The sequence below is a fragment of the Pseudonocardia zijingensis genome, from assembly GCF_042657305.1.
Lineage (GTDB): Bacteria > Actinomycetota > Actinomycetes > Mycobacteriales > Pseudonocardiaceae > Pseudonocardia > Pseudonocardia zijingensis.
Genome location: NZ_JBHSKO010000010.1, coordinates 114,395 through 226,301, shown reverse-complemented (window position 1 = coordinate 226,301; position 111,907 = coordinate 114,395). Strand labels below are relative to the sequence as shown.

Here is a 111,907-nt window from a genome sequence, read left to right as displayed (position 1 = left end):
CGAGGCCAGCGGCTGCACGTCCACGGCGATCCCGACGACGTGCATCGACTCGTCGGGCTGCAGCACGTACCTGCTCGCCAGCTCGGCGCTGCCGAAGTCCTGCACGGCCTCGGCGAACTGCCGCGCCTGCTGCTCGCGGCTGCGTTTGCCGTCGTTGAGGCAGAGCCGCACGCCGTCCTGCTCCGCCGCCGACCGGAGCCGTTGCCAGGCCGCGAGGGCGTCGGGCGGCAGGCGGTCGGGGGGTTCGTCGACGTAGCGGGCGTCGAGCGGGCAGGGCGGGCCGGTCTCCGCGCCGGGCATCTCCACGACGATCGGAATCGGGCGTCCGACGACCCGGTCCCACACGAGCACCGCGCGACCGGTGGCGCCCAGCACGCCGAGCGCGGTGGCCGCCCCGCACACCGCCGCCATGAGCACGGCGGTCACGCCACGCCGGGTGCGGGCGGCGCGGGCGGTGGGCACCGGTTCGACGGTACCCACCCAGCGCCGCCGTTCCCCGCTAACGTGATCTTGCTCGCGATCCGGGCTCAGCCGAGCTCCTGTGCCACCACCGCCGCCGCCTCCGCGAGGAGGGCCTCGTCGCGGGTGGCGTCCTCGGCTGCCTTGGAGGTCAGCACCGCGACGAGCACGGGCGCGCCACCCGGCGGCCACGCGACCGCCACGTCGTTCGCGGTGGCGTAGCTGCCGGTGCCGGTCTTGTCGCCCACCCGCCAGTCCGGCGGCAGCCCGGCGCGGATGCGGGTGGCGCCGGTCGTGTTGCCCACCAGCCACTCGGTGAACAGGGTGCGGTCGGCCGGGTCGAGGTGGTCGCCGAGCACCAGGGCGCCCAGGCTCGTGGCGATCGCCCGCGGCGTGGTGGTGTCGCGCTCGTCGCCGGGGATCGCGGTGTTCAGCTCCGGTTCGGTCCGGTCGAGCCGGGTCACCTCGTCGCCGAGCGACCGAGCGAAGGTCGTGATCCCGGCCGGGCCGCCGACGTCGGCGAGCAGCAGGTTCCCGGCGGTGTTGTCGCTGTAGCGCACGGCCGCGTCGCACAGCTCGCGCACCGTCATGCCGTCGGCGAGGCGCCCCTGCGCGATCGGGGACGGATCGACGACGTCGGCCTCGGTGAAGCGCACGCGGTGGTCGAGGTACTCGGGCGGGGTGCGCTGCAGCACCGCGGCGGCGGCCAGCGCCTTGAACACGGAGCACATCGCGAACCGCTCGTCGGCGCGGTGGGCCAGTTCGCGGCCGCTGCCGGTGTCCAGGGCGTAGACGCCCAGACGCGCGTCGAAGCGCCGTTCGAGCTCGACCAGACGGTCCGCGCGAGGCGGAGCCGGTGCGGGCGGGGCGGGCGCGGCAGGGGCGGCCGGTGCGGCACACCCGGCCAGCGGGAGCAGGAACGCCGCCGCCAGCACGGAGCGGCGGCTCGGCTTCGTCTCGATCACGGGCGACAGGCAAGCAACCGCCGCGCGATACCGCAAATATGACGACACGCCGGGTCCGATATCGATCCGCTATGGCTCCTGCTACGGTCCGCCGGTGGACCTCCTGCGGCACCTCGAGTTCTTCGTCGCGGTCGCCGAGGAGGGGCACTTCGGGCACGCGGCAGCCCGGCTCGGGATCGCGCAGCCGCCGCTGTCGCAGGGGTTGCAGCGGCTGGAGCGCTCCCTCGGCGTGGTCCTGGTCGACCGCGGATCGCGCGGGGCCCGGCTCAACGCCGCGGGCCGCGACCTGCTCCCCCGCGCCCGCGCGCTGCTGCAGGACGCCGAGGATCTGCGTCGCGCGGCGAGCGCGCACGCGGCGGCCCCGGTCCGGATCGGCGCCGTGCCCCAACTCCCGGTCCGGACGATCGCGGCGATCGCCACCGCCTGCGCCGACCCACCCGACGTCGTCACGGCCTCGTCCACCGAGCTGCTGGACGCGCTCACGGCCGGTCGGCTCGACCTCGCCGTGGTCGTGCATCCCGCGCTCCTGGGGAGCCTGCGCAGCGGCCCCGTCCACCGGCTCGCCACCGCGCTGCTGCTGCCCTCCGGCCACCCGGCGGCGGCCACGCCGGGCCCGGTGGCCCTGCGGTCGCTGCGCGGGCTCGCGCTCGCCACAGCCCCGCGGGCCCACGGCCCCGCCGCGCACGACCTCCTGCTCGACACCCTCGAGCAACGCGGGCTGGTGGCGGCCACCGTCACCGCACCGGACGACCGCTCCGCGCTCCTGCACGTCGCCACGGGGCGGGCGTTCGCCCTCACCGCCGACCCGGACCTGGGCGCGCCCGGCGTCGTCCGCCGCGAGGTGGCGGGCGAGCCCCTCCCGTTGCGCCTGCGCACGGCGTGGCGCGGCGCGGGCCCCGACCCGGCCGTCCGCGACGCCGTGCTCGGCGCGCTCGACCGGGAGCCGCCGCCGTGACCGGGCCCGCGCAGGCCATCCGCCGCGCGTTCGCCGACGCGGGCGTGCAGGGCGTGCTGCACGCGATGCCGCTGGGCTGCCCGGCACGGGAGGTCGAGGTCGACCCGGACGAGCCGGTGGTGATGGCCTCGGTCTACAAGCTGCCGTTGCTCGTGGCGTTCTGCCGCCTCGTGGACGCGGGTGAGCTCGACCCGCGCGAGCGGCTCACCGTCGACCCGGCGGAGCGCACCACGGGGCCCACGGGGTTGTCGATCATGCGAGACCCCGTGACGATGTCGTGGCGCGACCTCGCCTGCTCCATGATCGCCGTCTCCGACAACGCCGCCGCCGACGTCGTACTGCGCCGCGTCGGGCTCGACCGCGTGAACGCGGCCCTCGACGATCTCGGGCTCGAGCGCACGCGGGTGCACGGCGGCACCGCGGACGTGTTCCGCAGCCTGGTGGCCGACACCGCCGCCCCCGACACGGCCGCCGCCTTCCGCGCGCTGACCAGCAACGACGCCGCGGTCGCCGTCCGCGCCTACGACGCCGTGCTCGCCAGCGCCACCACAGCGCGCGAGATGACCCGGCTGCTCGACGCGGTCTGGTCCGACCGCGCGGCCTCGCCCGACCAGTGCCGGTTCGCCCGCGAGCTGCTCGGCGCGCAGGCCTGGCAGCACCGGATGCGCTCGGGATTCCCCCCGGTCGGGGTCCGCGTGGCGGGCAAGACCGGCACGCTCGCCGCCGTCCGCAACGAGGTCGGCGTCGTGCAGTTCGACGGGGAACGGCCCGTCGCCGTGGCCGTGTTCACGCAAGCGGCCCGGGCGGAGGAGGTGCTCCCGCGCGCCGACGCGGTGATCGGCCAGGCCGCCCGCCTCGCCGTCGCGGACCTCCGCTCGGGCCGCCTGTGAGCGGGCGGATCAGCGCTCGCAGCTCACGGTGATCGTGAGGGTCCTCGATCCCCCCGGAAATCAGAACGTCGCGGAGGTGTTGATCATCGACCGGCGCGGGGCTGTGCGTCCGGGCGGAACGCGGCCAGCTGCCCGATCTCCAACGCCACGAGCACCGTGCCGGCGGGGCCGACGGCCACCCCGTGCGGCTCCGATCCCGCGCCGAGGTCGTGTACGGCGGTGACGGCGCCGCGCTCGTCGAGGTGGGCGAGGGCGTGGGCCGCCCACAGCGTGACCCAGCAGCCACCGGCGCCGTCCGGGGCCACCGCGTGCGGGCGCGCGGCGCGGTCCGGCAGGTCGAACTCCTGCACCTCGCCGCCGGGGACGAGCCGGCCGACCCGGCCCGCGCCGATCTCGGCGAACCAGAGCGCGCGCCCGTCGCTCGCGATCCCGACCGGCCCGCAGTCCGGGTCGGGCAGCGGGCGGACGGTGACCGCGCCCGCGGCGTCGACGCGCCCGAGGGCGGCCCGCCGGTTCAGCGTGAACCACATCGCGCCGTCCGGGCCCGCCGTGATCATCGCGGGCATCCCGTTCCCGTCGGGCACCGGCGTGAGCGCCACGGAGCCGTCCGGGTCGAGGCGCCCGACGGCGTCGGCACCGATCGCGGTGAACCAGACCGCGCCGTCGGGCGCCACCACGATCCCGTAGGGGCTGCCGCTCGCCGGCACGCTCGTGCGGGCGCCGACGGCGGGATCGATGCGGTCGATGCGGTCGTCGCCGCCGCGGGTGAACCACACGGCCCCGTCCGGCGCGAGCGCCACCAGCGACGGCCGGGACGCGGCGTTGCCCAGGTCGTGCAGTTCCGCGGGCCCGCCCGGCGGGATGCGGGCGATCCGACCGGAGTGCACGAGCGTCACCCACGCGACGCCCGCGGCATCGACGGCGACCGCGTACGGCCCGGCGCCGGGTTCGTCGACCGGAATGCGAGTGAGCACCACACCTCCCTGGACGCGACACTTGTCGCACTAGGAGAATACGGCCGTGGCGATCACGCGCCGGCCCGGGGGCCGCACCGCACGCACCCGCGCCGCCGTGCTGGCCGCGGTGGAGGCGGAACTGCTCGACCACGGGTTCGACGGCCTCTCCGTCGACGCCGTGGCGGAACGCTCCGGCGTGCACCGGGCCACCGTCTACCGCCGGTGGCGCGACGTGGGCGGCCTGCTCGCCGACGCCCTGGCCGCGGGCCGCGAGGACGACTGGACGCCACCCGACCGGGGAAGCCTGGCCGCGGACCTCACCGCGTTGAACCAGGACGTCGTCCGGCACCTCACCGCCGAACGCTCGCTCGCCAGGGCCCTGATCGTGGCCTCGCACCGCTCACCGGCGGCGGCGCACGCCCTGCACGAGTTCCTCGACGACCGGTACCGGCGCTCGGAGGTGGTGGTGGACCGGGCCGTGTCCCGCGGCGAGGTGCCCGCCGGCACGGACGCCCGCCGGCTGCTGGTGGCGGCCACGGCACCGCTCTACCACGAGCTGCTCCTGCTGGGCGGCGCCGTGGACGACGCCCTCGCCGCGCGGTGGGCCGCCGACGCCGCGCGCGCCGCCGCCGCGGGCGTCTGGGCCGACGAGCGCGTCACGGGTGGTCCGGCCGCCCGCTGACCCGGTGGCCGGCGCTCTCGAACGCCTCCGCCACGAGCCGGCGCACGTGCGCGCCGCTCGCGCGGTAGAGCACGCGCCGCCCCTCCCGGCGCGCGACGACGAGCCCGGCCAGGCGCAGCTTCGCCAGGTGCTGGGACACCGCGGGACGTGCGGCGCCGACCAGGCCGGTCACCGTGGTGACGTCGTGCTCACCACCGCACAGCACCCAGAGCACGCGCAGCCGGGTCGGGTCGCCGAGCAGGCGGAACGCCGATGCCGCGGCCTCGACGCGGTCGGCCGACGGCACCTCCTGCCAGTACTCGGCTCCTGGCCCGTCCTCGCGTGCGCACATGAGCACCCATCGTGGCACACCATCGGAGGTGGAGGCCGTCAGACGCCCAGCCAGGTCAGCACCGCCATCACCCGGCGGTGGTCGTCGCCCGAGGGGGGCAGGCCGAGCTTGGTGAAGATCGACGAGATGTGCTTCTCGACGGCCCCCTGGCTGATCACGAGGGTGCGGCCGATGGCCGTGTTCGTGCGCCCCTCCGCGATGAGGCCCATGACCTCCCGCTCGCGCGGGGACAGCTCCGCGAGCGGGTCGCGGCGGCGACGGTGGGCGAACAGCGCCGAGACCACCTCGGGGTCGAGCACGGTGCCGCCGTCGGCCACCCGCTGCAGCGCGTCGGACAGGTCGGCGAGCTTCGAGACCCGGTCCTTCAGCAGGTAGCCGACCCCGCCACCCGCCGCGAACAGGTCCGAGGCGTATGACTCCTCGACGTACTGCGACAGCACCAGGATCGCCGTGCCGGGCACGGTGCGGCGCACCTCCAGCGCGGCGCGCAGGCCCTCGTCGGTGAAGCTCGGGGGCATCCGGACGTCCACCACGGCGACGTCGGGGCGGTGCTCCTGCACGGCCGCGACCAGGCCGTCCCCGTCGCCGACGGCGGCCACCACATTGGCCCCCGCCTCGTCGAGGAGGCGGACGAGCCCCTCCCGCAACAGCAGTGAATCCTCCGCCAACACGACCTTCACCGCTCGATCATCCACCCACCCCGTGCAGCGGGATCTCGGCGGTCAGCACGGTGGGTCCACCGGGCGGGCTCACCACGTCCAGCGCGCCCTCCACGGTGGCCAGCCGGTCGGCGAGCCCGGCGAGGCCGTGGCCCTTGCCGAGGTGCGCCCCGCCGCGCCCGTCGTCGCGGACCTGCACGAGCACCCGGCCTGCGTCGGCGGAGACGACCACCGTGCACAACGTGGCCTGCGCGTGCTTCGCGACGTTCGTGAGCGCCTCCGTCGCCACGAAGTACGCGGTGTTCTCCACGGCGGCGGCGAGCCGCTGCCCCGGCGGCAGCGCGACGTCGAGCGAGACCTCCACCGGGCAGCGGGCCGCGGCGGCGGCGAGGGCGGGCCCGAGGCCGCGGTCGGCGAGGATCGGCGGGGCGATGCCGCGGGAGAGGGCGCGCAGCTCGTCGAGGGCCTCCCGGCTCTGCTCGAGCGCCTCCGCCACCAGCGGCCGCGCCTTCTCCGGGTTGTCGTCGAGCCGGCGGGCGACGGCCTCCAGGTCCATGTTCAGCCGCACGAGGCGCTGCTGCGGGCCGTCGTGGATGTCGCGCTCGAGCCGGCGCAGGGTCTGCGCCTCGGCCTGGACTGCGGCGCGCCTGCTCGACTCGAGCTGGGCCGCGCGGGCGCGCAGGGCCGCGGTCTGGTTGGTGAGCAGGCCCCGGGCCAGCCCGGCCCGCGTGGCCACCAGTCCGCGGACGACCAGCGGGGCCGTGGTCAGCATGATCACGCCGAGCACGGTGTTGAGCGCGATCTCCCCCAGGCGGAAGTTGTAGCCGAAGATCAGCCAGAACAGCCCGCCGTTCTCGGGGAGGGCCCACTGCCAGGTGACGTAGAGCACCGACCCGAGCCCGCCGACCGTCCAGACCACGGCGATGACGAACATCGCGACCCGCACCGGGAACCCGATCACGCCGTGCAGCAGGTCACGCCACGACTGCGGGTCGGCGATCATGCGGAACAGCCGCCCGATCCCGCGGCCCCGCGCCTCCCGGTAGTGGTGCGGCGGCAGCGGGCGGCCGGTGGCCCACTCCGCGCCCCGCCGCTCGACGCGCGCGAGCCCGCGCGAGGCGCGCAGCGTGCCGGCGAGGATCGGCAGCCCGAGCCAGACCACCATCGTGCCGACGCCCGCCGCGAAGCCCACGACCGCGATCACGAACGCGACGATGGCCAGCGGCAGACCACCGAGCAGGTAGCCGTAACCCCGCCAGAACCGCTGGGACGCGGTCAGCGCTCCGGGCGCCGGGGCAGGCGCGTAGTCGGTCATGCCGCGTACTCTCGTCCCCCCTCGCGACGCCCCCCAGCCGGTGCGCCTCCCCGCTCAGGGTAGGGCGCGCCCCACCCCGCCCCGCACAGGCTGATCATGATCGTCGTCGACAACGTGGTGCGCGGCGGCCGGTACGACGGCTTCCTCGTCGCGCTCGTGCGCTGACGGGACGCCGTGCCCGTACCGGCGGTAGCGTCCCGACCATGGACCCCGCCGACCTCGCTGATGTGCTGTCCGCCGTGCGCGATTTCGTCCGCAAGGAGGTCGTGCCGATCGAGGAGCAGATCGACGCCGAGGACGCGATCCCGGAGCACGTGATCTCCACCTGCAAGGAGATGGGGCTCTACGGGTTCGCGATCCCGGAGGAGTACGGCGGCCTCGGCATGACCCTCACCGAGGAGGCGCAGCTCGCGTTCGAGCTGGGCTGGACCACCCCCGCCCTGCGGTCGCTCTTCGGCACGAACAACGGCATCGCGGGGCAGGTGCTGCTGGTCGGGGGCACCGAGGAGCAGCGGCGCAGCTGGCTGCCGCGGCTGGCGTCCGGCGAGGTGACGGCCTCGTTCGGGCTCACCGAGGCCGACGCGGGGTCGGACCCGGCGGGCCTGGCCACCACCGCGCGCCGCGACGGCTCCGACTGGGTGCTCAACGGGTCGAAGCGCTACATCACCAACGCCCCCGTGGCCGACGTGATCATGGTGTTCGCCCGGTCCAACCCGGACGCGGTGGGCAACCGGGGCATCTCCACGTTCCTCGTGCCCACCGACACCCCGGGGCTCAGCATCGGGCCGAAGGACCACAAGATGGGCCAGTTCGGCGCCTGGACCGCCGACGTCCACCTCGACGACGTGCGCGTGCCCGCGGAGGCCCTGGTCGGTGGCGCCGACGGCGTGGACCGCGGCTTCCAGACCGCCGCCCGGTGCCTCGCGCACGGCCGCGCCCACATCGCGGCCCTGTGCGTCGGGATGGCGGCGCGGCTGGTGCACGAGTCGGTGGAGTTCGCGCGCAGCCGCGAGCAGGGCGGGCGGCCGATCGCCTCGTTCCAGCTGGTGCAGGGCCTGATCGCCGACTCCGTCACCGACCACATGGCAGGCCGTGCCCTCGTGCTCGACGTCGCGCGCGCCTACGACGAGGGCACCGACAAGGTGCGCGGACCCTCGGTGGCCAAGTACTTCGCCAGCGAGATGGTGGGCCGGGTGGCCGACCGGGCCGTCCAGGTGCACGGCGGCGCGGGGTACATCCGCGGCGTCGCGGTCGAGCGGTTCTACCGCGACGCGCGCCTGTTCCGGATCTACGAGGGCACCAGCCAGATCCAGCAGGTGATCATCGCCCGCCAGACGCTGGGGGACGCGGCCCGCGGCTGACGCGCACAGCTACACCACGGCACACACCCAGTCGGGACGGCACACGCGTCCGGGCATGTGTGCCGTCCCGACTGGCCGTGAGCAGCGTTTCCGCGGAACCCGCGCACCCGGCGGGACGGAGCTCAGTGCTCCGCGGGGCGGATGTGGTACTCGAAGACCAGACCGCCGACGGCGATCAGCAGCAGCACGCCGCCGATCACCAGCAGCCACACGTGCCAGAAGGCGAGTGCGATGCCGCAGAGTGCGGCGCAGGCGGCCACCCCGATGGGCCAGTAGCTGCCCGGGGAGAAGAAGCCGACCTCGCCCGCGCCGTCGGAGACCTCGGCCTCCGGGTTGTCCTCCGGCCGCTCCTCGAGCCGCCGGGAGATGAACCGGAAGTACGTGCCGATGATCAGCGAGAGGCCGCCGGTGAGGAACAGCGCCGCGATGCCGACGGGCTCCTGGGCGAGCACGGTGTAGACGATCGCCGCGAGGAAGAAGAACGCGGTGACGATCTCGAAGATTCGGGATTCGACCTTCATGGCGTGCCTCAGCTCCCCGCGGTGACCGGCTGCGACGCGCTGCGGAGCGTGCGGTCGGTGTTGAAGGGGTAGGTGGTGTACGCCTCGGGCGTGCACAGCTCGCCGCAGCCGAGCTGCTGCAGCGCCTCACCCGCCGTGTACGGGGCGCCGGTGGCCGGGTTGGTCTGCTGGCGCAGCGCGAGCCACTGGTCGAACAGCGCCGGCGAGAGCGCCCTGACCTCGAAGTTCATCATGGCGTGGTAGGTGCCGCAGAGCTCGGCGCAGCGGCCGACGAAGGCACCCTCGCGGTCGATCGAGTCGATCTGCCAGACGTTGTCCTGGTCGTTGACCTCGGGCAGCGGGAAGACGTCGCGCTTGAACAGGAACTCGGGCACGAAGAAGCTGTGGATCACGTCGTTGGACCGCTGGGAGAACTCGATCCGCCGCTCCGTGGGGAGCACCAGCAGCGGGATGGTTTCGCTGGTGCCCAGCGTGCTCACCGGCTGCCCGTCGGGCGTGGGGGCGTCGGGGTACTCGAACTCCCAGTTCCACTGGAACGCCGTGACGTCCACCCGCAGGTCCGGGTCGGCCACGTCGGTGTCGACGTAGTTCTGCACGTTCACGGTGAACGCGAACAGCACCGCGACGATGATCGTGGGGATCACCGTGAAGGTGACCTCGAGGGGCAGGTTGTACTGCGTCTGGCGCGGCAGGCTCTCGTCGCCCTTGCGCTTGCGGTGGAAGGCCACCGCCCAGAACATCGCACCCCAGGTGACCGCCCCGACGACGAGCGCCGCGATCGCGGACCACGTCCACAGCTGGCGCATCGACTCGGCCTGCGGGGTGACGCCCACCGGCCACCCGAACCGCAGGACCTCCTCCACCGAACACCCGGTGGTGAGCGGGACGACCAGCAGGACCAGCCCGGCCAGCTGGACCGCGCGCCGCCGCGGGCCCTGCAATCTCGACGGGGGCCTCGTCGAGGATCGGTCTCCCCCGCGCTGTGCTCGGCCCACTGCTCGCCGCCCTCCTGAACCGTAGCTGCCCGATCCTGCGTGCCGGGCCTGATTTCGACCTCGCGTAGAGACTAGCCGAGCAGGTCGCCGGGAACCGGCCCGGGTCGGGCACGGACGCGTGCCGCGTCGATCACGGCTCCGGCCCCGCCTGCGGCGGTTTCCCGGCCGTCAGGCCGGGAGCACCCGCTCGATCTCCGTGGGCGCGTCGGGGCCGTAGGCCTCGCCCAGGCGGGTGAGCGCCGTGGCGCGGTCCCAGGTCCACTCCTGCGGGCCGTCGGTCTCCAGGACCTGCACCGCGATGAGCGAGCCGAGCTGTGCCGCGCGCTCCAGGGACAGGCCGCCGGACACCGCCGCGAGGAAGCCGGCGCGGAACGCGTCGCCGACGCCGGTGGGGTCGACCTTGCCGGTCTCGGGCACGACACCGATCTTCAGCGTCTGCGGGCCGTGGATCTCCACGCCGTTCTCGCCGTGGGTGGTGATCCTGATCTCCACCTCGTCGGCGACCTGCGCCTCGGTCCAGCCGGTCTTCTTGAGCAGGAGCTCCCACTCGTAGTCGTTGGTGAGCAGGTAGCGGGCGCCCGAGACGAGCCGGCGGATCTCCGGGCCCTCCATGCGGGCGAGCTGCTGGGACGGGTCGGCCGCGAACGGAATGCCCAGCTCGCGGGACTCGTCGGTGTGGCGCAGCATCGCCTCGGGGTCGTTGGCGCCCACCAGCACGAGCTCGATCCGCTCGCGCAGCGGGGCCAGCGAGATCTCCCGCGAGCGCGCCATGGCGCCGGTGTAGAACGACGCGATCTGGCGCATGTCGTCATCGGTGGTGCAGACGAAACGGCCCGTGTTGACGTCCGGGCAGACCAGCACGGCGGAGCAGTCGACGCCGTTGGCCTCGAGGCGGGCCCGGTACTCGCCGAAGTCGGCCCCGACCGCACCGACCAGCAGGGGCGAGCGGCCGAGCACGCCGAGCGCGTAGGCGATGTTGCCCGCCACGCCACCGGGACGGATCACCATGTCGTCGACCAGGAAGCTGAGCGACAGCCGGTCGAGCTGGTCCAGCACGAGCTGGTCGGCGAACCGACCCGGGAAATGCATCAGCTGGTCGGTGGCGATGGACCCGGTCACGGCGATAGGCACGGGCAGTCACCCTACAGACGCGCGGACCCCGGCCGAGAGGTCCCGGCCGGGGTCCGACGACGAGGAAGCCGCGATCAGCTCAGTTGAACGAGTCGCCGCAGGCGCAGGAGCCGCCCGCGTTCGGGTTGTCGATCGTGAAGCCCTGCTTCTCGATGCTGTCGACGAAGTCGATGACCGCACCCTGCAGGTACGGGGCCGACATCCGGTCGACGCCGACCTTCAGCCCCTGGAAGTCGCGGAACAGGTCGCCGTCGAGCTCGCGGTCGTCGAAGAACAGCTGGTAGCGCAGGCCGGCGCAGCCACCCGGCTGGACGGCGATGCGCAGGTGCATGTCGTCGCGGCCCTCCTGGTCGAGCAGCGCCTTGGCCTTGAGCGCGGCGGCGTCGGTGAGCTCGACGCCGTGCGTCTCGGTCTCGACGGCGGTGGTGTTGTCGACAGTCATGACTCTCCCCAACAGCTTGCGGCGCTTTCCTGTTCCCAGCGTACCTCCGGTACCCCCGCTCGCCCGGGCACCTGCGGCAGGGTGATGCGCGCCACCCGCGATCGCGTTCCGCTCAGTCCTTGCTCCACTGGCGCGCGACGTGCTCGGCGAGCGCGGCGAGGGTGCCTGCGGGATCGGCCATCGAGGCCTCGACGCCGCCCGCGTGCTCGGCCACCCCGTAGGCGGAGTCGACGCCCACCGCGGCGGCCTCGCGCCGCCCCACCGACACCTGCCCGGCGAGCACGATGCACGGAAGGCCCCGGTCGGCCGCCCCGCGAGCGACGGCGGTGATCAGCTTGCCGCGCAGCGACTGCCAGTCGAAGCTGCCCTCGCCGGTGATGGCCAGCTGGGCCTTGTCGAGCTCGGCGTCCAGCCCGACGAGCTCGCGCACCAGGCCCGCGCCGGACACCCGCCGCGCCCCGCACGCGAGCAGCGCGGCACCCAGACCACCGGCGGCCCCGGCCCCGGGCTCGTCGCGCACGTCCGCGCCGAACGCGGCGGCGAGGGCATCGGCGAACCGCGCGAGCGCGGCGTCCAGCGCGGCGACAGCGGCGTCGTCGGCGCCCTTCTGCGGGCCGAACACGGCGGCAGCCCCGTGCTGCCCGAGCAGCGGGTTGTCGACGTCGGCGGCCGCCACGAGCCGGGTGCCGCCGAGATCGACCGCTCCCTCGAGGCGCGCGCAGCGGGCGAGCGCGGCACCGCCCTGCGGCAGCGGCGTGCCCTCGGCGTCGACCGGCACCGCACCCAGCGCCGCGAGCATCCCGGCACCGCCGTCGGTGGTGGCCGAGCCACCCAGCCCGATCACGACCTCCGCCACCCCGGCGTCGCGGGCGTCGGCCACCAGCTCGCCCACCCCGTACGAGGTGAGCGACCGCGCCACCTCGGGCACCCGCCGCTCCCGCGGCACGAAGTGCAGCCCGCACGCGGCGGCCGACTCCAGGTAGGCGGTGTCGGCGATCCGCAGCCAGCGGGCGGGCACGGGGTCGCCGAACGGGCCCGTGACCTCGCGTTCGTGCCACTCGCCCCCCAGCGCGGCGTGCAGCACCTCGACGAACCCGGTGCCACCGTCGGCCAGCGGGAGGAGCCGCAGTTCGTCACCGGGGGCGGTGCGACGCCATCCCGTCGCGATCGCCTCGGCTGCCGCCGTGGCGCTCAGTGTGCCGCCGAAGGAATCAGGTGCCACGACCACTCGCATGGCGGGCACGGTATCGCCCGTAAGGTGTGGTGTGTGAGGTTCCTGCGCCGTTCCACGCCGTCGAAGGTCGGCGCCGACACGTCCGAGACGGCGCCGGCGCCCACCGAGTCCGAGCAGCAGTCCGACCCGAGGCGCACCGCCGGCAAGGGCCGCCCCACCCCGAAGCGGCGCGAGGCCGAGGGCCGTCGCCGCGGGCCGGCCGCACCGCCGCCGCGCACGCAGCGCGAGGCGGCCCGCCTGGCCAGGGCCAACCGCCCGAGCCGCGACGAGCGGCGCCGCCTCGCCGAGGAGCGCAGGCAGCGGATGGCCGAGGGCGACGAGCGCTACCTCATGCCGCGCGACCGCGGGCCGGTCAAGGCCTACATCCGCGACGTGGTCGACTCGCGCCCGCACATCATGGGCCTGTTCATGCCGCTCGCCATCGTCGTGGTGCTCTCGCTGCTGGTGCCGGTGCTCGCCGCGCAGCAGTACCTGAGCCTGTTCAGCCTCGTCGCGCTCACCACGATGATCATCGAGGGGATCTTCCTGGGCGCCTCCGTCACCCGGAAGGCGCGCGAGAAGTTCCCCGACGAGCAGATCGGCGCCCTGTCCACCGGCTGGTACGCCTTCACGCGGGCCAGCCAGCTGCGCAGGCTGCGCATCCCGAAGCCGCGGGTCGAGCGGGGCGCGAACCCCTGAGCCGCACCCTGGTGCTGGGAGGCACCCGCTCGGGCAAGTCGCGGTTCGCCGAGGACCTGCTGCCCGCGGACGAGCCCGTCCGCTACCTCGCCACGGCCCGGCGCCGCGCGGACGACGACGAGTGGTCGGCCCGCATCGACGCCCACCGCGCCCGCAGGTCCCCGTCGTGGACCACGCTGGAGGACAGCGACGTCGCGGCCGTCGTGCGCGCGGGCGGCGGGCCCCTGCTCGTCGACGACCTCGCCACCTGGCTCACCGGCGTGCTGGACGACGCCGGGGCCTGGGAGGCGCCCACCGTCCCGCCGCAGGTCGGCACGGCGGTCGAGGAGCTGGTGTCCGCCGTGGCGGCGGCGCCCGGCCGGGTCGTGCTGGTGTCGGCGGAGGTGGGCCTGGGCGTCGTGCCGCCCACGCGGGCGGGCCGGCTCTTCCGCGACGAGCTCGGCGCCCTCAACGCCGCCCTCGCCGCCGTGTGCGACGAGGTGACGCTGCTGGTCGCGGGGCTTCCCCTGCCCCTCAAGCGCCCCTGAGGCCCCACGCGCCACCCCGTTGGTGACCGGCGCCGGGCGCCGCTGTAGGAACTCCTCGTGGACCTGCCTGCCGTCACCGCCCCGGACGTCGACGCGCGCCGCGCCGCCGTCGCCCGCCACGCCGAGATGGACGTGCCCGACGGGGCGCTGGGCCGGCTCGCCGAGCTGGGCGTCTGGCTCGCGGCGGCGCAGGGGGTGTGCCCGCCGCACCCGCTCGCGCGGCCCCGCGTGGTGGTGGTCGCGGGCGACCACGGGATCGCCGAGGCCGGGGTGTCGGTCCACGCCGCGGGCACGACGGCCGAGCAGGTGACGGCGTTCCGCGAGCACACGGCGCCGGTCGGCGTGCTCGCCGCGGTGGCGGGGGTGTCGGTGCGGGTCGTCGACGTGGCGCTCGACAGCGACACCCCGGACGAGCGCCGGATCCGCCGGGGCAGTGGCCGGATCGACCGGGAGGACGCGCTCACCGGCGACGAGGCCGACCGGGCGTTCGCCCTCGGCCGGGCGCTGGCCGACGAAGAGGTGGACGCGGGCGCCGACCTGCTCGTGCCCGCCTCGATCGGCGTCGGCGCCACCACCCCGGCGGCCACGCTCGTGGCCGCGCTCACGAACACCGAGCCGGTGGCCGTGATCGGGCGCGGCAGCGGGATCGACGACGCGGGCTGGATGCGCAAGGCCGCCGCCGTCCGCGACGCGCTGCGCCGGGCACGGCCGCACGTGCGCGACCCGCTCGCGCTGCTGCGCGTGGTGGGCGGCGCCGACCTCACCGCGCTCGCCGGCTTCTGCGTGCAGGCCGCGCTGCGGCGCACGCCCGTGCTGCTGGACGGCGTCGTCGTCGGGGCCGCCGCCCTGCTCGCCGAGGAGCTGGCCAAGGGCGCCCGGGACTGGTGGCTCTACGCCCAGCGCTCCCCCGACCCCGCGATGGCGCTCGTCGAGGAGCACCTGGACCTGTCGCCGGTGCTGGACCTCGGTGTCCGCCTCGGCGACGGCACGGGCGCGGTGGCCGCCGTCCCGCTGCTGCAGATGGCCGTCAGCCTGATGGCGGAGACCGGCGACCGTTGAGGTCGCTGCGGCTCGCGCTGGGCCTGCTGACCGTGTTGCCGGTCGGGACGGTCGAGCCGACCGCCCGCCTCGGCGCGGGTGCGCTGCGATGGGCCCCGGTCGTCGGGGCGGCGCTGGGTGCCGTGGCGGGCGGGCTGCTCGTCGGGCTCGCCGCGGCGGGCGTGCCGCCGCTCGCGGCGGGCCTGCTCACCGTCGGGTTCCTCGCGCTCGCCACCCGCGGCATGCACGTCGACGGCCTGGCCGACACCGCCGACGGCCTGGGCTGCTACGGCCCGCCCGAGCGCGCGCTCGCCGTGATGCGCGAGGGCGGGGTGGGCGCGTTCGCCGTGGTCACGCTGGTGGTGGTGCTCGGCGTGCAGGGCGCGGCGCTCGCCGCGCTGGCATCGGCGGGACCGGCCGCGGTGGCCGCCGTCGCGCTGGCCGGTGCCACCGGACGGGCCGGGTTCTGCTGGGTGGCCCGCCGAGGCGTGCCCGCCGCCCGGCCCGGTGGGCTCGGCGCGCTCGTGGCCGGGTCGCAGCCGTGGTGGGTGGCCGCCGCCTGGTGGACGACGCTGGCTGCCGCCGGCCTCGCGCTCGGCCCGCGCGCGACCGTCGGGGTGGTGCTGGGCGCCGCGCTCGTCGCCGCGCTGTCCCGGCACACGGCCCGCCGCTTCGGCGGCATGACCGGTGACGTGCTGGGCGCGGCGAACGAGCTGGCGGCGACGGCGGTGCTGATCACGCTGGCCACCGCCGCCGGCGGCTGATCAGGCCGGGACGAGCGTGCGCATCCAGCTGTGCGTGTCGGCGGCGACGCCGCGCTGGATGTCGGTGAGCAGCGCGCGCAGCTTCAGGGTGACCGGGCCCGGCTGCCCGCCGCCGATCTCCACCTCGCCGTCGTTGTGCTTGACGCGGCCGATCGGCGTGATCACCGCGGCGGTGCCGCAGCCGAAGACCTCCGTGATCCGCCCGTCGGCGGCGCCCTCGAGCCACTCCTGGCCCGACACCCGCCGCTCGGTGACCTGGCAGCCCAGCTCCTTGGCCAGCACCAGCAGGGAGTCACGGGTGACGCCCGCGAGGATGCTGCCGGTGAGCGAGGGCGTGACCACCTCGACGTCGTCGCCGGAGCCGTACACGAAGAAGAGGTTGTTCGAGCCCATCTCGTCGACCCACTTCCGCTCCTCGGCGTCGAGGTAGGCGACCTGGGCGCACCCGTGCTCGGCGCCCTGGGCCTGCGGCAGCAGGGAGGCGGCGTAGTTGCCACCGCACTTGGCGGTGCCGGTGCCGCCGAGGGCGGCGCGCGTGTAGTCGGTGGACAGCCACACGTCCACCGGCTTGACGCCACCCGCGAAGTACGGGCCCGCGGGCGACGCGATCACCGCGTACAGGTACTCCGAGGCCGGGCGCACCCCGAGCCCGACCTCCGTGGCCAGCATGAACGGACGCAGGTAGAGCGAGTCCTCCCCGCCGGCGGGCGGCACCCACTCGCGGTCGGCGCCCACGAGCTCCTCGAGGGAGGCGAGGAACAGCTCGTCGGGCAGCTCCGCCATCGCCATCCGCGCCGCGGACGCCCGGAACCGGGCCGCGTTGGCCTCCGGGCGGAAGCTCGCGATCGACCCGTCGGGCTGCCGGTAGGCCTTGAGACCCTCGAAGATCTCCTGGCCGTAGTGCAGCACCATCGTGGCCGGGTCGAGCGTGAGCGGCCCGTAGGGCACCACGGCGGCGTCGTGCCACCCCACACCCGACTTCCACCGGATCGTGACCATGTGGTCGGTGAAGTACCGACCGAACCCCGGATCGGCCACCAGCTCCGCCCGCCGGGCTGCCGGCACCGGCGACGGGTTGGGGGTGCGGGTGAACTGCACGCTCATAGCGCAGACGGTACTAGGCGGCACAACGGTCGGACGTCCGAGCATCCCGCTCGCATCACCGCACGTGGGAGGGCACGAACGGCGGCCTCACCACCGCGCAGGGCAGCATGCGACCCCGGACGTCGACGGTCACCTCGTCGTCGAGGCCGACGCCCGCCCCCGTGTCGATCAGCGCGAGCGCGATGCCGGTGCGCAGCGTCGGGGAGAACGTGCCGGACGTCGTGGTGCCGACCTGCACACCGTCCGCCAGCACGGCCATGCCGGGCCGCGGGACGCCGCGCCCGGTGGCCCGCAGGCCACGCAGCCGCCGCGCCGGGCCCGCCTCCTTCTCCGCGAGCAGCGCGTCACGCCCCCAGAACTGCGGCTTGGACCAACCCACGGCCCACCCGCTGCCCGCCTGCACGGGGGTGATGTCCTCGCCGAGGTCCTGCCCGTGCAGCGGGTAGCCCATCTCGGTGCGCAGGGTGTCGCGGGCCCCGAGCCCGGCCGGGCCGCCGCCGAACCCCTCGGCCGCCGCGAGCAGCGCGTCCCAGACGCGCGGGGCGTCGTCCGCGGGCACCAGCAGCTCGTAGCCGCGCTCACCGGTGTAGCCGGTGCGGCAGACCCGCACGCCCTCGACGTCGGTGAACGACATGTAGTCCACGTCCACGGAGCCGGGCACCACCGCGGCCAGCGCCTCGGCCGCCTTCGGCCCCTGCGCGGCGAGCACCGCGAGGTCGTGGTGCCGGTCGGTGACGGTGATCCCGTCCGGGGCGGCCGAGCGGAGCATCTCGGCCACCCGCGCCGCGTTGGCGGCGTTGGGCACGGCGAGCACCTCGTCCGGCCCGACGAGGTAGACGATGATGTCGTCCACCACCCCGCCGGAGGCGTTGCAGCACAACGTGTACTGCGCCTGACCGGGCGCGATCCGCCCGAGGTCGGCCGTGAAGCACCGGTTGACGAACTCCGCGGCACCCGGCCCGGTGATCGCGAGCTTGCCGAGGTGGCTGACGTCGAACACGCCCACGGCCTCCCGCACGGCCGTGTGCTCGGCCACGGTGCCCGCGGGATAGGCCAGCGGCATCGACCAGCCCCCGAACGCCCCGAGGGTGGCCCCGAGCGCTGTGTGCTTCTCGTGCAGCGGACTGGTGAGGAGGTCGGACACGCGGCGAACCTACCCGGCGGCTCCGTCGTCCCGCGCAGGTGCGCGGCCCCGGCCGATCAGCGTGCAGAGCGTCCAGGCCACGGCCAGCGCCACCGCCGTGACCACGACCTGCCGCGTGGGCAGGAGCGCGGCCAGCCCCAGGCACAGCACCAGGCCGAGCGCCGAGGTCCACCGCGGCCAGCTGCGTTCGGCGGGCGCCATGCGCAGCGCAGCCAGGTTGATCACCGCGTAGTACACGAGCACCGAGCAGGCCGACAGCGCGATCGCCGCGATCGGCCCGGCCAGCACCGCGATGCCGATCGTGACGAGCCCGCCCGCGATGTCGGCGCGGGTCGGCGTGCCCCGCGCCGAGATCGCCGCGAGACCGCGGGGCAGCTCGCCGCGCCGGGCCATGGCCAGCGCGGTGCGGCTCACCCCGACCAGCACCGACAGCAGCGCCGACCCCGCCGCCACGGCCGCCCCGGCGCGGACCAGCACCCCGAGCGCGCTCGTCTCGCCCGCGTCCACCACCGCCACGAGCGGCGCGGCCTCCGTGGCGAGCCGGTCGGTGCCGAGGCCGACCATCAGCGCGGCCGCCACCAGCAGGTACGTCATCAGCGTGATGCCGAGCGCCAGCCCGATGGCCCGCCGGATCGTGCGGCGCGGGTCGCGCACCTCCTCGCCGAGCGTCGCGATGCGCGCGTACCCGGCGAACGCGAAGAAGACCAGGCCCGCCGCCGTGAGCACCCCGACCACCCCGCTCCCCGGCGTGGGCACCGCCTCGGCGTCCGGGCTCGCCAGGGTGCCCACCGGCATGGGCTCGGGCCCCACCAGGCCGATCACCACCACGACCACGAGCACCGCCAGCGTGCCGCCGACGAGCGCGTAGGCCCCCCGCGCCGTCCACCGGACGCCCGTGGCGTTCAGCACGGTGACGGCCACGATGACCAGCACGACCGCGGGCAGCGGGCTCGACGGGAGCACGTAGGCGCCGAACACCCCGGCCGCAGCGGCCGCCGAGGACGTCTTCCCCACCAGGAACGCCACACCGGCGAGCCGGCCCGCACCCGGCGCGAGCCGCTCACGGCCGTAGACGTAGCCACCACCGCTCTCGGGATGGGCGACGGCCAGATCGGCCGTGGAGGCAGCGTTGCAGGCCGCCACGATGCCCGCCAGCAGCACCGCGAACAGGAGGAACGGCCCGGCGGCCGCCGCCGCAGGGGCCCAGACCGCGAACACCCCGGTGCCGAGCATTGCGGCCAGGCCGAGCACCGTGGCGTCCGCGGTACCAAGACGGCGCTGCACGCTCGAGGACACGGCGTACACCCTTGCACCCGGGCCTGGCCGGACCGACGGCACGTCGGTGTCATTAGCATCTCGAACCGGTCTCGCCACCCATCTCCCGAGAGGACCCCACGCGTGTCCACCGACCTGCACATCGCGGACGGCTCGCCCGTCACCGCCGACGTCGACGCCGTGGTCATCGGCCTGCTGCCCGCGGCCGACGGCGAGGAACGACCCCGCATCGCCCCCGGGGCGGGTGAGATCGCCGAGGCCTTCGGCGGCGAGGCCGCGCTCACCGAGCTGCTCGCCGTGGTCGGGGCCACCGGCAAGGCCGACGAGGTCGTGAAGCTCCCGGCCCGCGGCGCGATCACCGCCCCGCTGCTCGTCGCCGTCGGACTCGGGGCGACCGACGAGGGCGGCGAACCGCAGGCCGAGCAGGTGCGGCGCGCGTCCGGCTCCGCCGCGCGGGCGCTCGCGGGCAGCGACCGCGTCGTCAGCGCGCTGGGCCGGCTCGACCTCGGCGCGGCCGCCGAGGGCACCCTGATGGGCGCCTACACGTTCACCGAGTACCGGTCCAACGGCAACGGCCGCGCCCCCGTGGGCAGCGTGGCGCTCCTCGCCGAGGACGGGCAGGACGAGGTGCTGCGCACCGCCACCGCCGTGGCCGGCGCCGTGCGCACCGCCCGCGACCTGGTCAACACCCCGCCCAACGACCTCTACCCCGAGACCTTCGCCGCCCGGGCGCGCGAGCTCGCCGAGGCCGCGGGCGTCGAGGTCGAGGTGCTCGACGACGCGGCGCTGGCCGAGGGCGGCTTCGGCGGCGTGCTGGGCGTCGGCGGCGGCTCCTCACGCAAGCCGCGCCTCGTGCGGCTGCGCTGGGCCGGCGGCTCCTCGCCGCGCGCGAGCGTCGCCCTCGTCGGCAAGGGCATCACGTTCGACACCGGCGGCATCTCGATCAAGCCCGCCGCCAACATGGATCACATGACCTCGGACATGAGCGGCGCCGCCGCCGTGATCGCCACCACGGTGCTCGCGGCCCAGCTGCAGCTGCCCGTGGCCGTCACCGCCACCGTCCCGATGGCCGAGAACATGCCCAGCTCCACCGCCTACCGCCCCGGCGACGTCCTGCGGATGTACGGCGGCAAGACCGTCGAGGTGCTCAACACCGACGCCGAGGGCAGGCTCGTCCTCGCCGACGCCATCGTCCGCGCCGCCGAGGACGAGCCCGACTACCTCGTGGAGACCTCCACCCTCACCGGCGCCCAGCAGGTGGCGCTCGGCATGCGCACCGCCGGCGTCATGGGCAGCGACGACTTCCGCGACCGCGTCGCCGCCCACGCCCGCGCCACCGGCGAGGACGGCTGGGCGATGCCGCTGCCAGAGCACATGCGCAGCGAGCTCGACTCCCGCATCGCCGACATCGCCAACGTCACCGGCAGCCGCTGGGGCGGGATGCTCGTGGCGGGCACCTTCCTGCGCGAGTTCGTGCCCGACGGCCTCGCCTGGGCCCACATCGACATCGCCGGGCCCAGCTTCCACAGCGGCGGCCCCTACGGCTACGTGACGAAGGGCGGCACCGGCGTGCCCGTCCGCACCCTCCACGCGCTGCTGGTGGACATCGCCCAGAACGGCTGACCCACCACCACCCGCGAGTCCCCCGTTTCGTCAGGGCGAGTCTCGCGTCTCGAACGGCGAGTCTCCCGCCTCGAACGGCGAGTCTCCCGTTCGTGAGGCGCGGGACCGCCGTCCGGGCCGCGAGTCTCCCGTTTCGTCGGGGCGAGTCTCCCGTCTCGAACGGCGAGTCTCCCGTTTCGCGGCGCGAGTCCCGCGTCACAGGCCGGCGCCGGCACCCGCCGAACGCGCAGCTCGCGCCCCACGGCGCGGGACTCGGCGCACCGAACGCTAGCGCCCACGCGGGACGCGGTACACGCACCGCACCGCGCGGAACTCGGCGCACCGAACGCGAGACTCGCCCACACCAGGGCGCGGTACACGAACCGCACCACGCGAGACTCGCCGCACCGAACGCGAGACTCGCGCCCACCGGATGCGGCTTTCGTGCCGCAAAACGCGAGACTCGCCGACACGGGACGGGAGACTCGCGCCGCAGAACGGGAGACTCGCGCGCGCCGTACGCGGGACTCGCGGTCAGCGGTCCAGGTCGGACTGGGCGCGCTTGCGCAGGATGCGCTGGCGGGCGTCGTGGTCGCGCATGCGCTGCGGGTAGCCGACGAGCTGCACGTCGTAGATCGGCATCGCGAGCGAGCGGGCGAACTTGCGCGCCGCGGCCGGGTCGGCGACGCGGCGCCGGGTCCAGGCGCCGTCCTTGTCGACCAGCAGCACGGTGGTCTCGGTGACGGCCGTGCGCGGCTCCACGAACGCCTCGACCCCGGCGTGGGCCGCGGCCCAGGTGCGCAGGTGCGCCTCGTCCTCGTTCCGCGCGCGCGACGCGCCCCGCCGCAACTTCCCGAACAGCCCCATATCGCGCCACCTCCCGGGTGTCCAACGATCGAGACGGCCGATCCGCTCCCGGGACGACCAGGCGCCACGCCCGGGCCCGGCGGATGACAAGATGGCGTCGGCGGCGTGACATGCCGCGTCCACACCCGTGGCGGCCGATCGGTAGGGAGTACACACGTGCCCGAGCACAACGCGGACCTGGTCGTTCTCGGCGGGGGCTCGGGCGGTTACGCCGCCGCGCTCCGCGCCGCCGAGCTGGGCCAGTCCGTCGTTCTGGTGGAGCGTGACAAGCTGGGTGGCACGTGCCTGCACTACGGCTGCATCCCCACCAAGGCGCTGCTGCACGCCGCGGAGGTGGCCGACGCGGCCCGCGACGGCGAGAAGATCGGCGTCAAGACCTCGCTGGCGGGCATCGACATGGCCGGGGTCAACGGCTACAAGGACGGGGTCATCTCGCGCCTCTACAAGGGGCTGCAGGGCCTGGTGAAGTCCCGCAAGATCAACCTCGTGGAGGGCACGGGGAGGTTCGAGGGGCCGAACACCGTCGTCGTGGGTGATGATCGTTACGTCGGGAAGAACGTGGTGCTCGCCACGGGCAGCTACGCCAAGTCGCTGCCCGGTCTGGATCTCGGCGGGCGGATCATCACCAGCAACGAGGCCATCCACCTCGACTCGGTGCCCGAGCGGGTGGTGGTGCTGGGCGGCGGTGTGATCGGCGTGGAGTTCGCGTCGGTGTTCCGCAGCTTCGGCGCCGAGGTCACGATCGTCGAGGCGCTGCCGCGGCTGGTGCCCAACGAGGACGAGTTCGCGTCCAAGCAGCTCGAGCGGGCGTTCCGCCGCCGCAAGATCGCCTTCAAGACCGGGGTGAGGTTCACCGGGGCGAAGCAGACCGAGCTGTCGGTCACGGTGTCGCTGGAGTCCGGCGAGGAGCTCGAGGCCGACCTGCTGCTGGTCGCGGTGGGCCGCGGCCCCAACACGGCGGGCCACGGCTACGAGGAGGCCGGCATCACGATGGAGCGCGGCTTCGTGCTCGCCGACGAGCGGCTGCGCACCAACCTCCCCAACGTCTACGCGCTCGGCGACATCGTGCCCGGCCTGCAGCTGGCCCACCGCGGCTTCCAGCAGGGCATCTTCGTGGCCGAGGAGATCGCGGGGCTCGCCCCCGCCCCGATCGACGAGGCCGGGATCCCGCGCGTCACCTACTGCGAGCCCGAGGTGGCGTCCGTGGGTCTCACCGAGGCGCAGGCCCGGGAGAAGCACGGCGAGGTCCAGACGCTGGTCTACGACCTGGCCGGCAACGGCAAGAGCCAGATCCTGCAGACCCAGGGCGCGATCAAGCTGGTCAAGGCGGGCGCCGAGGGCACGCCGGGGCCGGTCGTCGGGATCCACATGGTCGGCGCCCGTGTCGGCGAGCTGATCGGCGAGGCCCAGCTCGTCTACAACTGGGACGCGCAGGCCGAGGACGTGGCCGCGCTCGTGCACGCCCACCCCACCCAGAACGAGGCGTTCGGGGAAGCGCACCTCGCGCTCGCCGGAAAGCCGCTCCACAGCCACAGCTGACCGGCGAACAACAACCCGAACCGCAGGAAGAGGAGCTCCGACCCGATATGGCCTTCTCCGTCCAGATGCCCGCCCTCGGTGAGAGTGTCACCGAAGGCACCGTCACCCGGTGGCTCAAGCAGGAGGGCGACCGGGTCGAAGTCGACGAGCCGCTGCTCGAGGTGTCCACCGACAAGGTCGACACCGAGATCCCGTCCCCCGCTGCCGGCGTCCTCCAGCGCATCGTCGCGGGTGAGGACGAGACCGTCGAGGTCGGCGGCGAGCTCGCCGTGATCGGCGACGCCGACGAGGCACCTGCCGGTTCCGGCGGTGACGCCGACTCCGGCGCCGACGCCGCGGAGCCGGCGGCCGAGGCGCCCGCCGAGGCGCCGGCGCAGGCCGAGCCCGCCCCGGCCGAGCCCGCCCCGGCCGAGCCGGAGCAGCCGGCCGAGGCGCCGCAGGCGGCCACCGCTCCGGCGGGCGAGGGCACCGCCGTGCGGATGCCGGAGCTCGGCGAGAGCGTCACCGAGGGCACCGTCACCCGCTGGCTCAAGCAGGTGGGCGACACGGTCGCGGTGGACGAGCCGCTGCTCGAGGTGTCCACCGACAAGGTCGACACCGAGATCCCCTCCCCCGTGGCGGGCACGCTGCTGGAGATCACGGCGGCCGAGGACGAGACCATCGAGGTGGGTGCGCAGCTCGCCGTCATCGGCGACGCCGCGGCGGGTGGCGGGCAGCAGGCCGCGCAGCCGGCCCCGGAGCCCGCGGCCGCACCGGAGCCCGCGAAGGAGCCCGAGCCCGCGCCGCAGGCCCAGGAGCGCCCCTCCCCCGCGCCGAAGCCCCAGGCCGCGCCCGAGCCGCAGCCCACTGCCGAGCAGCCGGAGCAGCCCGCCGCCCAGGGCAACGGCGGCGGCGCGCCGTACGTCACGCCGCTGGTGCGCCGGCTCGCCGCCGAGCACGACGTCGACCTGTCCACGATCTCCGGGTCGGGTGTGGGCGGCCGGATCCGCAAGCAGGACGTGCTGGCGGCGGCCGAGGCCCGCAAGCCCGCGCCGGAGCCGGAGCCCGCCCCCGCGCCGGCCGCGGCCGCACCGGCGCCGGCGGCGGGTGGAGCCCGACCGGCCGCGCAGCAGGTGCCGCGGCCCGCCGCCAACGCGCCGGAGCCGGGCACCACGGTCAAGATGCCGCGGCTGCGCCAGGTCATCGCCCAGCGCATGACCGACTCGCTGCGGATCTCGGCCCAGCTCACCACGGTGCAGGAGGTCGACGTCACGCGGATCGCCGCGCTGCGGGCCCGCGCCAAGGCGGAGTTCGAGCGGCGCGAGGGTGTGAAGCTCACCTTCCTGCCGTTCTTCGCGAAGGCCACCGTCGAGGCGCTCAAGGCGTTCCCGCAGGTCAACTCGTCGATCAACGAGGAGACCAAGGAGGTCACCTACCACGGGGCCGTGCACCTGGCCATCGCGGTCGACACCCCGCGCGGCCTGCTCGTGCCGGTGATCAAGAACGCCGAGGACCTCAACATCGCCGGGCTGGCCCGCAAGATCGCCGACGTGGCGCAGCGCACGCGGGACAACAAGATCGGCCCGGACGAGCTGTCCGGCGGCACGTTCACGATCACCAACATCGGCAGCGCCGGTGCGCTGTTCGACACGCCGATCATCAACCAGCCGCAGGTGGCCATCCTCGGCACCGGCAAGATCACCAAGCAGCCCACGGTCGTCACCGGCCCGGACGGCGACGACGTCATCGCCATCCGTTCGGTCTGCTACCTGCCGCTCACCTACGACCACCGGATCGTCGACGGCGCCGACGCCGGCCGGTTCGTGAGCGCGATCAAGGCCCGCCTCGAGGAAGGTGCCTTCGAGGTCGACCTGGGTCTCTAGACACCGGCGGGGGTGGAGCCGGGGCTCGGGTCCCGGCTCCACCCCCGGCCTCGGAGGGGGACGAGGTGGACGACGAGAAGAAGGCGCTGCTCGGTTTCCTGGCGGCGCAGCGGGCGGTCGTGCTCGCCATCCTGGACGGTCTCGACGGGGCCGCGCTCACCAGCGAGGCCGGATCGCTGGGCTGGACGCCGCTGGGCATGGTCGAGCACCTCGGCTACGCCGAACGGCATTGGTTCCAAACGGTCCTCACCGGCTCGGCCGACCCGCTGGAGTGGCCGGACGACGACCACACGCCGCTGAACACACCGCGCCCGCCGTCGACGGTGTTCGCGTTCTACGCCGCCCAGTGCGAGCGGTCCGACGAGATCCTCGCCGCCACCCCGCTCTCGGCGCATTCGCTGGGCCACCACCCCGGCCCGAACGCCGACGAGTTCAGCGATGCGCGCCGGATCGTGCTGCACATGATCGAGGAGACCGCGCGCCACGCCGGGCACCTCGACATCGCCCGCCAGATGATCGACGGGACGACCGGGCGCGGCTTCCGCTGACCGGGCCCTGCGGTCGCGTCACCGGCCGGCTTCCGCGAGGATCTCGGGCGTGCGCGTCGTGGTCGCCGGATCGTCCGGCCTGATCGGTACCGCTCTCGTCGCCGACCTCCGGCACGCGGGCCACGAGGTCCTGCGGCTCGTCCGGCGGGCCCCCGCGGCCCCGGACGAGCGCGGCTGGGACCCGCCCGCAGGCCGGATCGACGAGGGCACGTTCGACGGCGTCGACGCCGTCGTGAACCTGGGTGGCGCCGGTATCGGCGACCGGCCGTGGAGCGGGGCGCGCAAGCAGTTGCTGCGCGACAGCCGCAACGTGCCCACCGAGGTGCTCGCCGGTGCGGTGGCGCAGCACCACGTCCCCACGATGCTGAGCGCCTCGGGCGTGCACTACTACGGCGACACCGGCACGCGCCCGGTGGACGAGACGGCGCCGTCGGGCACCACCTTCCTCGCCGAGGTGTGCCGCGACTGGGAGGCGGCCACGAGGTCGGCCGCCGAGGCGGGCGCCCGGGTGGTGCTGATGCGCACCGCCGGGGTGCTGGCGCCGCACGGGGGCCTGCTGGGTCGGCTGCGACCACTGTTCTCGCTGATGCTGGGCGGCCGGATCGGCACGGGCCGGCAGGCGTTCCCCTGGATCTCGCTCGACGACGAGATCGGGGCGATCCGGTTCCTGCTGGAGCACGACGACATCGCCGGGCCGGTGAACCTGGCCGGGCCGACACCGGCGACGAACGCCGAGTTCACCTCCGCGCTCGCCGAGGTGCTGCACCGCCCGGCGCCCTTCGTCGTGCCTGCGGCGGTGCTGCGGGCCACGCTCGGGCAGCTCGCCGAGGAGCTCGTGCTCACCGGCCCGCGGGTGGTGGCCGCGGTGCTGCAGAAGCACGGCTACCCGTTCCGGCACCCGACGATCCGCGAGGCGCTCCAGGCGGCGGTCGAGCGACCCTGAGTTGCACTCTCAGCAAAATTGCGCGGTCCGCAAGATTTGTCTAACCTCGTGGTCGTGGGGTTGCGCGAGCAGAAGAAGCAGCAGACCCGGGCGGCGCTGAGCTGGGCGGCCCTGCGGCTGGCCGTCGAACGCGGCCTGGCCGGGGTCACCGTCGACGACATCGCCGCCGAGGCGGGCGTCTCCCCGCGCACGTTCAACAACTACTTCTCCGGCAAGCACGAGGCCATCGTGTGGCGCCACCTCGACCGCTTCGCCCGCATCGCCGAACTGCTCCGCGCCCGGCCCGCCGACGAGCCCCTCTGGACCGCGCTCGCCGGTGCGGCCGGCACCGTCTTCGCACCGACCGAGCCCGGCCCGACCGCCGAATGGACGGCTGGGGTGCGGCTGCTGCTGGCCCAGCCCGAGCTGCGCGGCGAGTTCGTGAAGGCGGCGTCCGCGGCCGAACGCGAGCTCGCGCTGGCCGTCGGGGAACGCACCGGCACCGACCCCGACCGCGACATGTACCCGCGGCTGGTGGCCGCCGCCGTCGGATCGGCCGTGCACGTCGCGAGCGAGCAGTGGCTGCGGACCGAGCCGCCGGTGGCGCTGGACGTCCTGCTCGCCGACGCACTGGAGCAGCTCGCGACCGGGCTGCCCGACCCGCGCGCCTGACATCCGTCCGCACCCGGAACCCCGGGTCCGTCCTGCCCGGGAGGGCACGTGCCAGTTGATGTGCTGATCGTCGGAGCCGGCCCCAACGGCCTGTTGATGGCGAGCGAGCTCGCCCTCGCCGGGGTCGAGGCGGTCGTGCTGGAGCGGCTCGCCGAACGCTCGGACCAGCCCAAGGCCAACGGCCTCGTCGGCCGGGTGGTGGAGGCGCTCGACCGGAGGGGGATCTACGAGCTGTTCAGCGGGCACGACGGGCCGCCGCGCCCGGCGCCCGGCTTCGTCTTCGGGGCGTTGCCGCTGGACCTCACCGCGGCCGGCGGCCACGCGCTGCACGCCCTGGGCATCCCGCAGCGGCGGATCGAGGAGCTGCTCGAGCAACGGGCCACCGGGCTCGGTGTGCCCGTGCTGCGCGGCCACGAGGTGCGGGCGGTCCACCAGACGCCCGACGCCGTGGCCGTCGACGTGCTCACCCCGGCCGGCCCCCGCCGGTTCGAGGCGCGCTACCTCGTGGCCGCCGACGGCGGTACCAGCCCGATCCGCAAGCAGCTCGGCATCGGCTTCCCGGGCACCACCGACCGCGGGTTCGTGTCGCGGTCGGGCCGGGTCGCCGTCGGCGCGCCCGTCGCGCTGGACACCGGCGAGCTGGAGCTGCCCGGCCACGGCCGGCTGCCTCCCGCGACGTTCCTGCGCACCGAAAAGGGGGTGCTCGCGTACGCGGTGGTCGAGCCGGGCTGCTACCGGATGAGCGCGTTCGAGTGGGGGGAGGAGGGTCTCGAGGACGCCGACGACATCTCCCTGGAGGAGCTGACCGCCGCGCTGCACCGGGTCGTCGGCACCCGGTTGCCGCTGAGCCCGCCCGCGGACGCGGGGCCGCGCGACCGGCGGCGACGCGTGGGCGTCAACTCCCGGCACGCCGACCGCTACCGCTCGGGGCGGGTGTTCCTCGTCGGCGACGCGGCCCACGTGCACAGCGCTGTGGGCGCACCCGGTCTCAACCTGGGCATGCAGGACGTGCTGAACCTCGGCTGGAAGCTCGCCGCGGCCGTGCACGGCACCGCGCCCGACGGCCTGCTCGACACGTACGAGAGCGAGCGCCGTCCCGCCGGCGAGCGGGTGATCATGCACAGCCGGGCGCAGAGCGCGCTGCTGGCACCGGGCGCGAACACCACCGCCCTGCGCGCACTGTTCGCCGAGCTGCTGGACGACGCCACGACGACCCGCCGCATCGCCGACCTCATGGCCGGGTCCGACCTGCACCACCCCGCCCGGTTCGACGGGGCCGCGCACCCGCTCACCGGCCGGTGGGCCCCGGACCTCCCGTTGCGCACCGGCGCCGGCTCCACGCGGCTGGCCGAGCTGCTCCGGCCCGCCCGCCCGCTGCTGCTCGACCTCGCCGCAGGGGCGAAGATCACAGCCGCGGCCACCGGGTGGGCCGACCGGGTCGACGTCGTGGCGGCCACGACCCCGCAGCCGCCTGCCGACGCGCTGCTCGTGCGTCCCGACGGGTACGTCGCGTGGGCGGGCGAGCGCGGCGCCGACGGCCTGCGGGCGGCGCTCGGTGTCTGGTTCGGCGCTCCGGCCCTCACGAACGCCGGGGTAGCGTGAGCGGCATGGTGACCCGCTCCTGCCGCAGCAGCGCCGACCCGCTGCGCATCGATCGACTCGGCACGGTCGAGTACCGCGCCGCATGGGACGTCCAGCGCGCCAACGCCGAGGCCCGCCGCGCCGGCACCGGCCCTGACGTGCTGATGCTGCTGGAGCACCCGTCGGTCTACACGGCAGGCAAGCGCACGCAGCCCGAGGACCGGCCCACCGACGGCACCCCGGTGGTGGACGTCGACCGCGGCGGGCGGATCACGTGGCACGGGCCGGGCCAGCTGGTGGGCTACCCGATCGTCGGGCTCACCGAGCCGCTCGACGTCGTCGACTTCGTGCGGCGCCTGGAGGAGGCCCTCATCCGGGTGGTGCACGACGCCGGGGTCCCCACCGCGGGCCGGGTCGAGGGCCGCAGCGGCGTCTGGCTGCCCGCCGACGCCGGGCGCCCCGAGCGCAAGATCGCCGCGATCGGCGTGCGCGTGCAGGCCGGCGTCACGCTGCACGGCTTCGCGCTCAACTGCGAGCCCGACCTCGGCGCGTACGACCGGATCGTGCCCTGCGGCATCACCGACGCGGGCGTCACGTCCCTGGCCGCCGAGCTGGGCCGGTCGGTGCCCGTGGCCGAGGTGCTCGACGCCACCGCGGCCGCCGTCGAGGCGGCGCTCGAGGGCACCCTGCCGGTGGCCGAGCACGTGGTGCCGCGCGCGGCCGCACCGGCCGGGCTCGACCTGCGCCTGCACCCGGCGCTGCACTGAGACCATTGCGAAAACCGTAATTACGGAAAACTGGACGCCCGTGGCATCCTGATCCCATGGACGAGGTTGCGGACCGGCTCGCCGACCTGGAGCAGCGGGTGACCGCGCTCGAGGCGGCCGCAACCGCCCACGCCGAGGCGGTCGTGGCTGACGGGAGCGCCGGGGTGGTCCGGTACGGGGGCGACGTGCACCTGCACGGCGACGTCTCCTGGGAGATCACCCTCGACGCCGGCACCGCGGTGGCCCTCGACGACGAGCCGCGGGTGGCCGTGCTGGCCGCGCTGGGCCACCCGGCCCGCGGGCGGATCGTCCGCACCCTGCTCACCCGCGGCCCGTGCGGCACCTCCGCGCTGCAGGAGGCGGCCGGGCTCGCCTCCACCGGCCAGCTCTACCACCACCTGCGCTCCCTCACCCACAGCGGCGTGGTGGAGCAGGACGGCCGCGGCTCGTACCGGGTGGGCACGCGCGCCGTGGTGCCGGTGCTGGTGCTGCTCACCGCGGCCGCCGACGTCGCGGGCCAGCTGCGGGATCAGCCCAGCTGAGGCGCCACCTGCGAGGCGATCAGCTCCACCTGGTCGAGGTCGGCGAGGTCGAGCAGCTGCAGGTAGACGCGGGTGGCCCCGGTCTTCTCCCGCCACTGCCCCAGCCGGTCGACCACCTCGGCGGGCGTGCCGGCGATCCCGTTCGCGCGCAGGTCGTCCACCTCGCGGCCGATCGTGAGCGCGCGGCGCGCCACCTCGGCGTCGTCGCGGCCCACCGCGATGACCTGGGCGATCGAGCGCACGACCTCCGACGGGTCCCGCTCGATCGCCTGGCACGCCGCGTCCACCCGCTCGAACTGCGCCGCCACCACGTCCACCGGGGAGAAGCCGACGTTGAACTCGGTGGCGAACCGGGCCGCCAGCGCGGGCGTGCGCTTCTTCCCGTGACCCCCGACGATGACCGGCGGGTGCGGCTGCTGCACCGGCTTGGGCAGCGCGGGCGAGTCGGTCACGGTGTAGTGCTCGCCGGAGAACGAGAACCGGTCGCCGGGCAGCGTGCGCCACAGGCCCGTGACGATCTCGAGCTGCTCGGTGAGCCGGTCGAACCGCTCACCCAGCCCGGGGAACGGGATGCCGTAGGCGGCGTGCTCGGCCTCGAACCAGCCGGCGCCCAGGCCCAGCTCCACCCGGCCACCGGACATCTCGTCGGCCTGCGCCACGGAGATGGCGAGCGGGCCGGGCAGCCGGAACGTCGCCGAGTTCACCAGCGTGCCCAGCCGGATCCGCGACGTCTCGCGCGCCAGGGCGGCGATCGTGAGCCAGGAGTCGGTGGGCCCGGGCTCCCCGGAGACGTCGCCCATCTTGAGGAAGTGGTCGGAGCGGAAGAACGCGTCGTACCCCGCCGCCTCGGCGGTGCTGGCGACGCGCAGCTGGTCGTCGTAACTGGCCCCCTGCTGGGGCTCGATGAAGATCCGCAGGTCCACGGAGCCGAACCTAGTCCTGCCCGGCCTGCAGCGTCCGTGCAACCTCCGGTGTACGCGCGGGCAGGGCGTAGCCTGGGGCCGTGACGATCGCACCCGAAGGTCGCAAGCTCCTGCGCCTGGAGGTCCGCAACAGCGAGACCCCGATCGAGCGCAAGCCACCGTGGATCCGGACGAAGGCCCGCACGGGCCCGCAGTACACCGAGCTGAAGTCGCTCGTGCGCTCCGGCGGGCTGCACACCGTGTGCGAGGAGGCCGGCTGTCCCAACATCTACGAGTGCTGGGAGGACCGGGAGGCCACGTTCCTCATCGGCGGTGAGCAGTGCACCCGGCGCTGCGACTTCTGCCAGATCGACACCGGCAAGCCGGCCGCGCTCGACCGCGACGAGCCGCGCCGCGTCGCCGAGTCCGTGCGCACGATGGGCCTGCGCTATTCCACGGTCACCGGCGTGGCCCGCGACGACCTCGAGGACGGCGGCGCCTGGCTGTACGCCGAGACCGTGCGCCAGATCCACGCGCTCAACCCGGGCACCGGCGTCGAGCTGCTGATCCCCGACTTCAACTCCCGCGACGACCAGCTCGCCGAGGTGTTCGGCTCCCGCCCCGAGGTGCTCGCGCACAACCTGGAGACGGTGCCGCGCATCTTCAAGCGCATCCGCCCGGCGTTCCGCTACGAGCGCTCGCTCGAGGTGATCACGAAGGCGCGGGCGGCGGGCCTGGTCACCAAGTCGAACCTGATCCTGGGCATGGGCGAGACCCCCGAGGAGGTCACCGCCGCGCTGCACGACCTGCACGAGGCCGGCTGCGAGATCATCACGATCACCCAGTACCTGCGCCCGTCGGCCCGCCACCACCCGGTGGAGCGGTGGGTCAAGCCCGAGGAGTTCGTCGAGCACTCGAACACGGCCGAGGAGATCGGCTTCGCCGGCGTGATGGCGGGCCCGCTGGTGCGCTCGAGCTACCGCGCCGGCCGGCTCTACGCCCAGACTGTGGCCCACCGCGGTGAGGAGCTCTCCCCCGATCTCGCCCACCTGGCCGCAGAGGGCCCCGCGGCGCAGGAGGCGAGCAGCCTGCTCGCCCGCAGCTGAGCGGCGGGCGCACCGGCGGTGCGTCTGGTGTGACCACGTATCCTCGTCACATGGCCGGTGGGAAGCCCGACAAGGAAGCGAAGCAGGCCGCCAAGCGCGCGCGGCGTGAGGCGTCCAGGGCGCGCTACAAGCAGATCTGGCAGGCGTTCCAGATGCAGCGCCGCGAGGACAAGGCGCTGCTGCCCATCATGGTGGGCGTCCTGCTGCTGTCCGTGGTGGTGTTCTTCGGGATCGGGCTGATCTTCGACCTGCACTGGATCCTGCTCCCGCTCGGCATCGCCGTGGGCCTGCTCGCGGCGGTGAGCATCTTCGGGCGGCGCGTGCAGCGCAACGTCTACAGCAAGGCCGACGGCCAGCCGGGCGCCGCGGGCTGGGCGCTGGACAACCTGCGTGGCCAGTGGCGGGTCACGCCCGGCGTCGCGGGCACCACCCACCTCGACGCCGTCCACCGGGTCATCGGCCGGCCCGGCATCATCCTCGTCGCCGAGGGCGCCCCCCACCGCGTCAAGAGCCTGCTCGCGCAGGAGAAGAAGCGCACCGCCCGCGTTGCCGGCACGATGCCCATCTACGACGTGATCGTCGGCAACGAGGAGGGCCAGGTGCCGCTGTCCAAGCTGCAGCGCCACCTGATGAAGCTTCCCCGCAACATCAACAAGCAGGAGATGGAGTCGATGGAGGCGCGCCTGGCCGCCCTCGGCTCCCGCGCCGCGGCGATGCCGAAGGGCCCGATGCCCGCCGGCGCCAAGATGCGCAGCGTGCAGCGCACGGTCCGCCGCCGCTGAGGCCGTCGTCCCACCGTACGAACGGCCCGTTCGTCCCGCTCTATCGGACGGACGGGCCGTTCGTACGTTGCGGGTCAGGTGCGTGCGCGGCTGCGCACCACCACCGTGCGGGTGGCGCGGTCGTGCCAGCCCCGCCCGTCCTCGTCGCGGGCGATCGGCGGCAGCACCAGCGCGATCATGGCCGTGCGGAGCAACGCCCGCGGCACCCCGATCACCGGGGCCGAGTCGAGCGACGCCACCCGGATCCCGAGGGCGACCATCCCGGCGCTCGCGCCGAACACGGCCACCGGCACCGCGGTGATCAGGTACCAGACCCCCAGCACGTACCAGCCGAGATTCGGGTCCTCCAGCGCACCGGGCCCGGTGAGCAGCGCGGCGATCCCGTACGCCAGGAGCCAGTCGATCACGAGTGCCCCGAGCCTGCGCCCGAACCCGGCCACCGAGCTGACGCCCGCGGCGGGCAGACCCAGCCGCTCCCCCGGGTACGGCCCGGCCGCCGCCGGGGAAGCGCCGGGCAGCCAGGACTCGATCCAGCGGGCCATGAGGTCTAGCGTATGCGGGCGCGATGTGACGAGGACGGCCTCCCGGCCCGCTCCGTTAACGTCTGCGAAACGACTGAGTGACCGCTGGGCAACACGCTCACCATAAGTTCGCCGCCGACGAGGACAGCAGTCCTGCCCGACCACGTGTCGCACGAAGGAGTCAGTGGGTGTTCAGCAACTCCGAAGAGGTCCTGAAGTACATCTCGGACGAGGGTGTCGAGTACGTCGACATCAGGTTCTGCGACCTCCCCGGAGTGATGCAGCACCTCACCGTCCCCGCCGCCACGGCCGGTGACCTGCTCGAGAACGGCGCGGCGTTCGACGGCTCGTCCGTGCGCGGCTTCCAGGCCATCAACGAGTCGGACATGGCGCTGTTCGCCGACGCCGCCACCGCCCGACTCGACCCGTTCCGCAAGCACAAGACGTTGAACATCAACTTCTTCGTGCACGACCCGATCACGGGTGAGCCCTACAGCCGCGACCCGCGCAACGTCGCCCGCAAGGCCGAGGAGTACCTGCGCGCGTCCGGCGTGGCCGACACCGCGTTCATGGCGCCCGAGGCCGAGTTCTACATCTTCGACTCGATCCGCTTCGGCTCCAACCCGCAGGAGACCTTCCACCACATCGACTCCGCAGAGGGCTGGTGGAACACCGGGCGTGAGGAGGCCGGCGGCAACCTCGGGTACAAGGTCAACTACAAGGGCGGCTACTTCCCGGTGCCGCCGGTGGACCACTACGCCGACCTGCGCGCCGACATCGTCAGCAACATGACCGCCAGCGGCTTCGAGGTGGAGCGCGAGCACCACGAGGTCGGCACCGCGGGGCAGGCCGAGATCAACTACAAGTTCAACACCCTGCTCCACGCGGCCGACGACATCATGCTCTTCAAGTACCTGGTCAAGAACACGGCGTGGCAGGCCGGCAAGACCGCCACCTTCATGCCGAAGCCGCTGTTCGGCGACAACGGCTCGGGCATGCACGTCCACCAGTCGCTGTGGAAGGACGGCCAGCCGCTCTTCCACGACGAGTCCGGCTACGGCGGCCTGTCCGACATCGCCCGCTACTACGTGGGCGGCCTGCTGCACCACGCCCCGAGCCTGCTGGCCTTCACCAACCCGACGGTGAACTCCTACCACCGCCTGGTGCCCGGCTTCGAGGCCCCGGTCAACCTGGTCTACTCGGCCCGCAACCGCTCGGCCTGCATCCGCATCCCGCTGTCGGGCTCCAGCCCGAAGGCCAAGCGCATCGAGTTCCGCTGCCCCGACTCGTCCGGCAACCCGTACCTCGCGTTCTCCGCGATGATGATGGCCGGCCTCGACGGGATCAAGAACAAGATCGAGCCGCCTGCCCCGATCGACAAGGACCTCTACGAGCTCCCGCCCGAGGAGGCCAAGGACATCCCGCAGGTGCCGGGCAGCCTCGGCGCCGTCATCGACCGGCTCGAGGCCGACCACGACTACCTGCTCGAGGGTGGCGTGTTCACCTCCGACCTGATCGAGACCTGGATCTCCTACAAGCGGGAGAACGAGATCGACCCGCTGCGGCTGCGCCCGCACCCGTACGAGTTCGCGCTCTACTACGACGTGTGATCCCACGGCTGGCCTGACCGGCTGAGGACCCCGAGGACGGCGGCTGACCTGCGAAGGTCAGCCGCCGTTCTCGGTTTGCGGGGCGCGGACGACCGGTGCGGCCCGCACACCACCCATGGCGCTCACGCACCGACTGCAACCGGTGTGCCGCCACCACAACCGATGTGCGAGCCACCGGCACCCGCCGCGAAGGCCCCATCCCGAGCCGCGACTCGGCGGCGCCGGCCGATCCGCGACTCAGCCGCTCCCCGTTCCGGACGAACGCCGGGATGCCGAACGAAACGGATAGCCTCTCCGCAACATTGGTGGAGAGGCTATCCGGTTGCACCGGTATCAGGCCTGCGGGAGATCCCGGGCGATCCGCTCCGCGGTGGCGGCGAGGAGCCCACCCCACTCCAGCAGCCGGGCGCGCCGGTACCGCGCCGTGGGCATGGCCAGCGAGACCGCGGCAGGTACCGCGGACCCGGGCACCACGCACCCGATCGCGGTGACGCCGACCTCCGTGGCCTGGTCGTTCACAGCGACGCCGTGGCGCCGCACCGCGCGCAGGCCGCGCAGGACGGCGTCGACGTCCCCCACCGGCGGGTCCGCGCTGCGGCACACCTCGCGGACGTCCGCGTCGGGCAACGTCGCCAGGACGGCGCGGCCGCCCGAGGCCAGGTGGGCCGGGAGCACGCGCCCCTCGCGGTCGCCCACCCGCAGGACCTGCGCGCACTCGACCGACGCGACGAACCGCACCTCGGAGCCGACGACGACCACGAGGTTGCTCGTCTCGTTCGTGTGCGCGGTGAGCGCCTGCAGGTGGGGCAGGGCGACGCGGCGCAACACGGCGACGGGTTCCGGTGCCGGGGGGCGGCGCAGGAGCGGGCCCGCGACGTAGCGGCGGTCGTCGTCCTGCTCGGCGAAGTCGCGGTAGACGAGCATCGCCAGCAGCCGGTGCGCCGTGGACCGGGCGACGCCGAGCCGCGCGGCGGCGTCGGTGACGCGCAGCGGGCCCTCCTGCTGCAGGAGCGTGGCGAGGCGCAGGGCGTGGTCCACCGACTCGATGCCGTACGCCGGCTTGTTCTTCACGACAGAACAGTATCGGCCGACGTGCAGAACAGCACTAGCGTTCCGAGCAGGCCGATCAGCCCCAGGAGGAGGCATCCATGACCGCCACCGTCTCGCCGGTCACCCTGCACGCAGGCGACGGGCCCGGGCAGCCGGACCCGACGCCCGAGCTCCACGCGCTCTACCGCGGCTTCGAGCAGGAGCTGCTGGTGCCGCTGTGGACCGAGATCGGCGACCTGATGCCGAGCAGCCCGCGGCCCGCGGCACTGGCGCACCGCTGGCAGTGGGCGAACCTGCTGGCGCTGGCCGAGCGGTCCGGGCAGCTGGTCCCGGTCGGGCGCGGCGGCGAACGCCGGGCGATCGCCCTGGCCAACCCCGGCCTCGGTGGCGCCCCCTACGCCACCCCCACGCTGTGGGCGGCGATCCAGTACCTCAACCCCCACGAGGACGCCCCGGTCCACCGGCACACCCAGCACGCGTTCCGCTTCGTGCTCGAGGGCGAGGGGGTGTGGACCGTGGTGGACGGCGACCCGGTCGCCATGCGCCGCGGGGACTTCCTGCTCACCCCGGGCTGGCGCTTCCACGGCCACCACAACCAGGCCGACACCCCGATGGCGTGGCTCGACGGCCTCGACATCCCGTTCGTGCACCACACCGGCTCGGCGTTCTTCGAGCTCGGCCCCGACCACGTCGCCGACCGCTCCACGCCGGCCCGCTCGCGCGCGGAGCGCCTGTGGGCCCACCCCGGCCTGCGGCCGGTGTCCCAGTCGGGACCGCAGGTCTCCTCGCCGGTCGCCGCGTACCGCTGGGAGCACACCGACGCCGCGCTGCGCGACCAGCTCGACCTCGAGGCCGAGGGCCATCCCGGCGTCGTCGAGCCCGGCCACGCCGCCGTCCGCTTCAGCAACCCCACCACCGGCGGCGACGTCATGCCGACGATCCGCGCGGAGATGCACCGGCTGCGCCGCGGCGCCACCACCGCCACCCGGCGCGAGGTCGGCTCCGCGGTCTGGCAGGTGTTCGAGGGCGCCGGCGCCGTGCGGGTGGGCGAGCACGAGTGGGAGGTCGGCCGGGGCGACCTCGTCGCCGTGCCGTCGTGGCAGCCGCTGACGATCAGCGCAGGCACCGACCTGGACCTGTTCCGCTTCTCCGACACCCCCGTCTTCGAACGGCTGCACGCCGACCGCGTGCAGGTGGACGAGGTGCAGTCGTAAGGAGGGATCGTCGGCGTCAGCTCGTGGCGCCGACGAGCTCCCGGACCGCGCGCCCGGCGGCGTCGGGTGACCCGGGCATGCTGGAGGGCCACAGCTCCAGCCAGGCCCGCTTCAGCGTGGTGAGGTGGGTGTTGATCTCGATGGTGCCGGACGAGGGCAGGGCCCCGAGGATCTCGGTCTCCAGCGAGTACAGCTCGCCGAGGTGGCGGATGTGCACGCCCGCGCAGAGGTTGTAGCGGCCCGCCGTGACCCACAGGTACTTCACCGACGGGTGCTTCACCAGCTGCTGGGCCGCGGCGTCGAGGTGGGCGCTGTCCACCCGCAACCACACCAGCAGCTCGGTGCTGAAGCCCACCATCGCCGCGGGCGCGACGACGTGGAAGTACACGCAGCCCTCCGCCACCAGCCGATCGATCCGGCGGGCCACCGTCGACTCGCTGGTGCTCCCGATCGACGCCGCGATCGACTTCGCCGGCCGCCTGCCGTCCTCGGCCAGCTCCGCCATGATCGCCTGGTCCAGCGCGTCCACCGTGACCGACGACTCCCACACCCGCTCCGCGCGCAGCACCGGGGCGGCGGCGGTGAGCTGCGCGCGCTCGGCCTCGGTGAGCAGCTCCTGCTCCCACGGGTTGACCGAGTAGAAGGAGTGCATCACGGTGAGCGTCTCGGTGCCGAGGATGCCGTGGATGTTGGGCAGGTCGTGGTTGAGCACGCGCACGAGCGCCTCGGACGAGGGCACCACGAACTCGGCCACGATGTCGGTCGGGCCGGTCACGCTCGTGGCGTACCGCACGTCCTGCCTGCTCCGGATCACGTCGGCCAGCCGTTCCCGTTCCCGGGGATCGCACGCGATGCGCACGAGCGCCGGGAATCCCAGCCCGGCCCGCACCACGTCGATGTAGCCGACCACCCGCACGAGGTCGCGCTCGATCAACCGGCGCCCGCGCCGGGCCACCGTCGGCTCACTGGCCCCCAGCGCGTGCGCGATGCCCTTCCAGGGCGCACGACCGCTGGTCTGCAGTGCCACGATGATCCGCCGGTCGAGCTCGTCGAGCTTGTACTCCCGCCAATCAGGGGCCGCATCTCGACGCTTATCCGCATCCCGGGGGGTCACGCTGCGAGGATACCGCGCCGACGTAGCCGAACCCGGGATCACGAATCGTCCCGCCCGGCGCACGATGCTGTCATATGCGCGGCACTCTTGCTAGATTGAGTCAGCACAACCGGCCTTGTTGCCGCACAGACTCACGAGCAGGAGGTACCGTGCTGACCCCGTGCACCGACCCCCGCCAGATCCGGGACACCTTCTCCGGGTTCCCCAGCGGGCTCGCGGCCCTCGCCGCGGTCGTCGACGACGTCCCGACGGTCCTGGTGGCCTCCTCGTTCACCGTCGGGGTCTCCCAGGACCCGCCCCTCGTGCTCTTCGCCGTGCAGCGCAGCTCCACCACCTGGCCGGTGCTCGCGACGGCGCCCGCCATCGGGGTGTCGGTGCTCGGCGCGGTCCACGCCGGCACGGCACGCAGGCTCGCGGGGCCGGACAAGTCGCGGCGCTTCGACGGCGTGCCGACCCGCGTCGAACCGAGCGGGGCGGTCTTCCTCGACGGAGCGCCGGTGCTGCTGGAGTGCAGCACCGAGCACGTCTACCCCGCGGGCGACCACGAGATCGTCGTGCTGCGGGTGCACGGGTGGGAGACCGACTTCACGCAGGACGCGCTCGTCTGGCACCGCTCCCGGCTCACCCCGCTCGCGCAGGCGAGCTGAACGCTCAGGAGGAGCGCGGACCGTGACCCACCCCCACCCGTGGACGCTCGGCGCGGTCGGCGACGTGTTCGTCCACCGTCCCGACCCGAGCACGGCCTTCGAGCACTCCCGCGAGCTCCTGGGCGCGGTCGACGTGCTGTTCGGCAACTGCGAGGGCGCCTACACCGACCGGCCGAGCCCGTCGCCCGGTGGCGGCTGGTCGGTGCTGTCGCCCGCGGGCCACGCCGACGCGCTGGGCCCGGCAGGGTTCGACGTGATGGCCGTGGCCAACAACCACGCCCTCGACGGCGGGTTCACCGGCCTCGAGGACACCCTCGGGCGGCTGCACGCGCAGGGGATCCGCACCGTCGGCGCGGGCGCCGACCTGGCCCGCGCCCGGGAGCCGGTGGTCGTCGAGCACGGGCCCACCCGTGTCGGCTTCGTCGCCTTCTCCTGCGTGCACCCGCCGGGCTACGCCGCCCGGGCCCGCACTCCCGGCGTGTCCGCGGTGCGCGTCGAGTCGCACTACCACCTGCCCGACGACGACCCCTACGCCTACATCGAACCGGGCGCCGTGCCGAAGGTGCGGACGTTCCCGAGGGCGGAGGACGCGGCGGTGGTCGCCGAGGCCGTCACCCGGCTCGCGGGCGAGGCCGACGTGGTGGTCGCGAGCTTCCACTGGGGCACGTCGCGCGAACCCGCCGTCCTCGCCGACTACGAGCGGATCCTGGGCCGGCTGGCCGTCGACGCCGGCGCCGACGTGGTGCTGGGACACCACCACCACCTGCTGCGCGGTGTGGAGTTCCACGCCGGCAAGCCGATCTTCTACGGGCTCGGGCACTTCGTGTTCGACCAGGTCACCGAGTGGAGCGAGGAGGAACTGGCCTACCTGCGCTCCCTCGGCGAATACGGGATCTATCCGCGCGACGGCTATCCGCTGCTGCCGTTCCACCCCGACGGCCGCCTGACGGTGCTGGCCGCGCTCGAGTTCCGCGGGAACCGGCTGGCCCGCGCCGGGATGGTCCCGTGCGTGATCTCCCCCGCCAACCACGCCGTCCCGGCGGCCCCGGACACCGCGGACGGGCGGCGGGTGCTGGCGTACGTGCGGCAGGTCTCGGAGCGGGCGGGCCTGCCCACCGGCTACGCGGAGGGGACGTTCACCATCGGCGGGTTCGCCGGGTTCGAGGCGCTCCCCCGCTGAGGCGCCCGCGCTGGTGCCGCGAGCTCGTGCAGGAGCCGCTCGCCCATCGCGACGTCGCCCGCCTCCAGCCGGGCGATGGCCGCCACCAGCTCGGGCAGCACTGCGAGCTCGACGCCGTGCGCGCCCGCCCGCTCCAGCACCGGCCCGAACTGGGCGGGCACCTCGGTGGGGCGCCGCCGCACGGCGATGTCGCGCCAGATCCCGCTGCGTTTCTTGTCGAGCGTGTGCAGCCAGGCGACGAGCGCGTCGGTGGCGCGGTCCGCCCGGGCCTCGTCGCCCCCGGTGTAGGCGGCGGGTTCGAACGCGTCGAACGGCTCCAGCGTCACGCCCTCGGCCGCCGCCACGGCGAGGACGTCGCGCACGGCCCGGTGCACCACCGCCCGGTGGCGGTCGACCAGCTCCGCCATCGGGGCGTCGGCCAGCGCGCTGGCCACCAGCATCGTGGCGTACCCCAGCTTCGACCAGAGGTAGCCCTCGACGTTCGTGCTCGACCGGGCCGGCCCCCACGCGGCGAGGTCGGCGACGAGCGCGTCGACCCGGGCCGAGGGCGAGCCGTCCAGCTCGCCGACGACGAGCGCACCCGGGCCGCCCGCCCCGATCACGCCCGGGGCGATCACGTCCGCGGCGAAGTTCACGAACGCCACGAGCGTGCGGTGCACCCCCACCCGGGCAGCGATGGTGTGGCCGTTCAACCCGTTCTGCACGGACAACACGTAGCCGTCGTCCGCGAGCAGCGGGGCGATCAGGTCCGCGGCCGCCGCGGTGGCCTGCGACTTGACCGCCAGCACCACCTTGCCGAGAGGGCCGCGGCGGGCCAGTTGCGCCGGCGTCACCGCGTCGACCCGCGCGACCCGGTCGGGGCGGTGCGGCGCGCGGACGGTCAGCCCACCGGACCGGACGGCGAGGACGTGCTCCGCGTCGGCGTCGACGACGAGGACCTCGTGGCCCGCCTGGGCGAGGTGCAACGCCAGCGTGCCGCCGATGGCACCGGCCCCGACGACCGTGTACGCGGTCGGTCCCGGCATCAGAGGTCCAGCCGGTGCGCGCCGATGTAGTCCCAGTCGAGCTCCCAGCCCAGACCCGACCCCTCCGGCAGCGGCAGGTACCCGCCCTCGGGCTTCGGCCGGTTGGTGATCAGCGACCACCAGAACGGGTCGCGGTCGGGGTGGAAGCACTCGGCGAAGGTGCCGTGCGGAACGCTGCCGATCAGGTGCAGGCTCACCTGCGGTTCCTCGTGGTGGCCCATCTCGACGTCGTAGGCGGTGGCGATCGCGGCGGCGCGCCGCCACGCCGTCGGCCCGCCCGACCAGGACGCGTCGAAGTTGCACACGTCGATCGCGCCCGCCTCCATGAGGTCGCGGCAGCCGCTCGGCGTGAGCTCGGTCTGCCCGGCCGCCACCGGGATGCCGCCGATCGCCCGGACGTCGCGCAGGCTGCGCCGGTCGTTGTGCCAGCGGACGGGCTCCTCGAACCAGCGGATGCCCAGCGGCCGGATCAGCTCGCACAGGCGCACGGCCTGGGCCACCGTGTAGCCCTGGTTCGCGTCGATGCAGATGGTGAAGTCCTCGCCGGCCGCCTCCCGCGCCGCCGCCACGCGCTCGGCGTCGACCTCCGGGCTGCGGCCACCGACCTTGAACTTGACCCCGGCGAGGCCGAGCACGTCGCGGTAGTACGCGATCTCCTCGGCGATCGGGCCGAGCGGTTCGCCGTAGTAGCCGCCGATGGCGGTCATCGGGACGCGGTCCTGCGCGCCGCCCCAGAGCCGCCACAGCGGCTGGCCCAGCGCCTTGCCCACGGCGTCCCAGATCGCGGTGTCGGCCGCCGCCAGCGCGACCAGCCCGATGCGGCGGTCGCGGAGGATGTCGAAGGTCACCGGGTAGAGCGCGGCCCAGCACTTCTCGGTGCCCATCGCGTCCATGCCGACGAGCACCGGCGCGATCTCCTCGCGGAGCACGCGCACGATCTCGGCCGCGGTCGCGTCTTCGTCACCGACGTAGGCCTCGCCCACGACGCCCTGGTCGGTGATCAGCCGCACGACGACCGTGGCGCGGTGGGTCATGTGGTAGTAGCTGCCGCGGAACTCACGGGCCAGCGGGGCTCGGACGGGGATCACCTCGAGATCCCGGACGGTCAGGGGCGTCAGGCTCACCACGGCTCCTCTCAGGTCGGGTACAGGATGGACGGGTGCGGGTCGGCCGGGCCGCTCACCACGCCCGGCCGCGGTCCTCGGGCGCGGTCCACAGCCCGGCGTCGCCGACGCGCCGGAACGCCTTGCCCATGAGCAGGAGCTCGTCCACCGACCAGGTCAGCGGGCAGACCTGGTAGCCGCGCAGCCCGGTGGACCGGTGCACGTGGATGAGCTGCTCGGCGACGTCGTCGACGCTGCCCACGAGCACCGTGGCGCCCGCGGCCACCCCGATGCTGCGCGCCGCGTCATCGAGCTCCCCACCGTGGGTGGCCTGGTAGGTGCCGCTGCGCTCGAGGAACGAGCGCGCCCAGCCGCGGGCGGCGTCCATGTCGAGGGTCTCGACGAGGTGGTCGTAGCGGTCCTGCGCCTCCTGCCGCGACGCGCCGACGACGATGCCGATGGAGCCCAGGAGGTTGACGGTGAGCGGGTCGCGCCCGCGGGCCTCGGCGCGGGCGGCCAGGGCCTCGACCGGGCCGCGCACCTTGTCGAGGTCCTCCACCACGGTGAAGAAGCCGTAGTCGCAGGCGTCGGCGATGAAGTCGAGCCCGTCCTCCGAGACGCCCGCGTTGAACAGCAGCGGCCGCTCCTGCAGCGGGAACGGGCCCATCATCGAGCCGGCGAAGTCGTGGTACCTGCCGTGGTACTCGACCCGCTCGCCCCTGGCGTCCCAGATCTTCTGCACGGCGTCGAGCGTCTCCCGGGCCTGCGCGTACCGCTCGGCGTGGCCGAGGGGCTCGTGGCCGAGGAACGCGTCGTCCTTCGTGCCGGGCACGATGTTCCAGCCCCAGCGGCCGCCGCTCAGGTGGTCGAGGTTGGCGCCGATGCGCGCGATCACCCCGGCGGGCAGGTACTTGGTGTGGATCGTCGTCGCCACCCCGATGTGCCGGGTGGCGGCCATCAGCACCGGCGCCCAGACGGGGGCGGACAGGCGCGGCTCCCCGTGGCCGATCCGGACGTTGTGGCCACCGTGGCCGACGTAGCCGTCGGCCATGAAGAGGAAGTCGAAGCCCGCGGTCTCCGCGGCGCGGGCGAGCTCGGACTGGACGCCGACGTCGAGCACCGGCGGGTTCATGCCGGCGGCCACCGCCGAGGTCAGGTACGGGGTCTGCGAGTTGAACCACATCAGCCCGAACCGCACCTGGCCGTCCGGACGGCGCCTCCGCACCGTGCCCGCGTCAGACATGATCACTCCTCGATTTGCTGCTGGACGACAACCGTAGCAGCGTTCATGCTATATGCAGTCATCTCATCGGTCTACTATGATTGCATCAGTCAACTTGGAGGGCATGGGTGATGGTGACGACTGCCGCGGCGTGGACCCCGCTCGAGCTGAGGGAGGTGTCGGTCCCGAACCGGGTGTGGCTCTCCCCGATGTGCCAGTACTCGACCGACGGCTCCGGCGTGCCCACGGACTGGCACCTGGGCCACTACATCTCGCGCGCCGTCGGCGGCGCGGGCCTCGTGATGGTCGAGTGCACGGCCATCGCGCCAGAGATGCGCACCACCGGGCGCGACCTCGGGCTGTGGAGCGACGACCAGGTGCCCGGGCACGCGCGGCTCGTCGACGCGATCCACTCGGTGGGCGCGGTGGCGGCGGTGCAGCTGGGCGCGGCGGGCCGCAAGAGCTCGCACGACGTGCCGTGGGAGAACCGCGGGCAGCGCAGCGCGGTGCCCCCGGAGCGGGGCGGCTGGCAGCCGATCGCGCCCTCCACGATCCCGTTCGCCGACCTGGCGGTACCCACCGAGATGGCCGACGCCGACGCGGAGCGGGTGGTCGAGCAGTTCGCGGCGGCCACCCGGCGGGCCCACGCCGCCGGCTACGACGTGGTCGAGCTGCACGGGGCGAACGGGTACCTCATCCACACGTTCCTCTCGCCGCTGGCCAACCTGCGCGGCGACCGGTGGGGCGGCGCCCTGGAGAACCGGATGCGCTTCCCGCTGGAGGTGGTCGCGGCCGTACGGGCCGCGTGGCCCGACGGCAAGCCGCTCCTGGTGCGCATGCCCGCGGCCGACCTGCTCGAGGGCGGCCTGACCACGGACGAGACCACCGTCTACGCGTCCCGGATGGCCGCGGCGGGCGTCGACATGATCGACCTGGCCTCGGGCGTGCTGACCCACGACGCACCGCGCGGCGACGAGCCGCTGCACAACGCGCGCTTCGGCCCGCAGATGCGCGCCTCCGGTGCGCTGGTGGCCGCGTCCGGGCTGATCACCGAGGCGGCCCACCTGGAGGCCGCCGTGCCGGACCTCGTCGACGCGGTGCTCGTCGGCCGGGCGATGCTGCGCGACCCCTACTGGCCGCTGCGCGCCCGCGGGCTCGAACCGCGCCAGAGCTGGCCCGTGCAGTACCACCGCGCCTTCTGAGTAGCCGCACCTTCTGAGGCCCCGGCCTACGGGGTGCGGGCCGGGTCGCGGCCGTCCCGCACCCCGTCCGTGCGCCGGCTCGCCACGAGCGAGGCGGCGACGGTGACCACGAGTACGCCGAGGATCAGGCTCAGCGACAGCTCGGTGCTGAACTCGTACACCGGGACCGGCTCGCCGCCGTTGACGAACGGCAGGGTGTTCTCGTGCAGGGCGTGCAGCACCAGCCGCACGCCGATGAACCCGAGGATCACCGCGAGTCCGTACGACAGGTACACCAGGCGGTCGAGCAGCCCGTCGATCAGGAAGAACAGCTGCCGCAGCCCCAGCAGCGAGAACGCGGTGGCGGTGAAGACCACGAAGGTGTTGCGGGTGAGGCCGAAGATCGCCGGGATCGAGTCGAGCGCGAAGAGGATGTCCGTGCCGCCGATCGCCACCATCACCAGCAGCATCGGGGTCATCACCCGCCTGCCACCGACCACGGTGAACAACCTGTCGCCGTCGTAGTGGTCGGACGCGCGCAGGTGGCGGCGGGCCAGCCGCACGGCGAGGTTGTCGGCCTCGTCGCGGCCCGACGACCCGCGCCGGAGCAGGTTCACCGCGGTGATCAGCAGGATCAGCCCGAACAGGTAGAACACCCAGGCGAAGGTGTTGATCAGCGCGGCGCCGACGAAGATGAACCCGGTCCGGGCGATCAACGACAGCACGATGCCGAACAGCAGCACCTTCTGCTGGTCGGCGCGGGGCACGCGGAAGCTGCCCATGAGGACGAGGAAGACGAACAGGTTGTCCACCGAGAGCGCCTTCTCGGTGACGTACCCGGCGAAGTACTCGGCGCCCATCGCCGGACCGCCGAACACCCACACCCCGGCGCCGAAGAGCACCGCCACGCCCACGTAGAGGGCCGACCACACGGCCGCCTCCCCCAGCGTGGGCACGTGGGACCTGCGGACGTGCACGACGTAGTCGAACACCAGCAGGGCGACGATCCCCGCGATCGTCAGCCACCAGGCCGCAGCCGGCACCTCCACAAGAGCCTCCTCGAGCGCGGTGCACGTGGTTCCCGATCGCCCGGCCCCCACTGTGGACGAGCGCCGCCCGCGGCGCGCTCGGATCCGCGTGACGCGGGGTCCCGCGGGGCCGGAGCCCGGCCCGGGGACCCCGCTCCACCTGCGGATATGCAGCTTCGGAACTGACCAATCCAGTGTTGGTGGCTCACCCCGGACCGGCCCCCAGCGCGGCGAGCACGCCGGTGGCGATCGCCACCCGGTCGACCGAGGCGGACACCGCGATGAACTCACCCGGCGCGTGCGGGTGGCCGCCCACCGCGCCCATCCCGTCCAGCACGGGCACGCCGAGCGCCGCCGCGAAGTTCCCGTCGCTCCCGCCCCCGACGGCGACCTCGCCGAGCTCCCGGCCGAGCAGCGCGGCCACGTCCCGGGCGATCCGGTAGGGCGCCACCGTCAGCTCGGACCGCTCCATGGGCGGGCGGTTCCAGCCGCCCGTCAGCTCGATGCGGGCGTTCGGGTGGTGGGGCCGCACGGCCGCCAGCGCGGCGTCGATCCGCTCCATCTCCGCCACCCGCGCGACCCGGACGTCGATCTCCGCGTTCGCCTGCGCCGCGACGACGTTCGACCGGGTGCCACCGGCGACGACGCCCACGTTCACCGTGGTGCCGGCGGACAGGTCGGTCAGCCCGTGCAGGGCCACGGTCAGGCGGGCCAGCTCGTCGACCGCGCTGACGCCCTCCTCGTAGTGGTTGCCCGCGTGCGCCGCCCGGCCGTGCACGGTGGCGAAGAACCGGCCGATCCCCTTGCGCTCGGTCTTGACGCAGCCCTGCTCGCTCGGTTCGAAGAGCATCACGAGGTCGGACCCGGCGGCGTAGCGCTCGATGGTGGCGCGCGAGGCCTCGCTGCCGATCTCCTCGTCGCCGGTGTACACGATGCGCACGGTCGGTGCGGGCAGGCCGGCGGCGCGCAGCGCGGCGAGCGACCACACCGCCTGGATGCACCCGGCCTTCATGTCGAAGATCCCCGGGCCCACCGCCGTGTCACCGTCGAGCGCGTAGGGCCGGCCCGCGAACGTGCCGGCGTCCCAGACGGTGTCGTAGTGGCAGAGGAACGTCACCACGGCGGCACCGGTGCCCGCGTAGGTCAGCACCAGCACGTCGCCGCGCTCCCCGCCGTCCACGAGCTCGACGGCGTCCGGCGCGCCGACCACCTGCTCGGTGCGCTTGCGCAGCCAGTCGAGCCCGCGGCCGAGCAGCACCTTGTCGGTGCTGGGGGTCTCGAGGCGCACCAGCGCCTCGATGTCGGCGACGATCTCCCCGGACCGGTCCCGGACCCACCGGTCGACGGCCGCCAGGGCCTCCCGGCCGGGCAGCACCGCGTCGCTCACCAGTCCTCCCCCGCGTTCTGCAGGGGCAGCGCGGCGTTGCCTGCCGTGGCCCCGCCGTCCACCCGCAACACGCTCCCGGTGACCCACGACGCCTCGTCCCCGGCGATCCAGTGGACCGCGTTGGCGATGTCGCCGGGGTGCCCGGGCCGGCCCATCGGGTTGCCGGTCAGAGTCCGCAGGTACTCGGCCGACACCCGGTTCACCGGGCTGTCCACGGGGACGAACCCGGGGCTCACCGCGTTCACCCGGATGTCGGGGGCGAGCTCGATCGCCGCATTGCGGACCATCATCTCCACGGCCGCCTTCGACGTCGTGTAGTGCGCGGCGCCGGGGCGGGCCCGCGTGGCCGCCCCCGAGCTGATGGTCACCACCGAGGCGGTGCGGTCCGCGTCCCGGGCGAGCCGGGCGAGCGCCACGGTGAGCTGCATCGGTGCGCGCAGGTTCACCGCCATGACCTCGTCCCAGCGGGCCGCCGTCATCTCGATGAAGCGGTCGACGGGGATGTACGCAGCCACGTTGACCAGGACGTCGACGGGTCCGGTCGACTCCCACACCTGCGGGATCAGCTCGTCGGTGGCCGTGGCGTCGCGCAGGTCGGCCACCACCGTGGTGGCGGTGCCCGCGGTGACGAACGGCTTCATCGCGGACTCCAGGTCGTCCGGGCGGAAGTCGACACCGACGACGGTGTCGCCCTCCCGGCAGAAGCGCTCGGCGATCGCCGTGCCGATGCGGCCTGCTGCCCCGGTCACGAGCACTCGGCGCGGGCTCATGAGGTGATCTCCTTGCGGTAGGTCTCCGGCAGCGTCAGCGCCACGACCAGCGCGATCGCCCCGGCCACGGAGAGGTAGACCCAGATGAGGTCCGCCATGCCGAGGGCGAACAGTTGCGTGGTGACGTACGGGGCGGTGCCCCCGAAGATGCTCACCGCGAGCGCGAACGGGATGCCGCTGGCCGCCACGCGGATGCTGGTGGGGAACAGCTCGTTGTACATCGTGGTGAAGGTGCCGGAGAAGATCGACAGCACGGCCACGCCGAGCAGGTTGGCGAGCAGCACCGACGTGAACGTCGTGCCGATCAGCGAGAAGAGCGGGTACGGGATCAGGACGTAGAGCACCGAGAAGGCGATCAGGCACGGCTTGCGCCCGACCCGGTCGGTGAGCAGGCCCGCGACCGGGATGAGCGCGCAGTACACGGCCACCGCGCAGCTGTTCGCCAGCAGTGCGGTGCTGATCGGGATGCCGGTCGTCGTGTGCGCGAAGGCCGCCATGTAGTTCAGGAACATGTAGTTCCCGATGGTGCCGGGGATGGTCAGCAGGAAGATCTGGAGCAGGCGCACCCGGTGGGTCCGGAACGCCTCGCGCCGGATGCGCTTGCGCTCCGCGGCGTCGAGCCGCACCACCTCCTCGGCCATGCGCGCGTCGGCGACGTGGCGGCGCAGGTACAGCGCGATGAACCCGAAAACCGCGGCGAGGAGGAACCCGAGCCGCCAGCCGTAGGCGTTGAGCGCCTCCTCGGGGAGAAGCGAGGTGATCAGCGCCGCCACCAGCGACGCCGCGAGCAACCCCGCGCCCGTCGACATCTGCTGGAAGGAACCGAAGAACCCGCGCCGGTGGCTCGGCGCCGACTCCACGAGGAACGTCGCCGCGCTGCTCGCCTCGCCACCCGCGCCGAGGCCCTGGGTCAGCCGCGCGAGCAGCACGATGGCCGGAGCCGCGACGCCGATGGCCTCGTAGGTGGGCACCACCGCGATCACCAGGGAGCCCAGCGAGGTGAGCGTGATTGCAACCGTGAGCACGAACTTGCGCCCGCGGCGGTCGGCGATGTTGCCGAAGAGGATCGCCCCCACCGGCCGGGCGAGGAAGCCCAGCGCGAACGTCGCCATCGACAGCAGCACCGCCACCGTGGGGTCGGAGGACGGGAAGAGCTGCCTCGCGAACACGGTGGTGAGCGCGGTGTAGATGGCCCAGTCGAAGTACTCGATGCCGTTGCCCAGCGCGACGGCCACGATGACCTTCCGCTGGGTCCTCGCTGCGGGGCCCGCGGGGGCCGATGTCTCGGTCATGTCGATGGTCCCTCGTGTCGGGGCAGTTCGTGTCGGGGCAGTTCGAACGCGTCGATGAGGTGGTCGGCGACCTGGCCGTGGGTGGCGAACCAGACGTCGCCGTGGCGGGCCATGTGGGCCACCAGGTCCTCGAGCACGGCCATCCGCGACCGGTACCCGATGACGTGCGGGTGGCAGATCAGCTGGTAGACCCCGCCCTCGCGGTAGGCGGCGTCGAACTCGTCGAGCTGGATCCGCAGCCACTCCCGCGGCGACGTGTACGGCCGCGCGGATCCGTAGCGGTCCATCGTGAAGTAGGGCGCGTCGTCGCGGATCCACTCCATCGGGATCTCGACGATCCCGGTGGGCTCGCCCTGCGCCAGGATCTCGTAGGGCTGGTCGTCGGCCATCAGCGACGAGTCGTAGATCAACCCGGTCTCCTGGATGATCGTGAGCGTGGCGTCGGAGAAGTCCCCGCTCGGCGTCCGGATCCCCCGCGGCCGCTGGCCGGACACCTTCTCCAGCGTGTCCAGCGCACGGAAGGCGAGCTCGCGCTCGTTCTCCTCGGGCAGGAGCAGGTTGCGCTCGTGGATCCAGCCGTGGGCACCGATCTCGTGGCCCGCGGCGGCGTAGCTGCGGATCTCCTCGGGGTGCAGCAGGGCCGACACCGCGGGCACGAAGAAGGTGGCCGGCACCCGGTAGCGCTCCAGCAGGTCCAGGATGCGCCGCGATCCCCGCCGGGAGCCGAACTCGCCGCGGGCGAGCAGGCCCACCGACGTCTGCCCGTCGCGCAGCGGGATCGTCTCGTGGTCGGAGTCGAAGGACAGCGCCACGGCGGCCTTCGCGCCGCCCGGCCACCGCTCGGGGCGCAACTCGTCGCCCGCCCGGATCTTCAAGACGTGACTGCGCCAGAGGTCCTCGGGCCAGGCCCAGGGCGCGTCGTCGGCAGGGTCGGTCATGTCACCCCTTGGATGTGATGGCGCTTAATGGCACGATGGACCGTACAGATGGCGGATGCTCTCGCGCAACGCCTCACAGTTTCAGGAACATGTCAAACTAGCCACTCATCCGACCCGGGAGCCGACGATGACGCACACCACCGACGTCCAGGGGGCCGCGGTCTCCGAGCTGCCGGGCACGGCGGCGGTGCAGCGTGCCGTGGCGGCGCTGGCCGCGGGCCGGATGGTCGTGGTGACCGATGACGCCGACCGGGAGGACGAGGGCGATCTGGTGGTGGCCGCGGAGTCGGTCACCGCGCAGCAGGTGGCGTTCGTGGTGGCGCACTCGACCGGGATCGTGTGCGCGCCGATGCCGGCCGAGCGGGCCGACGCGCTGGGGCTGGCGCTGATGGTCAGCGACAACACCGACGCGCACGGCACCGCCTTCACCGTCACCGTGGACCACATCGGCACCGGCACCGGGGTATCAGCCACCGACCGGGCGGCCACCCTGCGGGCGCTGGCCGATCCCGGCACCCACCCCGGCGAGCTGCGCCGGCCCGGGCACGTGTTCCCGCTGCGCGCCCGCGAGGGCGGGGTGCTCGCCCGGGCCGGGCACACCGAGGCCGCGGTCGACCTGTTGCGCCTGGCCGGGCGCGAACCGGTCGGCGTGATCGCCGAGCTCGTGGCCCCCGACGGGTCGATGGCCCGCGGCCGCACACTGCGCGCCTTCGCCGCCCGCCACGACCTGCCGGTGCTGGCCATCGCCGACCTGGTCCGCTACCGGCGGGCCACCGAACGCTACGTCCAGCACATCGCCACCTCCGCGATGCCCACCGTGTTCGGCGAGTTCCGGGCGATCGCCTACCGGTGCACCGTGGACGCCACCGAGCACCTCGCCCTCGTCCACGGCGACGCCGCCGCCGCCTCCCGCAGCCCACGCGGAGCACTGGTGCGTGTGCACAGCGAGTGCCTCACCGGCGACATCATCGGCTCGCTGCGCTGCGACTGCGGCACCCAGCTCGAACAGGCCATGCGCGCGATCGTCACCGAAGGAGCGGGTGCGATCGTCTACCTGCGCGGCCACGAGGGCCGCGGGATCGGCCTGGCCCACAAGATCCGCGCCTACGCCCTGCAGGAAACCGGGCTGGACACCATCGACGCCAACACCGCCCAGGGCCTGCCCGTCGACACCCGCTCCTACGGCACCGGCGCCCAGATCCTCACCGACCTCGGCATCACCCGGCTGCGCCTGATCACCAACAACCCCGCCAAGTACGGCGGACTCGACGGCTACGGCCTGCACATCCTCGACCGCGTCGCCCTGCCCGCCACCCCCACCCCGCACAACCTGCGCTACCTGCGCACCAAACGCGACCGCATGGGCCACGCCATCGGCATCGAGGACAGCACCGGCTGACCGCTCCCCGGTGGAACAGGAGGACCTCCGGCCGATTGGCCGGAGGTCCTCCGTTTCCTGGGGGCGGGAGCCGCTCAGCAGGTGATCACCGCTCAGTACGTGATCACGGCCTTGAAGCGCACGTCACCCGAGCTCGCCCGGGCGTGGGCCTCCTCGGCGCGCTCCAGCGGGAAGGTCTCGATCACCGGGGTGACCGCGCCGCTGGCGACGATGTCGAGGGCCTCGACCAGGTGCTCGATCGTGTTGTGCGCCGAGCCGATCACCTGGTAGCTGTTCGAGGTCAGCGCCAGCGCGGGCAGGTTCAGCTCGTCGGTGCCGATGCCCATCAGCACCACCTTGCCCCACGGCTTCAGGCCGTTCATCGCGTCCGCCACCGCGCCGTGCGAGCTGTTGGTGTGCAGCAGCACGTCGGCCCCGCCCGCCGCCTTCAGCGCGGCACCGTCGGCCACGACCTCGTCCGCACCCAACTGGCGGGCGGTCTCCACCTTGTCGGGACTGTGGGTCAGCGCCGTGACGTGGAAGCCCGCGGCCTTGGCGAACTGGATCGCCAGGTGCCCCAGGCCACCGATGCCCGACACCGCCACCCGCGCGCCCGGCTTCGGCTCGGCCCGACGCAGCCCGGCCCACACCGTGTAGCCGGCGCAGAGGATGGGCGCGGCCGACTCGTAGGACACCGCGTCGGGGATGATCACCGTGCCGCCCGCGTCCACCGCGACGTACTCGGCGTGGCCGCCGTCGACGGTGACACCGGTGAGCGTCGGGTTGGCGCAGTTGGCGGCCGACACGAAGCTGTTCGGGTGCTCCTCGCGGCAGAAGTCGCAGACGCCGCAGAACTTCTGGGCCATGATCACCCCGACCCGGTCACCCACCTTCCGCTTGGTGACACCCTCGCCCACGGCGACGACCTCACCGGCCGCCTCGTGCCCCGGGACGATGGGGAAGTCCCGGAACGTGAGCACGCCGTCGGAGATCCACAGGTCGGTGCCGCAGATCCCACAGGCGTGGACCCGCACCAGGACGTCGTTGGGGCCGACCTCCGGCACGTCCCGGTCCTTCAGCTCCCACCGGCCCTTCGGCTCGGCGACGACGACCGACTTCATCTGTCCAGGCATTCCGAACTCCTTCTTCCAGCCCGTGCTGGAGGTGGATGGGGAAACACGAAGAAGAGGCCGAGAACTGGGCGGGATCCGGGGACCCGCAGCCCCGGCGCTCAGTTCCTCATTGCGATGGTGATCCTGGCGCACACAACGCCGTGATCGCATGTCTCCGCGCCGTCCGACCAACCGCCCGCGGGCGGAAAGCGCATCCGCGGGCGGCCGTCAACTGGACGTATGCGGAAACGAATGCCACACATCCATCTTTGGACGCCGTCACGTGCCGAGCGCACCCCGCAGCACGCGGACGGCCTGCTCGAGCGCGGCGGTGGCAGCCCCGGTTCCGCGCAGGGGGTTGAGCATCAGGAAGTCGTGCAGGATGCCGTTGTAGCGCACGCTGGTGGTGGGCACGCCCGCCTGCGTCAGCCGGCGGGCGTAGGCCTCCCCCTCGTCGCGCAGCACGTCGTTCTCGCCGACCACCACGAAGGCGGGAGGCAGGCCCGCGAGGTCGTCCAGGCTCGCCCGCAGCGGGGAGACGGTGATCTCGGCGCGCTTGCCGGCATCGGGCAGGTACGCGTCCCAGAACCAGGCCATGGCCTTGGCGGTGAGGAACGGGCCGTCCGCGAACTCGCGGTAGCTCGTGGTGTCCTGGGCGGCGTCGGTCACCGGGTAGTACAGCGACTGGTGCACGAAGGTGACGTCGCCGCGCTGCTTGGCCAGCAGCGTGAGCGCGGCACCCATGTTGCCGCCGACCGAGTCACCCGCGACGGCCAGCCGCGACGGGTCGAGGCTCTCGCCGGCGCCGTCCCGGCCGATCCACTGCGCCGTGGCGTAGGCCTGCTCGACCGCCACCGGGTAGGTGACCTCCGGGGACCGGTCGTACTCCACGAAGACCACCGCGCAGTCCGCCCCGACGGCGAGCTCGCGGACGAGCCGGTCGTGGGTGCCCGCGTTGCCGAGGATCCAGCCGCCGCCGTGGACGTACAGCAGGGCCGGCAACGGGCCCGCCGTGCCGGCGGGCTTCACGATGCGTACCCGGACGTCCCCCACGGCCGCGGGAACGGTGATCCACTTGTCGTCGACGTCGGGCTTGTCGATCGGCGCGGCCTGGATGTCGTCGAGGACCTTGCGCGCCTTCTCGGGGCCGAGCTCGTAGAGGAACGGCGGCCTGGACGTGGCATCCGCGAGCTCCTGCGCCGCTGGTTCGAGGACGGGGCCGGTCATTGTTGCTACCACCTTTCTCCGAAGTGGACGAGCGGGCGGAATTCTGCGCGGCGGCGTGGCGCGCGTCACCACCCCCGCTCGATTCACGGCCAGAAAAAGGCCAGCACGACGATCAATTCACTGGCGTACACCTGGATGTATTCAGGAACGGATGCGAAGCATCCGATTGTGAAAGCTTGACCGGTTCCCGGGTTCCGCGGAACTCGACTGAGCCTGCGGCGGGCGCGCCGTTCCCGGCCGGCCGTCGCCGCGCCGCCACCCGGGCCCCGAGAAGCACCACACGGTCGCCACGCCCGCGGCGACGTACTGCTCGCCCCGATCAACAACTCCGAGCAGCACCCCACAGCTGTGTCAACAACACTCAGGTGCGGCTCGGCGCCGATCACGGCCCGGCAGGACGCCGGCCTCGGGAAGGTCCACACGGTCGCCGCACCCGCGGAGACGTACCGCTCACTTCGATCAACAGCCCCGGCCCGGCCGGGTGTCGCGGCGGCGCGCCTCGACCTCAGGCGGGCGTGCGGCGCAACCCGTCGAACAGCACCTGCACCATCGTGTCGGTGACGGCCAGGTCGTGGCGCATGTGCGCGACCGCGACGACCGTGTCCAGCACGGCGCCGAGGGAGACGTCGGCGCGCACCTCGCCGCTGCGCTGCGCCGCGGCGAGGAGGGGTTCGCCTGCGGCGATCACCCGGGAGCGGCTCTCGTTCAGCACGGGGCTGTCGCCGTCGGCCTCCGCCGACAGCAGCGCCGCCAGCGGGCCCTTGCGCGCGCCCGCGGCGTGGAACCGGCGCAGCCAGCCGAAGAACGCCTCGCCCGGGGTGTCGCCCTCGGCCGCCGCGGCGGCGTGGCAGATGTCGTCGACGACGGCGTGGTACAACTCCGCGATCAGGTCCTGGCGATTGGGGAAGTTGCGGTAGAGCGTGGCCATGCCGACTCCGGCGCGGCGCGAGATCTCCGCCATCGACGGCAGGTCACCGGGCTCGGCGAACGCCTTGCGCGCGGCCGCGAGGATCTTGGCGCGGTTGCGCTCGGCGTCGGCGCGGCGCGCGGGAGCGGACGGCGAGCTCACCAGCGACACCTCCCGGCCTCTAGCCGAACGACCACCCGCCAGCATACCGGACACCGTCTCCACTTCAGGTGCGCTCCTACCCGTCCGACCGCACCGTCTGGGTCCCGATGACCGAGAGCAGCTGCAACTTCTCGTGGCTCTCGCTGCCCGGGACCGCGGTGTAGACCATCAGGGAGTGCGACTGCTGGGGATCCAACAGCCGCTGGCAGTTCAGCTCCAACCGGCCGAGCTCGGGGTGCACGAAACGCTTGGTCTCGTGGGGGTGGATGCCGATCTCGTGGTCCTCCCACAGGGCGCGGAACTCCGCGCTCTGCGCGAGGAGGAGGTCGGCCAGGTGCGCGGCCCGGGATGCGGGGCCGCGCAGCGCGAGGATCCCCCGCAGGCCCGACGCGTACATCCGCGACAGGAACCGGTGGTCCTCCGGCGCGTACAACCGACGGGTGGCGGGGTCGGTGAACCAGCGGTAGCCGGAGCTGCGCGCGGGGCCGGTGAACCCGGTCGTGTCACCGGTGAGCGCGACGCCGAGCGGGCTCTGACACAACGTCTCGCCGAGTTCGGTGACGATCTCGGCGGGGGTGTCGTCGAGGCGGTCGAGGATCCGCAACATCCCGGGGTTGACGTGGTCGCTGTCCGCGCCCCGGACGGGCGGGTGGTGCCCGGCCAGGCGGAAGAGGTGGTCGCGTTCGTCGAGTGAGAGGTGCAGGCCCTGGGCGATCGAGGCGATCATCTGCTCCGACGGCTGCGGCCCGCGTTCGCGTTCGAGCCGGGCGTAGTAGTCGGTGGACATGTGGCACAGGGCGGCGACCTCCTCGCGTCGCAGCCCGCTGGTGCGGCGCCGGTGCCCGCGCGGGAGGCCGACGTCCTCAGGTTGCAGTGACTCGCGGCGGCGCCGGAGGAACGCCGCCAGTCCCGGCCGATCGATCACGGCCCGCCTCCTTCTCCCGGTGTACCCGTCGTTCCTACCGGCGGTGGGCGCGGCGAACCACGGATCGAGAGGTCGTGGTTGTCCGGCCGGCGACGGGCGAGTCTCGGTGGCAGCACCCGCCCCCCACACCGGAGGAACGACGCATGGACAGCGGAACGGCCACGGCGCCCCAGCACGGGCTCCCCGTCGACGACGAGCGCCCCACCCTCGGCTCGGCCACGCGCCGGGCCGTGCGGAAAGCGGGGGGCTGGACCGGGATCGCCGTCGCCGCCGCCCCCACCGTGGCGTTCGTCGCCGCCAACGCCTTCGGCGGGCTGGTGTGGGCGTTCCTCGCCCTCGCGGTGTCCGCCCCGGTGGCGTTCGGGGTGCGCCTCGCGCGCCGGGAGTCGCTCCGGGAAGCGCTGATCGGTCTCGTCGTCGCCGCCGTGTGCGCGCTGGTCGCCGCCTTCACCGGGGAGGCCCGGGCCTTCTTCCTCGTCCCCACCCTGCTACCCGCGGGGTGGACGTTGGCCTTCCTCGGCTCGGTGCTGATCGGCAGCCCGCTGACGGGGTTGGCGCTCAACCGCCTGTCCGGCGGGCCCCGCGGCTGGCGGCAGCACGCCCCGCTGCGACGGGTCTACACCGTCTCCTCCCTGGTCGCGGCCGGAATTTGCTTCGTCAACTTCACCCTCGGCGGGGTTCTCTACCTCGCCGACCAGCTGGCCGCGATGGCCGCCATGGACGTCGCCGTCATGCCGGTGCCGTTCGTGCTGGCCGCCTTCACCGTGGCCGCTGCCCGCCGCGCCATCCGCCGGTCGGCCGGGCCGGACCGGTAACGCAGACCCGACGACACAGGAGTACGCCATGCCACCCACCCGACCCGACATCACCGTCCCCGACCTGTCCGGGAAGCTCGCCGTGGTCACCGGAGCCAGCGACGGCTTCGGTCTCGGCCTCGCCACCAGGCTCGCCGCCGCCGGAGCAGAGGTCCTGCTCCCCGTCCGCAACCCCCGCAAGGGACACGCCGCGATCGGGAGGATCGCCGACCAGGTGCCCGGCGCGCACGTCTCCCTGCGCGAGCTCGACCTGTCCTCGCTCGCTTCCGTCGCCGCCCTGGGCCGAACCCTGCGCGACGAGGGCCGTCCGATCCACATCCTCGTCAACAACGCCGGCGTGATGGACCCCCCGGAGCGGCTGACCACCGTCGACGGGTTCGAGCTGCAATGGGGCACCAACCACCTCGGTCACGTCGCCCTCGTCGCGCACCTGCTGCCCCTGCTGCGCGCGGGACGGGCCCGGGTGACGACCCAGCTCAGCATCGCCGCCCGCTTCGGCACAATCAACTGGGACGATCTGAACTGGGAGCGTTCCTACCACAGCCGCCGCGCCTACGCGCAGTCCAAGATCGCGCTCGGGCTCTTCGCACTCGAGCTCGACCGGCGCAGCCAGGCCGGCGGCTGGGACATCACCAGCACCATCTCCCACCCCGGAGTCGCTCCGACCAACCTGCTCGCCGCCCAACCCGGCTTGGGCCGCGTCCAGGAGGTCCGCCAGTACCGCATGATCCGCACGCTGTCCCGCTGGCGCGTCATGGGCACGGTCGAGACCGCGGTGCTGCCGGCGCTGCTCGCCGCGACCTCCCCGGACGCCCGCGGCGGTCTGCTCTACGGCCCGAGCAGGTTCGGCGGCCTCTCCGGCGCCCCCACCGCGCAGCCCCTCTACCGCCCGCTCCGCAGCACCGAGGACGCCGAGCGCATCTGGCACGTCTCGGAGCAGCTGACAGCGGTGCCTCTCACCGCGCCGGAACCCCACGGCAGGTGAGGGTCGGCGTCGCTACGCTGGCGTTGATCGCGGCGGTCTCCCCGCTCCCCTGACGCGCAGCCGCCGGCGACGCGCCGGGACCACCCGCCGTATTACTGTGATACCTCGAAGCGGGTGGAAGGAGAGCGCGTGGCGGCACAACGGGTGCGGCACGTGGCGGCGCCACTGCGGTCCCAGGTGCTCGAAGTGTTCCGCCAGGACATCCTCGCGGCGGAGTTCGAACCCGGGGAGCGGCTGGTCGAGGCGCGGTTGTGTGCGCGCTACGAGGTGTCCCGCACGGTCATCCGCGAGGTGCTGCGGCAGCTGGAGTCCGAGGGGCTCGTCACCATCGTGCCCAACCGCGGGCCGGTGATCACCGAGCTCACGGCGTTCGACGCGAAGGCGCTGTTCGAGGTGCGCGGCGCGCTGGAAGGGCTGGCCGGAGCCCTGTTCGCCGAGCGCGCCACCGCCGCGCAGCGCGAGCAGATGGGGCAGCTGATCCAGCGCCTCACGCGCACCTACGCCACGGTCGACCTGCCGGAACGGCTCGCGATGAAGGACGAGTTCTACGACATCCTCATCGCCGGCGCGGTGAACCCGGTGATCGAGTCGACGCTGCGCGGCATCCACGCCCGCGTGCAGATGCTGCGCGGGCTGTCCATGCAGGCCGAGCGGCGCGCACCGGAGACGGTGCGCGAGCTGGCCGCCATCCACGAGGCCGCGGCCGTGCGCGGTGACCCCGACGCCGCCCGGGAGGCGTGCGAGCTGCACGTCCGCAACGCCGCGGCCACCGCGCTGCGTGAGCTCGCCGCGCGGCAGCGCATCGTGGAGGCCGAGCGGGCGCGGCTGCGCGGGGCGGGCGCCGAGGGGCTGCAGGAGGTGGCGGCGCCCGTGCTCAAGCGCCTCGCCACCGAGACCGACGAGACCGTGCTGCTCGGCGTGCGGGACGGCGAGGACCTCGTCATCGTCGCGCGCGAGGACACCACGCAGGTCGTGCGCGTCTTCCTCGAGATCGGGGCCCGCGTCCCGCTGCGCGCCACCACCGGCGGGATGGCGATCATGGCGCGCCTCGACGAGGCCGAGGTCGAGGAGATCCTGAGCCAGGAACTCACGGAGTTCGCCCGGTCCCCGCTGCCCGACCCCGCCGAGATCCGCGAGGAGATCGCCCGCACGGCGGAGCGCGGGTACGCGTTGCACGGCTCGTCGTCGTGGTACCGGCCGCACGTGGCCTCCATCGGCGCGGCCATCACCAACTCCGCGGGCCGGCCGGTCGCGGCGCTCACCCTCTCCGTGCCCGAGATGCGCTACGACCCCACCCGGGAGGACACCCTCGCGCCGCTGGTGGTGGCGGCGGCGGCCGAGATCAGCAGGCTGTTCTCGGCCACCTGATCCCGCTCAGTCGAGCTCGCGCCGCCACGCCCCGTCGGGCATGGTCACGATCGTGAGCACGCCGACCGCGGACGCCGCGACGATGTAGATCCAGATCTTGTCCTGGTGCCCGTTGCCGGTGAGCCAGGTGGTGAAGTAGGGCGCGGTGCCGCCGAACACCGCCACGGCCACCGCGTAGGGCAGCCCCGTCCCGGTGGTGCGCACCGCGGCCGGGAACAGCTCCGCGTAGATCGCGGCCACGTTGGCCGAGTTGCCCACGAGGAGCACCACCCCGATCAGCTCGATCACCAGGAGGGTGCCGAAGCCGCCGTCCTCGAGACTGCGGTAGGCGGGCCAGGCGAAGACGGCGAAGCCGACCACGAAGAACAGGTAGGTGGGCCGCCTGCCGATGCGGTCCGACACCCACCCGCCCAGCGGGAGCAGCACCATGAACGCGACCACCGCGATCGAGTTCGCGAACAGCGCCTGGTCGAGGCCGATGCCGGTGGTCGTGCTGGCGTAGCCGGGCATGGTGGTGATCCACAGGTAGTAGATGATCGTGCCGGGCACCGAGATGCCGATCACCCGCAGCATGTTCACCTTGTGCCCGGCGAACAGCGCCCGCACCGGCCGGTCCGGGGCGCCCGCGGCCTTCGCGGCGGCGAAGCTGCTGGTCTCCTGCGTGCGCACCCGCAGCCAGAGCACCACCAGACCGAGCGCGGCGGACACCGCGAACGCGATCCGCCAGCCGAACGCCTGCATCTGCGCGTCGTCGAGGAGCGCGGTCACGGTCAGCGCGAGCAGCGCGGAGAGCAGCATCCCGGCCGCCGTCGACACCTGCTGGAAGGACCCTGCGAACGCGCGCCTCCCGGGTGCCGCGTTCTCCACGATGTAGGACACGGAGCTGGGCCACTCACCTCCCGCGGAGAAGCCCTGCACGAGCCGGGCGACCAGCAGCACGAGCGGGGCGAGCACCCCGATCTGCTCGTAGGTCGGGCACACGGCGATGGCGAGGCCACCCGCCGACATCATGCCGACGGTGAGCGTGAGCGCCTTCTTGCGGCCGTGCCGGTCGGCGTAGGCGCCCAGAACGGCGCCGCCGACCGGTCGCGCGAAGAAGCCGACGGCGAGGATCGCCAGCGTCGACAGGAACGCGGCGATCCGATCACCCGCGGGGAAGAACTGGCTCGCGAACACCGGGGCGAGTGCCGCGTAGATGCCCCAGTCCAGGTATTCGATCGCGTTCCCGATCGCTCCCGCGAAGATCGACTTCTTCTGCTGCCGGGTCGTCCTCGTCGGGACTGCGGCGACCACGGCTGCGTGCTCCGTTGCTGACACGGCATTCCTTCGGCTCGGAGGGAGGTGAGGGCCGCGGACCGGGCAGTCGAGCACCTCGGTGACCCATCGACCAGAAGACCGTATTACGGTAATCTCGTGTGTCAAGACGACAGGAGGTCCTCCGTGGCCGGCGCAGACGTGACGGCGGCGAGCCCGCTGACGCTCAGGGGCGTCACGGTCCCCCACCGGATCTGGATGTCCCCCATGGCCCAGTACTCCGCGACACCGGACGGCACGCCCACCGACTGGCACCTCGTGCACTACGGCGCACGCGCCGTCGGCGGCGTGGGCCTGGTCGTGGTGGAGTCCGCCGCGGTCGGCGCGAGGCACCGCACCACCTCGGGTGACCTCGGGCTCTGGAACGAGGAGCAGGCCGCCGCGCACCGGCGCCTGACCTCGTTCATCAGGGCCCAGGGCGGCGTGCCCGCGATCCAGTTGCTCGCCGCCGGACGGAAGGCGGCGCACCGGCGCCCCTGGGAAGGGGCCGGCCAGAACGACCCGCTCACCGCGGCCGAGGGCGCCTGGGAACGGGTCGGGCCCTCACCCGTGCCCTTCGGCGACCTGGGTGTGCCCCGGGAAGCCGACCAGGCGTACCTGGACGAGGTCGTCGAGGCGTTCGACCGGTCGGCCCGGCTGGCCCACCAGTCCGGCTACGACGTGGTCGAGGTGCACGCCGCCCACGGCTACCTGCTGCACCAGTTCCTCTCACCCTTGTCCAACATCCGCACCGACGGGTACGGCGGGAGCGTGCAGAACCGGGTGCGCTTCCCGTTGCGGGTGGCCCGCGCCGTGCGCGACGCCTTCCCGGCGCACAAGCCCGTGTTCGTGCGGGTCACCGCCACGGACTGGGTGGAGGGCGGCATCTCCGTGGACGAGGCGGCGGCCTTCGCGAAGGAGCTGGCGGCGATCGGCATCGATCTCCTCGACGTCTCCTCCGGCGGGCTGGTCCGCGACCTGGCCGCGCGCCCGCCCGCCCGCGACGGGGTCAACGTCGCGTTCGCCGGTGCGCTCAAGGAGGCCTCGGGCCTGCCGGTCGCCCCGGTCGGGCAGATCACCGACCCGGCCCTCGCCGCCGCCGTGGTGGCCGACGGCCGCGCCGACGCCGTGCTGATCGGGCGCGCGCTGCTGCGCGACCCCTACCTGCTGCTGCGCCACCGCCCCGACGACACCTCGGCCTGGCCGAGCCAGTACCACCGCGCCCTGTGAGGAGGCACCCGATGCACGAGCGGACGACCGCGCAGACCCGGGAGGTCCGGCGTTGCGACCACACCACGATCCGGTACTCGGCGAGCGGCCCGCTCGACGGGCCGGCCGTGGTGTTCATCCACGGCTGGGGGTGCAACCGCACCGACTTCGACGCGGTCACCGCGTTCCTGCCGGACCACTGCCGCGTGCTCGCGGTCGACCTCGCCGAGCACGGCGGGTCCCGCTCCACCCGCGACGACTGGACGATGGCCGAGTTCGCCCGCGACGCGGCCGCGGTGCTGGCGGCCGAAGGGGTCACGAGCTGCACGGTGGTGGGGCATTCGCTGGGTGCCGCGGTGGCCGTCGAGCTCGGTCGGCAGCTGCCCGACGTCGTGACCCACGTGGTGGCCCTCGACGGACTGCACTACCTCGCTCTGTTCCCCCCGCAGACCGAGGAGCACGTCGAGGCGGTGCTGCGGCCGTTCCGCGAGGACTTCACCGCGGCGATGCGGGGCATGGTCGCGTCGGGCTCGCCGCCGGGCACCGACCCCGCGCTGAACGACACCTACGTCGCGAAGATGGCGGCCGTGCGCCAGCCCGCGGGCCTGCGCTCGCTCGAGGGGCTCGTGCGGTGGCACATGGACGACGCGCTGGCCGAGCTCACCCAGCCCGTCACGGTGTTCGGGGTGCGCGCGCTGGTGAGCCCGGAGGCCGTGGCGCGCTACGGCGACCGCATCCGCTTCGAGCTCGTCGACCTGGGCACCCACCACTTCCCCGTGGAGTCGCCCGAGCGCACGGCCGCCCTCGTGGCCGGGGTGGTGGGCGCGTGATGGACCTGGTGGTGGTGGGCGACGTGGTCGTGGGCGATGCCGTCGGACGCGCGGCGACCACTCCGGGCCAGCCGGGACCGGGAGACCCCGCCTACGGCCTGCTCCGCGGTGGCGACCTGACGATCGGGAACCTCGAGGTGCCGCTCACCTCGGGTGGGGTGCGGGCCGAGAAGCTGGTGACGATGCGCGCCCCCGTCGCGGGCGCCGCGGAGCTGGCCGGGCTCGGGTTCGACCTGGTCTCGCTGGCCACGAACCACGCGATGGACTTCGGCGCCGAGGGCATGCGCGACACGGTCCGGGCCCTCGACGCCGCGGGCGTGGGCCACGCCGGGTTCGGGGAGACGCGCGCCGCGGCCACGCGGCCCCGCGTGGTGGCCGCCGGGGGCGGCAGCCTCGCGTTCTTCAGCTTCTGCTCGGCGCTGCCGCTGGGCGCCAACGCGACCGCCGACCGGGCGGGCATCGCTCCCATCCGGGTGCGCCAGAGCGTCGAGTTCGACTCCACCTTCCTCGACGAGACCCCGGGCACCCCGCCCTTCGTGCACTCGTGGGCGCACGAGTCGGACGTGCGCGTCGCGGAGGCCGCCATCGCGGATGCGAAGCGGCACACCGATGTGGTGGTCGTGGCGCTGCACTGGGGCGTGCCGTTCTGCTACCTGCCGGCGACGCAGGGGCCGCTCGCGCAGTACCAGCAACCCCTGGCCAGGCGACTTGTCGACGCCGGGGCCGACCTGGTGATCGGGCACCACCCGCACTGCCTGCACCCCGTCGAGTTCTACCGCGAGGGGCTGATCCTCTACTCCACCGGGAACTTCCGCTTCGACTGGTGCGACGGGTGGCGCCCCGACTCGATGGTCGTGCGGGAGGACGCCCACCCGGCCCCGCCCTACCGCGCCGCCCTGCTGTCCGGCCCCTGGTTCGAGAGCGCGGTGTTCCGCGTGCGGCTGGGCGCACCCGGCGGGCCCGAGCTGCGCCTGGACCCCGTGGAGCTCGACGCGGACAGCAGCCCGGTCCTGCCCCGGCCCGAGGTGGCGGCCTCGATCCTCGCGCGGTTCGCGGAGGCCACGCGCCACTTCGACCCGTCCGTCGTGGTCGACGACGACGGCACCGTGCGGCGTACCGACGTCCTGGAGGAGATCGCATGACGCAGCAACAGCCATGGCAGTGGGACGAGCCCACCTGGCGCGGGCACGTCGGACGCGTGCGGGCCGGGCGCCCGCTGCGGCCCGCGTCGTGGCCGGGCGGCGCGCGGGTGGCCGTGGCGCTGTCGTTCGACTCCGACCACGAGACGCCCGCGCTGCGCGACGGCGAGGTGCTGCCGGGCAAGCTGTCGCAGGGCGAGTACGGCGCGCGCGTGGGCGTGCCGCGGATCCTGCGGCTGCTGGAGCGGTTCGGCGCGCCGTCGACGTTCTTCGTGCCCGCCGTGTCGGCGCTGCTGCACGACGGCGAGGTCAAGTCCTACGTGGACGCCGGCCACGAGGTGGCGCTGCACGGCTGGATCCACGAGCGCAACACCCACCTCCCGGCCGCCGCCGAGCGCGACCTCGCGTTCCGGGCCGCCGACACCCTCGAACGCCTCACCGGCACGAGGCCGGTCGGCATCCGCACCCCGTCCTGGGACTTCTCCGACCACTCGCTGCAGATCATCCGCGAGCTGGGCCTGACCTACGACTCGTCGCTGATGGCCGACGACGACTGCTACGAGATCCTCGCCGACGGCGAGCCCACCGGTGTGGTCGAGCTGCCTGTCGAGTGGATCCGCGACGACATGCCGTACTTCATGATGGACCGGTTCGGCTCGCTGCGGCCCTACACGCCACCCCGCGGGGTGCTGTCGATCTGGCGCGACGAGTTCGACGTGGCCCTCGCCGAAGGCGGGATCTTCCAGCTCACCCTGCACCCGCACTGCATCGGGCACCGCTCGCGCATCTCGGTGCTCACCGAGCTGCTCGAACACATCGCGGCGCAGCGCGGGCGGGTCTGGTTCGCCACGCACGCCCAGATCGTCGACCACGTGCTCAACGGGAAGGACCTGCCACGGTGACCGGCATCGGCGCACGCATCACGCACGAGTTCACGCAGCACCTGGACGCGGTGCTGGAGCTCTCGCACCGGATCAACACCCACCCGGAGCTCGCCTTCGAGGAGCACGACACGTCGGCGGCGCTCGTGGCGGCCCTCGAGTCCGGCGGGTTCACCGTGGAGAAGGGCGTGGCCGGCCTCCCCACGGCGTTCGTGGCGTCGGCGGGATCGGGCGAACTGGTGTTCGGGATCTGTGCGGAGATGGACGCCCTCCCCGACATCGGCCACGGGTGCGGCCACAACACGATCGCGGCGGCGGCCGTGGGCGCGGCGCTGGCGTTGGCCCCCCACGCCGACGAGCTCGGGCTCACCGTCCGGGTCTTCGGCACGCCGGCCGAGGAACGCGGCACGGGCAAGGAGATCATGGTCAACCGCGGTGCCTTCGACGGCACGCACGCGGCGATGATGGTCCACCCGTCGCTCAAGGACGTGGTCGAACCGCGGCTGCGCGCCTCGCTGTCCTGGGAGGTGACCTACACGGGCCGGGGCGCGCACGCCTCGCGCCCGTGGAACGCCCTGAACGCCGCGGACGCCACGGTGGTGGCGCAGACCGCCATCGGGTTGCTGCGCCAGCAACTGCCCGACGGCATCCGGGTGCACCACCTCGTCACCGAAGCGGGCGCGGCCGTCAACGTCATCGCCGACCGGGCCGTGGTGCAGTGCATGATCCGCTGCGACACCATCGCCGAGGTCGAGGACGTGTGGGAGCGGGTGCGCCGCTGCTTCGACGCCGGTGCCGTGGCCACCGGCACCACGGTGGCGTACACGCAGCTGTCGTCGATCTACCGGGAGTTCCGGCACGACCCCGACCTCGCCCCGCTGTTCGAGAAGAACGCCAGGGCCATCGGCCGGACCTTCCCCGACTACCCGGACACGATGTTCGGCTCGACCGACATGGGCAACGTGTCGCTGCAGGTGCCCGCGCTGCACCCGATGCTGTCGTTCGACCTCCCGCCCGAGGACGGCAACCACACCGCGGCGTTCGCGGCCGCGGCGGGCGGCCCGGAGGGCGACCGGTTCGTCCACGACGCGGGGCTGGCGATGGCGCTCACCATCGCCGACGCCGCGCGGTCCGAGGCGGTGCGGTCCCGCCTGCTCGCAGGCTAGCTAATCGTCGTCGTCCGTGACGGCAGGTGCGTCGTCGTCGGCCGGTGCGCCCGGCACGGCCGGGGCCTCGATCCCGGGCCGGTCGTCGTCCTCCTCGGCGCCCGGGGCGTCGTCGACGGGCACCAGCCCGAACGCGGAGAAGCTGACGGCCCAGTAGACGACGTAGCCGATCAGCAGCGCCGCGCCGTGCCAGCGGCGCAGGTACCCGGTGTACAGCGCGTACGCCGCGAAGCCGTTGATCACGACGAGGGCGGGCAGGTGCCAGCTGAAGAAGTCGGGGGTGATCAGGAGGGTGCCGCCGATCAGGGCGATGATGCCGACCTTGGCCGTCACGGAGAACACGACGCTGCCGATGATGTTGCCGACGCCGATCGCCGGTGCGCCGCGGCGGGCGGGCTCCGCGGTGAGGAAGATGTCCTCGAGCGACAGCACGAGCGTCGCGATCGTCGCCCCGAAGATGGTGCCGCTGATCGCGAAGTCCTCGAGGATGCCCTCGGTGCCCTCCGTCATGGCCCACGCGCCGGCCACGAGGCCCACCAGCGCGAGCAGCGCCAGCAGCATCGACACCCAGCCGGGCCGCTCGACCGCCTTCGACTCGCCCAGCTCGCCGGTCTCGTAGAGCTCCCCGGCGCTGTGGCCACCGCCGCCACCGCCCGTGCCACCGCTGCCACCGGCCATGGCGGTGGCGAGCTCGGGGGTGTCCAGGCGCTCGAGCACCTCGGTGCTGCGGAACGTCGGCACCGCGCGCCGGGACTCGCGGTAGGCGACGTAGGCGATGAACACGACGAAGAGCAGGATGAGCACGATCCCGAGGGCCACACCGAGCTCGCCGAGCATCGCGGGGACCAGCAGCACCAACGGGGCCACCGCGAAGATCGCGATGTAGTCCTTCGGGATCTCCACGCGCGAGGGGGCCACGAGCGCGGCCACGGCGAGCACCAGTCCCGTGAGCGAGATGACCGTGCCGAAGATGACACCGAGCGCGACGTCCTCGAGCCCTTCGAGGTTGAGCACGACACCGAAGATGAGATCGTCGAACTCGATCCCGGTGAACAGGATGGCCAGCAGGAACAGCGACACCGCCAGGCCCCGCGCCGCGCCCACCAGATAGGCGATCAACTTCTCGGCGCTGTAGATCAACACCGCCGCGCCGGCGGCGAAGATGAGTATGGACGTCATTCGGCCGCTCCCCCTTGAGCACGCATACCGTCTTCCGCGAAGACATTCGATCGTGGATGTTCGCGGGACGTGAGCGCAAGGTCACCGGCAGGCACGGTGACGGGTGCACCTGTGCGGATGGACAGGGCAGCACGACACCGGGGGACGCCGGAATTCCGGCGCTCCCCGGTGCCGCGGTGATCAAATGGCGGATCAGTCGTCCACGCGGGCGACGTACATCGTCACCTCAGGAGCGCACGCGATCTCCTCGAAGTCGGGGGCCTCCCACTCCACGAGTTCCATGTCTGTCACCTCCTTCCGGCGGTGTCTCCCCGGACCGGCGAATCGATCGCGGTCTACTCGGGCAGGGCGAAGGCGATCAACGCGCTGCCGTGGCCCGCGCCGAGCATCCCGGGCAGGAAGCCCTCGGCCCAGCCGCCCCAGCCCACCGGCACGGCGATGTACTGCTTGCCGTCCACGCTGTAGGTCATCGGGCTGCTGTGGTGGCCGCTGCCGCACTGGAACTGCCACAGCTGCTCGCCGCTGCGGGCGTCGAGCGCGTTGAACTCGCCCGACGGCTCACCGGCGAACACCAGGTCGCCACCCGTGGCCAGCGTCGAGGCGCACATGGGCAGCCGTGCGCGCCAGCGCCACTTCTCCTCGCCGTTCGCGTCGAACGCGCTGACGGACCCGGTCATGTTGTCCAGGTCGACGTTCACGCCCGCGCCCCAGTAGGGGATGCTCTCCTTGAACTCCCTGCGCCGCCGCGTGGCCGTGGCACCCACGTCCTGCACCGGCACGTAGAACAGCCCCGTCTTCGGGCTGTAGGACGCGTGCGTCCACTCCTTGGCGCCGGCCGGCCCCGGGTAGAAGTGGACCGGGTCGCCCTCCTTGTCCGGGTACACCTTGGGCGTCACCTGGCCGTCGCGCGTGATCGCCCCCCACGTGATGCGGTCCACGAACGGGGTGATCTGCACCAGCGAGCCGTCGGTGCGGTCGAGCACGAAGAAGTAGCCGTTCTTGTCGAAGTGGCCCAGCATCTTGCGGCCACCCGACTCGAACAGGATGCACTCGGCGATGCTGTCGTAGTCCCACACGTCGTGCGGCGTGCACTGGTAGTGCCAGCGGATCTGCCCCTGGTCGACGTCGACGGCCACGATGCTGTCGGTGTAGAGGTTGTCGCCCTCGCGGACCTCGCCGTCGAAGTCGGGCGCCGGGTTGCCGGTGCCCACGTACAGCAGGTTCGTCTCCGGGTCGAAGGTGCCCGTGAGCCAGCAGTTCGCACCGCCGCGCTGCCAGGCCTCGCCGTCGGCGGGCCAGGTGTCCGAGCCCGGCTCACCCGGCTTGGGCACCATGTAGCAGCGCCACCGGTGCTCGCCGTTCTCCAGGTCGAACGCGTCGAGGTGACCCCGCACGCCGAACTCGCCGCCGGAGCTCCCGACGATCACCATGTCCTTCACGATCAGCGGTGCGACGGTGCCGCTCTCGCCCGCGCGCACGTCGCCGTAGGTCTTGTCCCAGACCTTCCTGCCGGTCTCCGCGTCGAGCGCGATGACGTGGGCGTTGCCGGTGACCGCGAAGACCTTGCCCTTGGCCACCGCGACCCCGCGGTTGACGTTCCCGCAGCACAGCGAGACGTCGAAGGGCACGGCGTGCTTGTACCGCCAGATCTCCTCGCCGGAGCGCGCGTCGAGCGCCCACACCCAGCCGTCCCAGCCACTGACGAACATCACGCCGTCGACGACGATCGGGGTGGCCTCGAACGCGTAGGTCGACGCGCCCGCGATCATGCCGCTCGTGCCGGCCTGGAACATCCACGCGGGCGTGAGCCGCTTGACGTTCTCCGTGTTGATCTGGTCGAGCGAGCTGTACCGCTGGCCGTTGTAGGCACCGTAGTAGGTCATCCAGTTGTGCGGTTCCGACGAGGCGTTGAGGATGCGCTCGTAGTCGAGGTCGGACACCACAGGCGGTGCCGTGCCGTGCTTGCCGCTCAGTGTTCCCTGGTCGATGGCCTCACCGGCGTCGACGTAGTCGGCAGTGGTCATGATCTGCTCCTCCCTACGGCCGCGGCTGTTCGGGTCGGTCGAGACGGGCCTCCGGCGGTACCTCGCCGAGCACCACGATCGCGCCGGTCAGCCCCCGGCCCTCGTCGTTGCCGGTCGGCGAGCTGTACCAGTAGTAACCGGGGCCGTCGAGGTTGAGCGTGGCCCGCCCCCGGGAGTGGTTCACCAGCCAGATGAACTTGCGGTCGCCGTTGCTCGGCAGCAGCGCGCAATGGGTGTTCTTGTCGTCGTTGATGAGCGTCAGCTCGACGTCGCCGCCGTGGGGCAGCACGAGGATCTGGGGGTCGAAGGTCAGCTCGTCCTGGTTGATCCGGATGGTCGCTTCCATCTTGCCGTCGCTGCGCTCCGTGGCCTGCCCGATGTTCCCGGACGCCAGCAGCCGACCCAGCGGCCCCTTGTTCTGCGCATCCAACCCGAGCTTGCTCATCAGGCTGGACCGCTCTTGCGCGGTACTCGTCACGGACTCCACCTCCCAATGCGGTTGTCCTCGTCGACGACCCGGTCCGGGCGCGGAACGGCGGCGGTGGACGCGAGACGGCGGCCGATCGTCGGACGGAGGTCCGCCACCCGCATCAACGCCACCTCCAGACGTGCCCCGCCCTGTAGCGCGTTCAGCCCTAGGTCCACCTTCGGCGGGCTGGTTAGCCTGGTGCGCGGTTGGTCGTGACGCACAGGCGGAACCCGTTCGGGTGGTTCCATTCGGTGCGCGCGCCCGATGATCCGATCCTGGATCGCGACCTCCCACGTCCAAAGGGGGATGGGGTGAACGGCGCACAGGGGAGAACGAACGGGGTTTCCGGCGCAACGAGCGGTGTGGTGCTCGCCGGGGACGACCTGCGTACCACCGTGGCCGCGTGGGAGCGCTTCGCGGCCGGGGCCGAGACGGTGCAGGGGGTGCGGCCGGAGATCCTCATGTCCTGGTACCGGTGCCGCGAGGAGTACGCGGTGGACCCGCACCTGGACCGGGCGCCGCCCGCTGCCGAGGCGGGCTCGCACTCGATCGACCACGACGTCGTCTACGCGGCGCTCGGCGGCCAGGCCGCGTCAGCGGCGCAGGAACTCGGTGGCGTCGACGGCGTGGTCACCGTGGCCGACGGCGACGGCCGGATCCTGGGCACCTGGGGCAGCAAGTACATCCTCGACATGGCGGCCGAGAGCAACCTCGCCCCCTGGTCCACCTGGTCGGAGTGGGCGAGCGGCACCAACGGCATGGGCACGGCGCTGGAGAGCCACCGCCCGGTGCTGGTCCGCGGCCCGGAGCACTGGTGCCGCGGCTTCCAGGGATGGGTGTGCGCGGGGGTCGCCGTGCGCGACGCCGTCACCCACGACCCGCTGGCCGTCCTCAACATCTCCTGCTGGCAGACGCCGCTGTCGGACGCCGTGCTCCCGTGGCTCGGGCGCGTCGCCTCCCTGACCGAGGCGAAGCTGCGCCACCGGGCCCACCTCAGCGGCACGAAGCTCGCGGCCGCCCTCACCGACTTCCGCGCCGCACCCGCCACCGCGGTGGCGGCGGTCGACCTCGCCGGGAACGTGGTGCTCGCCAACAGCGAGGCCGCCGCGCTGCTCGGCACGCCCGCCGACCAGCCCGCCTACTCCCCCACCCACCGCTGGACACCGCAGCTGCCCACGCTGCCGCGGCTCGTACGGCGCGCCGTCGAGCGGGCCAGGAAGGACCCGAGCTGGACGGGCTCGACGCTCATCCACGTGCCGTTCCTCGGCGTCACCATCCCGGTGGCGGTGCACCCGGTCCTCACCGGCACCCAGCTGATCGGGATGCTGCTCGCCTTCGGCGCCGCCGACGGCGCCGCCAACCTCGACGCGCCGGCCCCCGAGCCCGTCACCGCTGCCGCGGCCCCCGCGATGCCCAGCCGCATCGTGGCCCAGCGCGACGACCGCTGGGTGCTGCTCGACCCGCGCGAGATCCGCTTCGCCGAGGCCGACCACAACACCGTCTGGCTGAGCACCGACCAGGGCCGCCTCGTCGCCGCCACCCGGGGTCTCGACCGCCTCGAGCAGCAGCTGGAGGACAAGGGATTCCTGCGCGTCCACCGCCGGTTCCTGGTGAACCTCGGCCGGGTGCGCGAGGTCGAGCACGGCTTCAAGGGCGCGCTCTTCCTCGCCACCGACTCCCGCACCCGCGAGACCGTGCCCGTCGCGCGCCGGCACGCCACCCAGCTCAAGCAGGCGCTCGGACTGTAGAGCTCAGAGCTTGAGCAGCAGGTTCGAACAGGTCGAGAGGTCGATGCCCTTCTCGTCGACGTCGATGCTGGTGAGCACGCCGTCATCGACGATGGCCGCGTAGCGCTTCGAACGCCGCCCGAGCCCGGCCCCGCTGGCGTCGAGCTCGAGGCCCATCGCGGCGGTGAACTCGCCGTTGCCGTCGGAGAGCATCACGATGTCGTCGCCGACGCCGTGGGCCTTGCCCCACGCGTCCATCACGAACGGGTCGTTCACGGCCACGCACGCGATCCGCGTGACGCCCTTGGCCTTGAGCTCGTCCGCCCGCTCCACGAAGCCGGGCAGGTGCACGTTGGAGCAGCCCGGGGTGAACGCACCCGGCACGGCGAAGAGCACGACCTTGCCGGTGCCCAGCACGTCGCCGCTCTTCACGACGGTGGGGCCGTCCGGGGTCATCGTGCGCAATTCGGCGTCGGGGATCCGGTCGCCAACGGAGATCGTCATGAACTCAACCTAACCGCGCTCGGCGCGGTCGGCGAGCGACTGTGCCGCAGCACGCGGCAGCACCACCACCGGCACCGGGGAGTGCCGCACGATCCGCGACGAGCGCGACCCGATGAACACCCGCTCCAGCGGGCCCGCGGTGCTGGAGCCGACGGCGAGCAGGTCGCCCTCCTCCCACCCGATGTCCTCGATGGCACTCGCCCAGTCGATGCCGTGCCCCACCACCGCCTCGGTACTCGACGGCCGGCGCGGCAACCGGCCGACCTCGTCCAGCACGGCCTGCTGGGCCCGCGCGACGTCCGCGGCCCACTCGACCGCAACGGCGTCCTCGGCCCGGGAGCCGACCCCGGCGGTGAGCGGGGTACGCGGGCGCACGGCGAACGACGCGACCCGCAGCGCGGCACCCGCCCGCGCCGCCACCCCGGCCACCGCGACGACCAGCTCGTCCGCCCCCTCGGTGGCGCCGAACGCCGCGGTCACACGGCGCACCCGCGCGTCGGCGCGGCACCGGAACCCGCGCGGGCCGAGCCCCACCGGCACCGGGGACGTGTGCAGCAACCGGTGGGCGACGCTGCCGAAGGCCACCCGCCCCAGCACCCCGGCGGCGGACGAGCCCAGCACGATCAGGCGCGCGTCGTGCTCCTCGGCCACCTCCACCAGGCCCGTCGGCGTCGAGCGCGCCCTCCTGACCTGATAGGTGACGCTCAGATCGGCGGGCATCAGCTCGCGCGCCCGCTCTATCGCCTCCTGCGCGTCGCGGTCGAGGTAGGCCTGGTACTCGGCGTCGACCCGGCCCATCCCCGGCGGCCACGGTGGCGGCACCACCGTGCACACGAGCAGGTCCTCGTCGAGGGAGCGCGCGAGCAGCACACCCAGGTGCACCGCGGCCGCGGCGCGCTCGTCGCGCGGGATCCCGACGAGCAGCGTCATGACACGTCCCCGGCCACACCGCCCGGCCGCAACCGGGAGTGCCGGATGCCGTAGGTGAAGTACCAGACCAGCACGACCGCCACCCAGATCCCGAACACCGCGATCGTGACCGGCCGCAGGTCGATGATGATCCACAGGCAGCCGAGCACCGACAGCACCGGCACCACCGGGTAGCCGGGCACCCGGAACCCGCGCGGCAGGTCGGGCGCGGTGCGCCGCAGCACCATCACGCCGATGGAGACGACGAGGAACGCCACCAGCGTGCCGATGCTCGTCATCTCGGCGAGGAAGTCGATCGGCAGGAACCCGGCCAGCAGCGCGATGGCGATCGCGACCACCACCGTGTTGTTCACCGGGGTTCTCGTGCGGGCGTTCACCCGCTCGAAGAAGCCGGGCAGCATCCCGTCGCGGCCGATCGCGAACAGGATCCGCGTCTGGCCGTAGATCACCACCAGCGTGACGCTGAAGATCGAGATGATGGCCCCGGCAGCCAGCACCGTGCCCGGCCAGCTGGCGCCCACCACGTCCTCCAGGATCGCGGCCAGCCCGGCCTCCTGCCCCTCGAACCGCGCCTGGGCCTGCGCGCCGACGGCGACGAGCGCCACCGCCACGTAGATCGACGTGACGGTGAGCAACGCCAGGATGATGGCGAGCGGCATCGTGCGGCGGGGGTCCTTGACCTCCTCCCCCGCGGTGGACACGGCGTCCAGCCCGACGTAGGCGAAGAAGATGATCCCGGCGGCCCCGGTGACGCCCGCGAACCCGTACGGGGCGAAGTCGGCGAGATTGTCGCTGCTCCAACCGGTCGCGCCGATGAGGACGAACATCACCAGCACCGCGATCTTGAGGACCACCATGACCGCGTTGACCTTCGCCGACTCGCTCGCCCCCCGGATCAGCAGCAGCGCGCACAGCCCGATCAGCACCACCGCGGGCAGGTTGATCAGCCCACCACCCTCCGGCGACTGGGACAGCACGTCGGGGATCCGGAACCCGAACAGGTTGCCCAGCAGCTGGTTGAGGTACTGCGACCACCCCACCGCCACCGCCGCGCCCGACACGCCGTACTCGAGCAGGAGGCATGCCGCCACTCCCATGGCGACGACCTCTCCCAGCGTCGCGTACGCGTACGAGTAGGACGACCCCGACACCGGCACGGCGCTCGCCAGCTCGGCGTAGCACAGCGCCGTGAGCCCCGCGACCGCCCCGGCGATCACGAACGACCACACCACCGCCGGCCCCGCCACCGGCACCGCCTCGCTCAGGATGAAGAAGATCCCCGTCCCGATCGTCGCCCCGACCCCGATCATCGTGAGCGGGAACAGCCCGATCGTGCGGGCGAGCTGACCGCCACCGTGCCCGTCCACGCCGGTCTCGGCGGCCATCACCGACACCGGCTTGCGCCGGAAGGCCTGCTGCAGCAACGGAGCCATCCGCCACCTCCTGGGTCGCCGCGAACCACGATCCAGGTCCCGCGCACCGGAGGGGAGCCCCCGAAAGGAGGTAGCAGCCGGGTTGTGCGGCGATCACCTCTGCGGGCAACCTGGCGGCATGCCCGCTCCGATCGCCTGCCCCGTGGGCGAGTGGCGGTGACCGCACGTCCGCGCCAGCCGGCCGCGCACCTGGCGAACCTCGACCTGAACCTGCTGGTCGCGCTGCGGGAGCTGCTGCGCGAGCGGAACGTGACGCGGGCGGCGGCGCGGATCGGGGTGTCGCAGCCCGCGGCGAGCGCGTCGCTGTCGCGGCTGCGGAGGCACTTCGACGACGAGCTGCTGATCCGCGCGCGCTCGGGGTACCGGCTCTCGCCGCTCGCGATGCAGCTGGCCGAGCACGTGGAGACGGTGTGCGCCGCGGCGGAGCGGCTGTTCGCGACGGGCAGCCGGTTCGACCCGGGCACGTCGCGCCGCGAGTTCACGCTCCTCATGGCCGACTACACGATCGCGGTGCTGGGCAGGCACCTGTCCACGGCGATCGGGGCGCAGGCGCCCGGGGTGGACCTGCACGTGCGGCTGGTGCGGGAGGCGTTCGCGCTCGACTTCGCCGAGACGATCACCCTGATCGACGGGATGGTGTCGCCACCGGTCGACCGGTTCGAGCTGGCGTCGGTGCGGTCGGTCGAGCTGTTCACCGACCGCTGGGTGTGCATCGCCGACGCCGCCAACCCGGACGTCGACGAGGGGCTCACGGTGGAGCGGCTGGCGGCGCTGCCGTGGGTGGCGCCGTTCCAGCCCGACCGCGGCAACCCGTCGGGTGCACCGATGAGCCGCCAGCTCGCGCTGTTCGGCATCCGCCCGGAGATCCGCGTGCGGGTCGAGAGCTACCAGGCGGTGCCCTACCTCGTGGCGGGCACCGACCGCGTCGCGCTGATGCAGGAGCGGCTCGCGCGGCAGGTGGCCGAGCCGCTGGGGCTGCGGGTGCTGCCCTGCCCCGGGGACCCGGAGCCGATCGTGGAGCGCTTCTGGTGGCATGCCGACCGCGACCGCGACCCGGCGCACCGGTGGCTGCGCGACACCGTGATCGCGGCCGCAGCACGACTCTGACCTGCCGTTATCAGGCGGGTCGATGGCGCGCAGACGGATTCACTATTTCCGCGCGCGCACCGCGGCTTCCTACGTTGTGACGCATGCCGCACCCGCTCACGGACCTCCCGGTCCGCACCGTCACCCGTCCACGAGGGAGCGCAGCGCACGAGGTCACGGCCGACGTGTGCGTCGTCGGCGCCGGGATCGCGGGCCTCTCGGCGGCCGTCGAGTCCGCGAAGCTGGGGCGTTCCGTGGTGCTCGTCGACGCGCTGCCGGTGCTCGGCGGGCAGATGGTCAACTCGCTGATCGGGCTGTTCTGCGGGGTGTTCGGCAACGCGCCGGAGCACCGCAGGCTCACCCACGGCCTGTTCGACGACCTGTTCGCCGACCTCGAGTCCACCGGTGACCTGTTCTACCGCAGCGGGCACACCACCACCGTCGGCTACGACGAGGTGCGCCTCGGGAGGTGGGTGGAGCAGACGGTCGCGGCCCACGGCATCCAGGCCGTCACGGGAGCGGTGATCGTGGACGTGCGCCGGTCGGCCGACCGGATCGACTCGGTCCGCTTCGCCACCCGTTACGGCGCCATCGAGGTCACCGCCACCGGGTTCGTCGACGCCAGCGGGGACGCGGCGCTCGCCTGGGAGGCCGGGCTGCCGTGCCGGCTGCCGGAGCGGGAGATCTACGGCAGCCAGCAGCTCGTGGTGGAGCACGTGGCGGAGGACCACCGCCCCGAGCCCGGGGAGCTGGCCGAGCGGATCGGGGCGAAAGCGCAGGAGTACGGCCTGCACCGCCATGACGGGCTCGCGTTCTTCTTCCCCGACCGCGGCACCGCGGTGCTCAACATGACCCACATCGAGGCGCCGCTGGACCCGATCGCGGCCGCCGACGCGCAGATCCGCGGCAAGGAGCAGGCCGACCGCGCCGTCGCGCTGCTGCGGGCGGAGTTCCCCGCGGTGTTCGGGAACGCGCGGGTGCGCAGCTACGGCTTCCCCGGGCGCCGCCAGACCCGGTGGGTCGCCGCCGTCCACCAGCTCACGGTCGACGAGGTCCGCGCGGGCACCCGCTTCCCGGACGCGGTGGCGCGCACGGCGTGGCCGATCGAGCTGCACGACACCCCGCAGGGCTACGTGTGGGAGACGTTCGGGCCCGACCACGTGCATTACGTGCCACTGCGATCGATGACCCCGCCCGACGTGCACAACCTGCTCGTGGCGGGGCGGTGCATCGACGGCGACGCGGCGGCGCTGTCGAGCGTGCGGGTGATGGGCCCGTGCGGGGCCGAGGGGTTCGCCGCGGCGCACGTGTTCGACCTGGTCGGCAAGGACAGCGTCCACGACGTCGACCTCGACGCGCTCGCCGCCCGCGTGGCCGAGAACGTCGAGGGCTGACGGGAGGAGGCCCGATGAAGCTCACCGACGACGACAAGGCGATGCGCGACGGGGCCGAGGGCCCGGCTGTCGCCGCGGCGATGGACCTGCTCATCCGCTACGGCGAGGCGCTCGACGCCGAGGAGCTCTGCGATGTGCGCAACGTCGCGGGCACGACCACACAGCCCTCGCCCGCGAAGGCGAGGCTCGTGGCGGAGGGCGGCTGGGAGAAGGCGTTCTCGGTGATCAACCTCGACGCCGACGAGGCGCTCCCGGTGCCGGACATGAAGGTGCCCACCTGCCAGCTCCAGCACGGGTTCGGGCCCGACTCGGTCGGCATCGCGCCGTACCCGAAGCAGTTCGTGGAGCTGCAGTCCGACGCCGAGGCGTTCTACGGCAGGCGCGGGGTGCACATCCTCGCCACCTGCACGCCCTACCAGGTGGGGAACCTGCCCACGCGCGGCGAGCACATCGCGTGGATGGAGTCGTCGGCGGTCGTCTACGCCAACTCGGTGCTCGGGGCCCGCACCAACTGCGAGGGCGGGGCGTCGACGGGCGCGGCGAGCCTCACCGGCCGGATCCCGTGCTGGGGCAACCACCACGACGCCCATCGGCGCGGCACCCACCTCGTGCGCGCCGACGTGCCGGTGTCCGGCTTCCGCGACTGGGGCATGTTCGGCTACTTCGTGGGCGAGCTGGTGCAGGAGGCGCGCCCGGTCGTCGTCGGCGAGCTCGACCGGCCCGACCTCACCCAGCTCAAGCACTTCGGGGCGGCCGCGGCGTCGTCGGGCGGGGTGGAGCTCTACCACGTCCCGGGCATCACCCCGGAGGCCCCGGACGTCGAGACGGCGTTCGGCGGCACCGTCCCGGAGGCGGTCGGCTACGGCCCGGCCGAGCGCAGGCGCGTCTACGAGACCCTCAACGACCAGGGCAGCTGCACCGACGTCGACTTCGTGCTGCTGGGCTGCCCGCACGCCTCGCTCGACCAGATCCGGGCGACCGCCCGCGCGCTGGAGGGCCGCCGCCTGCACTCGGGCACCCAGCTGTGGATCATGGCGCCGCGGGCGCTGAAGGACACCGCCGACCGCAGCGGCTACACCGCCGTCATCGAGGCGGCGGGCGGGAAGATCCTCGCCGACTCCTGCCCCGCGATGTCGCGCTCCGCCCCACCCGGCACCAAGGTGTTCGCCACCGACTCGGCCAAGCAGGCGCACTACCTGCCGGCGATCCTGGGCATCGAGGCCTGGTTCGGCACGCTCGACGAGTGCGTCGACGCCGCCGTCACCGGGCGCTGGAGGGGTGAGCTGTGACCACCGCACCGACCGTTCTGCGCGGCCGCACCGTGGTGCCCGGCGTCGTCGAGGGCGAGGCGCTGGTCTCGCACGAGACGATCTCCGGCTGGGGCGGGATCGACCCGGCCACCGGCACGATCATCGAGCGCCGCCACGAGCTGTGCGGCGTGTGCTTCACCGGCAAGATTCTCGTCTTCCCTGGCGCGAAGGGCTCCTCGGGCTGGTCGGGCTTCTTCCAGACCACCCGCCTGCTCGGCACGGCACCGATCGGGATGATCTTCTCCGTGGTCACGACGAAGGCGGCGCTGGGCGCGGTGGTGACCCGGGTGCCCGCGCTGACCGACCTCGACCACGACCCCACCACGGTGATCGAGACCGGCGACCACCTCCGCCTGGACGCGACCGCCGGGACAGTGGAGATCCTGCGCCGGGCGGGGTACTAGCGGGTCTCCGGGGAGATCACCGGTGTGAAGCACTAACCGCAGCCCGCCCGCACCAACGTCCGGATCTCCCTCAGCGCGACCGAGACCGTGGCCAGGTCCGACCGGCCGCTGGCGGCGATCTCGTCGAGCAGGCGCAGGCAGCGCATGGCGGCGGTGTCGGTGGTCGCGATCCAGTCCCGCACCTGCTCGCGCCCGTCGCCGCCCGACCACCCCGAGCGCACCACTTCCGCCGTGATCGCCGAGTGGACGACGTGCAGGTCGTCGCGCAGCGTCGCCCTGGCGAGGGCGGGCCAGCGCTGGTCGCGCGGCAGGTCGAGGATCCGGCTGCGCAGCCAGCCGAGCCGCAGGTGCTCCTCGAGCGCGAAGTGGACCTGCGCCACCTCCCCGACCGGACGCCCGGTGGCGCGGGACACCGAGGTGATGTCGAGGGCCGCGATGAGGTCGGGCGACGTCCGCACCGCCCTCGCCAGCTCCTCGGGCACACCGGCCGCCACGTGGTCGCGCACCGTCCGCTCCAGCGCCGCCCGCCGGTCGTCGCCGATGAGCTGCGGGATCAGCGGCGTGAGCTCCCGGACGCCGGGCCCGATGTGCTCCACGGTCTCGGCGATGTCGAGCGGCTGCTCGCGGTTGCGCAGCACCCAGCGGGTGGCCCGCTCGGCCAGGCGGCGCAGCTCGAGGAAGAGCGAGATCTGGGTGCGGGTGGCGATCACGTCCTCGAGCGCCTCGAGCCCCGCCCACAGCGCTTTCAGCCCGAAGATCTCCCGGGCGGCCGTGTGCGCGCGCACGACGTCGGGCGCCGACAGGCCCGTCTCGTCGGCGAGGCGCCAGACGAACGTCATGCCGGCCCGGTCGACGACGCGGTTCGCCACGCGGCTCGCGACGATCTCCCGCCGCAGCGGGTGCTCCCGGATCCGGCGCGGGTAGCGCTCGCGCAGGACGGCGGGGAAGTACCGCTCGAGCTCCCCGCCGAGGAACGGGTCCTCCGGCACGTCCGAGCCGAGCAGCTGGTCGGACAGCTCGATCCGGCTGTGCGCCAGCAGCAGCGCGAACTCCGGCAACTGGAGCCCGCCGCCGATCTCGGCGCGGGCCATGAGCTCCTCGGTGCCGGGCAGCTGATCGCGGGCGCGGTCGATCCGGCCGGAACCCTCCAGGGCGTCGAGGTACCGGGCGTGGACGTCGCGCATCGCCGGGGCCTGCGCGGAGTCGAGGTGGACCGCCCGCGTCTGGGCGTCGCTGTCGGCAAGCACGGCGGCCGCGACGTCGTCGGTGAGCGCGGCGAGCAGCTCGTCGCGCTGCTTGGCGGTGAGGTCACCGTCGCGCACCACGCCGTCGAGCAGGATCTTGATGTTGACCTCGCGGTCGGAGCAGTTCACCCCCGCCGACCCGTCGACGACGTCAGCGTTGATCTGGCCACCGTGCAGCGCGTACTCGGTGCGGGCGCGCGGCGTGAACCCCCGCTTCCCGCACTCGCCGGCCACCCGGCACCGCAGCCCGGCGGCGGCGACCCGGACGGCGGCGTTCGGCTTGTCACCCACCTCGGAGTTCGGTTCGGCCGACGCCTTGACGAACGTGCCGGCGCCGCCGTGCCACAGCAGGTCGACCGGGGCTTCGAGGATCGCCCGGACGAGCTCGTCCGCGGAGAGCGAGTCCGCATCGACGCCGAGGGCCCGGCGCGCCTCGTCCGACAGCGGCACCTCCTTCGCCGTCCGGGAGAACACGCCACCACCTGCGGAGATGGCCGCGCGGTCGTAGTCGGCCCACGACGCGCCCGCCGTCCGGCGCAGCTGCGCGCGCTCGTCGTGGCTGCGCCGCGGGTCCGGGTCCGGGTCGACGAAGACGTGCCGGTCGTCGAAGGCGGCGACCAGCTTGACCCGGTGGGACGGCGGCACGCCGGTGCCGAGCACGTCCCCGACGCCGACGGCGGTGACGTCCTCGTTCCGCACGTCGACGCCGAGCGCCCGCAGGTGCCGCGCCACCGCCGCCCATGCGCCCCGCGCGACGATGCCCATCGCCCCCTGGTCGAAGCCGGGTGAGCCGCCGGACGCGAACGCGTCGCCGAGCCAGAAGCGGTACCCGCGGGCGACCGCGTTGGCGATGTCTGTGAACGCCTCGGTGCCCTCCCCCGCCGCCACGACGAGGTACGGGTCGTCGCCGTCGTGCCGCACGACGCGGGGCGGCGGCACGACCCGGCCGTCGACCACGTTGTCGGTGACGTCGAGGAGCCCGCGCACGAACGTGCGGTAGCACTCCGCGGCGTCGGTGTGCCGCTTCCCCACGAACGCGCCCTTCGCGCCTGCGGGCACCGCCACCGCGTTCCCGACGGTCTGGGCGCCGACCATGCCGGCGATCTCGGCGCGGAAGTCCTCGGGGCGGTCCGACCAGCGCACCCCTCCCCGCGCGATGGGCCCGGCGCGTAGGTACAGGCCCTCGACCCGCGGCGAGCACACGAAGGTCTCGAACGCGGGCCGCGGTTCCGGCAGGTCCGGGACGGCGCGCGGATCGAGCTTGACGGCGAGCGAGGTGGCCCCGCCGGCGTAGAAGTTCGTGCGCAGCGTCGCGGTCACCAGGTTGAGGAGGCTGCGCAGCACCCGGTCCTCGTTGATCCGCGCCACCAGGTCGATGCGCCGCTCGATCTCGGCGACGGCCTGCTTGGCGGTGAGCCCGCGGTCCTCGCGCGCGTCGAGGGCGGGGTCGAACCGGATCGCGAAGAGCTCCACGAGCCGCGCCGCGATCTCCGGGTTGTCCGCGAGCGTGCGCGCCATGACGTCCCTGCCGAACGGCGTGCCGACCTGGCGCATGTACCGCACGTACGTGCGCAGGACGGCCACGTCCGGCGCGCGCAGGCCGGCGCGGAGCACGAGCCGGTTGAGCCGGTCGTCCTCCACCTCGCCGCGCCACACCGCGGAGAGGGCCTCCTCGAACCGGTCGCGCACCGCGGCGACGTCGAACCCGCCCGGGTCCTCGTGCCGCAGCCCGAGGTCGTAGATCCACAGCGGCGGCGCGCCCGCGGGCCGCACCTCGTAGGGCCGCTCGTCGACGACCCGCGTGCCCATGTTCTCCAGCAGCGGCACGACGTCGGAGAGCATCAGCGGCTCGCCGTGCCGGTAGAGCTTCAGGCGCGGCACCGGCTCGATGCTGTCGAGCAGCGAGTACAGGTGCAGCGCGAGACCGTCCGGCGGGTCCCCGGCCAGCAGCGACTCCAGCCTGCGGATGTCGCCGACCGCCGTCCGCGGCGTGTGGTCGTCCTGGTAGCCGGAGGGCAGGGCGTTCGCGTAGCGGCTGAACAGCAGCACGCCGCGTTCCTCGCCGAACTCCTCGACGAGCGCGTCGGCGAGGTCGTCGGTCCACGTGCGCAACGCCGCGCGGAGCCGGGCCTCGATCAGGGAGGCGTCCAGTTCCGGAACCGTGCCCGGCTCGATGTGGATCACGTAGTGCAGCCGCGCCACCGCGCCGTCCGTCACCAGCGCCGACTCCTCGGCGTGCACGCCGTGGAACGCGCCCATCAGCGTGTCGCGGATACACACCCGCGCCGCCTCGTCGAGCCGCCCGAGCGGCAGGTCGACGAAGCAGGAGAAGAACCTCCCGAAGCCGTCACGGCGCACCCGCAGCCGCAGCCGCTCCCGGTGCTGCAGCTCCAGGATCGCGATGGCGTCGCCGTACAGCTCGTCCACAGTGGACTGGAGGATCTCGTCGCGGGGGTAGCCGTCGAGGATGTCGACGAGCACCTGCGCCTCGTGGCCGTGGCACGGGTCGGCGGCGCGGTCGAGCACCGCCCGCAGCTTCTGCCGCACGATCGGGACGTCCGCCGGCGGTGCCTTCGCCACGCCCCGCGGGTAGAGCCCGAGGAAGCGCCGCTCCCCGACCGCCCTCCCGTCCTCGTCGAACCGCTTGACCCCGACGTAGTCGAGGTGGCTCGCGCGCTGCACCGTCGCGCGCGAGTTCGCCTTCGTGATGTTGAGCAGCACCGGTTCCTGCAGCTTGCGGCGCACGTCGGGCGGCAGCGTCGCGACCGGATGGGGCGCGGGCTTGCGCCGGGTGCCGCGCAGGATGCCCAGACCGGACCCGTCGACGGCCACCAGCACCTCCCCGCCCGGCGCGCCGACCAGCTCGTACTCGCGGTAGCCGAGGAACGTGAAGTGGTCGTCGGCGAGCCACCGCAGGAAGTCCGCGGCCTCCGCCCGGTCCGCCGCATCGACGACCGGCGCCTCCGCGAGGAGGCCCCGCGCGATCTCGACCGCCCGCTCCCGCATCGCGGCCCCGTCCTCGTGCACCGCGCGCACGTCGCCGAGCACGCGGCACAGGTCCTCGCGCAGCCGCTCGAGCACGGCCGGGTCGGCCTGGCGGTCGACCTCGATGTGGTGGAACGACTCCCGCACCGCCTCCCCGTTGCCGGGCTCTCCCTCGCCCAGCACCGAGAGCAGCTCGCCGCCCGCGCCCCGCGCGACCTCGAAGACCGGGTGCAGCGCCAGGTGCAGGCCGAGTCCGTGGCGGGCGAGCTCGGTCTCGAGCGACTCCGGGATGAAGGGCATGTCGTCGGCCACGACCTGCACCACGGTGTGCGGGCAGGCGAAACCGTCCTCGTCGAACGTCGGCGAGCACACCGCCACGTTCAGCTCACCCGGCCCGCGGCGACGCGCCAGCCGCAGGTGGGCGAGCGCCGTGCCGAACAGGTCGGGCACGGCGCGCGCGGCGAGGTCCTCCGCGGCGACCCGCTCGTAGTACCGGTCGACGAGCGGGAGGAACAACCCGGCGTCGCGGCCCATGCGGCTCGACGCGTACTGCCGCACGCGTGCGAGGACCTCCGACCGGTCGTCGTGCGGGACGGCACGCATGCCTCGCTCCTCCCGGCTCGCCTCAGGCAAGGCTGCACCTTCGCGGCCGTCTTGGGGAGTCCGCGGCTCAGCCTGCTGCGGGATACCCGCGGCCCTCGGGCCAGAGGCGCTTGCGTGCGTCGCCGTCGGTGCGCGCGGCGAGGGCGTCGGTCAGCTCCCGGACCGACGGCGGCACCTTCGGGGGAGCTCCCGTGTCGAACGGCGGCTGGGGGTCGTACTCGATCTGGAGCTGGATGGCCTGCGCCGTCTCGGCCCCGTGCAGCTTCGCGACGACGGCCAGCGCGAGGTCGATCCCGGCGGAGACCCCTGCGCCGGTGATGATCTTGCCCTGGGTCACTACGCGCTGCGCCGTGGGCTCGGCGCCGTAGGCGCGCAGGCGGTCGTAGCTGCGCCAGTGCGTGGTGGCCTGCAGCCCGTCGAGCAGTCCCGCGGCGCCCAGCAGCAACGAGCCGGTGCAGACCGAGGTGGTGTACGTGGTGTGCTCGTGCGCCCCGCGGATCCAGTCGATCACGGGCTGGTAGGCCTCGGGGATCCGCGTCGGCGTGCACCCGCCGGGCACCAGGAGGATGTCGGGGCGCGGGATCTCGTCGAAGGTGTGCTCGATGTCGAAGTGCAGCTCGCGGTCCTCGTCGTCGAGACGGCCGCGGTGGGCGGCGCACACGACGGTGTCCATGTCGGGGTGCTCGGCGAACACCTGGTAGGGGCCGATCGCGTCGAGGACGGTGAATCCGGGGAAGAGACCAACGGCGACCTGCATGACTGCGCTCCTGCCGTATGGGTGGGCTGGTGGTGCGTCCACTCTGCGGACGAGGACGGTGCGGCGTCGACGACACGCACCCCACGGAACGCGCCACGACGGGATGGCGCGATCCGTGGGGTCCCGGGCGTGGACGACGCGGCCGCGGCGGCGCACGCTGGAGCAGTGCAACCCGGGTCGGTCACTCTGGTGATCTTCGAGGACTTCCAGGCGCTCGACCTCGCCGGTCCGTTCGACGTCTTCGGGGAGGCCGGCTACGGGTGCCGGGTCGTCGCGCGGCAGGCGGGCCCGGTCCGCTCGAACACGGGTCTGCCCGTCCTCGCCACGGGCATCGCCGACGCCGACCCCCGTGCCACCGGAACGTTGATCGTGGTGGGCGGTTGCGGGGTCCACACGGCCCGGGACCAGCGGGACCTCGTGGCCTGGATCGCGACCGCCGCCGAGCACGCGCAGCGGGTGACCTCGGTCTGCAGCGGGACGTTCCTGCTCGCCGAGGCCGGGTTCCTGGACGGGCGGCGCGTCACGACGCACTGGAGGGACGCCGGCCGGCTGGCCCGCGAGTTCCCTGCGGTCGAGGTCGACTGCGAGCCGATCTTCATCCGGGACGACCGGCTCTGGACCTCGGCAGGCGTCACTGCGGGGATGGATCTCGCACTGGCGATCGTCGAGGCCGACCTCGGCCGGGACGTGGCACTCGACATCGCCCGCGACCTCGTGCTCTACCTGCGAAGGCCGGGGAACCAGTCGCAGTTCGGCATGCCGCTCTGGTCGGCGCAACCCGCCACCGACGTGCTCCGCAAGGTCGTCGACGCGATCCACAACGACCCCGGCAGCCGCCACAGCGTCGCCGATCTGGCGTCCGTGGCCGGGCTCTCCACCCGCCACCTGCAGCGGCGGTTCACGAAGGAGATCGGGATGCCCCCCGCCGCCTACGTCGAACAGGCCCGCATCGAGGCGGCGCAACGGGCGCTCGCCGAGCGCGACGACCCGGTCGAGACCATCGCCCGGCGCTACGGGTTCGGCACGGCCGAGACGCTGCGCCGGGCGTTCCACCGGCTGGTCGGCATCGCACCCTCCGACTACCGGGACCGGTTCCGGACGGCCTACAGCTGATCCGGGTGGGCAGCCCCCCGCCGACGCGGCATGATCGCATCGGGGGGAGACCGGCGAGGGGGGCGGGACGTGCGAGAACACGGGCTGCCGCTGTTCGTCGAGGGCAGCTACCTGGCGGTGCTGGACCGGGGCGGCGACGTCACCAGACTGCCGCTCACCGGCGACGGGGCTGTGGTGGCGCTGGCGCCGTACCGGCACTCGAGCTCGGCGAGCACCGAGGAACACGGCTCGGGGGTGCGCACGTGGTGGCGGGTGGCGGGCCACGAGCGCGGCCACCGCCCTGCGCAGCCCGGGGACCATTCGATCGCCCAGGTCGGCTTCACGGCCGGGCCGTACCACCAGCGGTCGTGGCAGTACGAGATCGAGTGGGGCATCGCCGCGCTCGACCGCCACGGCACCGTGCTCCTGCGCATGCGCCCGCTGCGAGAGCTGGAGCGGGTGCGCGGCTTCGCGGCCGACTGCGGGCTGGCGTTCCACGAGGAGCAGATCACCGACCCGGCGCGGCTGGCCCGCTCCCCCGTGGTGGTCACCGGCACGGACGTCCTGGTGGGCAGGGGCGCGCGCATCGCGATCCAGGCCACCGCGTTGCTGGTCGCCCTGATCGTCGGTCGCGGTGTTCGCCGCTGCGTTCGCCGCGCTGGGCGCCGGCCCGTCCGTCCCGCTCGCCGCGGTGGCCGGATTCGTCGCCCGGCTCGTGGCCAAGCAGCAGCTCACCCGTTACGCCGCCAGGGTCGCCGCGCGGTCGCGCGGCTGACGCCCGGCGGCGCACAGCCCGGGAGTCAGGGGACGACGACGACCTTCATCGGGTCGCCATCGCGCTCGCGGACCACGCGGAACGCCTCCGCGATGTCCTCGAGCGGGAACCGGTGGGTCACCAGCTCCTCCCCGCGCAGGCCGCCGGACGCGGCCATCGCCATCGCGCGCTTGACGTTGTTGCCGCCCTCGCCGCGCGAGGTGTACATCGAGATGTCGCTGCGCACGGCCGCGGAGAGGTCGAGCGTGACCGGGCCGGGGTAGAACGCCACGAAGACGATCTTCCCGGCGCGCTTGGTCATCGCGATGCACTGGTCGGGCACGTCCGACCCGCCGGAGGTCTCGATCACCCAGTCGGCGCCGTCGCCGCCGGTCAGCTCCCGCACCCGCGCCACCGGGTCGGTCTCCCGGGCGTTGACGACCTCGGTGGCGCCGAGCTGCCGCCCGACCTCCAGCCGCGACTCCCGGGTGCCCACCAGCGTGACGCTGCGGGCGGCGAGCTGGCGGCACAGCTGCACGGTCATCAGCCCGATCGGGCCGGGCCCGACGACCACGACGTCCTGGCCCGCCATGTACCCGCCGGCCACGTCGATGCCGTAGAGGCCGGTGCCCGCGGTGGTGACCAGCACGGCGTCGGCGAACGAGATGTTGTCCGGCATCTTGTAGAGCGCCTTCACGTCGTGCACGGCGTACTGGGCGAACCCGCCGTCCACGGTGATGCCGCTCGCCCGCTGCCCCTTGCCGGGCTTGGCGTAGTTCAGGCAGGCCGTGTACTTGCCGATGATGCAGTTGTCGCAGCGGCCGCAGCCCGCGTGCACCTCGATGGCCACGCGGTCGCCCACGGCGAACTCGTCCACCGACTCGCCGAGGGCCACCACGGTGCCCGCCCACTCGTGGCCGGGCGTGAACTCGCCGAACGGCGGGGTCTGCGGGAAGTGGCCGTCGAAGATCTTGAGGTCGGTGCCGCAGGTGCCGCACATCGCGACCTGCACGAGCACCTGGTGCGGCCCCGGCTGGGGCACCGGGCGGTCGACCACCCGGATGTCACCGGGCCCGAAGAGCACGGCGGCGCGCATCGTGTCGGGGACGGTGTGCGCGGTCGCGGGAGACGCGTCGACGTCGGCGGTCATGTCACTCCTCGGGTCGCTGTGGTGGTCGCGGCGGGCAGTGCCGCTGCAGGGCGTCGGCCGCGTGGCCACAGGATCATGCAGGACGCCGCCGGGTGAACCGATCTGAGACAAACCTCGCACGGACCGGCCCGCAGGTGGTCACCGCCCCGCCCGGAACGGGGCGGTGACCAGCGGGGGTCAGCGCCAGCGCGCGTCGCCGGTCTGCACGCCCAGCGAGTCGACGGCGTCGATCACGGGGCCCGCGTCGACGAGGCTGTCGTACTCGGGAGCCTGGTTCTCGAGGATGCCGAGCTCCCCCATCCGCCGCATCGTGGCCTTGATGCGAGCCTTGTCGAGGCCGGTGTTCACCGGGAAGACACCCTTCTCCCCGAGCAGGCGGTCGTAGGCCTGCGAGATCACGTCCTCGTCGAACTCGGTGGTCTTCGCGACGATCTGGACGGTCTCGGCCTTGTTCTCGTACATGAAGCGGTGGGCGCGCGTCAGCGCCGTCATGAAGCGGACGGCGACGTCGCGGTTCGCCTCGAGCCACGAGCGCGACACGAAATACGTGCCGTAGTGGTAGTCGGGCACGACGTCGGCCATGTCGGCGATCACGTGCATGCCCGGGTGGTCACGCTGCACCGCGACGGCCTGCTCGGTCTGCAGGATCGCGTTCTGGATCCGCCCGTCCACCAGCGCCGCGTTGTAGGACTGCGCGTCCACGGGGATGTAGGACACGTCCTCGGGCGTGAGGCCCGCCGACTGCAGCACGAGGCGCGTCATCACCTCGCGGAACGCCCCGACCTCCTGCACGCCCACCTGGCGGCCGCGCAGGTCGGCAGGGGTCTGCACCTCCGCGGGGGCCACCGAGGAGACCGTCAACTTGTCGGTGTAGGCCCCGATGATCACGACGTCACCACCACCGGCCGCCGCGTTCACCACGGGCTCGATGCTGGCGCCCCCGATCTCGAGCGCCCCGCCGACCACACCCTGCACGACCGACACGCCGGACCGCAGGTTCTGCGTCTCGACGCTCAGGCCGGCCTCGGCGAGGAAGCCCTTCTCGATCGCGACGGCGATGTCGGCGTTGGCGAAGCTGGTGACGCCGGTCGGCAGGCCCACGCGGATCGCCTGGCCCTCCGGCCGGGGCTCCCCGCTCTGGGCCGGGGCGTCGCCGAACGCCCCGCAGCCTGCGAGCACGCCCGCCACGGCCAGGGCGGCGAGCGCGGTGTGGAGTCGTCTCACGGGTCGTCGCATGAATCAGTCCTTTGCTGCCCACCGCACGACTTCCCGCTCGGCCCATTCGCGCTGCGCCGTCAGCGGGGGGCCGAGCAGCGCGAGCAGCAGGATCGGGACGAAGGTGCGGTCGGTGCGGAAGCTGTTGCCGTTGGTGACGATCGGTCTGTCGAGGCCCGCGAATGCCGTGCAGCACCCCGCGACGATCACACCGATCAACGCGTGCGCCCGATGGTCAACCGCAAGCCGGTGACAACATACGACAACGGGCGAACCGCAAGATCAGGTCGATCCGGATCGTGCTCCCTCCGTTGCAGAGCACTGCCCCGACCCGACCAGTTCTGATCCACTTCCGCACCGCTGAACTGCGTCGCGGCTCGCACGTACGGCCGTTCGGGCGTATCGTCCGTTCGATTCTCGGAATCGCATTCCGCTAAGCGGAATGCAGCTCGACGAGGAGCACCGGAGGTTGCTGACATGACCACCCGGTCCGGCGCAGGGGGCGGCGGGACGAGTGAGCGGAGGGAACTGCGGCGCGTCGTCTTCGGCGCGCTCGTGGGCACCGCGCTCGAGTGGTACGACTTCTTCATGCCGCATCCGCGCCATGATCACGGCTTTGGCGCGTTCCCGGGCTGATTCCGCCCGGGAACGCGCCGACTCCTCGATCATGGGCCGGCGGCAGGCGCGATCGGCGGCGAGGAGCACATCAGGGCTGCTGGACTCGGCAGGCGTCCTGTGGCGGGCCCGGTGCCGAGCCGTACTCCCGCGTCCCGACGCGTGCCGTGGTGTGCTGCTGGACGCGAACTCGACCGGAGGTCTTCCGGTCATCGATGCAGGACCGTGATCATCAGTACCTCACGATGGCGCCGACCGCCACGAGGTACTGGTCATCGCGGCCGGAGACGTCAGCAGGCGACCGAACAGCACATCACGGTGGTGACGCCAACGCCGGCGTGCTGCTCGAGCTGATCGCCACGGGCCGGCAGCACCTCAGCGTCGTAGGACCGCCCTGGTGCGACTCGGCGCGCACTCTGCCTGGCGGGTCGCGGTCACAGGTGCAGGCCGGTGATCATCAGCACGGCGACGCCAACTGCCGCCAAGTGCTGATCATCGCGGCCGGGTACCGGCAACCGCCTGATCCGCACGTCACGGTCGTGCTCCGACCCTGACGTACTGATCAACATGACCTTCCGGCGCCAGCAGCATCTCAGCGCTGTGCCGGGCCCCACGGCGTCTGGCTGGTGGCGTCGACGAACGTCCGCAGCGCCACGGGCACCGTGTACATGTCCGGGTCGGTCAGGAAGATCAGCTGGCTGAAGAAGTCGTTCCAGGTCCAGATGAACGTGAAGATCGCCGTGGTGGCGAGCGCGGGCAGCGACATCGGCATGATGATCCGCCAGAAGATCCCGGTGTGGCCGCAGCCGTCGATGCGCGCGGCCTCGTCGAGCTCGCGGGGGATGCCGCGGATGAACTGCACCGTCAGGAACACGAAGAACGCGTCCGTGGCCAGCAGCTTCGGCACGATCAGCGGCCAGTACGTGTTGATCCGGTCCAGCTGCGAGAACAGGATGTACTGCGGCACGATCACCACGTGGATCGGCAGCATGATCGTGCCCAGCATGATCGCGAACCACAGCTTCTTCCCGCGGAACTGCAGGCGCGCGACCCCGTACGCGGCCAGCGAGCAGGCCAGCAGGTTGCCCACGATCGAGCCGGCCACCACCACGAGCGAGTTGAGGATGTAGTGGTGGAAGGGGTGGGCCAGCGCCGTCCAGCCCTCGGCGTGGTTGACGGCCGTGAAGTTCTCCGAGCACAGGCCGGGGCTGGAGAAGATCTCGTTCGTCGGCTTGAACGAGCTCGAGAACGTCCAGATCAGCGGGTAGATCATCACCAGGCCGAGCAGGATCAGCCCGAGGTGCGCGAGGATCCGCGGCCTGCCCGCGGACCGTCGTCGGATCGTGTCGGTCGTCGCCATAGAACACCCGGTACTTCGAGGCCAGGAAGTTCACGGCGGTAGCAGCGCGACGACCATGAGCAGCACCCACGCGAGCGCGGACGCGTAGCCCATGTCGAGGTTGCCGAAGCCGCGTTGGTAGAGGTAGAGCGGTAGAACAGCGTGGAGTCGGCCGGCCCGCCGCTGCCGCCGCTCACGACGAACGCCTGCGTGAAGGTCTGGAACGACCCGATCAGCTGCAGCACCAGGTTGAAGAAGATGATCGGCGGCAGCAGCGGCAGCGTGATCGAGACGAACCGGCGCACCCGCCCCGCGCCGTCGATCGCCGCGGCCTCGTAGTACATCTGCGGGATCTGCCGCAGCCCGGCCAGGAAGATCACCATGGGCGAGCCGAACGTCCACACGTCGAGGACGATCAGCGTGCCGAGCGCGTACGCGGGGGGTGGACACCCAGCCCGGCGGGTCGGCCACCCAGACCGCCCGCCGCAGCAGCGTGTCGACCAGCCCGTCGGTGCCGAACATCTGGCGCCAGAGCACCGCGATCGCCACGCTCGAGCCCAGCAGCGAGGGCAGGTAGTAGATCGAGCGGTACAGCGCCAGCCCGCGCTGGCCCTTGTCGAGCAGGAGCGCCAGTGCGAGCCCGCCGGGTCCCGCGCGCCCGCCGCGGCATCCGGAGCTTCCATGATCGCCGTTCGGGAGCGGAACCCGACACCAGGCGTCGGGAAATGCGCCAGACCGGCGATCAACGCGGCCTCAGGACGTCCGGTGCCCGTCGCCACCGAGGAGGGCCTCACCGAGGCTGTGGCACACGTCGAGGTGCTCGTGGATGGCGGCGGCCTGGAAGGCGCGGGCCACGGCCGAGCCCGCGCCGTCGATCACGATCTTGAGGTCGATCCCCCGCTGCGCGGCGTGCTCGTGCGCGTCGACGAGCACGGCCAGGCCCGCCGAGTCCAGGAAGCCCACCGCGGTGAGGTCGACGACCACACCGGACGGGACCCGCTCAGCCGGGGCGTCGAGGAGCTCGTCGAGCGCCGCACGCAGGCGCGGGCCCGAGGTGAGGTCGATGTCCCCGCTGACGGTCAGCACGCTGACCGAGCCGGCCTGCACCGGCGTGATCGTCACCATCCTCCGGTTGCTCCGCTCGACGTCGAGGTGTTGCCGGGCCGAGCCAAGAACCCTACCCCGAACGGGGGAGGGTGGGAGGTGATCGAGATCAACCGCCGGTGATCACGCCGCGGTGGTGAGGCGCGCGTAGACGTCGCCGGAGCGCCCGAGGGGCCGCACGCGCTCCAGCAGCGCCACGAGGTCCGGCGCGTCGAGCCAGTGCTCGGAGGCGAACCGCATGGTCTCGACGGGCGAGTAGTTGTAGCGGTACGCCCCGAGCTGCCCCACCCGTTCCAGCACCGCGAGGGCCTGGTCGTGGGTGGGTGGCAGGTACTCGAACGAGAGCGCGGGCAGCGGCCTGGACAGGCCGGCGAGCACCTCCGACTCGAAGCCCTCGACGTCGATCTTGCAGAACGCCGGCAGGCCGTGTGCGTCGATCAGCGCGTCGAGGGTGGTGACCTCCACCTCGACCGAGCGGTCCCACCGCACCTTGGCGAAGCTGCGGTCGGCGGACACCGACTCCCGCCAGCCCGCCGACATCGACGAGACCGTGGGCGTGGCGGTCGAGACGCCGAGCCGGGCCCGGCCCGCCTGGGCACCCACCGCGCGCGGCTCGATCACGACGTCGCGGTCGCGGCCGAAGAGCAGCCGCAGCACGCGCAGGCAGTCGGGCTGGGGTTCGACGGCGATCACACGCGCGCCGAGCCGCCGCCAGGTGCGCACCCGGCCGCCGACGTGGGCGCCGATGTCGAACGCGATGTCGCCGGGGCCGAGGAACTGCCCGTAGAGGCGCACGGCGCGCCGGTGCTTGGCGGGCTGCCCGTGGTAGATCACCAACGAGCGCGCGAGACCCCAGGCGCGGGCGAGCATCCGCAGACCGTACCGCGGCTCCTTTCGCGCGGTCTGCGAGACTGCGTCCGTGCCCGATGTGATCGCCCGGCTCCGGGCGGCGGGTTGCGTGTTCGCCGAGGACGAGGCGCGGTTGCTCGTCGAGGCAGCGGCGGGCCCCAAGGAGCTGACCGAGATGGTCGACCGGCGCGTCGCCGGGCTCCCGCTCGAGCACGTCCTGGGCTGGGCCGAGTTCGCCGGGCGGCGGATCGCCGTCGACGGGGGCGTGTTCGTCCCGCGGCGGCGCACCGAGCTGCTCGGCCGGGAGGCCGCCGCGCTGGCCGCGCCCGGCGCCGTGGTCGTCGAACTGTGCTGCGGGTCCGCGGCCGTCGGGGTGGTGGTGGCCACCGCCGTGCCCGGTGTGGAGCTGCACGCCGCCGACGTCGACCCGGCGGCGGTGCGATGCGCCCGCCGCAACGTCGCCGCCGTGGGTGGGCAGGTGCACGAGGGCGACCTCGACGCGCCGCTGCCCGCGCGCCTGCGCGGCCGCGTCGGCGTGCTCGTGGCCAACGCCCCCTACGTGCCCACCGACGCCGTGGGGCTCATGCCGCCCGAGGCGCGGCTGTACGAGCCGCTGGTGGCGCTCGACGGCGGCGCCGACGGGCTCGACGTCCACCGCCGGATCGCGGCCGCGGCCCCCGGCTGGCTCGCGCCCGGCGGGCACCTGCTGATCGAGACGAGCGAGGGCCAGGCCCCGGGCACGGCCGCGGCGATGGACGCCGCCGGCCTCACCACGCGTGTGGTGCGTGACGCCGACCTGGACGGCACGGTCGTGGTCGGGCGCCGCTGAGCGGCGGCGCGTCAGTCGCGGTGGACCGTCTCGGGGGCGAACGCGGGCAAGCAGACCGCCACGTACTCGGCGCCCTCGGGGCCGGGCGAGCTGTAGCGCACCCACTCCCCCGCCGCGGTGTGCACGGCCTGCCCCGCCGCCACGGTCAGCTCGCCCCCCTCGTGCTCCACCCGCAGCGCGCCGTGCAGTACGAGCGTGTACTCGTCGAACTCGGGCCGCTGTCCGGGCTCCGACCATCCCGACGGGCTGCGCATGTGGGCCACGGAGACGCGGGACTCGCCGGTGTTGACCCGGCCCACGTACTCGTCGATCGTCTTGGGTGGCTCGCCCGCCGCGGTGACGCGGCTGGGGCGCTCGATCAGTTCCGGCATGGCCCGATCCTCGTCCCCGCGCCGGGTACCGTCGCCCGGGGGAGGCGGCATGGCGAACGAGGGCTACTGGGCACGCTACGAATCCGTGATCGACCAGCAGATACGCATGGCCGAGGAGCGCGGCGACTTCGCCGACCTGCCCGGCCGGGGCAAGCCGCTGCCCGGCCTCGACGGACCGGACGACGAGAACTGGTGGATCCGCCGGTGGGTCGAGCGTGAGGGCCTGCCGTCCGACGCCCTGCTGCCCACCCCGCTGCAGCTGCGCAAGGAGGCCGAACGGCTCCCGGAGACCGTGCGTGACCTGCCCACCGAAAAGGCCGTGCGCGCCGCCGCCTCCGAGCTGAACCGGCGCATCGCGGAGTGGGTGCGCGCCCCGTCCGGGCCCGCCGTGCCGATCCGGCTGGTGGACGTCGAGGCGATCGTGCACGGCTGGCGGGAGACACGGCCCGCACCGCAGGCCCCGCCCGCGGCCCCCGCGCCCGAGCGGCGCCGCTGGTGGCGCCGCCGATAAGCCCCGTCCGCACCCCAACCGCGCACGCGTGCGGCGGGTCGTCCTGCTCGACGAGATCGAACGTGCAGGAGGACCACCGTGTTGCGCTTGCGAGCCGAGGACCCCCACCAGGTGGGGCCGTTCCGCATCCTGGCCCGGCTCGGATCCGGCGGGATGGGCCAGGTCTACCTCGGCGCGGGCCACTACGGCGAGCTGGTGGCCGTCAAGCTGATCCACCCGACCTTCGCCTCCGACCCCGGGTTCCGCGCCCGGTTCGCCCGCGAGGTCACCACCGGGATGCGGGTCCGCGGGCCCGGCACCGCCACGGTCCTCGCCGCCGATCCGGACGCGCCGGTCCCCTGGCTGGCCAGCGAGTACGTGCCCGGCGTCGGGCTCGACCGGGTCGTGCGCGAGACCGGTCCGCTCCCGCCGCACACCCTGCACGCCCTCGCCGCCGGGCTGGCCGCCACGCTCGCCACCCTCCACGCAGCGGGCCTCGTGCACCGCGACGTGAAGCCGCCGAACGTGCTGCTCGCCGCCGACGGTCCGCGCCTGATCGACATGGGCATCTCCCGCGCCGTCGAGGGCGCGCAGCTCAGCGGGGCGGAGGCGCTGGTCGGCACGCCCGCGTTCATGTCCCCCGAGCAGGCCGAGGGCGGGCAGACGGGTCCCGCGTCCGACGTGTTCTCCCTGGGCGCCGTACTCGCCTACGCCGCACTCGCCCGCGGCCCGTTCGGCGACGCGCACCCCCTCGTGCTGATGCGGCGCATCGTCGACGACCCCGCCGACCTGAACGGGCTGACCGGGCCGCTGCACGAGCCGGTGCGCCGGTGCCTGGCCAAGAACCCCGCCGAGCGCCCGGGCGCCGCCGAGCTCGCCGCGCTCCTCGGCCCCGTGCCGCCCGGGCCGTGGCTGCCGCCCGCGGTGGCCGCGATGCTGCCCCCGCCACCGAACGTGCCGGCGCTGCTCACGGCCGGCCGGGAGCCGGACGGCGCTGCGCCACGGGCCGTGGGCAGGCGCGCCCTGCTGATCGGCGGCGCCGGGCTGCTCGGCCTCGCCGCGGTGGGCGGGGCGTTCGCGCTGGCCCGGTCCGTGCTGCCGCAGCCGATCGCCGTGCCGGACGTGCAGAGCCTGCCCGCGCCGGCCCCCACCCGCGCACCGGCGGGCGGGTCGGCGACGGTCGCCTGGACGGCGGGGGGACCGCCCACCCCCAGCGCCATGCTCACCGACGGCCGCACCGTCTTCGCGGGCGGCCGGGGCCGGGTCGTCGCCCTCGACGCGGCGAGCGGGCAGCAGCGGTGGGCGTACGAGGCCCCGCCGGGCGGCGTCGGGTTCGACCCGTCCCGGGTGCGGCTCGCGATCGCCGACGGCACCGTCTACGCCGCTACCAACGGCGCCGCGATCGCCCTCGACGCGGTCACCGGGCAGGAACGCTGGCGGCTCGTCTCCGACCTGACCGAGGGCTACACGTCCCTCGCCGGGCTCGACGTGATGGCAGGCCCCGGCGTCGCGTACTTCTCCCACGGCCCCACGCTCTTCTCCGTCGACCCGGCCACCGGCGACACCCGGTGGAAGCACGACGTCGACGGCAACTTCGCCGTGTCGCCGGAGATCGACGGCGATCACGTGCTGATCAGCAACGGCAGCGGTGTCGACGCGCTGCGCGCCGCCACCGGGGACCTGGTCTGGCGCCACGAGCCCGACGGCGTCAACGCCACGGAGGTGGGGGTGGCGCACGGGATCGCGTTCCTCACCGTGAACGTCGGCGAGGTGGTCGCGCTCGACACCCCGACCGGCACCGTGCTCTGGCGGGCGCCCGTGGGCAACGGCGAGCTGTCCGGCGCCGAGCCGGACCGGCCCGTGGTGGTCGACGACGCCGTCATCGTGCGGGGGCGCGACGAGCAGCTGCACGCCTTCGAGATCACGGACGGCACGCTGCGCTGGTCGCTGCCGGACCGCACCAACGGCGGCGGCACCGCCGAGGTCCCGCCGTTCGCCTTCCGCGACTCGACCGGCGGTCTCGTCTACACCGGCGACGACCAGGGGCGCGTCTACGCGTTCGAGGTGGCGACCGGCACCCGGCAGTGGGCCTACGCACCCGCGGACGGCTTCAACCCCGTGGAGGTGATCACCGCCGCCGACCGGGTGGCGTTCACCGCGACCTTCGACGGCCGGATCACGGCCGTCCGACCGGAATGAAGGAACCCACCGTGACACTCGCGCCCGGCCTCCTCGCCGTCCGGCCACCGCAGCCGACCGACCCCACCCGCATCGGGCCCTTCCCGGTGCTCGGTGTGCTCGGTGCGGGCGGGATGGGCCAGGTCTACCTCGCCGCCGGGCCCTCCGGTCACGTCGCGGTGAAGGTCGTGCACCCCGGGCTCGCCAACGACCCGCAGTTCCGCGCCCGGTTCGCGCGCGAGGCCGAGGCCGGCCGGCGGGTGCACAGCCCGTGGACGGCGGCGGTGCTGGCCGCGGATCCCGACGCGAGCACGCCGTGGCTCGCCGCCGAGTACGTGCCCGGTGTGCCGCTGGGCCGCGCCGTGGCCGAGACCGGCCCGCTCGCATCGCCCGCGGTGGAGGCGCTCGCCGCGCACCTGGTGCGCGCCCTCCTCGCGGTCCACGAGGCAGGCCTCGTGCACCGCGACGTGAAGCCCGCCAACGTCCTGCTGGCTGCCGACCGGGCCCGGATGATCGACTTCGGAATCTCGCGGGCCCTCGACGGCACCCGCATGACCAGCACCGGCACCGCGGTCGGCACGCCGGCGTTCATGTCGCCCGAGCAGGCCGACGGCCGCGAGATCGGCACCGCGTCGGACCTGTTCTCGCTCGGGTCCGTGCTCGTCTTCACCGCCACGGGCACCGGCCCGTTCGGCGAGGGCAGCCCGGTCACCGTGCTGCGCCGGATCCTCAGCACCGAACCGGGGCTGGGTTCGCTCACCGGCCCCGTCCGCGACCTGGTGGCCGCGTGCCTGCGGCGGGACCCGGCCGCCCGGCCGACCGCGGCGCAGCTGGCCGACCTCCTCCCGCCCCCGCAGCCGGGCACCGACTGGCTCCCGCCCGCGGTCACCGCGCGCCTGCCCGATCCCGCCCAGCTCCCCCGCCCGGTGGCCCCCGAGCCGCCCGCCCGGCGCCCGGTGGCCCGCAGGAGCCTCCTGATCGGGCTGGGCGCGGTGCTGGCCACGGCCGCGGCCGGCGGGGTCGCGGCCACCGCCACCGGGCTGTGGCGGGGTGGCGGCCCCACCGGCGGCCCCACGGGCACCGCCGCCCCCGCCCCGGGCGCACCGCGCTGGAGCTACGCCACCAGCGGCCCGGTGAGCTGCATGGCCGCGGGTGACGGGGTCGTCCACATCGCCGGGAGCGACGCCACCGCACACGCGATCGACGTCCGCACCGGGCAGGCGCGGTGGAGCTACTCGCTGCGGGGCGGCGGCAGCAGGCACACCCCGGCCGTCGTCGACGGCACCGTCCACCTCGACGACGACCGTCTCACGATCTACACGCTCGACGCCGCCGGATCGTTGCGCTGGGAGGCGCACGGTCGGCTCGTCGCCGCGGGCGACGGGGTCGTGCTCGCCGCCACCTTCGACACCGAGGCGCGCGACCAGGTCACCGCCTACGACGCCGCCACCGGCGTGCGCCGCTGGGACGCCCCGGTGGCGAGCACCCCCACCGGGGCGTTCGCGCTCGACAACCCCGGTGCGGCCGGCGGGGGCCGCACCCACGTCGGGTTGAAGCACGCGCTGCGCACGCTCGACTCCGCCACCGGGGCCACGCTGTGGGAACAGCCGCTCGCCGACCTCACCGCCGTGACCCTCGCCGGCCCGCTCGTGTACGCCACGGGCGGCGACCCGAGGGTCGAGTCCACCCTCGTCGCGTTCGATGCGGCCACCGGCCGGGAGCGCTGGCGCCGCACCGTCGAGGACCGCTACGGCGAGATCGCCGTGCACGAGGGCACCGTGTACGCCGACGGGGGCCACGGAGTCGGGCTCTCGGCGCTCGACGCGCAGACCGGTGAACCGCGCTGGGAGCTGGACCGGGGCTCGCCCCTCACCACGGCGATGTACGGCACGGCGCCCGTCGTCGCCGGGGACACCTGCTGGATCGGCGGCGTGCGGATCGGCCGCCTGGACGCGCGGCCCTCGTTCACCCTGTTCGCGTACGCCACGGACAGCGGCGAGGAACGCTGGGCGCTCGACCTCGAGTTCGACACCGGCTACACGGCCTCGATCGCGCTCGTCGGCGACACCGTGGTGCTCGGGTCGCAGCGGTTCGACGCCGCCTCGGGCGCCGTCGTCGGCATCCGGTGACGGCGCCCGAGCGGCTACCGGCGCGGCTGCTCGCTGGGCCCCACGTGATCGGCGAGCCACTCGGTGAGCGGCACCAGCTCCCGCCACGTGCGGGCCACCCGGTCCAGGGTGCCCGGCTCGTGCAGGACGTCGTCGGGCTCCCAGGAGCGCCAGGCGAAGAGACCCTTGTGCCGCAGGAGGTCGATCCGCGGGTGGTCGGGGTCGAACCCGCGAGGTCGGGTCTTCAGGGTCTCCCCCGCCACCGTGACCCCGGCCAGCGCGGCGAGCCGCTTCTCCAGGTCGCCGCCGCGGCGGTCGTCTTCCACCGCCGTGCGGTAGCGGGCCACCTGATCGGGCGCCATCCGGTAGTAGCCGCCCGCCACCATCAGGCCGTCGGCGCCGACCTGCACGTAGAACGGGCCGGCGGTGGCGCCGCAGTGCGTCTTGTACGGCGTCTTGTCGCGCGAGAACCGCACGTCCCGGTACGGCCGGAAGATCTTCCCGGGTCCGAACTCCGGTTCCAGCGCGGCGAGCAGCGCCTCCATCGGCCCGCGGACGTCGCGCTCGTACACGGCGCGCTGGTCGGTCCAGTAGGCCTTCGAGTTGTCGGCGATGAGCCCGTCGTAGAACTCGACGGCGCCCTCGCCGAAACCCGTGAACGTCATGTCGTGCGATCCCCCGCCTCGGCCGGATCCTTCTCCTTGTCCGGTCCCTCGCCGGCGCGCTCCTCGCCCGGCTCGGTGTGCTGCGACTCCGTGTCCTGCGGCTCGGCCGCGGCCCCGTCCGGCGCCTGCGCTGCCGGTGCCGCCGCAGGCCCCTCCAGCACCTCCCGCGGCTTGCGGACCAGCGCGATGTAGAGCACCGCCGCCGTGAACACCAGCGCGGCGACCACCACGTTGATCCGGATGTCGCCGAACACGCGGGTGGCGTGGTCGGTGCGCATCTGCTCGATCCAGAACCGGCCCGCCGTGTACCCGGCCACGTACACCGCGAACGCGCGGCCGTGGCCCAGCCGGAACCGGCGGTCGGCCCACACCACGAGCCCCGCCACGAGCAGGTTCCACAGCAGCTCGTAGAGGAACGTCGGGTGCACCACCTGCACGGCCGTGTGGTCGACCGCGACGCCGCCGAGCGCGTCCGGGAGCCCGGTGGCGGGGTCGACCCGGTCGTAGATCTCCAGCCCCCACGGCAGCGTGGTGGGCGCGCCGTAGAGCTCCTGGTTGAACCAGTTGCCCAGCCGGCCGATCGCCTGCGCCACCACGATGCCGGGCGCCACCGCGTCGGCGAAGAACCCGAGGGGCACCCCACGGCGGCGGCAGCCGATGAGCGCGCCGACGGCGCCGAGCGCGATGGCCCCCCAGATCCCGAGGCCGCCCTCCCAGATCCGCAGCGCGCCGAGCGGGTCGCCACCCGGCCCGAAGTAGGTCTGCCAGTCCGTCATCACGTGGTAGAGCCGGCCGCCGACCAGCCCGAACGGCACCGCGAACACCGCGATGTCGGTGACCGTGCCCTCCTGCCCGCCGCGCGCGACGAACCGGCGCTCGCCCCACCAGACCGCGACGACGATCCCGGCGATGATGCAGAGCGCGTACGCCCGGATCGGAATGGGGCCGATCATCCAGACCCCCCGGTCCGGACTCGGGAGGTAGGCCAGCACGGCGACCACGGCAGGACTCACGCCGCCACGGTATCGCCCCGGCCCGACGGCACCCACACCGCGACCCGGGCCCCTGATGCCAGCAAGGTGGCTTTACTGGCGTAATCGGCCAGCAAAGCCACCTTGCTGGCGTTCGGTCGGGGGCGCGGGGGCGCCTCAAGCCGGGGCGGGGGCGCGGCGCACGCCGGACGCCAGGTCGCGCGCGAGCGCGCGCACGCCCTCGACGCCGCCGGTCTCGGCGGCCGTGACGAACGCGGAGCCGACGACCACGCCGTCGGCGTAGCCCGCCACCTCGGCGGCCTGGGCGGCCGACCGCACCCCGATGCCCACGGCCACCGGGATCGACGTGTGGGCCCGGCAGCGGGCCACCAGGGTGGGGGCGGCGTTGGCGACCGTGTCGCGCTCGCCGGTGACGCCCATCGTGGAGGTGGCGTAGAGGAAGCCGCGGGTGGCGGCCGCGGTGGAGGCGATCCGCTCCTCGGTGGACGAGGGCGCCACGAGGAACGTGCGGTCCAGGCCGTGGGCGTCGGACGCGGCGAGCCACTCCTCGGCCTCGTCGGGGATCAGGTCCGGCGTGATCAGGCCGAGGCCGCCGGCAGCGGCGAGGTCGCGAGCGAACGCGTCGACGCCGTAGCGCAGCACCGGGTTGTAGTAGGTCATGACGACCGCGCGGCCGCCCGCCGCGCTCACCCGCTCCACCACCGAGAACACGTCGCGCAGCCGGAAGCCGGCGCGCAGGGCGGTGTCGGCGGCGGCCTGGATCCTCGGCCCGTCCATCACGGGGTCGGTGTAGGGGATGCCCACCTCGAGCAGGTCGCAGCCGCCCTCGGCCATCGCGGAGAGCAGCTCGGCCGAACGGTCGACGGTCGGGTAGCCGGCGGGCAGGTACCCGACCAGCGTGCCCCGGCCCTCGGCCCGCGACCGCTCGAAGATCTGCTGAACGGCACTCATCGCGGCGGCCCCTCCGTCAGACTGGCCTCCGCGATCGCGGTGCCGCTCGCGTCCTCGGCGCTCTCGTCGTCGGAGATCATGCCGAACCACTTCGCCGCCGTGTCGACGTCCTTGTCGCCACGCCCGCTCAGGTTCACGACGATCACGGCCTCCGGCCCGAGCTCCTGGCCCAGCCGCAGCGCACCCGCCACGGCGTGGGCCGACTCGATCGCCGGGATGATCCCCTCCGTGCGGGAGAGCAGCGCGAACGCGTCCATCGCCTCGGCGTCGGTGACCGGGCGGTACTCCGCGCGCCCCACGTCCTTGAGCAGCGCGTGCTCCGGCCCGACCCCGGGGTAGTCCAGCCCGGCCGAGATCGAGTGCGACTCGATCGTCTGCCCGTCCTCGTCCTGCAGCAGGTAGGACAGGGCGCCGTGCAGCGCGCCCGGCGTGCCCGCCGTGAGCGTGGCACCGTGACGGCCGGTGTCGACGCCGTCGCCGCCGGGCTCGAAGCCGATCAGCCGCACGCCCGGGTCGTCGATGAAGGCGTGGAAGATCCCGATCGCGTTGGAGCCGCCGCCCACGCACGCGGCCACGGCGTCGGGCAGCCGGCCGGTGCGCTCCAGCACCTGCTCCCGTGCCTCGAGGCCGATGATCCGGTGCAGGTCGCGCACCATCGCGGGGAACGGGTGCGGGCCCGCGGCCGTGCCGAGCAGGTAGTGCGTGTCGTCGACGTTGGTGACCCAGTCGCGCAGCGCCTCGTTGATGGCGTCCTTGAGCGTGCGCGAGCCGGTCTTCACGGGCACCACGGTGGCGCCGAGCAGCCGCATGCGCGCGACGTTGAGGGCCTGCCGTTCGGTGTCGACCTCGCCCATGTAGACGACGCACTCCAGGCCCATCAGCGCGCACGCCGTGGCGGTGGCGACGCCGTGCTGGCCCGCCCCGGTCTCGGCGATCACGCGCTTCTTGCCCATCCGCTTGGTGAGCAGCGCCTGCCCGAGCACGTTGTTGATCTTGTGGGACCCGGTGTGGTTGAGGTCCTCGCGCTTGAGCAGGATCCGCGCACCGCCCGCGTGCTCGGAGAGCTTCGGCACGTCGGTGAGCGGCGACGGCCGCCCGCTGTAGTCGCGGTGCAGCCGGTCGAGCTCGTCGAGGAAGTCGCGGTCGTGGCGGGCCTTCTCGTACGCGGTGGTGAGTTCGTCCAGGGCCGCGATCAGCGCCTCGGGGACGAACCGGCCCCCGTAGCGGCCGAAGTGGCCGCGCTCGTCCGGCTCGTGCTCCGACGGGTGCGCCACCCCGTCGCTGGCCTTGCTCCGCGTACTCACCGGACCATTCTCGAACACGACGGGTGGAAGCCCGCAGCCACCAGGCCCCGCACCGCCCCACCCGGGTCGCCGCTGGTGACGAGGCCCTCGCCGACCAGCACCGCGTCGGCACCCCAGCCGGCGTAGGTGAGCAGGTCGCCCGGGCCGCGCACGCCGGACTCCGCCACCCGCATCACGTCGGTGGGCAGCCCGGGGGCGATGCGGCCGAAGATCGTGCGGTCGACCTCGAGGGTGTGCAGGTTGCGCGCGTTCACCCCGATCACCTTCGCGCCCGCCTCCAGCGCGCGGTCGGCCTCCTCCTCGGTGTGCACCTCGACGAGGGCGGTCATCCCGAGCGACTCGACCCGGTCGAGCAGGGCGTCGAGCGCGTTCTGCTCCAGCGCGGCGACGATGAGCAGCACCAGGTCGGCGCCGAAGGCCCTGGCCTCGTGCACCTGGTACGGGCTCACCACGAAGTCCTTGCGCAGCACGGGCACGTCGACCACCGCCCGCACCGCGGCCAGGTCGGCCAGCGACCCGCCGAAGCGGCGGCCCTCGGTGAGCACGCTGATCACGCGTGCGCCGTTGTCGGCGTAGGTGGCGGCAAGGGCCGCCGGGTCGGCGATGTCGGCCAGCTCGCCCTTGGACGGGCTCCGCCGCTTCACCTCGGCGATCACCCCGATCCCCGGGGCGCGCAGCGCGGCCATCACGTCCCGCGGGGGCGGGGCCGCCGCCGCCCGTCGCTTGATCTCCGCGAAATCGACCTCGGCCTCGCGCACCGCGAGATCGGCCCTGACACCGTCCACGATGGAATCGAGGACACTCGCTCCGCCGTTCGTCATGGCAGCTGTCCCCCTCTCCGGATAGGGCCGGGCGCGATTCATGCTAGACAGGCGCACTTCGCGGCCCGTCGCCAGGATCGTCCCCCGCGTCGCCCGGCGGCTCACCAGGGGGGTCGACGGTGGGGTCGCGCCCCTCGTCGAGCTCCTGCCACGCGGCGCGGTCCGGGTCGCGCTCCACCGCGCGCCCGCCCGGCGCGGCGTACCGCGCGCCGAGCCGCGGCAGGCCCCGCTCCCGCACGAGCACGGTGATCCCCACCGCGAGCAGGACCACCGCCGCGGCCACCGCGAGCAACGGGGCGGCTGTCGGTTCGCCCGGCTCGTGGCGCACGCCGTCCACGGTGACCGCGGCCGGGGCCAGCAGCGCCCGCAGGGCGAACACCACCGCCCCGAGCCCGGCCAGCGCGAGCAGCGCGCCCACGAGCCTGCGCAGCACGCCCCCGGCGGCCACCACCCCGGCCACCCCGGCGAGCGCGAGCAACGCGGTGCCGGTCAGCCACGGCGCCACCTGCGCGCCGGTGAGCTCCACCGGGGCCGCCCCGGCCGGCAGCACCCGCTGCCACACCGTGGCCGAACCCGCCCAGAGCAGCGCCGCCGACAGGGCGAGGCCCGCGCAGACCACGCCCAGCAGGCGCCCGGACCTCACCGCGGCGTGGAGGACGCCGACCCCTGGCCCGGCGCTTCGACCGGCGGCGGTGCCGCCGATCCCGCGGCCTCCGCGACGCCCCGGCCGGGTGCGGCGAGCGTGGCCGCCGTCGCGACCGCCGACAGCACCGCCCGCGCCTTGTTCAGGCACTCCGCGTCCTCGGCCACCGGGTCGGAGTCGGCCACGATCCCCCCGCCCGCCTGCACGTACGCCACCCCGTCCCGCACCAGCGCCGTGCGGATCGCGATCGCGGTGTCGGCGTCGCCCGCGAAGTCGAGGTAGCCCACGATCCCGCCGTAGAGCCCGCGCCGGGTGGGCTCCAGCTCCTCGATGATCTCCATCGCCCGCGGTTTCGGTGCGCCGGACAGCGTGCCGGCCGGGAAGCAGGCCGTGACCGCGTCGAACGCGTTGCGGTCGGCGCGCAGCCGCCCGGTGACCGTGGACACCAGGTGCATGACGTGGCTGTAGCGCTCCACCGAGAAGAAGCTGTGGACCTTGACCGTGCCCGGCTCGCACACCCGGCCGAGGTCGTTGCGCCCCAGGTCGACGAGCATCACGTGCTCCGCACGTTCCTTCTCGTCGCTGCGCAGCTCCTTCTCCAGGAGCAGGTCCTCCTCCTCGGTGGCCCCGCGCCACCTGGTGCCCGCGATGGGGTGCGTGGTGGCCACGCCGTCGCGCACGGTGACCAGCGCCTCGGGGCTGGAACCCACCACGTCGAACCGCTCCCCGGCCGCCGACTCCAGCCGCAGCAGGTACATGTACGGGCTCGGGTTCGTGGCCCGCAGCACGCGGTAGACGTCGAGCGGGTCGGCCGGGCAGTCGGTCTCGAACCGCTGCGAGACCACCACCTGGAACGCCTCGCCCGCCCGGATCTGCTCCTTGGCCTCCTCCACCGCCGCGTGGTGCTCCGGCGCCGAGCGGCGGCGCGTGAACCGCGGCTCCACCGGCCGGAACACCCCCACCGTGGAGGGCGCGGGCGCGGCGAGGTCGGCCGTCATCCGGTCGAGGCGGGCGACGGCGTCGTCGTAGGCCTCGTCCACCCGCTCGTCGGTGGCGTCCCAGTTGATCGCGTTGGCGATCAGCGTGACCGTGCCCTCGTGGTGGTCGACCGCGGCGAGGTCGGTGGCCAGGAGCATCACCAGCTCGGGCACCCGCATGTCGTCGGTGGTGAGGTCGGGCAGCCGCTCGAGCCTGCGTACCACGTCGTAGGCGAGGTAGCCGACCATCCCGCCGGTGAGCGGCGGCAGCCCGGGCAGCCGCTCGCTCTGCAGCTCCTGCACCACCGTGCGCAGCGCCACGAGCGGATCCCCCGACGTCGGCAGGCCGACCGGCACCTCGCCGGTCCACACCAGCTCACCGCCCTCCGCGGTGAGCGTGGCCCGGCTGCGGGCCCCCACGAACGACCACCGCGACCAGGACCGCCCGTTCTCCGCCGACTCGAACAGGAACGTGCCGGGCCGGTCACCGGCCAGCTTGCGGTAGACCCCGAGCGGGGTCTCGTCGTCGGCGAGCAGCCGCCGCGTCACCGGGATCACCCGGTGCCCGACGGCCAGCGCGCGGAACTCCTCGCGGCTGGGGGTGACCGTGCCGAGGGCGCCAGGAGGCGCAGCGCCGGAGGCGCCTGTCGGCTGGGTGACGGTCATGTGCCCATTATCGCGGCCGCCGGCACGCGGCCGGAGTCGGCGTCGGGGGTAGCGGCGCGCCCGGCGCACCTGCAGCGTGCTCTCAGGTCGGGGGCGGGAAGATGGGGCGGTGAAGGAAGAGGCCGCAGGCGTGCCCGAGGAGAGCGGGGCACCCCGCCGCCGGGGACGCCGCCCCGGCGGCAGCGACACGCGCGTGGCGCTGCTCGAGGCCGCCCGCACGGTGTTCGCCGAGCGCGGCTACGACGGCGCCACGGTCCGGATGATCGCCGACCGCGCCGGGGTCGACCCGGCGATGGTCAACCACTGGTTCGGCGGCAAGGAGAAGCTGTTCGTCGCGGCACTGGACCTGCCCGCCGACCCCGGCGCCATCCTCAGCGAGGCGCTGCCGGGCGATCCCGACCACCTCGCCGAGCGGGTGATCGCCCGCCTCCTGCAGGTCTGGGACGAGACCGGGGGCACCCAGCTCGCCACGCTGCTGCAGAGCATCGCGAGCCACGAGGTGGCGGCGGGCCTGCTGCGCGAGTTCATCGGGCGCGTGCTGGTGCACAAGGTCCTGTCCGCCGTGGCGCCCGACCGGCCGGAGCTGCGCGCCACCCTCGCGGGGTCGCAGATGTTCGGGCTCGCGTTCGTGCGTTACGTGCTGAAGGTCGAGCCGCTCGCCTCGGCCGACCACGCCACGATCATCGCGGCCGTGGCGCCGAACCTGCAGCGCTACCTCACCGGGCGGCTGCCGTGAGCTCGGCCTCGCGTTCGGCGGCGAGCCCGTCCACGAACGTGGCGAACCGCTCCCTGCGGTCGGGGGAGCACAAGAACGGGCAGCTCATGCAGTACGCGTCGGAGGGCCGCTCCACCTGCGGCTCGGTCTTGTAGTACAGGCAGCAGGCGGCGCGCACCGGCACCCGGTAGGTCTCGACGCCCCGCTGCACCAGCTCGTGAGCGCCGCGGTCGCGAAGGCGCACCCCCCGCGCGGCGAGCGCGTGGCCGAGCGCGGCGACCAGGGCGGACCCGAGTTCGTGCGCCCGCTCCCGGTCGGTGCCCGCGTAGAGCGGCACGTAGTGGGCGGCGCCGCGGATCGCGTCGGTGGCGCTGTTCCACAGCGGCACGAGGCCGTAGCGGGTGGCGGAGCGCACGGCGTCCAGCAGCGGACCGAGCGTGGCGACGGCGTCGGCGGCCACCCGGTGCAGCAGCGCGGGCAGGTCGGGCACCACCTCGGCGTGCGGGAGGACGGCCGCCGGGTCGCCGGGCAGCACGAGGAGCGACGCGTCGCGCAGGGCGACCCGCCCGGTGGCGTGGTGCACGGCCAGGTGCCCGGCCCGTACGTGCCAGGCCCGCTGGTCGAGCACCAGCGCCGCGGTGACCCGGCCGAGCACGGCGTGCACCAGCGAACCGCCCACCGTGGTAGCTGCCACCGACGCAAGCCGGGCCGGGTTGCCCTCCTCCTGCGCCCGTGCGCACCACGCGGGCACCTGCGGCTGCGCGTCGGCCAGGAACGACCAGCCCGGTTCGGCCGGCACGCCGATGCGGGGCGCGTAGGAGTCGGGGTACTGCGGCAGCAGCCCCCGCAACCGCTCAACCGTCACCGCCAGCGCGCTCATGAGGTGAGGCTAACCTGATCACCGCGAGCCGCGGAAGGGTGATCTCAGACGGGCCGCCGCGGGTCGATGAAACCGGACTCGTAGGCGGCCACCACCGCCTGGGTGCGGTCGCGCGCGCCGAGCTTGGCCAGCACATTGCCCACGTGGGTCTTCACGGTCTCCACCCCGACCACGAGCTCACGGGCGATCTCGGCGTTGGACAACCCGCGCGCCACGAGGCGCAGCACCTCCCCCTCCCGCTCGGTGAGGCCGGCGCCGCGCAGCGCGTCACCGCCCGATCGACCGCGGGTGGCGACGAGATCGCGCACCGCCGCGGGGAACAGCAGCGACTCGCCCTCAGCCACCGTGCGGACCGCCTGCACGATCTCCGCAGGACGCGCCCGCTTGAGCAGGAACCCGGTGGCACCGGCCTGCAGGGCGTCGTAGACGTGGTCGTCGTTGCCGAACGTCGTGAGCACCAGCACCCGCGGCCGGTCGCTGCCCCGCGAGACCAGGTGCCGGGTGGCGGTGATCCCGTCCACCGCGGGCATCCGCACGTCCATCAGGACGACGTCGGGCTCGAGCCGCTGCACCAGCCCGGGCACCTCCGCACCGTCGGAGGCCTCGCCTGCCACCTCGATGTCGCGCTCGGCGTCGAGGATCGCCCGCAGCCCGGCGCGCACCAGCTCCTCGTCGTCCACCAGCAGCACGCGGATCACCCGAGCATCCTGTCGCGTCCGAAGGGCAGCCGCGCGGCGACGCGCCAGCGCCCGTCCTCGGGGCCCGAGGTGAGCTCGCCGCGCAGCACGCCGACGCGCTCGCGCATGCCCGCGATCCCGCGGCCGCCGCCGGTGCGCCCGGGCCCGGGGCCCAGCGGATTGGTGATCTCCAGCGCCACGGCCTCCTCCCCCACCGCGACGTGGACGGTGACCGGCACCGGCCCGGCGTGCCGCAGGGCGTTCGTGAGCGCCTCCTGCACGATCCGGTAGGCCTCGCGCGACACCGCGCGCGGCACGGCCCCGGTGGCGCCGTCCCGGTCGAGGTCGACCGCCACCCCGGCCGAGCGCGCGCCGTCCACAAGGGTGTCCAGATCGTCCAGGTCCGGCATCGGGCTGCGGTTCCCCTCGCCGTCGCGCAGCAGCCCGAGCACGTGGTCCAGGTCCGCCAGCGCCGTGCGTCCCGCCTCGGCGATGGCGTCGAGGGCCTTCGCGACGAACGCGGGGTCGCTCTCCAGCACCCGGGCCGCCGCGCCCGCCTGCAGCGTCGTGACCGTGAGCGCGTGGCCCACCGAGTCGTGCAGCTCGCGCGCGAGCCGGTTGCGCTCGGCCAGCGCGCGTTCGGCGGCGTGCGCGGCCTCGAGCTCGGCCGCCATCCGCTCGGTGGGGGTCGGCCCCAGCACCCGGGGCGCGAGCCGGGCCAGCGCCGCACCGGCGGCCCTGGCGGCGTGCAGCAGCAGGGCCGGCAGCAGCACAGCGACCAGCGGCAACCACCACGCCCGCCCGCCCGTCGGGAACGGTTGCAGCGCCAACCACGGGGCGAAGAGGAACCCGATCGTGGTGGGAACGACGGTCAGCGTGACCAGCGCGGCCAGCCCTCCCGCCGCGGCGTTGAGCAGCAGCCAGAGCGCGGCCCGGCGCCGGCCGGGCCACGAGTCGACCGAGGCCGGGTCCGGCTCGGGCACCTCGGCGCCCAGCAACGTGCGGGCGGCCGTGATCGCGAGCGTCCGCACGCCCGGCACGAGGGTGACCCCGACCGCGATGCCCGTCGCCACCACCACGATCACGACCGACCCGAGCACGTCGAGCCCGCCGTTGGTCATCGTCGAGGCGATCAGCACGACGAGGGCGAGGTAGGGCAGCAGGATCACCGCACCCAGCAGCAGGTGCACGAACCGGCGGTAGGTCAGCCCGTCGGTGAGCGGGGCGGTGAGACGCCGGAGCACGCGACGATCGTCGCAGAACGGCCCGCGCACGCCCCTCCCCCGCAGGGGGGAGCGATCTCGTCCCGGCGCGGGAACCGGACGGCCGGGCGCGGCGCCATCGTCGGGACCATGAACTTCACGACGGCGAACTCCACGACGACGGCGCCGGCGACCCCGGGCGGTGTGCGGGCCCTCGGCTGGCTCGCCGCCGCGGGCACGCTGCCGTACCTGACGCTCAAGATCGGCTGGCTCGCGGGCGGCACGGCGGGCGTGCGCGACCCGGGCTTCCTGGCCGACCCCGCGATCGTGGCGGCCAACGCCGTGACGTTCGCGATGGACCTCGTCGTCATCGGGCTCGCCCTCGCGCTGACCCACCGGTGGGGCGACCGGCTCCCCGTGTGGCTGGTGCTGCTGCCGGTGTGGGTGGGCACCGGGTTCCTCGTGCCGATGGTCGTGTCGATCATGCCGGCGATCACTGTCGAGACACTCTCCGGGGGGCTGCACAGCACCGCGTTCGAGCCGTGGCTGCAGCCGCTCGTCTACGGCGGTTTCGCCTGGCAGGGCGTGTTCCTGTGCGCCGCGTTCGCCGCGCACTCCGTCCGCAGGTGGTCCCGGGTGGTCACCGCGAGCACGCCCCCCGCGGCGGGCCTCGTGCCCTTCCTGCGGGTCGTGACGGCCGGTGGCTGCGTCATGGCCGCGGCGAGCGCCCTGCTGCACCTCGTGGCCGGGCTGGCGTCCGGGTCGGCGGTGGCCCTCGGCGTCGAGTCGGTGAGCGGCGCGCTCGCGGTGGCCGGCGCCGCCGGGGTGGTGGCGCTCGTGCGGGCCCGCCCGACGGGACGCTGGGCGGCCGTCGCGGCGGCCTGGGCGGGCAGCGCCGCCATGTTCGCGTGGGGCCTCTACACGGTGACCGTCCGCATGACGACCACGGCGCTCTCGGGCGGCTCGGACCCCGCCGCGGGCGCAGCGCAGGTCACCGGCCTGCTCGGCGGGTTCGCCCTCGCCTTTGCCGGGATGATCGCCCTCGTCGGCGCCGGGGAGAGCCGGCGGGGGTGACGGAGGGGGGACCGCGTCCCGGCCGCGCAAGGGGGGCGGCCGGGACGCGGCGCCGTCACGCGGGCGCGTCGACCACCTGGATGCGCACCCGCTTGTTGCCCTTGCCCTTCGACTCGGTACCCGTCACGCGCACCGCCCCCACCTCGGCGGTGCTCGACACGTGCGTGCCGCCGTCGGCCTGCTTGTCCAGGCCTATGATGTCGATCACGCGCAACGGGTCGATCTCGCGCGGGATGAGGTTCGCGGCGGTGCGGATCAGCGCCGGGTCGGCGTCGGCGGCGTCGCGCCCGAGGAACTCGACCACCACCGCCCGGGCCGCCGCCAGCTCCGCGTTGATCCGCGTCTCGAGCCGCTTGCCCAGCTCGGCCGAGATCGACTCGAGCGGGAAGTCCAGCCGCCCCGCACCGGGCTCCATGTTGCCGCCGGTCACCGGGATCGCGAACTCCGACCACACCACGCCGCACAGCACGTGCAACGCCGTGTGCGTGCGCATCAGGAGGTGCCGGCGCGACCAGTCGATCTCCCCCGCGAGCCCGGTGCCCGCACCCGGCAGCTCGGGGGCGTCCACCCAGTGCCAGATGCGGCCCGCCTCCCGCTTCACCTTCGTGACGGCCACGGGCCCGCCGCTCCAGTCGAGGGTGCCGAGGTCGTGCGGCTGCCCGCCGCCCCCGGGGTAGAACGCGGTGCGCGCCAGCGCCACGCGACCGCCCTCCCGGTCGACGTCGGTGATCGCGGCCTCGAAGGAGCGGAGGTAGGCGTCGGTGGCGAAGAGCTCCTCAGTCACCCGCCCGACCCTAGAACCACCGGTGGATCAGCCGTCGGCGGCACGCAGGACGTCGGCGTCGAAGCAGCTGTGGGTGCCCGTGTGGCACGCCGGGCCGGTCTGGTCGACCACGACGAGCAGGGCGTCGCCGTCGCAGTCGAGGCGCACCTCGTGCACCTGCTGCACGTGGCCCGAGGTCTCGCCCTTGACCCAGTACTCCTCCCGCGACCGCGACCAGTACGTGGCGCGGCCGGTGGTGAGCGTGCGGTGCAGCGCCTCGTCGTCCATCCACGCCACCATCAGCACGTCGCCGCTGCCGCGCTCCTGCACCACCGCGCACACCAGGCCGTCGAGGGTGCGCTTGAGCCGGGCGGCGATCGCCGGGTCCAGCGCCGACTCCGCCACGCGGTTCACCTGACCTCCACGTCCGCGGCGCGCAGGCCGTCCTTGACGTCCTTGATCCGCAGCTGCCCGAAGTGGAAGACGCTCGCGGCGAGCACCGCGTCGGCGCCGGCGCGGATCGCGGGCGGGAAGTGTTCCACCGCGCCCGCGCCCCCGCTCGCGATCACCGGGACGTCCACCACCGCGCGGACCGCGGCGATCATCTCCAGGTCGAACCCGGCACGCGTGCCGTCGGCGTCCATCGAGTTGAGCAGGATCTCGCCCACCCCGAGCTCCTGCCCCCGCGCCGCCCACGCCACGGCGTCGATCCCGGTGCCGCGGCGCCCACCGTGGGTGGTGACCTCCCAGCCCGACGGCGTGGGCGCGCCGCCCTCCGGCACCTTCCGCGCGTCGACCGACAGCACGATGCACTGCGCACCGAACCGGCGGCTCGCCTCGTGCAGCAGCTCGGGGCGCTGGATCGCGGCGGTGTTGATGCCGACCTTGTCGGCGCCCGCCCGCAGCAGCGTGTCGACGTCCTCGGTGGAGCGCACGCCCCCGCCCACCGTGAGCGGGATGAACACCTGCTCCGCGGTGCGCCGCACCACGTCGAGCATGGTGGCCCGCCCGCCCGAGGACGCCGTGACGTCCAGGAAAGTGAGCTCGTCGGCACCCTCGGCGTCGTAGACGCGGGCCATCTCCACCGGGTCGCCCGCGTCGCGCAGGTCGACGAAGTTGACGCCCTTCACCACCCGCCCGGCGTCGACGTCCAGGCACGGGATGACCCGAACCGCGACCCCCATCAGCCGGCCGCCCGGCCTGCCGGGCGCACCGCCCGCACCGCCTCGAGGGCCTCGGGGAGGGTGAACCGGCCCGCGTAGAGCGCCTTGCCCACGATCGAGCCCTCGATGCCCACGCCGGAGGCCGCCAGCTCGGCCAGCGCCACGAGGTCGGCCACCTCCGCGATGCCGCCCGAGGCGATGACCGGGGCCTTCGTGGCCTCGGCGACCGAACGCAGCAGGTCGAGGTTGGGCCCGCGCAGGGTGCCGTCCTTGCTCACGTCGGTGACGACGTAGCGCGCGCAGCCGTCGCGGTCGAGCCGCTCCAGGACCTCCCAGAGGTCGCCGCCGTCGCGGGTCCAGCCGCGGGCGGCGAGCCGGTGCTCCCCGTCGACGATCCGCACGTCCAGCCCCACCGCGATGCGCTCGCCGTGGGCCGCGATGGCCCGCGCGCACCACTCGGGGTTCTCCAGCGCG

112 protein-coding genes (2 of these 112 cut by a window edge) are annotated in these 111,907 nt (G+C 73.7%); 48 read left to right on the top strand and 64 right to left on the bottom strand.

What is annotated here, in order from left to right; all coding sequences use genetic code 11:
• Together ACFPL3_RS21355 and bla are read right to left on the bottom strand one after the other, a co-directional pair.
• Positions 1-462 carry the 5' portion of a D-alanyl-D-alanine carboxypeptidase family protein gene (locus ACFPL3_RS21355; RefSeq protein ID WP_343942474.1) on the bottom strand. 138 nt of this gene lie to the left of the window's left edge, so 462 of the gene's 600 nt are visible here — the first part of the coding sequence; its start codon is at positions 460-462; the stop codon falls past the left edge of the window.
• Positions 463-527: 65 nt separating this feature from the next.
• Positions 528-1,421 (bottom strand): class A beta-lactamase, encoded by an 894-nt coding sequence (gene bla / locus ACFPL3_RS21350; protein ID WP_379589588.1) that lies wholly within the window; start codon positions 1,419-1,421, stop codon positions 528-530.
• Between the two features lie 97 nt (positions 1,422-1,518).
• Here bla and ACFPL3_RS21345 point away from each other — a divergent pair, with 97 nt between their 5' ends.
• Together ACFPL3_RS21345 and ACFPL3_RS21340 are read left to right on the top strand one after the other, a co-directional pair.
• On the top strand, positions 1,519-2,379 hold the full coding sequence (locus ACFPL3_RS21345) for a LysR family transcriptional regulator (protein WP_379589580.1): 861 nt from the start codon (positions 1,519-1,521) through the stop codon (positions 2,377-2,379).
• On the top strand, positions 2,376-3,269 hold the full coding sequence (locus tag ACFPL3_RS21340) for a serine hydrolase (RefSeq protein ID WP_379589579.1): 894 nt from the start codon (positions 2,376-2,378) through the stop codon (positions 3,267-3,269). The genes ACFPL3_RS21345 and ACFPL3_RS21340 overlap by 4 nt, the downstream gene beginning before the upstream one ends.
• Before the next feature lie 83 nt (positions 3,270-3,352).
• Here the strand turns inward: ACFPL3_RS21340 and ACFPL3_RS21335 are convergent, their stop codons facing one another.
• Positions 3,353-4,243, bottom strand: a complete 891-nt coding sequence (locus ACFPL3_RS21335; protein WP_343946736.1) for a Vgb family protein — start codon at positions 4,241-4,243, stop codon at positions 3,353-3,355.
• A 46-nt stretch (positions 4,244-4,289) separates the two neighbouring features.
• On the opposite strand from ACFPL3_RS21335, the gene ACFPL3_RS21330 reads away from it, so the two are divergent.
• Positions 4,290-4,907, top strand: coding sequence for a TetR/AcrR family transcriptional regulator (locus ACFPL3_RS21330; protein WP_379589578.1), 618 nt, complete (start codon positions 4,290-4,292; stop codon positions 4,905-4,907).
• On the opposite strand, the gene ACFPL3_RS21325 is transcribed toward ACFPL3_RS21330, so the two are convergent.
• Genes ACFPL3_RS21325 through ACFPL3_RS21315 form a run of 3 tightly spaced genes read right to left on the bottom strand, consistent with a single transcriptional unit; the run spans position 4,882 to position 7,212 of the window.
• Entirely contained in the window at positions 4,882-5,238 is a 357-nt protein-coding gene (locus tag ACFPL3_RS21325) for an ArsR/SmtB family transcription factor (protein ID WP_343947188.1), read from the bottom strand. The genes ACFPL3_RS21330 and ACFPL3_RS21325 overlap by 26 nt on opposite strands.
• A 38-nt stretch (positions 5,239-5,276) precedes the next feature.
• On the bottom strand, positions 5,277-5,918 hold the full coding sequence (locus ACFPL3_RS21320) for a response regulator transcription factor (protein WP_343947186.1): 642 nt from the start codon (positions 5,916-5,918) through the stop codon (positions 5,277-5,279).
• 7 nt (positions 5,919-5,925) lie between these two features.
• Complete coding sequence (locus tag ACFPL3_RS21315; protein ID WP_343947185.1) at positions 5,926-7,212, bottom strand: sensor histidine kinase; 1,287 nt, start codon at positions 7,210-7,212, stop codon at positions 5,926-5,928.
• A 203-nt stretch (positions 7,213-7,415) separates the two neighbouring features.
• Here ACFPL3_RS21315 and ACFPL3_RS21310 point away from each other — a divergent pair, with 203 nt between their 5' ends.
• Positions 7,416-8,573, top strand: coding sequence for an acyl-CoA dehydrogenase family protein (locus ACFPL3_RS21310; protein ID WP_343947184.1), 1,158 nt, complete (start codon positions 7,416-7,418; stop codon positions 8,571-8,573).
• 122 nt (positions 8,574-8,695) lie between these two features.
• On the opposite strand, the gene ACFPL3_RS21305 is transcribed toward ACFPL3_RS21310, so the two are convergent.
• From ACFPL3_RS21305 to ACFPL3_RS21285, 5 genes are all read right to left on the bottom strand, one after another.
• Entirely contained in the window at positions 8,696-9,094 is a 399-nt protein-coding gene (locus ACFPL3_RS21305; protein ID WP_343947183.1) for a cytochrome c oxidase subunit 4, read from the bottom strand.
• Between the two features lie 8 nt (positions 9,095-9,102).
• Positions 9,103-10,035 carry an aa3-type cytochrome oxidase subunit II gene (ctaC, locus tag ACFPL3_RS21300; RefSeq protein WP_343947182.1) on the bottom strand — a complete coding sequence of 311 codons (933 nt, stop codon included), beginning with the start codon at positions 10,033-10,035 and terminating at the stop codon, positions 9,103-9,105.
• Between the two features lie 222 nt (positions 10,036-10,257).
• Positions 10,258-11,178 carry a carbohydrate kinase family protein gene (locus ACFPL3_RS21295; RefSeq protein ID WP_343947189.1) on the bottom strand — a complete coding sequence of 307 codons (921 nt, stop codon included), beginning with the start codon at positions 11,176-11,178 and terminating at the stop codon, positions 10,258-10,260.
• A gap of 121 nt (positions 11,179-11,299) precedes the next feature.
• Positions 11,300-11,662, bottom strand: coding sequence for a HesB/IscA family protein (locus tag ACFPL3_RS21290; protein ID WP_343947181.1), 363 nt, complete (start codon positions 11,660-11,662; stop codon positions 11,300-11,302).
• Between the two features lie 112 nt (positions 11,663-11,774).
• On the bottom strand, positions 11,775-12,896 hold the full coding sequence (locus tag ACFPL3_RS21285; protein WP_379589577.1) for a glycerate kinase family protein: 1,122 nt from the start codon (positions 12,894-12,896) through the stop codon (positions 11,775-11,777).
• Between the two features lie 33 nt (positions 12,897-12,929).
• Here ACFPL3_RS21285 and ACFPL3_RS21280 point away from each other — a divergent pair, with 33 nt between their 5' ends.
• Genes ACFPL3_RS21280 through ACFPL3_RS21265 form a run of 4 tightly spaced genes read left to right on the top strand, consistent with a single transcriptional unit; the run spans position 12,930 to position 15,903 of the window.
• Positions 12,930-13,574 carry a DUF3043 domain-containing protein gene (locus ACFPL3_RS21280; RefSeq protein ID WP_379589576.1) on the top strand — a complete coding sequence of 215 codons (645 nt, stop codon included), beginning with the start codon at positions 12,930-12,932 and terminating at the stop codon, positions 13,572-13,574.
• A gap of 11 nt (positions 13,575-13,585) precedes the next feature.
• Complete coding sequence (locus ACFPL3_RS21275) at positions 13,586-14,101, top strand: bifunctional adenosylcobinamide kinase/adenosylcobinamide-phosphate guanylyltransferase (protein ID WP_343947178.1); 516 nt, start codon at positions 13,586-13,588, stop codon at positions 14,099-14,101.
• Between the two features lie 57 nt (positions 14,102-14,158).
• Complete coding sequence (cobT, locus tag ACFPL3_RS21270) at positions 14,159-15,160, top strand: nicotinate-nucleotide--dimethylbenzimidazole phosphoribosyltransferase (protein WP_379589575.1); 1,002 nt, start codon at positions 14,159-14,161, stop codon at positions 15,158-15,160.
• The gene (locus ACFPL3_RS21265; protein WP_379589574.1) at positions 15,157-15,903 is read left to right on the top strand and encodes an adenosylcobinamide-GDP ribazoletransferase; all 747 of its coding nucleotides are present in this window, start codon (positions 15,157-15,159) and stop codon (positions 15,901-15,903) included. Before cobT ends, ACFPL3_RS21265 begins: the two co-directional genes overlap by 4 nt.
• Here the strand turns inward: ACFPL3_RS21265 and ACFPL3_RS21260 are convergent, their stop codons facing one another.
• The 3 genes from ACFPL3_RS21260 to ACFPL3_RS21250 are packed head-to-tail and all read right to left on the bottom strand — an operon-like array spanning position 15,904 to position 19,447.
• Positions 15,904-17,007, bottom strand: a complete 1,104-nt coding sequence (locus ACFPL3_RS21260; protein ID WP_343945796.1) for a branched-chain amino acid aminotransferase — start codon at positions 17,005-17,007, stop codon at positions 15,904-15,906.
• A gap of 55 nt (positions 17,008-17,062) precedes the next feature.
• A complete protein-coding gene (gene gcvT / locus ACFPL3_RS21255; RefSeq protein WP_343945795.1) occupies positions 17,063-18,151 on the bottom strand; it encodes a glycine cleavage system aminomethyltransferase GcvT in 1,089 nt (362 codons plus the stop codon).
• A 9-nt stretch (positions 18,152-18,160) separates the two neighbouring features.
• On the bottom strand, positions 18,161-19,447 hold the full coding sequence (locus tag ACFPL3_RS21250) for an APC family permease (RefSeq protein WP_343945794.1): 1,287 nt from the start codon (positions 19,445-19,447) through the stop codon (positions 18,161-18,163).
• A 102-nt stretch (positions 19,448-19,549) separates the two neighbouring features.
• On the opposite strand from ACFPL3_RS21250, the gene ACFPL3_RS21245 reads away from it, so the two are divergent.
• On the top strand, positions 19,550-21,049 hold the full coding sequence (locus ACFPL3_RS21245) for a leucyl aminopeptidase (protein WP_343945793.1): 1,500 nt from the start codon (positions 19,550-19,552) through the stop codon (positions 21,047-21,049).
• Between the two features lie 513 nt (positions 21,050-21,562).
• Here the strand turns inward: ACFPL3_RS21245 and ACFPL3_RS21240 are convergent.
• Complete coding sequence (locus tag ACFPL3_RS21240) at positions 21,563-21,895, bottom strand: oxidoreductase (RefSeq protein ID WP_343945792.1); 333 nt, start codon at positions 21,893-21,895, stop codon at positions 21,563-21,565.
• A 156-nt stretch (positions 21,896-22,051) separates the two neighbouring features.
• Between ACFPL3_RS21240 and lpdA the strand changes: the two genes are divergently transcribed.
• The 8 genes from lpdA to ACFPL3_RS21200 all read left to right on the top strand — a co-directional run bounded on the left by lpdA (position 22,052) and on the right by ACFPL3_RS21200 (position 30,328).
• On the top strand, positions 22,052-23,434 hold the full coding sequence (gene lpdA, locus ACFPL3_RS21235; protein ID WP_343945791.1) for a dihydrolipoyl dehydrogenase: 1,383 nt from the start codon (positions 22,052-22,054) through the stop codon (positions 23,432-23,434).
• A gap of 47 nt (positions 23,435-23,481) precedes the next feature.
• Positions 23,482-25,296, top strand: coding sequence for a 2-oxoglutarate dehydrogenase, E2 component, dihydrolipoamide succinyltransferase (gene sucB, locus ACFPL3_RS21230; RefSeq protein WP_379589573.1), 1,815 nt, complete (start codon positions 23,482-23,484; stop codon positions 25,294-25,296).
• Positions 25,297-25,361: 65 nt separating this feature from the next.
• Positions 25,362-25,844, top strand: coding sequence for a DinB family protein (locus ACFPL3_RS21225; RefSeq protein WP_343945637.1), 483 nt, complete (start codon positions 25,362-25,364; stop codon positions 25,842-25,844).
• A gap of 49 nt (positions 25,845-25,893) precedes the next feature.
• Positions 25,894-26,787, top strand: a complete 894-nt coding sequence (locus ACFPL3_RS21220; RefSeq protein WP_343945638.1) for a TIGR01777 family oxidoreductase — start codon at positions 25,894-25,896, stop codon at positions 26,785-26,787.
• 54 nt (positions 26,788-26,841) lie between these two features.
• Entirely contained in the window at positions 26,842-27,438 is a 597-nt protein-coding gene (locus ACFPL3_RS21215; RefSeq protein WP_343945639.1) for a TetR/AcrR family transcriptional regulator, read from the top strand.
• A 48-nt stretch (positions 27,439-27,486) separates the two neighbouring features.
• Positions 27,487-29,040 carry an FAD-dependent monooxygenase gene (locus ACFPL3_RS21210; RefSeq protein WP_343945640.1) on the top strand — a complete coding sequence of 518 codons (1,554 nt, stop codon included), beginning with the start codon at positions 27,487-27,489 and terminating at the stop codon, positions 29,038-29,040.
• A gap of 5 nt (positions 29,041-29,045) precedes the next feature.
• On the top strand, positions 29,046-29,786 hold the full coding sequence (gene lipB, locus ACFPL3_RS21205) for a lipoyl(octanoyl) transferase LipB (RefSeq protein ID WP_343945641.1): 741 nt from the start codon (positions 29,046-29,048) through the stop codon (positions 29,784-29,786).
• A gap of 56 nt (positions 29,787-29,842) precedes the next feature.
• Positions 29,843-30,328, top strand: coding sequence for an ArsR/SmtB family transcription factor (locus ACFPL3_RS21200; protein ID WP_343945642.1), 486 nt, complete (start codon positions 29,843-29,845; stop codon positions 30,326-30,328).
• On the opposite strand, the gene ACFPL3_RS21195 is transcribed toward ACFPL3_RS21200, so the two are convergent.
• Positions 30,316-31,251 carry an LLM class F420-dependent oxidoreductase gene (locus tag ACFPL3_RS21195; protein ID WP_343945643.1) on the bottom strand — a complete coding sequence of 312 codons (936 nt, stop codon included), beginning with the start codon at positions 31,249-31,251 and terminating at the stop codon, positions 30,316-30,318. The genes ACFPL3_RS21200 and ACFPL3_RS21195 overlap by 13 nt on opposite strands.
• Before the next feature lie 80 nt (positions 31,252-31,331).
• On the opposite strand from ACFPL3_RS21195, the gene lipA reads away from it, so the two are divergent.
• The gene (gene lipA / locus ACFPL3_RS21190; RefSeq protein WP_343945644.1) at positions 31,332-32,336 is read left to right on the top strand and encodes a lipoyl synthase; all 1,005 of its coding nucleotides are present in this window, start codon (positions 31,332-31,334) and stop codon (positions 32,334-32,336) included.
• 50 nt (positions 32,337-32,386) lie between these two features.
• Positions 32,387-33,118: a DUF4191 domain-containing protein gene (locus tag ACFPL3_RS21185; protein ID WP_343945645.1), complete on the top strand. Its 732-nt coding sequence runs from the start codon at positions 32,387-32,389 to the stop codon at positions 33,116-33,118.
• Between the two features lie 74 nt (positions 33,119-33,192).
• Here the strand turns inward: ACFPL3_RS21185 and ACFPL3_RS21180 are convergent, their stop codons facing one another.
• Positions 33,193-33,660, bottom strand: coding sequence for an RDD family protein (locus ACFPL3_RS21180; RefSeq protein ID WP_343945646.1), 468 nt, complete (start codon positions 33,658-33,660; stop codon positions 33,193-33,195).
• Positions 33,661-33,827: 167 nt separating this feature from the next.
• On the opposite strand from ACFPL3_RS21180, the gene glnA reads away from it, so the two are divergent.
• Entirely contained in the window at positions 33,828-35,249 is a 1,422-nt protein-coding gene (gene glnA, locus ACFPL3_RS21175) for a type I glutamate--ammonia ligase (protein ID WP_343945647.1), read from the top strand.
• Positions 35,250-35,582: 333 nt separating this feature from the next.
• Here the strand turns inward: glnA and ACFPL3_RS21170 are convergent, their stop codons facing one another.
• Positions 35,583-36,320 (bottom strand): IclR family transcriptional regulator, encoded by a 738-nt coding sequence (locus ACFPL3_RS21170; protein ID WP_343945648.1) that lies wholly within the window; start codon positions 36,318-36,320, stop codon positions 35,583-35,585.
• A 77-nt stretch (positions 36,321-36,397) separates the two neighbouring features.
• Between ACFPL3_RS21170 and ACFPL3_RS21165 the strand changes: the two genes are divergently transcribed.
• Positions 36,398-37,513 carry a cupin domain-containing protein gene (locus ACFPL3_RS21165; protein ID WP_343945649.1) on the top strand — a complete coding sequence of 372 codons (1,116 nt, stop codon included), beginning with the start codon at positions 36,398-36,400 and terminating at the stop codon, positions 37,511-37,513.
• Positions 37,514-37,529: 16 nt separating this feature from the next.
• Here ACFPL3_RS21165 and ACFPL3_RS21160 read toward each other — a convergent pair whose 3' ends face one another.
• Complete coding sequence (locus tag ACFPL3_RS21160) at positions 37,530-38,627, bottom strand: Lrp/AsnC family transcriptional regulator (RefSeq protein WP_343945650.1); 1,098 nt, start codon at positions 38,625-38,627, stop codon at positions 37,530-37,532.
• 149 nt (positions 38,628-38,776) lie between these two features.
• Between ACFPL3_RS21160 and ACFPL3_RS21155 the strand changes: the two genes are divergently transcribed.
• Both ACFPL3_RS21155 and ACFPL3_RS21150 read left to right on the top strand, forming a co-directional pair.
• On the top strand, positions 38,777-39,274 hold the full coding sequence (locus tag ACFPL3_RS21155; RefSeq protein ID WP_343945651.1) for a flavin reductase family protein: 498 nt from the start codon (positions 38,777-38,779) through the stop codon (positions 39,272-39,274).
• Positions 39,275-39,296: 22 nt separating this feature from the next.
• Positions 39,297-40,454, top strand: coding sequence for a CapA family protein (locus tag ACFPL3_RS21150; RefSeq protein WP_343945652.1), 1,158 nt, complete (start codon positions 39,297-39,299; stop codon positions 40,452-40,454).
• Here the strand turns inward: ACFPL3_RS21150 and ACFPL3_RS21145 are convergent.
• The 3 genes from ACFPL3_RS21145 to ACFPL3_RS21135 are packed head-to-tail and all read right to left on the bottom strand — an operon-like array spanning position 40,394 to position 43,825.
• Positions 40,394-41,479 carry a ketopantoate reductase family protein gene (locus ACFPL3_RS21145; protein WP_343945653.1) on the bottom strand — a complete coding sequence of 362 codons (1,086 nt, stop codon included), beginning with the start codon at positions 41,477-41,479 and terminating at the stop codon, positions 40,394-40,396. The two genes, ACFPL3_RS21150 and ACFPL3_RS21145, sit on opposite strands and share 61 nt — an antisense overlap.
• Positions 41,479-42,603 (bottom strand): mandelate racemase/muconate lactonizing enzyme family protein, encoded by a 1,125-nt coding sequence (locus ACFPL3_RS21140; RefSeq protein ID WP_343945654.1) that lies wholly within the window; start codon positions 42,601-42,603, stop codon positions 41,479-41,481. Before ACFPL3_RS21140 ends, ACFPL3_RS21145 begins: the two co-directional genes overlap by 1 nt.
• Positions 42,604-42,658: 55 nt before the next feature.
• A complete protein-coding gene (locus ACFPL3_RS21135) occupies positions 42,659-43,825 on the bottom strand; it encodes an LLM class flavin-dependent oxidoreductase (protein WP_343945655.1) in 1,167 nt (388 codons plus the stop codon).
• A gap of 110 nt (positions 43,826-43,935) precedes the next feature.
• Here ACFPL3_RS21135 and ACFPL3_RS21130 point away from each other — a divergent pair, with 110 nt between their 5' ends.
• Positions 43,936-45,006, top strand: coding sequence for an oxidoreductase (locus ACFPL3_RS21130; protein WP_343945656.1), 1,071 nt, complete (start codon positions 43,936-43,938; stop codon positions 45,004-45,006).
• 26 nt (positions 45,007-45,032) lie between these two features.
• Here the strand turns inward: ACFPL3_RS21130 and ACFPL3_RS21125 are convergent, their stop codons facing one another.
• The 5 genes from ACFPL3_RS21125 to ACFPL3_RS21105 form a co-directional block, all read right to left on the bottom strand.
• The gene (locus ACFPL3_RS21125) at positions 45,033-46,034 is read right to left on the bottom strand and encodes a TerC family protein (RefSeq protein WP_343945657.1); all 1,002 of its coding nucleotides are present in this window, start codon (positions 46,032-46,034) and stop codon (positions 45,033-45,035) included.
• 184 nt (positions 46,035-46,218) lie between these two features.
• On the bottom strand, positions 46,219-47,400 hold the full coding sequence (locus ACFPL3_RS21120; RefSeq protein ID WP_343945658.1) for a M20 family metallopeptidase: 1,182 nt from the start codon (positions 47,398-47,400) through the stop codon (positions 46,219-46,221).
• Positions 47,397-48,170, bottom strand: coding sequence for an SDR family NAD(P)-dependent oxidoreductase (locus tag ACFPL3_RS21115; protein ID WP_343945659.1), 774 nt, complete (start codon positions 48,168-48,170; stop codon positions 47,397-47,399). The genes ACFPL3_RS21120 and ACFPL3_RS21115 overlap by 4 nt, the downstream gene beginning before the upstream one ends.
• On the bottom strand, positions 48,167-49,462 hold the full coding sequence (locus ACFPL3_RS21110) for an MFS transporter (RefSeq protein ID WP_343945660.1): 1,296 nt from the start codon (positions 49,460-49,462) through the stop codon (positions 48,167-48,169). Before ACFPL3_RS21110 ends, ACFPL3_RS21115 begins: the two co-directional genes overlap by 4 nt.
• The gene (locus ACFPL3_RS21105) at positions 49,459-50,400 is read right to left on the bottom strand and encodes a polysaccharide deacetylase family protein (RefSeq protein WP_343945661.1); all 942 of its coding nucleotides are present in this window, start codon (positions 50,398-50,400) and stop codon (positions 49,459-49,461) included. Before ACFPL3_RS21105 ends, ACFPL3_RS21110 begins: the two co-directional genes overlap by 4 nt.
• Positions 50,401-50,527: 127 nt before the next feature.
• On the opposite strand from ACFPL3_RS21105, the gene ACFPL3_RS21100 reads away from it, so the two are divergent.
• Entirely contained in the window at positions 50,528-51,799 is a 1,272-nt protein-coding gene (locus tag ACFPL3_RS21100; protein ID WP_343945662.1) for a bifunctional 3,4-dihydroxy-2-butanone-4-phosphate synthase/GTP cyclohydrolase II, read from the top strand.
• A 92-nt stretch (positions 51,800-51,891) separates the two neighbouring features.
• On the opposite strand, the gene ACFPL3_RS21095 is transcribed toward ACFPL3_RS21100, so the two are convergent.
• The 4 genes from ACFPL3_RS21095 to ACFPL3_RS21080 form a co-directional block, all read right to left on the bottom strand.
• Positions 51,892-52,911 carry an alcohol dehydrogenase catalytic domain-containing protein gene (locus tag ACFPL3_RS21095; RefSeq protein WP_343945663.1) on the bottom strand — a complete coding sequence of 340 codons (1,020 nt, stop codon included), beginning with the start codon at positions 52,909-52,911 and terminating at the stop codon, positions 51,892-51,894.
• A 258-nt stretch (positions 52,912-53,169) separates the two neighbouring features.
• Positions 53,170-54,117 carry an alpha/beta hydrolase gene (locus ACFPL3_RS21090; RefSeq protein ID WP_343945664.1) on the bottom strand — a complete coding sequence of 316 codons (948 nt, stop codon included), beginning with the start codon at positions 54,115-54,117 and terminating at the stop codon, positions 53,170-53,172.
• Positions 54,118-54,622: 505 nt separating this feature from the next.
• The gene (locus ACFPL3_RS21085; protein ID WP_343945665.1) at positions 54,623-55,186 is read right to left on the bottom strand and encodes a TetR/AcrR family transcriptional regulator; all 564 of its coding nucleotides are present in this window, start codon (positions 55,184-55,186) and stop codon (positions 54,623-54,625) included.
• 76 nt (positions 55,187-55,262) lie between these two features.
• Positions 55,263-56,111, bottom strand: coding sequence for a helix-turn-helix transcriptional regulator (locus tag ACFPL3_RS21080; RefSeq protein WP_343945666.1), 849 nt, complete (start codon positions 56,109-56,111; stop codon positions 55,263-55,265).
• 143 nt (positions 56,112-56,254) lie between these two features.
• On the opposite strand from ACFPL3_RS21080, the gene ACFPL3_RS21075 reads away from it, so the two are divergent.
• From ACFPL3_RS21075 to ACFPL3_RS21065, 3 genes are all read left to right on the top strand, one after another.
• Positions 56,255-56,926, top strand: coding sequence for a DUF3159 domain-containing protein (locus ACFPL3_RS21075; RefSeq protein WP_343945667.1), 672 nt, complete (start codon positions 56,255-56,257; stop codon positions 56,924-56,926).
• Positions 56,927-56,954: 28 nt separating this feature from the next.
• On the top strand, positions 56,955-57,911 hold the full coding sequence (locus ACFPL3_RS21070) for an SDR family oxidoreductase (protein ID WP_343945668.1): 957 nt from the start codon (positions 56,955-56,957) through the stop codon (positions 57,909-57,911).
• Positions 57,912-58,040: 129 nt separating this feature from the next.
• The gene (locus ACFPL3_RS21065) at positions 58,041-59,279 is read left to right on the top strand and encodes an IclR family transcriptional regulator domain-containing protein (RefSeq protein WP_343945669.1); all 1,239 of its coding nucleotides are present in this window, start codon (positions 58,041-58,043) and stop codon (positions 59,277-59,279) included.
• Between the two features lie 6 nt (positions 59,280-59,285).
• Here the strand turns inward: ACFPL3_RS21065 and ACFPL3_RS21060 are convergent, their stop codons facing one another.
• Entirely contained in the window at positions 59,286-60,596 is a 1,311-nt protein-coding gene (locus tag ACFPL3_RS21060) for an MFS transporter (protein WP_343945670.1), read from the bottom strand.
• Between the two features lie 123 nt (positions 60,597-60,719).
• Between ACFPL3_RS21060 and ACFPL3_RS21055 the strand changes: the two genes are divergently transcribed.
• The 5 genes from ACFPL3_RS21055 to ACFPL3_RS21035 are packed head-to-tail and all read left to right on the top strand — an operon-like array spanning position 60,720 to position 65,797.
• The gene (locus tag ACFPL3_RS21055; RefSeq protein WP_343945671.1) at positions 60,720-61,802 is read left to right on the top strand and encodes an oxidoreductase; all 1,083 of its coding nucleotides are present in this window, start codon (positions 60,720-60,722) and stop codon (positions 61,800-61,802) included.
• An 11-nt stretch (positions 61,803-61,813) separates the two neighbouring features.
• Positions 61,814-62,611: an alpha/beta fold hydrolase gene (locus ACFPL3_RS21050; RefSeq protein ID WP_343945672.1), complete on the top strand. Its 798-nt coding sequence runs from the start codon at positions 61,814-61,816 to the stop codon at positions 62,609-62,611.
• Positions 62,611-63,753 carry a CapA family protein gene (locus tag ACFPL3_RS21045; protein WP_343945704.1) on the top strand — a complete coding sequence of 381 codons (1,143 nt, stop codon included), beginning with the start codon at positions 62,611-62,613 and terminating at the stop codon, positions 63,751-63,753. Before ACFPL3_RS21050 ends, ACFPL3_RS21045 begins: the two co-directional genes overlap by 1 nt.
• Positions 63,750-64,652, top strand: a complete 903-nt coding sequence (locus ACFPL3_RS21040) for a polysaccharide deacetylase family protein (RefSeq protein ID WP_343945673.1) — start codon at positions 63,750-63,752, stop codon at positions 64,650-64,652. Before ACFPL3_RS21045 ends, ACFPL3_RS21040 begins: the two co-directional genes overlap by 4 nt.
• Positions 64,649-65,797, top strand: a complete 1,149-nt coding sequence (locus ACFPL3_RS21035) for a M20 family metallopeptidase (protein ID WP_343945674.1) — start codon at positions 64,649-64,651, stop codon at positions 65,795-65,797. Before ACFPL3_RS21040 ends, ACFPL3_RS21035 begins: the two co-directional genes overlap by 4 nt.
• On the opposite strand, the gene ACFPL3_RS21030 is transcribed toward ACFPL3_RS21035, so the two are convergent.
• From ACFPL3_RS21030 to ACFPL3_RS21015, 4 genes are all read right to left on the bottom strand, one after another.
• Positions 65,798-66,976, bottom strand: coding sequence for a sodium:calcium antiporter (locus ACFPL3_RS21030; protein ID WP_343945675.1), 1,179 nt, complete (start codon positions 66,974-66,976; stop codon positions 65,798-65,800).
• A 192-nt stretch (positions 66,977-67,168) separates the two neighbouring features.
• Complete coding sequence (gene pqqA, locus ACFPL3_RS21025) at positions 67,169-67,258, bottom strand: pyrroloquinoline quinone precursor peptide PqqA (protein WP_343945676.1); 90 nt, start codon at positions 67,256-67,258, stop codon at positions 67,169-67,171.
• Positions 67,259-67,311: 53 nt separating this feature from the next.
• Positions 67,312-69,000 carry a PQQ-dependent dehydrogenase, methanol/ethanol family gene (locus ACFPL3_RS21020; protein WP_343945677.1) on the bottom strand — a complete coding sequence of 563 codons (1,689 nt, stop codon included), beginning with the start codon at positions 68,998-69,000 and terminating at the stop codon, positions 67,312-67,314.
• Positions 69,001-69,013: 13 nt separating this feature from the next.
• Positions 69,014-69,478: an MSMEG_3727 family PQQ-associated protein gene (locus ACFPL3_RS21015; protein WP_343945678.1), complete on the bottom strand. Its 465-nt coding sequence runs from the start codon at positions 69,476-69,478 to the stop codon at positions 69,014-69,016.
• 356 nt (positions 69,479-69,834) lie between these two features.
• Here ACFPL3_RS21015 and ACFPL3_RS21010 point away from each other — a divergent pair, with 356 nt between their 5' ends.
• Entirely contained in the window at positions 69,835-71,217 is a 1,383-nt protein-coding gene (locus tag ACFPL3_RS21010) for a LytTR family transcriptional regulator DNA-binding domain-containing protein (protein ID WP_343945679.1), read from the top strand.
• Positions 71,218-71,220: 3 nt separating this feature from the next.
• Here the strand turns inward: ACFPL3_RS21010 and ACFPL3_RS21005 are convergent, their stop codons facing one another.
• Genes ACFPL3_RS21005 through ACFPL3_RS20995 form a run of 3 tightly spaced genes read right to left on the bottom strand, consistent with a single transcriptional unit; the run spans position 71,221 to position 74,063 of the window.
• The gene (locus ACFPL3_RS21005; RefSeq protein WP_343945680.1) at positions 71,221-71,700 is read right to left on the bottom strand and encodes a peroxiredoxin; all 480 of its coding nucleotides are present in this window, start codon (positions 71,698-71,700) and stop codon (positions 71,221-71,223) included.
• A 9-nt stretch (positions 71,701-71,709) separates the two neighbouring features.
• The gene (locus ACFPL3_RS21000; RefSeq protein ID WP_379589572.1) at positions 71,710-72,630 is read right to left on the bottom strand and encodes a universal stress protein; all 921 of its coding nucleotides are present in this window, start codon (positions 72,628-72,630) and stop codon (positions 71,710-71,712) included.
• Complete coding sequence (locus ACFPL3_RS20995; protein WP_343945682.1) at positions 72,627-74,063, bottom strand: APC family permease; 1,437 nt, start codon at positions 74,061-74,063, stop codon at positions 72,627-72,629. Before ACFPL3_RS20995 ends, ACFPL3_RS21000 begins: the two co-directional genes overlap by 4 nt.
• Positions 74,064-74,219: 156 nt before the next feature.
• Between ACFPL3_RS20995 and ACFPL3_RS20990 the strand changes: the two genes are divergently transcribed.
• The 4 genes from ACFPL3_RS20990 (at position 74,220) to ACFPL3_RS20975 (ending at position 78,257) form a co-directional block, all read left to right on the top strand.
• Positions 74,220-75,170, top strand: a complete 951-nt coding sequence (locus tag ACFPL3_RS20990) for a LysR family transcriptional regulator (RefSeq protein WP_343945683.1) — start codon at positions 74,220-74,222, stop codon at positions 75,168-75,170.
• An 83-nt stretch (positions 75,171-75,253) separates the two neighbouring features.
• Positions 75,254-76,543 (top strand): FAD-dependent oxidoreductase, encoded by a 1,290-nt coding sequence (locus ACFPL3_RS20985; protein WP_343945684.1) that lies wholly within the window; start codon positions 75,254-75,256, stop codon positions 76,541-76,543.
• 14 nt (positions 76,544-76,557) lie between these two features.
• The gene (locus tag ACFPL3_RS20980) at positions 76,558-77,832 is read left to right on the top strand and encodes an aconitase X catalytic domain-containing protein (RefSeq protein ID WP_343945685.1); all 1,275 of its coding nucleotides are present in this window, start codon (positions 76,558-76,560) and stop codon (positions 77,830-77,832) included.
• A complete protein-coding gene (locus tag ACFPL3_RS20975; RefSeq protein WP_343945686.1) occupies positions 77,829-78,257 on the top strand; it encodes an aconitase X swivel domain-containing protein in 429 nt (142 codons plus the stop codon). Before ACFPL3_RS20980 ends, ACFPL3_RS20975 begins: the two co-directional genes overlap by 4 nt.
• Before the next feature lie 32 nt (positions 78,258-78,289).
• On the opposite strand, the gene ACFPL3_RS20970 is transcribed toward ACFPL3_RS20975, so the two are convergent.
• Positions 78,290-83,089: an NAD-glutamate dehydrogenase gene (locus tag ACFPL3_RS20970; protein ID WP_343945687.1), complete on the bottom strand. Its 4,800-nt coding sequence runs from the start codon at positions 83,087-83,089 to the stop codon at positions 78,290-78,292.
• Positions 83,090-83,156: 67 nt separating this feature from the next.
• Positions 83,157-83,846: a DJ-1/PfpI family protein gene (locus tag ACFPL3_RS20965; RefSeq protein WP_343945688.1), complete on the bottom strand. Its 690-nt coding sequence runs from the start codon at positions 83,844-83,846 to the stop codon at positions 83,157-83,159.
• Between the two features lie 165 nt (positions 83,847-84,011).
• Between ACFPL3_RS20965 and ACFPL3_RS20960 the strand changes: the two genes are divergently transcribed.
• On the top strand, positions 84,012-84,959 hold the full coding sequence (locus ACFPL3_RS20960; protein WP_343945689.1) for a GlxA family transcriptional regulator: 948 nt from the start codon (positions 84,012-84,014) through the stop codon (positions 84,957-84,959).
• Between the two features lie 107 nt (positions 84,960-85,066).
• Here ACFPL3_RS20960 and ACFPL3_RS20955 read toward each other — a convergent pair whose 3' ends face one another.
• Positions 85,067-85,525: a hypothetical protein gene (locus tag ACFPL3_RS20955; protein WP_343945690.1), complete on the bottom strand. Its 459-nt coding sequence runs from the start codon at positions 85,523-85,525 to the stop codon at positions 85,067-85,069.
• Positions 85,526-85,572: 47 nt separating this feature from the next.
• Here ACFPL3_RS20955 and ACFPL3_RS20950 point away from each other — a divergent pair, with 47 nt between their 5' ends.
• Positions 85,573-85,713: a hypothetical protein gene (locus ACFPL3_RS20950; protein ID WP_343945691.1), complete on the top strand. Its 141-nt coding sequence runs from the start codon at positions 85,573-85,575 to the stop codon at positions 85,711-85,713.
• Between the two features lie 25 nt (positions 85,714-85,738).
• On the opposite strand, the gene ACFPL3_RS20945 is transcribed toward ACFPL3_RS20950, so the two are convergent.
• From ACFPL3_RS20945 to ACFPL3_RS20935, 3 genes are all read right to left on the bottom strand, one after another.
• Positions 85,739-86,842 carry a zinc-dependent alcohol dehydrogenase gene (locus ACFPL3_RS20945; protein ID WP_343945692.1) on the bottom strand — a complete coding sequence of 368 codons (1,104 nt, stop codon included), beginning with the start codon at positions 86,840-86,842 and terminating at the stop codon, positions 85,739-85,741.
• Between the two features lie 177 nt (positions 86,843-87,019).
• Positions 87,020-88,078: an ABC transporter substrate-binding protein gene (locus tag ACFPL3_RS20940; RefSeq protein ID WP_343945693.1), complete on the bottom strand. Its 1,059-nt coding sequence runs from the start codon at positions 88,076-88,078 to the stop codon at positions 87,020-87,022.
• Between the two features lie 3 nt (positions 88,079-88,081).
• The gene (locus ACFPL3_RS20935) at positions 88,082-88,267 is read right to left on the bottom strand and encodes a hypothetical protein (RefSeq protein ID WP_343945694.1); all 186 of its coding nucleotides are present in this window, start codon (positions 88,265-88,267) and stop codon (positions 88,082-88,084) included.
• Between the two features lie 267 nt (positions 88,268-88,534).
• Here ACFPL3_RS20935 and ACFPL3_RS20930 point away from each other — a divergent pair, with 267 nt between their 5' ends.
• Positions 88,535-88,693 carry a hypothetical protein gene (locus ACFPL3_RS20930; protein ID WP_343945695.1) on the top strand — a complete coding sequence of 53 codons (159 nt, stop codon included), beginning with the start codon at positions 88,535-88,537 and terminating at the stop codon, positions 88,691-88,693.
• 571 nt (positions 88,694-89,264) lie between these two features.
• On the opposite strand, the gene ACFPL3_RS20925 is transcribed toward ACFPL3_RS20930, so the two are convergent.
• Positions 89,265-90,032 carry a carbohydrate ABC transporter permease gene (locus tag ACFPL3_RS20925; RefSeq protein ID WP_343945696.1) on the bottom strand — a complete coding sequence of 256 codons (768 nt, stop codon included), beginning with the start codon at positions 90,030-90,032 and terminating at the stop codon, positions 89,265-89,267.
• Positions 89,963-90,430, bottom strand: a complete 468-nt coding sequence (locus ACFPL3_RS20920; RefSeq protein ID WP_379589587.1) for a carbohydrate ABC transporter permease — start codon at positions 90,428-90,430, stop codon at positions 89,963-89,965. Before ACFPL3_RS20920 ends, ACFPL3_RS20925 begins: the two co-directional genes overlap by 70 nt.
• A gap of 23 nt (positions 90,431-90,453) precedes the next feature.
• Between ACFPL3_RS20920 and ACFPL3_RS20915 the strand changes: the two genes are divergently transcribed.
• A complete protein-coding gene (locus ACFPL3_RS20915; RefSeq protein WP_343945698.1) occupies positions 90,454-90,588 on the top strand; it encodes a hypothetical protein in 135 nt (44 codons plus the stop codon).
• Between the two features lie 176 nt (positions 90,589-90,764).
• Here ACFPL3_RS20915 and ACFPL3_RS20910 read toward each other — a convergent pair whose 3' ends face one another.
• Positions 90,765-91,136, bottom strand: a complete 372-nt coding sequence (locus ACFPL3_RS20910; protein WP_343945699.1) for an STAS domain-containing protein — start codon at positions 91,134-91,136, stop codon at positions 90,765-90,767.
• 102 nt (positions 91,137-91,238) lie between these two features.
• On the bottom strand, positions 91,239-91,985 hold the full coding sequence (locus ACFPL3_RS20905) for an FkbM family methyltransferase (RefSeq protein ID WP_343945700.1): 747 nt from the start codon (positions 91,983-91,985) through the stop codon (positions 91,239-91,241).
• A gap of 49 nt (positions 91,986-92,034) precedes the next feature.
• On the opposite strand from ACFPL3_RS20905, the gene ACFPL3_RS20900 reads away from it, so the two are divergent.
• Positions 92,035-92,793 carry a putative protein N(5)-glutamine methyltransferase gene (locus ACFPL3_RS20900; protein ID WP_379589571.1) on the top strand — a complete coding sequence of 253 codons (759 nt, stop codon included), beginning with the start codon at positions 92,035-92,037 and terminating at the stop codon, positions 92,791-92,793.
• Positions 92,794-92,804: 11 nt separating this feature from the next.
• Here the strand turns inward: ACFPL3_RS20900 and ACFPL3_RS20895 are convergent, their stop codons facing one another.
• The gene (locus ACFPL3_RS20895; RefSeq protein WP_343945701.1) at positions 92,805-93,164 is read right to left on the bottom strand and encodes a cupin domain-containing protein; all 360 of its coding nucleotides are present in this window, start codon (positions 93,162-93,164) and stop codon (positions 92,805-92,807) included.
• A gap of 49 nt (positions 93,165-93,213) precedes the next feature.
• Here ACFPL3_RS20895 and ACFPL3_RS20890 point away from each other — a divergent pair, with 49 nt between their 5' ends.
• The 3 genes from ACFPL3_RS20890 (at position 93,214) to ACFPL3_RS20880 (ending at position 97,961) form a co-directional block, all read left to right on the top strand.
• Positions 93,214-93,675: a DnaJ family domain-containing protein gene (locus tag ACFPL3_RS20890; RefSeq protein WP_343945702.1), complete on the top strand. Its 462-nt coding sequence runs from the start codon at positions 93,214-93,216 to the stop codon at positions 93,673-93,675.
• A 78-nt stretch (positions 93,676-93,753) separates the two neighbouring features.
• Positions 93,754-95,853, top strand: coding sequence for an outer membrane protein assembly factor BamB family protein (locus ACFPL3_RS20885; protein WP_379589570.1), 2,100 nt, complete (start codon positions 93,754-93,756; stop codon positions 95,851-95,853).
• Between the two features lie 11 nt (positions 95,854-95,864).
• Positions 95,865-97,961 carry a protein kinase domain-containing protein gene (locus ACFPL3_RS20880; protein ID WP_379589569.1) on the top strand — a complete coding sequence of 699 codons (2,097 nt, stop codon included), beginning with the start codon at positions 95,865-95,867 and terminating at the stop codon, positions 97,959-97,961.
• 14 nt (positions 97,962-97,975) lie between these two features.
• Here the strand turns inward: ACFPL3_RS20880 and ACFPL3_RS20875 are convergent, their stop codons facing one another.
• The 7 genes from ACFPL3_RS20875 to ACFPL3_RS20845 form a co-directional block, all read right to left on the bottom strand.
• Positions 97,976-98,605 (bottom strand): DUF2461 domain-containing protein, encoded by a 630-nt coding sequence (locus ACFPL3_RS20875; protein WP_343946006.1) that lies wholly within the window; start codon positions 98,603-98,605, stop codon positions 97,976-97,978.
• The gene (gene lgt, locus ACFPL3_RS20870; protein WP_343946005.1) at positions 98,602-99,618 is read right to left on the bottom strand and encodes a prolipoprotein diacylglyceryl transferase; all 1,017 of its coding nucleotides are present in this window, start codon (positions 99,616-99,618) and stop codon (positions 98,602-98,604) included. The genes ACFPL3_RS20875 and lgt overlap by 4 nt, the downstream gene beginning before the upstream one ends.
• 135 nt (positions 99,619-99,753) lie before the next feature.
• On the bottom strand, positions 99,754-100,548 hold the full coding sequence (gene trpA / locus ACFPL3_RS20865) for a tryptophan synthase subunit alpha (RefSeq protein ID WP_379589568.1): 795 nt from the start codon (positions 100,546-100,548) through the stop codon (positions 99,754-99,756).
• Positions 100,545-101,852 carry a tryptophan synthase subunit beta gene (trpB, locus tag ACFPL3_RS20860; RefSeq protein ID WP_343946003.1) on the bottom strand — a complete coding sequence of 436 codons (1,308 nt, stop codon included), beginning with the start codon at positions 101,850-101,852 and terminating at the stop codon, positions 100,545-100,547. The genes trpA and trpB overlap by 4 nt, the downstream gene beginning before the upstream one ends.
• The gene (gene trpC / locus ACFPL3_RS20855) at positions 101,849-102,673 is read right to left on the bottom strand and encodes an indole-3-glycerol phosphate synthase TrpC (RefSeq protein ID WP_343946002.1); all 825 of its coding nucleotides are present in this window, start codon (positions 102,671-102,673) and stop codon (positions 101,849-101,851) included. Before trpC ends, trpB begins: the two co-directional genes overlap by 4 nt.
• 43 nt (positions 102,674-102,716) lie before the next feature.
• Complete coding sequence (locus ACFPL3_RS20850; protein WP_379589567.1) at positions 102,717-103,316, bottom strand: Trp biosynthesis-associated membrane protein; 600 nt, start codon at positions 103,314-103,316, stop codon at positions 102,717-102,719.
• Positions 103,313-104,959 carry an anthranilate synthase component I gene (locus ACFPL3_RS20845; RefSeq protein ID WP_343946000.1) on the bottom strand — a complete coding sequence of 549 codons (1,647 nt, stop codon included), beginning with the start codon at positions 104,957-104,959 and terminating at the stop codon, positions 103,313-103,315. Before ACFPL3_RS20845 ends, ACFPL3_RS20850 begins: the two co-directional genes overlap by 4 nt.
• A 109-nt stretch (positions 104,960-105,068) precedes the next feature.
• On the opposite strand from ACFPL3_RS20845, the gene ACFPL3_RS20840 reads away from it, so the two are divergent.
• A complete protein-coding gene (locus ACFPL3_RS20840; protein WP_343945999.1) occupies positions 105,069-105,695 on the top strand; it encodes a TetR/AcrR family transcriptional regulator in 627 nt (208 codons plus the stop codon).
• On the opposite strand, the gene ACFPL3_RS20835 is transcribed toward ACFPL3_RS20840, so the two are convergent.
• Genes ACFPL3_RS20835 through ACFPL3_RS20825 form a run of 3 tightly spaced genes read right to left on the bottom strand, consistent with a single transcriptional unit; the run spans position 105,676 to position 108,475 of the window.
• Entirely contained in the window at positions 105,676-106,554 is an 879-nt protein-coding gene (locus tag ACFPL3_RS20835; protein WP_343945998.1) for a hypothetical protein, read from the bottom strand. The genes ACFPL3_RS20840 and ACFPL3_RS20835 overlap by 20 nt on opposite strands.
• 44 nt (positions 106,555-106,598) lie before the next feature.
• A complete protein-coding gene (locus tag ACFPL3_RS20830) occupies positions 106,599-107,252 on the bottom strand; it encodes a response regulator transcription factor (RefSeq protein ID WP_343945997.1) in 654 nt (217 codons plus the stop codon).
• Positions 107,249-108,475, bottom strand: coding sequence for a sensor histidine kinase (locus tag ACFPL3_RS20825; RefSeq protein WP_343945996.1), 1,227 nt, complete (start codon positions 108,473-108,475; stop codon positions 107,249-107,251). The genes ACFPL3_RS20830 and ACFPL3_RS20825 overlap by 4 nt, the downstream gene beginning before the upstream one ends.
• A gap of 108 nt (positions 108,476-108,583) precedes the next feature.
• Between ACFPL3_RS20825 and ACFPL3_RS20820 the strand changes: the two genes are divergently transcribed.
• The gene (locus tag ACFPL3_RS20820; RefSeq protein WP_379589566.1) at positions 108,584-109,507 is read left to right on the top strand and encodes a hypothetical protein; all 924 of its coding nucleotides are present in this window, start codon (positions 108,584-108,586) and stop codon (positions 109,505-109,507) included.
• 55 nt (positions 109,508-109,562) lie between these two features.
• Here the strand turns inward: ACFPL3_RS20820 and ACFPL3_RS20815 are convergent, their stop codons facing one another.
• The 4 genes in view from ACFPL3_RS20815 to priA are tightly spaced (at most 27 nt apart) and all read right to left on the bottom strand, a layout consistent with a single transcriptional unit that may run on beyond the window.
• The gene (locus ACFPL3_RS20815; protein ID WP_343945993.1) at positions 109,563-110,291 is read right to left on the bottom strand and encodes an alanyl-tRNA editing protein; all 729 of its coding nucleotides are present in this window, start codon (positions 110,289-110,291) and stop codon (positions 109,563-109,565) included.
• 27 nt (positions 110,292-110,318) lie between these two features.
• Entirely contained in the window at positions 110,319-110,684 is a 366-nt protein-coding gene (hisI, locus tag ACFPL3_RS20810) for a phosphoribosyl-AMP cyclohydrolase (RefSeq protein WP_343945992.1), read from the bottom strand.
• Positions 110,681-111,454, bottom strand: coding sequence for an imidazole glycerol phosphate synthase subunit HisF (gene hisF, locus ACFPL3_RS20805; protein ID WP_343945991.1), 774 nt, complete (start codon positions 111,452-111,454; stop codon positions 110,681-110,683). The genes hisI and hisF overlap by 4 nt, the downstream gene beginning before the upstream one ends.
• Positions 111,454-111,907, bottom strand: the 3' portion of a protein-coding gene (priA, locus tag ACFPL3_RS20800) for a bifunctional 1-(5-phosphoribosyl)-5-((5-phosphoribosylamino)methylideneamino)imidazole-4-carboxamide isomerase/phosphoribosylanthranilate isomerase PriA (protein ID WP_343945990.1). 314 nt of this gene lie beyond the right edge of the window; 454 of the gene's 768 nt are visible here — the last part of the coding sequence; the start codon falls outside the window, past its right edge; it ends in the stop codon at positions 111,454-111,456. Before priA ends, hisF begins: the two co-directional genes overlap by 1 nt.

What these genes read in the sequence shown, in the direction of transcription:
- ACFPL3_RS21040 (WP_343945673.1), top strand. Translation starts at nt 63,750, where the DNA reads ATGACGCAGCAACAGCCATGGCAGTGGGACGAGCCCACCTGGCGCGGG.
- ACFPL3_RS21005 (WP_343945680.1), bottom strand. Translation starts at nt 71,700, where the DNA reads ATGACGATCTCCGTTGGCGACCGGATCCCCGACGCCGAATTGCGCACG.
- pqqA (WP_343945676.1), bottom strand. Translation starts at nt 67,258, where the DNA reads ATGGAACTCGTGGAGTGGGAGGCCCCCGACTTCGAGGAGATCGCGTGC.
- ACFPL3_RS21185 (WP_343945645.1), top strand. Translation starts at nt 32,387, where the DNA reads ATGGCCGGTGGGAAGCCCGACAAGGAAGCGAAGCAGGCCGCCAAGCGC.
- ACFPL3_RS20905 (WP_343945700.1), bottom strand. Translation starts at nt 91,985, where the DNA reads ATGCTCGCCCGCGCCTGGGGTCTCGCGCGCTCGTTGGTGATCTACCAC.
- ACFPL3_RS20970 (WP_343945687.1), bottom strand. Translation starts at nt 83,089, where the DNA reads ATGCGTGCCGTCCCGCACGACGACCGGTCGGAGGTCCTCGCACGCGTG.
- ACFPL3_RS20955 (WP_343945690.1), bottom strand. Translation starts at nt 85,525, where the DNA reads ATGCGCGCGCCCCTGCCCACCAGGACGTCCGTGCCGGTGACCACCACG.
- ACFPL3_RS20820 (WP_379589566.1), top strand. Translation starts at nt 108,584, where the DNA reads ATGAACTTCACGACGGCGAACTCCACGACGACGGCGCCGGCGACCCCG.
- ACFPL3_RS21075 (WP_343945667.1), top strand. Translation starts at nt 56,255, where the DNA reads ATGGACAGCGGAACGGCCACGGCGCCCCAGCACGGGCTCCCCGTCGAC.
- ACFPL3_RS20845 (WP_343946000.1), bottom strand. Translation starts at nt 104,959, where the DNA reads ATGACCGTCACCCAGCCGACAGGCGCCTCCGGCGCTGCGCCTCCTGGC.
- ACFPL3_RS20925 (WP_343945696.1), bottom strand. Translation starts at nt 90,032, where the DNA reads ATGGCGACGACCGACACGATCCGACGACGGTCCGCGGGCAGGCCGCGG.
- ACFPL3_RS21090 (WP_343945664.1), bottom strand. Translation starts at nt 54,117, where the DNA reads ATGACCGGCCCCGTCCTCGAACCAGCGGCGCAGGAGCTCGCGGATGCC.
- ACFPL3_RS20890 (WP_343945702.1), top strand. Translation starts at nt 93,214, where the DNA reads ATGGCGAACGAGGGCTACTGGGCACGCTACGAATCCGTGATCGACCAG.
- ACFPL3_RS21045 (WP_343945704.1), top strand. Translation starts at nt 62,611, where the DNA reads ATGGACCTGGTGGTGGTGGGCGACGTGGTCGTGGGCGATGCCGTCGGA.
- ACFPL3_RS21240 (WP_343945792.1), bottom strand. Translation starts at nt 21,895, where the DNA reads ATGGGGCTGTTCGGGAAGTTGCGGCGGGGCGCGTCGCGCGCGCGGAAC.
- ACFPL3_RS21135 (WP_343945655.1), bottom strand. Translation starts at nt 43,825, where the DNA reads ATGTCTGACGCGGGCACGGTGCGGAGGCGCCGTCCGGACGGCCAGGTG.
- ACFPL3_RS20980 (WP_343945685.1), top strand. Translation starts at nt 76,558, where the DNA reads ATGAAGCTCACCGACGACGACAAGGCGATGCGCGACGGGGCCGAGGGC.
- ACFPL3_RS21105 (WP_343945661.1), bottom strand. Translation starts at nt 50,400, where the DNA reads ATGACCGACCCTGCCGACGACGCGCCCTGGGCCTGGCCCGAGGACCTC.
- ACFPL3_RS21110 (WP_343945660.1), bottom strand. Translation starts at nt 49,462, where the DNA reads ATGACCGAGACATCGGCCCCCGCGGGCCCCGCAGCGAGGACCCAGCGG.
- ACFPL3_RS21260 (WP_343945796.1), bottom strand. Translation starts at nt 17,007, where the DNA reads ATGAGCGTGCAGTTCACCCGCACCCCCAACCCGTCGCCGGTGCCGGCA.
- ACFPL3_RS21325 (WP_343947188.1), bottom strand. Translation starts at nt 5,238, where the DNA reads ATGTGCGCACGCGAGGACGGGCCAGGAGCCGAGTACTGGCAGGAGGTG.
- ACFPL3_RS21030 (WP_343945675.1), bottom strand. Translation starts at nt 66,976, where the DNA reads ATGACGTCCATACTCATCTTCGCCGCCGGCGCGGCGGTGTTGATCTAC.
- ACFPL3_RS21020 (WP_343945677.1), bottom strand. Translation starts at nt 69,000, where the DNA reads ATGACCACTGCCGACTACGTCGACGCCGGTGAGGCCATCGACCAGGGA.
- ACFPL3_RS21200 (WP_343945642.1), top strand. Translation starts at nt 29,843, where the DNA reads ATGGACGAGGTTGCGGACCGGCTCGCCGACCTGGAGCAGCGGGTGACC.
- ACFPL3_RS21290 (WP_343947181.1), bottom strand. Translation starts at nt 11,662, where the DNA reads ATGACTGTCGACAACACCACCGCCGTCGAGACCGAGACGCACGGCGTC.
- trpC (WP_343946002.1), bottom strand. Translation starts at nt 102,673, where the DNA reads ATGACGAACGGCGGAGCGAGTGTCCTCGATTCCATCGTGGACGGTGTC.
- trpA (WP_379589568.1), bottom strand. Translation starts at nt 100,548, where the DNA reads ATGAGTGCCGTTCAGCAGATCTTCGAGCGGTCGCGGGCCGAGGGCCGG.
- lipB (WP_343945641.1), top strand. Translation starts at nt 29,046, where the DNA reads ATGGTGACCCGCTCCTGCCGCAGCAGCGCCGACCCGCTGCGCATCGAT.
- ACFPL3_RS20835 (WP_343945998.1), bottom strand. Translation starts at nt 106,554, where the DNA reads ATGAGCGCGCTGGCGGTGACGGTTGAGCGGTTGCGGGGGCTGCTGCCG.
- ACFPL3_RS20940 (WP_343945693.1), bottom strand. Translation starts at nt 88,078, where the DNA reads ATGCGACGACCCGTGAGACGACTCCACACCGCGCTCGCCGCCCTGGCC.
- ACFPL3_RS21000 (WP_379589572.1), bottom strand. Translation starts at nt 72,630, where the DNA reads ATGACGCTGCTCGTCGGGATCCCGCGCGACGAGCGCGCCGCGGCCGCG.
- ACFPL3_RS20965 (WP_343945688.1), bottom strand. Translation starts at nt 83,846, where the DNA reads ATGCAGGTCGCCGTTGGTCTCTTCCCCGGATTCACCGTCCTCGACGCG.
- ACFPL3_RS21145 (WP_343945653.1), bottom strand. Translation starts at nt 41,479, where the DNA reads ATGCCGGGACCGACCGCGTACACGGTCGTCGGGGCCGGTGCCATCGGC.
- ACFPL3_RS21285 (WP_379589577.1), bottom strand. Translation starts at nt 12,896, where the DNA reads ATGCGAGTGGTCGTGGCACCTGATTCCTTCGGCGGCACACTGAGCGCC.
- ACFPL3_RS21180 (WP_343945646.1), bottom strand. Translation starts at nt 33,660, where the DNA reads ATGGCCCGCTGGATCGAGTCCTGGCTGCCCGGCGCTTCCCCGGCGGCG.
- ACFPL3_RS21050 (WP_343945672.1), top strand. Translation starts at nt 61,814, where the DNA reads ATGCACGAGCGGACGACCGCGCAGACCCGGGAGGTCCGGCGTTGCGAC.
- ACFPL3_RS21165 (WP_343945649.1), top strand. Translation starts at nt 36,398, where the DNA reads ATGACCGCCACCGTCTCGCCGGTCACCCTGCACGCAGGCGACGGGCCC.
- sucB (WP_379589573.1), top strand. Translation starts at nt 23,482, where the DNA reads ATGGCCTTCTCCGTCCAGATGCCCGCCCTCGGTGAGAGTGTCACCGAA.
- ACFPL3_RS21095 (WP_343945663.1), bottom strand. Translation starts at nt 52,911, where the DNA reads ATGCCTGGACAGATGAAGTCGGTCGTCGTCGCCGAGCCGAAGGGCCGG.
- ACFPL3_RS20945 (WP_343945692.1), bottom strand. Translation starts at nt 86,842, where the DNA reads ATGACCGCCGACGTCGACGCGTCTCCCGCGACCGCGCACACCGTCCCC.
- ACFPL3_RS20895 (WP_343945701.1), bottom strand. Translation starts at nt 93,164, where the DNA reads ATGCCGGAACTGATCGAGCGCCCCAGCCGCGTCACCGCGGCGGGCGAG.
- ACFPL3_RS21070 (WP_343945668.1), top strand. Translation starts at nt 56,955, where the DNA reads ATGCCACCCACCCGACCCGACATCACCGTCCCCGACCTGTCCGGGAAG.
- ACFPL3_RS21100 (WP_343945662.1), top strand. Translation starts at nt 50,528, where the DNA reads ATGACGCACACCACCGACGTCCAGGGGGCCGCGGTCTCCGAGCTGCCG.
- ACFPL3_RS21305 (WP_343947183.1), bottom strand. Translation starts at nt 9,094, where the DNA reads ATGAAGGTCGAATCCCGAATCTTCGAGATCGTCACCGCGTTCTTCTTC.
- ACFPL3_RS20930 (WP_343945695.1), top strand. Translation starts at nt 88,535, where the DNA reads ATGACCACCCGGTCCGGCGCAGGGGGCGGCGGGACGAGTGAGCGGAGG.
- ACFPL3_RS21130 (WP_343945656.1), top strand. Translation starts at nt 43,936, where the DNA reads ATGGTGACGACTGCCGCGGCGTGGACCCCGCTCGAGCTGAGGGAGGTG.
- hisF (WP_343945991.1), bottom strand. Translation starts at nt 111,454, where the DNA reads ATGGGGGTCGCGGTTCGGGTCATCCCGTGCCTGGACGTCGACGCCGGG.
- ACFPL3_RS20985 (WP_343945684.1), top strand. Translation starts at nt 75,254, where the DNA reads ATGCCGCACCCGCTCACGGACCTCCCGGTCCGCACCGTCACCCGTCCA.
- ACFPL3_RS21315 (WP_343947185.1), bottom strand. Translation starts at nt 7,212, where the DNA reads ATGACCGACTACGCGCCTGCCCCGGCGCCCGGAGCGCTGACCGCGTCC.
- ACFPL3_RS20910 (WP_343945699.1), bottom strand. Translation starts at nt 91,136, where the DNA reads ATGGTGACGATCACGCCGGTGCAGGCCGGCTCGGTCAGCGTGCTGACC.
- ACFPL3_RS21115 (WP_343945659.1), bottom strand. Translation starts at nt 48,170, where the DNA reads ATGAGCCCGCGCCGAGTGCTCGTGACCGGGGCAGCAGGCCGCATCGGC.
- ACFPL3_RS21310 (WP_343947184.1), top strand. Translation starts at nt 7,416, where the DNA reads ATGGACCCCGCCGACCTCGCTGATGTGCTGTCCGCCGTGCGCGATTTC.
- ACFPL3_RS21295 (WP_343947189.1), bottom strand. Translation starts at nt 11,178, where the DNA reads ATGCATTTCCCGGGTCGGTTCGCCGACCAGCTCGTGCTGGACCAGCTC.
- ACFPL3_RS20875 (WP_343946006.1), bottom strand. Translation starts at nt 98,605, where the DNA reads ATGACGTTCACGGGTTTCGGCGAGGGCGCCGTCGAGTTCTACGACGGG.
- ACFPL3_RS20995 (WP_343945682.1), bottom strand. Translation starts at nt 74,063, where the DNA reads ATGGCTCCGTTGCTGCAGCAGGCCTTCCGGCGCAAGCCGGTGTCGGTG.